Raw genomic sequence first — 115343 nt, forward strand, 5'->3', positions numbered from 1 at the left:
GTCCACGCTCCACGTCCGAAGGGGCGGACCGCGCGAGCGGCCCGCCCCTTCGTCGTCTCGACGGGACCGGCCCCGGACCGACGGCATCGCCGGTCCCGCCGCGGTGCCCGTCCCGACCCGCCGCGGCGTCGTGTGACCCGCCGTGGTGCCCGCGTCGGGTCACGACCGCGCTCAGGCCGGCAGCCGGCGCTGGTTCCGGCGTTTCGCCGCCCGGCTGAACGGCCGCCCGACCTCGGCGACCATCGACGCGTCGGCCGCGGCGAGCGGGCGAGCCGTTCCGAAGTCCTCCGACTCGTGCCGGGGCGCCGGAGCGGGACCCGGAAGGGCCTCGGCCGGAGCGGAGCCCGAGGGGATTTCGTCACCACCGAGGCGGCGCGTCCGGTCGCCCCCGCCGGGTACGCCGCCGTTCGCGGGGGCCGACGGCGATGTCGGCGCGGAGCCGGCGGGAGACTCCGGGCCCGGTGAGCGCTCCTGCGGACCGGGGTCGTCCTCGACCGGTTCGTCATCATTCGCCATGAGTGCCTCCTTCCCGTCGAAACGGTACGAGAAGGCGCGTCGTGGCGCTGCAAAATGGCGTTTTGTGGGACAGATCCGTTATCAGGCATTGATGCCTGATAGGAGTCAAAGCTGCTTCCGATAGAGGAAGAACACCCGCTCGATCGTCGCTCCGACGGAGCGGGCGTAGAACGGCACCGGACCGACCCAGCCGATCTGGGCCCGCCGGTGTCCGGCCTCGTACTGGTCGCGGAGGCAGCGCCGCAGCAGAACCCCGCCGATTCCCAGGCCCTGCGCCGCCGGCGCGGTCCCCATCGGCCCGAACCAGCTCGGCCGGGACGAGCCGTAGGCGGCGAAGCCGAGCACGTCCGGGTCGCCCCCGTCGTCGCGGACACGGAGCGCGACGTGGCAGCCCGCGCCCGGCCGGTCGATCGAGTGCGCCAGTTCGGCGTCCCAGCTTCCGCCGAAGGTCTCCCTGGCGAACGCGGTCAGCGCCGGCACGTCCGCCGGTTCGGCGCGGCGAACGGTGATGCCCTGGGCGGCCAGCCGCTGCTCCGCGGCGGCGGTGGAGCGCAGCGCCGGCGAGGACTCGTCGGTCAGGTCGGCGGTCATGTTCCACGCCGTACCGTCCGGGGTGTAGCCGAGCGCCAACGCCGTACAGATGGCCGGGGTGTACCGGACGTCGATCCCGGGCCAGGCGTAGTGCGGCGCGTTGCCGGCGATGCGTACCTGGGTGGCACCGGCCGCGGCCAGCGCCGCCTCCACCGCACCGAGCAGCGCGCGGCCAAGGCCCCGACCCCGCCGCTCCGGATGGACCGCGACGAGGTCGACGTGCCCGACGGTCGGGTCCCGGTACGCCAGCGAGCCGAGCGCCACGGCGACGACGTCGTCGTCCACCAGGGCGACCACGCCGGCCGTACGGCGCCGCTGCGTCGAGCCGGGCGGCGGGGTGTCGTCGCGGAGCCGCGTGACGATCTCCGCCGCCTCGGCGGCGTCCTCGGGCAGGTCCAGCGCGGCGCGGCACAGTTCCACCACGGCCGGTACCTGGTCGTCGGTGAGCGCCACGATCGAGAAGTCCGCTTCCATGATCGCCGACCCTAGGACATGTGCCGGAGCCGGTACAGGTGCCGGCGCGTGCGGTACAGGTGCCGGTGCGCCGCCTCCCGTCCCGACCCGCCGCCCAGCGGGGATCGCCGGGGCGTCCCGACCCCGCCCGGCGCGGGGACCGTCCCGGCTCGGTTCAGCCCTGCCGTCCGAGCTGCTGGGCGGCCCGGACGGCGGCGTACGCGTCGACGATCCCGGCCCCGGCGCTGAACGACGGCGAACCACACTCGTCGACGGGTTCGTTCGCCCGGACCGTCGGCTCGGTCGCGGTCTCGCGCAGGATCCGGCGGGTGGTCTCCAGGTCGCCGACCAGCGCGGGATTCGCCGACCACATCAGCGCGACGACCCCGGCGACGTGCGGGGCGGCCATGGAGGTGCCGCTCTCGCTGCCGTAGCCGCCGCCGGGCAGCGCCGACACCACCTCGTCGCCGGGAGCGACCAGGTCCGGCTTGGCAGTCCCGTCCGGGGCGGGGCCGCGGCTGGAGAAGAAGGCGACCGTACCGTCCTGCCCCACCGCGCCGACGGTCAGGACGTCGGCGTACGGCGCGGGCGGATCGTCGACGGAGCCGCAGAACGGGCCGGTGTTCCCCGCCGCGACGACCACGAAGGCGCCGGCGGCCGCCAGGGCGGCGGTGGCCGGACGCAGGGTTTCCGCACCGCAGCCCTCGAGCGGTGGACAGCCCCACGAGTTCGTGAGCACCTGCGGGGCCCGCTCCGGCCGTCCGGCGGTGAACGGGTCGGCGCCGGCCGGGTAAGGCGCGAGCATGAACTGGAGACAGTCCAGGTAGCGCGCCGGGTTGCCGAGATTTCGGTCGAGATTGACACAGCCGACCCACTGGGCGCCCGGGGCGACGCCCACCCGCTTGCCGACGGCGGTGGCGAGGGTGTGCGTGCCGTGGCCGCCGTGGTCGACCGGGGAACGGGATCCGTTCCAGGGATCCAGCCAGGAGTCGTCGCCACCCCGGAAACCGGCCGCGAGGGCCGGGTGCGTGCCGTCGACCCCGGAGTCCGAACTGCCCACGACGATTCCCGTGCCGTCGACGCCGAGATCGGCCCAGACCCGGTCCGCGCCGATCATCGTCAGGTTCCAGTCGGGAGCGGCCGGCGCCGCCGCGGTCCCGCGTCGCGGCGTACCGGCAGCCGGCAGCGGCCGAAGTCGCGGGCTGACCAGCACCCGGGCCACATCGTCCCGGCGGGACAGCCAGGCGGCCACGGCGGGACCGCCGTCCACCTCGATCGCGTTGACCAGGTAGTACGGCGTGTAGTTCAGCCGGAGCCGATCCAGCTCCCGCCGGAGGTCGGCCTGAGACTCCTCGGCGGCGGCGACCAGCCGGCGGTAGACCTCCCGGCCCCGGGCCGCCCGCCCGGCGGGGCCCGTCCCGCCGGCCGCCCCCACTCCGGACAGGTCCGCCTGCCGGCGGAGCACCACGAAGAGCCGCTCGCCGTGCCAGCCCGGGCTGCCGACACCGACGTAGACCGCCGCGGTGGTGAGCAGCAGCACGGCGGCGACGAGGACGGCCACCGGTCGGCGCGGGATCCCCGCCGTGGCCCGGCCGAGGCCGGCGCCGTAACCGAGGCCGAGCAGCAGGGCGACGGCGAGCGTGCCGAGCGTGGCGACGGCGGCCCAGAACGGTACGTCCCGGGTCGTGGCCAGCAGCAGCGTGATCTCCTCGGGGTCCACAAAGGCCAGTGGACCCGCGACGGCGACGCCGACGAGCCAGCCGGCCGCCGTGCTCGCCCCGGCGGCCGTGCTCGCCCCGACGCCGGCCGACGGGACCGGCGCGGCCGGGACGTCGGGGGGCGGGGTGGCGGTGGTCGGTGGCACGGGTTCGGTGCCGTGCGGCGGCGGTGTGGGCGGGAGTCCGGCCGGTGGCGGAGCGGGTGCGGTGTCGGGCGTGACCCGGGCGGCGTGGCGACGGGAGAGCGCGTGGAGTGCGGCGAGAGCGAAGCCCGTGGGCGGCAGCCCGAGAAGGACACCGAGCTGCGTGCCGGGCTGGCCGGTCCCGGCCGCGACGAGGGCCAGGGCCACGCCGGCGACGAGCCCGCCGACCAGGACCAGCCGGGGACCGCCATACCGGGGACCCTCGGGTTGCGAGCCGCCGCCTCGGGGACCGCCCGCGCCCTTCGGTGTGAACGTGGACCAGAACCGGAGGTCCAGGAGGGTCGCGGCCAGCCAGCCGACTCCGGCGGCGGCCGCCAGGGCCGCCACGGTCTCCGTCGTGCCGCCCAGCGCACCCACCGCGACCCAGGGCAGCAGCAGCGCCAACCCGCCGGCCACCCCGAACGCGATCGTGACCGCTCCGGTCCGGCCCGGCCGGCGTCCCCACCCGGCGCGCCTCCGGTCGTCGGGGCGCCCTCCGGCGGGTCGCCGGCCAGCGAGCCGGCCTAGCAGCACCGCCACCAGCGCGGCGATGACCGCGAGACCGGCGAGGTACGCCTCGTTCGCCACCGGCGGGATCGCGCGGAGCAGGGACGACGCGCCGAGGAAGAGCGTGCCGCCCCACCAGGCCCGGCCGCTGGCCCGTACGGCCGCCGACCGTGGCAGTACGGCCAGCAGACCGGCGGGCACTCCCACCAGCAGGGCGTTCAGTACGGCGAGCACCGGCCAGAGCCAACCCGGCCGGTCCAGCCCGGCGACGAGCAGCACCTGGTCACCGAGCCAGCCGAGGGCCTGGACGGCGACCGTGACGCCGACCGCCCAGATCCCGAGGAGGACGGCGGCGATCACCGGCCCCGGACCTCCGCCCGGGTGACGGGGATAGCCCGGCCCGGTCGGCGCCGGGTAGCCCGGTCCGGTTGGTGGTGGGTAGCTCGGTCCGGTCGGCGGGCGCGGCTCGGGGGGTGGGGAGGTCGTGCCGTCCTGCATGCCGGCACAGTACGACGACCGGTCGGTCCGGGCCGGTGCGCCCGGTGGAGCGCTCGTCGCCGGTGACGTCTCGGGGTCCCGCGCCGCCACCCTCTCGGCCCGGCAACGTGCCGCCGCTCGGGCGGTGCGGAGCCGGCCGAGGACGACGACGGGTGAACACTCGACGGTGCGACGCGACGGTCGGTGACCGTCACACCGGTGACGCGCCTGCGCCGTCGGGACCGGACCGGGATGATCGCGGAATGGGGGGCTTCACCACGGCGCGGCGAGGGCTACCGTGGACAGGTGCGTGACCCCAGCGTTTCTCGGAACACGGCCAGCCAACTGTCCCCAGCCCGACGTGCCGCCGACCTCCGTCGGCTGCGCGCCGAGCGGTTCGACGTCCTCGTCATCGGTGGCGGGGTGACCGGCGCGGGCGCGGCGCTCGACGCGGCGTCCCGGGGGCTGAAGGTGGCCCTGGTGGAGGCGCGCGACTACGCCGCCGGCACCTCCAGCCGGTCCAGCAAGCTGATCCACGGCGGCCTGCGCTACCTGGAGCAGCTGGAGTTCGGCCTGGTGCACGAGGCGTTGACCGAGCGTGGCCTGCTCGCCACCCGACTCGCCCCGCACCTGGTACGCCCGGTCCCGATCCTGGTGCCGCTGCCGGCGGGACGAGGTCCGGCGGCGCTGCCCGGGCGGATCTGGCGGCGGTGCTACTACGGCACCGGAGTCGCGGCGTACGACGCCTTCGCCGGCATCTTCGGCGGCGGGCGCGGCATGCCGCTGCACCGGCACCTCACCCGGGAGAGCACCCGCCGGATCTTCCCGAGCCTGCGGGCCGACGCCGTCGCCGGGTCGATCCGCTACTACGACGGCCAGGTCGACGACGCCCGGCTGGTGGTGACCCTGGTCCGCACCGCGGCCAGCCTCGGCGTGGCGGTCGCGACCAGCGCCCGCGTCGTGGGGCTGATCCGGCAGGCTCGGGAGGTCACCGGGGTCCGGATCCGGGACATGGAGGCACCGGCGGGCTCGCCCGATGCCGAGTTCGAGGTGAGCGCCCGCACCGTCATCGCCGCCACCGGCGTGTGGAGCGACGACATGTCCGAACTCCTCGGCGACGTCGGGGTCCGCCGCGGGCTGCGGGTTCGTGCCTCGAAGGGGGTGCACCTGGTGGTGCCCCGCTCGGCGATCACCGGTGAGGCGGGTCTGATCCTGCGTACCCCCACGTCGGTGCTCTTCGTCCTGCCCTGGGGCGGGCACTGGATCATCGGCACCACCGACACCGACTGGCGGCTCGACCGCGCCCACCCCGCCGCCTCGGCCCGGGACATCGAGTACCTGCTCGACCAGGTCAACAGGGTCCTCGACCGGCCGCTGACCACCGACGACATCGAGGGTGTCTACGCCGGGCTGCGCCCGCTGCTCTCCGGCGAGGCGGAGTCGACCTCCAAGCTCTCCCGGGAGCACGCGGTCGCCGAGCCGATGCTCGGCCTGTTGCTGGTCGCGGGCGGGAAGTACACGACGTACCGGGTGATGGCCGCCGACGTCGTCGACCGGGCGGCCCACCGGCTCGGCAACGTACGCCCGTCCCGCACCGCCGAGCTGCCGCTGCTCGGCGCCGACGGGTACGCCGCGCTGTGGCGGGACCGGGCCGACCTGGCCCGCCGACACGGCGTACCGGCGGGGGTGGTCGAACACCTGTTGGAGCGGTACGGCAACCTCACCACCGACCTGCTCGCCATGATCGACGCCGAGCCGCTGCTCGGTTCGCCACTCGCCGGCGCGCCGGAGTACCTCGCCGCCGAGGTGGTCTACGCCGCCCAGGCCGAGGGGGCGCTGCACCTCGACGACGTGCTGACCCGGCGGACCCGGATCTCCATCGAGACGCCGCACCGGGGCGTCGAGTCGGCGGAACAGGCGGCGGAGCTGATGGGCCGGGTGCTCGGCTGGGACGCCTCGGTGCGGGCCCGCGAGGTCGAGCACTACCTGGCCCGGGTGGCGGCCGAGCGGCAGTCGCAGCGGATGCCCGACGACGCCACCGCCGACGCGGCCCGGCTCGGCGCGCCGGACGTCCGCGGCTTCGCCGCCGATCGTGGCGCGGGCGCCGACCTGGGTGGCGGGGTCGGACTTCCCGGCTGACCCCGGGCGGGTGCGTTCGGCGCCCGGACGCACCCGCCCGGGGAACTAGATGACCTTGCCGGGGTTGAAGAGGCCGGTCGGGTCGAGAGCGTCCTTGATCGCCCGGTGTACCCGTAGCCCGACCGGCCCGATCTCCCGGGCCAGCCAGTCGCGCTTCAACAGCCCGACGCCGTGCTCGCCGGTGCAGGTTCCGCCGAGCGAGAGGCCGAGTTCCATGATCGCGTCGAAGGCGCGCCGACCCCGTTCCAGGCTGGCGGGGTCGGCCCGGTCGACCACGATGTTGGGGTGCATGTTGCCGTCTCCGGCGTGCCCGACCACGCCGATCGGTATGTCGCACTCGTCGGCGATCCGGGCCACCCCGTCGAGCAGCGCCGTGAGCGCGTCGCGGGGGACCGCGATGTCGTCGATGATCAGGCCGCCGTTCCCCTCCGGGTACGTCTGCGCGGCGAACCGCTCCATCGCGGGATAGGCCAGCCGACGCGCCTGGAGGAGGGCGGATGCCTCTTCCGCGTCGGTCGCGGCGTAGACCTCGTCCGCGCCGCTGACCGTACAGACCTCCTCCAGCCGGGCCAGGTCCGCGGCGGCCCGGGGGCCGGTGTCGGCGGCGGCCAGCAGCAGCGCCTCGGCGTCGGTCCGCAGCCCCATCGGGCGGTACGCCTCGATCGCGGCCAGGTGGGTCCGGTCCAGGAGCTCCAGCAGGCTGGGGGTGAGTCCCTGGGCGGAGATCTCCGCCACCGCCCGGCCGGCGGCGGCGGTCGACGGGAAGACCGCGACCAGGGTCAACGACTCCTCGGCCGCCGGGCGGAGGGCGACCGTCACCTCGGTGATCACCCCGAGGGTCCCCTCCGAGCCGACGAAGAGCCGGGTCAGGTCGTACCCCGCGACTCCCTTGGCGGTCCGCCGCCCCGTCCGCAGCACCTCGCCGCTGGCCAGGACGACCTCCAGGCCGAGGACGTACTCGGTGGTGACGCCGTACTTGACGCAGCACATCCCACCCGCGTTGGTGGAGACGTTGCCGCCGATCGTGGAGGACTCCCAGGAACCGGGATCGGGTGGGTAGCGCAGCCCGTGCTTGGCGACGGCCGCGGCCAGCGTGGCGTTGACCACGCCCGGCTGGACCACCGCGATCCGGTTGACCGGGTCGATCTCCAGAATCTCGGCCATCCCGGTCATCGAGAGCACGAGAGCGCCGTCCACCGCGTTCGCGGCCCCGGCCAGGCCGGTCCGGGCCCCCTGCGGCACCACCGGCACGCCGTGCGCCGCGGCGGCGCGGACCGCGGCGACCACCTCGGCGGTACTTCGGGGCCGGACCACCGCCACCGGCGTCCCGGCCGGGCAGAGGTCGGCCTCGTCGCGTTGGTAGCCCCGGAGGAGATCGGGATCGGTCAGTACCGCGGATTCGCCCAGCGCGGCCCGCAGATCGTGGAGAAGATCCGGCATGGTTGGCAGGCTAGCCGCCGAACGCGAATCCGGACACCGTCGGCCGAGGCCGCACCGCCCGGCGGTCTCGACCACCGGATCGGACACCCGTGGCGTCTGCGGCCAGCGACAGCGCCGGTTACCGACTGCCGGCGCCGCGGTCACCGACAGGTGCCGCCCGGTCCGGCCCCCCGGGTGTCGTCGGGTCTACCGCCCGGGGCAGCCCGCGCCCGGTCGGGCCTTTGCGGCGCACGGGTTCGGGAGCGTTCAACCGGTTCGGGAGCGGGTAGTCCCGGGCATGCGCCCCGTCCGGGACACCGTGGCCAAGGTACCGGTGGACATCGACGTAGACCGTGAGCGGATCACGGGGCTGACGAGGGAGTTCCGGCAGCGGTCCCGGGCCACCGTGAAGGACCGCTGGCACGCCGTCCGCTACAACCTGCTGCTCGCCCTCCAGGCGGCGGTGGCGGCCGGAGCGGCCTGGGTCGGCTCGCACGAGCTGTTCGGGAACGAGTCGCCGGTCTTCGCACCGATCTCCGCGATCGGTACCATCGCCTCCTCCGTCGGCCAGCGGTTCCGTCGGACCATCGAGCTGATCTTTGGCGTGGCGGTCGGCATCGGCATCGGCGACTTCCTGGTCTTCCTCGCCGGCAGCGGCCCGTGGCAGCTCGGTCTGATCGTCTTCCTCTCGATCGTGGTCACCATCTTCCTCGGCGGGGGCCCGGCCGTGGTGACCCAGGCGGCGGCGACCGCGGTGCTGATCGTGGCCCTGGCACCGCAGCAGGCGAACCTCGAGTTCTCGCGGGTCATCGACGCGCTGATCGGCGGCTTCGCCGGGCTGCTGGTGATCGCCCTGGTCCTTCCGCTGAACCCGCTACGCGTGGTGGACCGGGCCGCCCGGCCGGCGCTCGACCGGCTCACCGAGGAGCTGACCGAGACGGCGGAGGCGCTCAGGACCCGCGACGCCGCCCGGGCGCAGGCGGCGCTGGACCGGCTGCGCGAGGTGGAGGAGCACATGCAGAGCTTCGAGGACGCGCTGGAGGGCGGCCGGGAGACCGCCATCCTGTCGCCGGTCCGCTGGCACCGCCGAGGAGCGCTCAGCCAGTACGTCGAGAGCTCCGAGTACATCGAGCACGCCGTCCACAACAGCGGGACCCTGATCCGGCGTGCGGTGACCGTGCTGGAGGACGACGAACCGGTGCCGGAGACGATGCCCAACGCCGTGGCGATGCTGGCCGACGCGGTGCGGCTGCTCCGTAAGGACCTGGGGATCGGTGTCGAACCGGAGGCCGCCCGAGAGCAGGCGCTGCACGCGATCGACCAGGCCGGCCGGGCGTACGACGCGGGGGTGGGTTTCTCGGGCAGCGTGGTGATCGCGCAGGTGCGGACCACCGGCAGCGACGTGCTCCGGGCCACCGGTATCGAGCGGACCGAGGCGAACCGGCTGGTGCGGCTGGCCGCCGGCGGCCGTGCCGGGGACGCCACCCAGGCCGCCGCCCAGGCCGCCCGGGAGCAGAGGACGGACCCCCGGGGGCCGAAACGCTGACCCGCCGCCGGGCCGTCGCGGACGGGATTCCCGGGCCCGAACCGTCGACCCGACCGGCGCCACCACGGTCACCCGGACCAGGGCGTCAAGCGGGCGCCGGTGAGCGTGGCCAGGGCGGTCAGCAGACGGTCGACGTGCTGGGCGGTACTCCCCAGGCCGATGCTGGCCCGGATCGCGGTCGGCGGCAGGTCGTCTCGGCCGGCCCGGGCCGCCGCCTCGGTGAGTAGGCGGCGGGCCAGGGGATGGGCACAGAAGAGACCGTCGCGTACCCCGATCCGCCACTCCTCGGCGAGCGCGGCGGCGACCTCCGCCGAATCCCGGCCGGCGACCACGAACGAGACGATCCCGACCCGGGGCCCGTCGGCGGCGAAGGTACGCAGCTCGACCACATCCGGGAGGGCGGCGAGCCCGTCCCGGAGCCGGGCAAGGAGCGCCTGCTCGTGGGCGTACCAGGCGGCCCGGTCGGAGCGCGTCAGCGCCGAGCAGACCGCTGCCAGGGCGACCGCGCCGAGCAGGTTCGGCGTCCCGGCCTCGTGTCGGGCCGGCCCGGTCGCCCACCGGACGTCGTGGGTGGCGGCCCCGACCGCCAGGGTGGCCCCGCCGCCGGCCAGGTACGGCGGGGCCGCGTCCAGCCAGTCCGCCCGCCCGGCCAGCACGCCGGCCCCGAACGGGGCGTACAGCTTGTGTCCGGAGATCGCCACGTAGTCCACGTCCAGGGCGTCGAGGTTGACCTCGGCGTGCGGGGCGAGCTGTGCGGCGTCGAGCGCGAGCCGCGCGGCGTGCCGGTGCGCCACCGCGGTCAGCTCCGCGACGGGCCAGATCTCCCCGGTGACGTTGCTGGCCCCGGTGACCGCGACCAGGACCGGCGCTCCGCCGTCGGGGCCACGGCGCAGCTCCCGCAGGGCGGCGTCGAGGGCCCGGACCGCCCCTCCCGGGGAGGTCGGCACCGGTAGCCGAACCGTGCCGGCCGGCCACGGCAGCAGGTTGGCGTGGTGCTCGCCGGCGAAGGTCACCACCCGGGTGCCCGGGGGCAGGGCCCGGGCCAGCAGGTTCAGCGCGTCGGTGGTGTTGCGGGTGAAGACGACGTGGTCGTCCGGGCGTACGCCGAGGAAGTCGCCGACCTCCGCCCGGGCCCGCTCGTAGGCGAGGGTGCTCCGCCGGGACAGCGCCCCGGCGCCGCGGTGCACGCTGCCGTACCAGGGCAGGAGCTCGGCCACCGCGTCGGCCGCGACCCGCGCGCACGGCGCGGTGGCGGCGTAGTCGAGGTTGATCTCCCCCGGTACGCCGAGCACGTCGAGCGGCCTGCCGGCCACCGACGCGTCGGTGCCGTGCGGGGACGTGTCACCGCGGGAGACGCGGACGACGGGGGCGAGGGTGGTGTGCATCGACGTACCTCCGGCAGTCCAGGGACCCCGGAGCGGGATGGATCGGGGCCCGCGCTTGCCCGACGCGTGTCGCGACCGGACCTGGTCATCACCCGGGGCACCCCACCGCGAACCTCGACGAGGGTTGCCGGCCAGCAAGCCGGGGCTTGTCGCTGGCGCTCGTGACCTGTCGGTGAGCATAGCGGGACCGAATCCGGTCCGACCAGGTGCCCGCCGATGTGACTACGCTGACCCACATGCCCGACACTCCGCCGCCCGGTGCGCCGGCGCCCCATCCGTCGCCATCGGTCCCGCCGGCGCCCCCCGGCGGCCTGCCGGTGGTCAGGGTCCCGCCGCCCCGGTCCGGGCTGGGCTGGCGGCGCATCCTCGTCCTCGTCGGGGTGATCCTGCTCATCGCCGGGTGCGCGGTGCTGATGCTGGTCACCCTCGGCGAACGGCTCGGCCTCACGGCGCTGGTCGTCGGGGTGGTCGCGGCGATTCTGCCGGTCCCGGTGCTGGTCGCCTGCTTCCTCTGGCTCGACCGGTACGAGCCGGAGCCGATCAAGTACCTCGTCTTCTGCTTCAGCTGGGGCGCGGCGGTGTCGACGTACGCCTCGCTGAACGTCAACACCCTGGCGTCGAGGGTGTTCGAGTCGGCCGGCCTCTCGGACTCGCTGGTCGCGGTCCTGGTCGCGCCCTTCATCGAGGAGCTGACGAAGGCGCTGGGGCCGATCCTGCTGCTGCTCTTCCGGCGCCGTGAGTGGTCCGGCATCACCGACGGGATCGTCTACTGTGGCATGTCCGCCATCGGCTTCGCCATGGTCGAGAACATCCTGTACCTCGGCGGGCTCGGGTACGCGGAGGGCGCCAGCGAGTACGGTCCCGCGACCGGCACGATGAACGTCATCGCCATCTTCATCACCCGGGTGCTGATCAGCGGTTTCGCCCACCCGCTCTTCACCTCGATGACCGGGGTGGGGCTCGGGATCGCGGCGCGGTCGGCCGACCGGGTGGTCCGGATCGCCGCCCCCCTGGCGGGCCTGCTGCTGGCGATGATCCTGCACGGCACCTGGAACCTCGCCCCGACCCTGGTCCAGCAGACCGGGCAGCCGCTGATCCTGCTCTACAGCTACATCAGCCTCATGGTGCCGATCTTCCTCGGCATGGTCGGGCTGGCGATCTGGCTACGGGGCTGGGAGGGCCGGCTCACCGAGCGGCGTCTGCCCGACTACGTCCGCGCGGGCTGGCTGACCCCGCCCGAGGTCGCCGCGCTGAGCAGTCTCGGGCGCCGGCACGCCGCCCGGCAGTGGGCGCGCCGGATCGCCGGTGTCGAGGGCCTGCGGGCGATGCGGAGCTTCCAACACACCGCGACCCGGCTCGCGCTGCTCCGCGACGGGCTGGTCCGGGGTCTGGACGCCAAGCCCGCCCAGCTGGCCCGCTCCGTGGCCGAGGAGCGGCAGTTGCTCGACGCGATGATGGCCGCCCGGCAGGTCTTCGTGGGGCGGGACCCGCAGGTGCCGGTCGGGGTCTGGGACGGCACGCGGTACCACCTGACCTTCCCGGACGGGACGCGTCGGGCGGTGGCGGCGCCGAGCGAGCCGGTGGTGCCGATCCCGGTGGTCCTGACGCCCCCGGCGCCGGTGTCCGGCTGGGTCGGCGGATACGCCCCCGCCGGACCGTACGGGACCGGGGGTCCGCCGCCGCGCCGGTGGTAGCGGCCGCGCGGCGGTCTTCGGCGCGGTCGTCGCACCGGGGCCGGCGGCGGGTTCGGAGCGCCCCGCGCCGGCGGCGGGGCAGGGGCCGAGCGGCCGTCCGGGCACGCCGGCGGTGGGGTTGGTGGGTCAGAGGTAGAGCCCGGTCGAGTCGTTCTCAACCCGGCGGGCGGCCACCGCGTGTACGTCGCGTTCGCGCAGCAGGACGTACTCCCGGCCGTGCAGCTCGACCTCGGCGCGGTCGTCCGGGTCGAAGAGCACCCGGTCACCGGAGACGATGGATCGTACGTTCGGACCGACGCCCACCGCCGTCGCCCACGCTAGGCGCCGCCCCATCGAGGCGGTGGCCGGGATGACGATGCCAGCGGTCGAGCGCCGCTCGCCCTCTTTGCCGTCCGCCCGCACCAGCACCCGGTCGTGCAGCAGGCGGATGGGCAGCCCGTTCTCGTTGTTTTCCTCGGCGGTCACGTCGGAAAACGGTACCCTGCCCCGCCGCTTCCCGGGCCGGTGGCCGGGGCCGGGGCCCCGTCGCGCGCCGGGCCGGGCTGTGTCGGCCCGGCTACGGTAGGAGGACCGATGTGCTCAGCCGGGAGGTGAGCTTGCGCCGCTTCGAGCAGCTCCGTGCGAGGATCCGTCGCGCCTACGCGTCCGGCCGGGCGAGTGGCCCGCCCCGCCACGGCCCACCGAGAGCCGGCGAGCCGGGCGGCCCGGTGGAGGCTTCGCCGCCGCCGGTCGAGGAGAGTGCCCCGATCGTCCACCCGTCGACGTCGAGCCGGGACGACGCCGACGTCCCACACGTGCTGCGGATAGCCGCCGCCTGGTCGTGGCGACTGATCGTCGTCGGTCTCGTCGCCTGGGCCCTGCTGAAAGTGATCGAGACGCTGAAGATCGTCATCATCCCGCTGGTCATCGCCCTGCTCCTCTCGGCCCTGTTGGCCCCGGCGGTCGGTTGGCTGCTCCGGGCACGGTTCCCCCGGTCGCTGGCGACCGCCGTGGTGCTGGTCGGCGGCCTCGCGGCGGTGGTCGGCACCCTCACCCTCGTGGTGAACGAGTTCATCCGGGGAGTACCAGACCTGAGCCGCAACGCCACCGACGGCATCCGGCAGATCCAGGACTGGCTCCAGACCGGGCCGCTGCACGTGTCGGACCGGCAGCTCGACTCCTACATCGCGCAGGGCGAGCGGTGGATCAACGAGAACACCAAGGCGCTGACCAGCGGTGCGGTCTCCACCGCGGCCACCGTCGCCGAACTGCTCACCGGCACGTTGCTGGTGCTCTTCGCCACGTTCTTCTTCCTCCGTGACGGCGGCAAGATCTGGCGTTTCCTCGTCCGGCTGCTGCCGGTGGCCGCCCGCTGGCGGGTCGACGACGCGGGCAGAGCCGCCTGGGCGACGCTGGTCGCGTACGTCCGGGCGACCGTGCTGGTGGCGTTCATCGACGCGGTCGGAATCGGCGTCTTCCTGGTGATCTTCGATATACCGTTCGCGTTTCCGCTGGCCGCGCTGGTCTTCCTCGGCGCCTTCATCCCGATCGTCGGCGCCACGCTCTCCGGGACGGTGGCGGTGCTGGTCGCGCTGGTCGACAGCGGCTGGGTCACCGCACTGATCATCCTTGGCGTGGTGATCGGGGTGCAGCAGGTCGAGGGCCACATCCTGCAGCCGTTGATCATGGGTCGGGCGGTGGCGATCCACCCCCTCGCGGTGATCGTCGCCATCGCCGCCGGCGTCGTCCTCGCCGGGATCGTCGGTGCCCTGGTCGCGGTGCCACTGGTCGCCGTCCTCAACACCGCGGTACGCCGGCTGGCGCACCGCCGCCCGCCCGAGGTCCCGCCGGACGCCGTGGTGGTGGCGCCGCCCAGCCCCTGACCCGCCGCCCCCACACCGCCCGCTCCGCCGGCCGGCCTCTCCGGACACCGCCACCGCCCACGGGCCGCCCGCTCCGCCCGGGCGGTGCCGTCCGGCCGCGGGTGCGGGCCGGCCACGAGCCGTTCCCAGGGAGGTTGCCCGGCACCTTCCACCGCGGCACCCCGGCTCAGCTGCGCGCGAGCCGTTCCAGCGCCCCCCGGACCACCTCGGGTCGCGTCGTGTACCAGAACGGCGGCAGGGAACGCCGGAGGAACGGGCCGTAGCTCCGTGCGGTCTCCAGCCGGGAGTCGAGCACCGCCACCACGCCCCGGTCGTGCACCGAGCGGATCAACCGGCCCACGCCCTGAGCCAGCCGGACCGCCGCGATCGGCACGCTCACCGAGGCGAAGCCGGAGCCGCCGGCCGCGTCTACCGCCGCCGCCCGCGCGGCGGCCAGCGGCTCGTCGGGGCGGGGGAACGGCAGCCGATCGATCACCACCAGTTGGCAGGCGTCGCCCGGCACGTCCACCCCCTGCCAGAGCGACATCACGCCGAAGAGGCAGCTCGCCCGATCCTCCCGGAACTTCCGGACCAGCAGCGGCAGCGCCTCCTCGCCCTGGAGCAGGATCGGGAGGTTCGTCCGGGCCCGCAACAGCTCCGCGGCCTGGAGCGCGGCCCGCCGGGAGGAGAACAACCCGAGGGTACGCCCGCCGAGCGCCGTCACCAGCGCGAGCAGCTCCTCGCCCGCGGCGGCGGGCAGGCCCGAGGCGCTGGGTCGGGGCAGATGCGCGGCGACGTAGAGGATCCCCTGGCGGGAGTAGTCGAACGGCGACCCGACGTCGAGGGAACGCCAGGCCGGCCCGGACTCCGCCGGCCCCGGTAAGTCCGGTTCGGCCGCGCCGGAACCCTCGGACCCGCGCGTCCCGGCGCGTCCCGGGCCGCGGCTCTGCTCCGCCACCGCGGCCGACATCGGCGACGGAGCCGGCTGGGCGGCCGGCACCTCCAGGCCGAGCGCCCGGGCCACCGTGTCGAACCGGCCGCCAAGGGCGAGGGTGGCGGAGGTGGCGACGACGATCCGCTCGTCGTACAGGTGCTCGGCGAGCGTGCCCGCGACGGAGAGTGGAGCGACGACCAACGCCCGCCGGCCGGCGGCGCCGCCCTCCGGCTTCTCCACCCAGGCGACGTCGTGGTCGGCCTCCTCCAACAGCCGCTGGGCGGTCTTGGACAGCTCGTCGAGCACCGCCTTGGCCTGCTGTTTGCGGACCGGGTCGGGATCGTCGGCCTTCACCTCGCCGATCCTGTCGAGTGCGGCCCGGGTGGCGGCGTCGAGCAGGGTGCAGGCCTCACGTAGCGAGGCCGGAAGCCCGGCGGTGATCCGCCCGGCCGGGGTCTCGGTCAGCCCGACCGCCAACGCGTCGCCGGCGGCGACCAGCGCCTCGGCCAGCTCCGGGGCGATCAGCCGCCGGGCACGCCGGGCCGCCCGGTCGATCAGCTCCGGAACCAGTTCGGCCTGTGCCGCCGCGGAGACCCGGTCGGCCAGCTCGTGTGCCTCGTCGACGATCAGTAGCTTGTGCGGCGGCACGATGTGCCGGCCGGCGAGCATGTCGACGGCGAGCAGGCTGTGGTTGGTCACCACCACGTCCACCTCGCGGGCCCGGGCCCGGGACGCCTCGGCGAAGCACTCGGCCCCGTACGGGCAGCGGGCCCCGCCGACGCACTCCCGGGCCGGCATCGAGACCAGCCGCCAGACCTGGTCGTCGACCCCGGGGTCGAGTTCGTCCCGGTCGCCGGTCTCGGTCTCCATTGCCCAGTCCCGGAGGCGTTGGATCTGCCGGCCCAACCGGCCGGCCTCGCCGAGCCATCTGGTACCGCCACTGCCCGTCGTCGGGACGTCGAAGAGCGCATCCTCTGGCTCGTCCTCTGTGGAGTTCTCCAACCGGGCCAGACACACGTAGTGGTGGCGGCCCTTGAGCACGGCGAACGTCGGCCGGCGCCCGAGCACCGGGGCGACCGCGTCGGCGAGCCGCGGCAGGTCGTGGTCGACCAGCTGGGACTGGAGCGCGAGCGTCGCGGTGGAGACCACCACCGGACCGTCGACGGTCAACGCCGGGGCGAGGTAGGCCAGGGACTTGCCGGTGCCGGTGCCGGCCTGCACCAGCAGGTGCTCACCGGAGGCGATGCACCGCTCGATCTCGGCGGCCATCCGCTGTTGCCCGGGCCGGGCCACCCCGCCCGGTACGGCGCCGACCGCCGCGGCGAGCAGGTCGAGGGCGCCGGGTCGGTCATCCTGCCGGCGCACGCCGGCCCCTCCGGTCGGGCTGGCGGGGCTGGCGTCGGTCGCGGAGGTGGCGTCGGTCGCGGGCGCGGTCACGGTGCGACCGTACCCGCCCGTCCCGACACCCGGGTGCCCGTGCGCCTCGGCGGGTCCGGTTGTTCGCCCGGCCGGGTGGTCCGCCGGGTCGCCGGCCGTTGTCCGACCGGACGCCTGTTGGATGCTTCGTACACGGCGGGTAGTGGGAGACATCCGCTAGGGTGCGGACATGTCGAGCGACGTGGTCCGGGTCGTCTACCGGAAGTACGACGGCACCCCGCACCGGGACTATCCCGCCCGGAGGCTGGCAGAGGACGACCTCGGTGTCTGGCTCGGCGTGACCGCCGGGACCCACTCCATCTACCACGGCCGGCCGTCGGTGGAACAGATCCCGTTCGTGTTGTTCGTACCGCACGACGCGTGGTGGACGACGATGTTCAACCCGCCGCCGCGGACCAGCGAGGTCTACTGTGACATCGCCAGCCCGGCCCGCTGGGACGGTGCGACGGTTTACCTGATCGATCTCGACCTGGACGTGGTACGCCGCCGCGGCACCGAGCTGGTCGAGCTCCGGGACGAGGACGAGTTCGCCGAGCACCGGGTCCGGTTCGGCTACCCGGACGAGTGGGTGACGGAGGCCCGGGCGGCGGCGGAGTGGCTGTTCGGGGCGCTCGGCGACGGCACCGAGCCGTTCGCGTCGGCATACCGGAAGTGGCTGGCCCTGGTGGTGTGAGCCGACGGTCCCGGCCGCCGGCTCGCCATCCGCCCGGGGTCAGGGAGCCAGCCGGGGCACCCGGGTCAGCTTCTCCGGGTTGGTCTGGTAGTAGAGCCGCGCGATCCGGCCGCCGGAGGTCGTGCACCAGATGACGCCGCGCAGCGGCTGGCCCAGACGTTCCCCCTCGACCTGGAGCCCGGGGAGGTCGTTGACCAGGACGGGCTGGACGCGCAGGTTCTGGACCTCCCAACTGGCCCGGCGCAGCACCCCCAGGGCGAAGCGGGCGATCTTGAGCGCGCCGATGATCGGTCGACGGTTGGCCGGAGCGAGACCACCGCTGTCGCTGACCAGGACCACGTCGGGCGCGAGCACCGCGAGCAGCCGGTCCAGGTCGCCCGACTCGGCGGCGGCGAGGAAGGCGGCGAGGAGGCGGCGGTGCTCGGCGGGGTCCGCGGGCTGTCGGGCGGTCTCGTCGGAGATCGCCCGGCGGGCGCGGGAGGCGAGTTGCCGGGCGGCGGCCGGGGAGGTGCCGAGCACGGCGGCGACCTCCGGGAACGGTACGGCGAAGACGTCGTGCAGGACGAACGCCACCCGTTGCTCGGGGGAGAGCTGCTCCAGGATCGTGAGCAGCGCGATCCCGACCTGTTCGGTCCGTACGGCCCGTTCGGCCGGGTCGCCGTCGGCGGCCGCCGGGGCGGCCTGGTTCACGATCGGCTCCGGGAGCCACGAGCCCGGGTATGCCTCTCGCCGTACCCGGGCGGAGCGGAGCACGTCCAGACAGAGCCGGGCGGCGGTGGTGGTGAGCCAGGCCCGCAGGTCGCGCACCTCGGCGCGGGCCCGCGGGTCGGACAGCGCGGCGGCGTAGCGGAGCCAGGTCTCCTGCACGACGTCCTCCGCCTCGGTCCAGCTGCCCAGCATCCGGTAGGCGACCGCAGTCAGGCGGTCACGTTCCGTCTCGAACTCGGTCGCCAGGTCGTGCATGCGTCCGCCTCCCCGTCTGCTGCCACACGTCTCCCTACGACGATGCCGGAGCGGACCGGCGAGGTGCGTCATGGGTGCGTGTGTTCTTCGTGACCGGGGCGGCCGGTGGGCGGCCGCGCCCCCGCCCGCCGAGGATCCTCCCGGCGCCCGGACCGGGCGTGGCGGCGCGACGCGGATCCTCCGGCCACCTGTGGTTTCTGCCTGATTGTTCGGTTCCCGCGTCGTCCGTCCCCAGCGAAGATGAACGGTAGGTGAACGGCGAGTGAATCCACCCTGACCAGGGGTAGGCCGGCGAAAATCGCGATCCGAGGTTTCCTAGCATCTCCCGGGGGCAGCCTCTTGCGGCCCGCCACCCGTCCGCCGACGCACCGAGGTCCGAGCCGTGAAATTTTCGCTCCGCCCCTCCGAGGGCGCCTTCTACGAGCTGTTCACCCGAGCCGCCCACAACCTGGTGCGCGGTACCGAGCTCCTCAACGAGCTGGCCCTGCCGGGCGTCGACGTCCAGTCGGTCAGCGAGCGGCTCACCGAGGTGGAGCACGACAGCGACCAGATCACCCACGAGCTGTACAAGAAGATCAACTCGACCTTCGTCACCCCGTTCGACCGGGAGGACATCTACCGGCTCGGCTCGCTGCTCGACGACGTCATGGACCACCTGGAGGCGGTCGGCAGCCTGCTCTACCTCTACGGGCTGACCAAGCTCCCGTCCCTGCCCCGGGAGATGCACGAGCTGGTGAACGTCCTCGACCAGCAGGCCAAGCTCACCGCGGACGCCATGCCCCGGCTGAAGGCGATGAAGGATCTCGAGGACTACTGGATCGAGTGCAACCGGCTGGAGAACGACGGCGACCAGGCGTACCGGATGCTGCTGGTCCGGCTCTTCTCCGGCGAGTACGACGCGCTCACGGTGCTGAAGATGAAGGAGGTCGCCGACGAGCTGGAGGCGGCCTGTGACGCCTTCGAGCACGTCGCCAACACGGTCGAGACCATCGCGGTCAAGGAAAGCTGACCTCCGTGAACCCTGAACTCATCGCCGTCCTGGCGGTGATCGCCGTCGCGCTGGTCTTCGACTACACCAACGGCTTTCACGACGCCGCGAACGCGATCGCCACCAGCGTCTCCACCCGGGCCCTCACCCCGCGGGTCGCGCTCGGGATGGCCGCCGTCGGCAACTTCGTCGGCGCGCACTTCGGCGCCGACGTCGCCAAGACGGTCGGCAGCGGCCTAGTAGAGCTACCGACCGGCGTCGCCAGCCTCGGCATCGTCTTCGCCGGCGTGATCGGCGCGATCACCTGGAACCTGATCACCTGGTACTTCGGCCTGCCCTCGTCCTCGTCACACGCGCTGATCGGCGGCCTGGTCGGCGCGACCCTCGCGTCCTCGCACACCGTGCTCTGGAAGGGCATCGGCGAGGACGTCGTCCTGCCGATGGTCCTGTCGCCGATGGTCGGCTTCGTCCTCGGGTACCTCGTGATGATCGCCGTGCAGTGGATCTTCCGGAAGGGCCAGCCGGCGAGGTTGAACCGGGGCTTCCGCTGGGCCCAGACCGCCTCGGCGGCGGCGATGTCGATCGGGCACGGCATGCAGGACGCGGCCAAGACCATCGGCATCGTGGTGCTCGCCCTGTACGTCGGGGGCTACCAGCGCAGCCCCGAGCACATCCCGGAGTGGGCCTTCTGGACCTCCGCGACCGTGCTGGCCCTCGGGACGTACGCCGGCGGCTGGCGGATCATCCGCACCCTCGGCCGCAAGATCATCGACCTCCGCCCGCCGGAGGGCTTCGCCGCCGAGACGGTGGCCAGCGGGGTGCTCTACTTCAACGCCCTGGCGCTGGGGGCCCCGATCTCCACCACCCACACCATCACCTCGGCGATCATGGGCGTCGGGGCCACCAAGCGGCTCTCGGCCGTCCGGTGGGGCGTGGCCGGCAACATCGTCGGCGCGTGGATCCTGACCTTCCCGGCAGCCGGCTCGATCGGCGCCATCATGTACCTGCTGGTCAGCCCGCTCTTCTGAACACCGGACCGGTCGCCCGGTCGTCGAGGTGGCGCCCGGCCGGCCCTGACCACGCCCGCCGGCCGGGCGCCCCGGGTGGGCCCGGCCGGCGGTGTCCGATCAGGGGTAGGTGACCCCGATCTGCTCCCGTACCGCGTCCAGCAGCCCCATGACCTCCAGGGTGACCGCGTGCGGCACGAGCGGGCTCTCCCGCAGCCCCTCGCGTAGGCAGCGCTGCACCTCGGCGGCCTCGTACACGTAGCCCGAGCCGACCAGCTCGACCGGGAGCTGCTCCGGCTCGGCACCCGCCCGGTGCAGGATCACCCGGCTCGGCCGGAAGAACGGCGACCCCAGCTCGATCCGCCCGCTCCGGCCGGTGATCGTCGCCGCGACCGGCGTCGCCCCGACCATGCCGCAGCTCAGGGTGGCCACCGCCCCGGAGGCGTACCCGAAGACGATCCCGGTGTTCTCGTCCACACCCTCCGGGCCGAGCGCCGCCCAGGACCGGATCTCGTCGGGAACGCCGAGCAGCAGGTGCGCCAGGCTGATCGGGTAGATCCCCAGGTCCAGCAGCGCGCCGCCGCCCAGCGCCCGGGCCCGCATCCGGTGCTCCGGCGGAAACGGGCCGGCGACGCCGAAGTCCGCCTGCACGCTGGTCACCTCACCGATCGCGCCGTCGGCGACCAGCTCGGCCACCCGGCGTACCGCCGGGTTGCAGCGCATCCACATCGCCTCCATCAGGAAGCGGTCGTGAGTCCGGGCGGCCTCGACCAGCCGCTGCGCGCCCGCCCGGTCGAGGGTGATCGGCTTCTCCACCAGCACCGCCCGTCCGGCGGTGAGGCAGGTCAGCGCGGCGTCGTGGTGCGCGGCGTGCGGGGTGGCGACGTAGATCACGTCCACGTCGGCGTCGGCGGCCAGGTCCGACCACGAACCGTACGCCCGCGGAATGCCGTGCCGGTCGGCGAAGGCGCGGGCGGTCTCTGGCGAGCGGGAGCCGACCGCCACGACCTCGGCGTCGGGCAGCAGGCGAAGGTCTTCGACGAAGGTCTTGGCGATGTGGCCGGTGGCGAGGATGCCCCAACGTGTCATGGCTGGGACGGTAGCCGAGGCGGTCAGCGGCCCCGGTCCCGCGTTCCCGGCCGGTGCGACCACGTTCGCGGGAACGCGCGCCGGGAGCACTACCCTCGCACCATGTCGAAGCAGCGTGCCGGGGAGTCGATGCTCCGGGCCGAGGACGCCCTCGTCGAGCGGGCTCGCCGGTTCTACGCCGAGGGTCGCCACCCCGCACCGGTCCGGCGGGCCGCGACCGTACCGCTGGTGCGTCCCGGGCCGGCGGGAGCCGGCGGCTCCGAGGTCTACCTGATCCGCCGCGCCGCCCGGATGACCTTCGGCGGCCGGTACGCCTTCCCGGGCGGCGGCGTCGACCCCGGCGACGCGGAACCGGAGCTGGACTGGGCCGGCCCCGGGCCGGCGTGGTGGGGCGACCGACTCGGCCTGCCGCCGGAGGAGGCGCAGGCCGTGGTCTGCGCGGCGGTCCGCGAGGTCTTCGAGGAGGCCGGCGTCCTGCTGGCCGGCCCCGACCCGGAGACGGTCCTCGGCGACGTCAGCGGGCCGGAGTGGGAGGCGGCCCGGCAGGCGTTGGTCGAGCGGCGGGCCGGTCTCGCCGACCTGCTCCGGGACCGCCGGCTCACCCTCCGGTCGGACCTGCTGGTGCCGTGGAGCCGTTGGATCACCCCGGAGTTCGAGGAGCGGCGCTTCGACACGTACTTCCTTGTGGCCCTGCTGCCCGAGGGGCAGCTCACCCGGGATGTCTCCGGAGAGGCCGACCACACACTGTGGCTGCCGCCGGCCGAGGCGGTGGCCCGGGCGGAGGCGGGGGAGTTGAGCATGCTCCCCCCGACCCGGGTCACCCTGGCCGAACTCGCCGCCTGCGGCGACCCGGCCGCGCTGCCGGCCGCCGCCGCGCGACGGGACCCAGCCCGGCCGATCATGCCGAAACTGGAGCTGACCCCCGGCGGCGTACCCCGGTTCTCACTGGACTGACGGGTGTCCCCTCGGGTCTGGCCCACCGGTCGGACCCGACGTCCGCGCGCGGGTACCGATTCAGCCGAAGCGGCCGGTGATGTAGTCCTCGGTCTTCTTCTCGCTCGGGTTGCTGAAGATCTTCTGGGTGTCGTCGTACTCGATGAGCCGGCCGGGGTCACCGGTGCGCTCGATGGAGAAGAACGCCGTCTTGTCGGAGACCCGGGCCGCCTGCTGCATGTTGTGGGTCACGATGATGATCGTGTAGCGATCCTTCAGCTTGAACATCAGGTCCTCGATCGCCAACGTGGAGATCGGGTCCAGCGCCGAGCAGGGCTCGTCCATCAGCACGACCTGCGGCTCGACCGCGATGGTACGGGCGATGCAGAGCCGCTGCTGCTGACCGCCGCTCAGCCCCGCTCCCGGCTTGTCGAGCCGGTCCTTGACCTCGTCCCACAGGTTCGCCGAGCGCAGCGCCCGTTCGGCGGCCTCCTCCAGGATCGACTTCTTGCGTACGCCGTTGAGCCGGAGCCCCGCGACCACGTTCTCGAAGATCGACATGGTGGGGAACGGGTTGGGTCGCTGGAAGACCATGCCGATCATCCGGCGCACCGCGGTCACGTCCACGTCCCGGTCGTAGATGTCCTGGCCGTCGATGGTCAGCCGGCCGTCGACCCGGGCGCCCGGCAGCACCTCGTGCATCCGGTTGATGGAGCGGAGGAAGGTCGACTTGCCGCAGCCGGAGGGGCCGATCAACGCGGTGACGGTCTTCGGCTCGACGGTGAGGGTGATGTTCTCGATCGCCTTGAACCCGCCGTAGTACGCGGTGACGTTCGTGGCTTCTATGCGCATGGCCATGGTGGTCTTCCTCCTCCGGTCAACGGCCGAACCGGTTGCGGCGGGCCAGGAGTTTCGCCGCGATCGTCAGGATCAGCACGAGGGCGACGAGGGTGAGCGCCGCCGCCCAGGCCCGGGCCGGGGCGTACCGTGACGCGTCCCCGGCCTGCTGGTAGACGAAGAGCGCCAGCGACGACTGGTTGTTCTCGAACGGGTTGAAGTTGATCGCCGCGCCACCGCCGGCCACCAGCAGCACCGGGGCGGTCTCCCCGGCCGCGCGGGCGATGGCGAGCATCACGCCGGTGACGATGCCGGGGGCGGCGGTGGGCAGGACGATCCGCAGGATCGTCTTCCACTTCGGGACGCCGAGGGCGTACGACCCCTCGCGCAGCGGCGCGGGGACCAGCCGGAGCATCTCCTCGGTGGAGCGGACGATGGTCGGCAGCATCAGCACGCTCAGCGCCAGTGAGGCGGCGAAGCCGGAGTAGCCGGGCCGGCCGTCGTTGAGGTACGGCGAGACGATCAGGATCCAGAAGGCCAGCACGAAGAGGCCGGCCACGATGGACGGGATGCCGGTCATCACATCGACGAAGAACCGGATGAGCTGCGCGAAGCGCCCCCGGCCGTACTCGACGACGTAGATGGCGCAGGCGAGGCCGAGCGGCACCGTGATCAGCGTGGCGATCCCGACCTGCTCCAGGGTCCCGACGATGGCGTGGTACGCGCCGCCGTTCGGGTCCCGGGCCCCGATGTTGTTCATCGAGGTCAGGAAGAAGGTGCGGTCGAGTCGTTCCATGCCGTTGCTGAGCAGCGTCCAGACCACCGAGATCAGCGGCAGCAGGGCCAGCACGAAGGCCGAGTGGATCAGCGCGCTCCAGGTGCGGTTGCGCGCCTGCCGGCGCCCCTCGACGGCGCTGCTCGCCGCGAAGAGCCCGACCAGGTAGAGGAGCATGGCGAGCGCGACCACCAGGGCGAAGCCGCCAATCCCGGTGGCGTAGACGAGGAGGGCGGCGACGGCCACCGCCGCCACCGCGATGCCGAGCAGGGCCACCACCGGCAGGCGGCGGGCCCGCAGCCGCAGGTTCTGCTCCGGGGCGACCGGAGGTGCGGTCATCGTGGTCATGCGGCCGTCTCCGTGAACTCCCGGCGCCGGTAGATGATCGCCCGCGCGGTCATGTTGACGATCAGGGTGATCGAGAAGAGCACCAGGCCGGAGGCGATCAGCGCACCCCGCCCGATGTCGTTCGCCTCGCCGAAGGCGTTGGCGATGTTCGCGGCGACGGTGTTGCCGCCGTTCTCGATGAGGTTGAACGAGATCTTCGAGACGATGCCGAGGGTCATCGCCAGCGCGATGGTCTCGCCGAGCGCCCGGCCCAGCCCGAGCATCGTGGCGCCGATGATGCCGGGCCGCCCGTACGGCAGTACGGCCATCCGGATCATCTCCCACTTGGTGGCTCCGAGGGCGAGCGCGGCCTCCTCGTTGGCGGTCGGGGTCTGGAGGAAGACCTCGCGGGAGAGCGAGGTGATGATCGGCAGCACCATGATCGCCAGCACCAGCGAACCGAGCAGGACGGACCGGCCGAACGGGCCGTCGCCGCCGAAGATCGGGAGCCAGCCGAAATACGTGTTCAGCCAGGCCGAGACGTCCCGCACCGGCCCGTAGAAGTAGTCCCGACCCCAGAGGCCGAAGACCACGCTCGGTACGGCGGCGAGCAGGTCGACCAGGAAGCCGAGGGCGGTGCCGACCCGGCGGGGGGCGTAGTGCGAGAGGTAGAGCGCGATGCCGAGCGCGACCGGGACGGCCATCAACAGCGCCAGGAGGGAGGTGAGGACGGTGCCGAAGGCGAGCGCGCCGATGCCGAACTTCGGCTCCGTCTCGTTCGGCGACCAGCCCTCGTAGGTGAAGAAGTTCGCGGTGTTGGCGTCCAGTGCCGGCACCGCCTTGGCGACCAGGAAGATCGCGATCGCCACGATGATGCCGAGCACGGTCATGCCGGCGGCCATGGTGAAGCCGTGGAAGATCCGCTCCGCGCCGAAAGCCCGGCGCCGGGGCAGCGCTCCGCCGCCGCCCAGCCCGGTGCCGCCCGGGCCGAGGTCGCTGTCCTGGCTGCCGACTCCGTCCGGAGTGCGGTCCAGGGGTGTCACTGGTACGTCGACCGACAGCGCGGCACCGGCGGACCGGGAGTGACCGAGGGTCACCCGGGGTCCGCCGGTGCCGGCGTTGGCCGAGCGGTCTGGGGTGTCGCCCATCTGCTCGCTCGCTCCGTTGACGAAGTGGTGCGGATGATCGTTCGACTACCGCTGGTGGGTCGGTTGCTCGGAAACGGCTAGGCGATCGCCTGGATCGCGGACTCGACCTTGCTCCGGACCGACTCCGGCAGCGGGGCGTAGCCCAGGTCGGTCAGCGCCGCCTGGCCCTCGGCGCTGGCCGCGTAGCCCAGGAAGCCCTTGACCAGGGCCAGCTTGTCGGCCGAGAGACCCTTGCTGCAGACGATCTCGTAGGTCACCAGGACGATCGGGTAGGCCCCGGCCTCCTTGGTGTTGTAGTCGATCGTCATCTTGAGGTCGTTGCCCTGGCCGGTCACCTGCGCACCGGCGATGGCCTTACCGGCCGACTCGGCGGTCAGCGCGGCGTACTCGCCCGCGCCGTTGCCGATCTTGGCCATCTTCAGGCCGCCGTTCTCGGCGAACGACCACTCCATGTAGCCGATGGCGCCGTCAGCCTGCTTGACCGCGCTCGCCACGCCGTCCGAGCCCTTCGCACCGGTGCCGCCCGGGGCCTTCCACGCCTTGGCGTTGCCGAAGGTCCAGTCGGAGGCGGCCGTGCTGGCGAGGAACTTGGTGAAGTTGTCCGTGGTGCCCGACTCGTCGGAGCGGTGCACCGTCTGGATGGCGGTCGACGGCAGGGTCACGCCCGGGTTGTCCGCCTTGATCGCGGCGTCGTCCCACTTGGTGATCGTGCCGGCGAAGATCTTCGCGAGGGTGGACGGCTTGAGCTGAAGGTTGTCCACGCCGCTGAGGTTGTACGCCACCGCGACCGGGCCGATCACCATCGGCAGGTGGATCGCCGCGCCACCGGGGCACTTGGCGTCGGCCTGCGGCTGCTCCTCCGGCTTCAGGGCCGAGTCCGAGCCGGCGAAGTCCGCGGTGCCGGCGATGAACGCCTGGATGCCCGCGCCGGAGCCGCTGGGCTCGTAGTTGATGGTGGAGCCGGCGCACCTCTGCTGGTACGCCTTGCGCCACTCGTCGATCGCGTTCTTCTGCGCAGAGGAGCCCTGCGCGTTGAGGGTGCCCGTAGCGCAGTCGGCGGCAGAGGATGCGGAGGCCGACGCTCCGCTGCTGGGCTCGTTATTGTCCGAGCCGCACGCGCTGACTGCCAGTGCCGTGGCCAGAGCGAGGCAGGCAATGGTGCCGTGCCGCTGGAGCTTCACCTGAAAGGTTCCCTTCACCTTGGATGCAGCAGACCCGGGAGCCTTCCCGGGAGCCGGCTGGTGGCCGGCTAGTAGGGAAGCTAGAAGTGCCAGGTAGCCGGTTCGCCGGTCGCAAGTGAACGAAGGGTGAACAGAGGTGGCCGGCTGGGTGGCCGGGGCCTGAGTGTGAGATGTCCGTTCCGTGAACCGTGGTACGGGAGCTGCGGGACGTGGTCATACGGGCGGTTCGTCGGCGTACGCCGTGGACACCGGCGAAGCCGCCCCCCACGGCCGACCCCGCGTGGTCACCCGGCGCACGGGTCACCGTCCCGGCCCCGTCCCGACGGGTCCGTCGCGTCAGTCGGCGGTGGTGGCGGGCCAGCGGTACTGCACGTGCCGTACCCAGGTGTCGAAGCCGAGCCGGGTGTAGAGCGCCACCGCGCCGTTGTTCGACTCGTCGACGTAGAGCATCACCCGGGTCAGCCCGGCGGCGCGCAGGTGGTGCAGTCCGGCGAGGGTGAGGGCCCTGCCCAGGCCGCGGCCGTGGGCGTCCGGATCGACGCCGAGGACGTAGACCTCGCCGACTGGCTCGACCGGGCCAGCCTCGCCACCTCCGTCGCGGCGGTGCACCTTCGTCCAGTGGAAGCCGAGCACCCGTCCGGTCGCGGACTCCACGGCGAGCAGGAAGCCGGCCGGGTCGAACCACGGCTCGGCGAGGCGCAGCCGCAGGTCGGTCTCGTCCCACCGGCCCTGTTCGGGATGGTTGGCGAAGGCGCGACGGTTGACCCGCAGCCAGGCCGCGTCGTCGGCGCCCGGCCGGAACGCCCGCAGGGACACGCCGTCCGGCAGGTGGGGTTCGGGGAGCGGACCCCGCAGCGAGCGGCGGAGCTGCCAGAGCACCCGGGCCCGGGCGAAGCCCAGGTCGAGGGCGAGCGCGGCCGCGGACGGGTGGTCGCCGTGGGCCCAGACCAGGAGGCGGCCGTCGCCCGCCGTCGCCCGTACCACCTCGACCAGGGCCCGGCCCAGTCCTCGCCGACGGTATCCGGGGTGCACGACGAGCCCCGCGGAGAACTCGCCGGGCGTCGGAGCGGGCTCCAGGTACGCGTACCCGACCGGTGACCCGTCCGGCTGCCGGGCGAGCAGGTGGGTGGCGCCCGCGACGGGATGCCGGAGCCGCAGCGTGACGTGTTCGTCGAGGGGATCCGCCCCATCGGCGGCGCCGGCCGCGGCGACGAGCTCGTGTACCGCCGCCACCTCGTCCGGGCCGAGCACGTCGAGTCGGCTGATCCGCTGCTCCGCCGGGGTCTCGCTGATCATCCTCCTACCGTAGACCCACCCGCGGCCCGACCGTGGCGGCCAGCCCCGTCCCTGGCCGAGCCGATGGGTTTGGGCAGAGCCGATGGTCCGGGTGGGAGCCGGCCGGGGTGCGGACGCCCTCCGACCGTCCCGCCGGACGGCTAGCCCACCCCTCGGCCGGCGCTGGTCCGGTCGGCGTCGGTGCCGACGGGGTGTTCCGTGGGCGTGCCGGTCGGCAGGGCGGCCAGCGCGTACCGCCGACCCAGGGTGACGAGGATCGGGTACAGCGCGCTCACCGTGCCGCGGCGGTCGCCCCCGGCGTCGTGCAGCAGCACGATGGCGCCGGGAAAGGTCCGGGTGGTGACCGTCGTGACGATGTTGCCCGCTCCGGGGCGGGCCCAGTCCCGCGGGTCCACCGTCCAGTGCAGCGGTGTCATGCCGAGCTGTCGGGCCGCCGCCGCCACCGAGGCGGTCCAGTTCCCCCCGGGCTGCCGGTAGTAGGCGACGACCGCCCCGGGAGCCACCGCCCGGATCGCGTCGCTGGTCCGCCTCAGGTCGGCCAGGATCGTGGCGTACGGGCGTTTGCCCAGGTCGACGTCGTGTGACCAGGAATGGTTGCAGAGGGTGTGTCCGTCGGCGGCGATCGCCCGGACCAGTTCCGGGTACGCCCGCACGTTCTCGCCGACCAGGCAGAACGTGGCCTTGACCTGGAACCTGCGTAGCAGGGCGAGGACCTGCGGGGTGAACCGGGGATCGGGGCCGTCGTCGAAGGTGAGCGCGACGTCCGACGAGCCTGTGGTGCGGCGGGCCCCCTGCGGCCCGCTCGGCTCCGGCGGCAGCTGGCCCTCGTGCCCCCGCGCGTGGTCCCCCGTACCGGAGCCGGAGGGCGCCGGGGTGGCGGTCGTCGACGGGGTCGGTTCGCGGTCCCGCGACCCCGCGCCGGCGCTCCCGTCGTCGGGTTCGTCACCGGAGGTCGCTTCGGGCTCCGTCCCGGTGCCGAAGCCCGCCTCGCCCTCCGGACCGGCGCCGGCCGGGTACGCCGACCCGGCCTCGACCCGGCTCGCTGCCGGTCGCTCCGGTCCCACGCCGGACATGCCCAGGCTGCGGCCCAGCAGGTACGTGCTGCCGAGGATCGCGGTGGTGACGACGGCCGCGACGGCCACCATCCGCCCCCGCGACATCGTGCCCATCAGCGGACCGCCAGAGATATTGCCGATGTCACCCTGCCTCCTCGGATGTTTCCGGATACAGGATACGTAACAAATGCCCGAATAGTTAGTGTTTCTCGTATTCACCCCTTCCTCTGTATCGCAACGGGGGCGAGCCGTCCGTTTTGTCACGGCCTCTGCGGCGATAATTCCGTGCCCCGAACAGGCGCCAGCCAGACGCCAGGGGCCACCCGGCGGATGCCGGGTGGCCCCTGGGATGTCGTCGTGCCCGGTCAGACCGGCAGCGGCATGCCCTCCGACTCCGGCAGCGGCCGGGACGGCGGGGTGACGAACTTGTAGCCGACCTGCCGGACGGTGCCGATCATCGACTCGTACTCCGAGCCGAGCTTGGCGCGTAGCCGCCGGACGTGTACGTCGACGGTGCGGGTACCGCCGAAGTAGTCGTAGCCCCAGACCTCCCGCAGCAGCTGGTCTCGGGTGAAGACCCGACCCGGGTGCTGGGCGAGGAACTTGAGCAGCTCGAACTCCTTGTACGTCAGGTCGAGCGGCCGCCCCTTGAGCCTGGCGGCGTACGTGTCGGGGTCGATGGTCAGATCCCCGGCCCGGATCAGCCCGCCGGCCGCGGCGGACGCGTTGCTCAGCCGTCCGACCGCGAGCCGCAGCCGGGCCTCGACCTCGGCCGGGCCGGCGCTGGCGAGGATCACGTCGTCCACGCCCCAGTCCGCGTTCAGGGCGATCAGCCCCGCCTCGGTCACCACCGCCATCAGCGGCACCCCGAGCCCGGTGGCGTGCAGCATCCGGCAGGTGGCCCGGGCCTCGCTCAGCTCCGAGCGGGCGTCGACCAGTACGGCGTCCGGGCTAGGCCCGGTGACGAGGGTGCGCACGTCCCGCGGGGCGGTGCGCACGGAGTGGGGGAGCAGGTCGAGTGCCGGCAGCACGACGGACGGTTCGCCTGCGCGCGAGGTCACCAGCAGCAGGATTTCCACACATCACCTCCGTCCCCGGCGGCGCCGACCAGGGGCCGCGCGGTGTGGCCAGCGGCGGGCCGGCGATGGCCGGGAACCGCTGGATACTGAGGGGCGTCCCGGCTTCACTGACGGGCGGGTAGGAATCGAGCTTATCGGAAGTTCGGCGGAGCGTTCCCACACGTTCGTCCGAACGACTGTGGGGTCGGCCATAACCGGCGAGGGATCGGCCATGACCGGCGACTTTCCGTTTCGGGGCTTCGGGCGTCGGCGCGTCGCGCGGGCGATCTGGCACGATCAGGGCGTGTACCCCTCCACGCCACCGGAGACAGGTCGGGACCCGTGGGCGGATGGTCGCCCGGGCCCGGCCGGACCGCGCCGCGCGCCGGAGCACCGCGGCCACCCCGCCGGCCCCGAGTCCACCCGTGGCCCGGGGGGGCCGGGGGCGTTCGGCGGCCCACGCCCGTTCGACGACCCGCGCCGACCCGAGCCGGCCGCCCGTCCCGAGCCGGCGCCCGGCCGTGCCGAGCCGGTGAGCCGCAGCGAGCCGTCCGACCGGACGGACGCGGGCGCCCGCTCCGGCCCCGCCGACGACCCGACCGGCGACGACGACCAGGAGACGCCGGCCGTACCGGTCCGGCGTCTGCTGTCGGTCGCGGTCGCCGGCTTCTCCGGGCTGCTCGGCCTCGGCCTGATCTTCGGCGCCTACACCGCCGGCCCCGGCGCCCGGGTCCCGTTCGCCGTGGTGGTCTTCGGAGTGCAGTTGCTCTTCGTACTCGCCTGGACGATGGCGATGCGTCCACCCGCGCTGCCGGTCGTCGCCGCGGTCTCGGTGGTGGTGGCCGGTGCCGCCGACGCCGCCGCCGTCCTGCCGAAGATCGCCGCGCTCGGCCCGCTCGGGTACGTCGCCGCGGCTGGCTTCGTCGTCGGGGTGCTCGGCCAGCTCGTCCGCCGGGAGGACCGCATCCGGGTCACCGACTCCCTCGGCGCCACCCTGCTCATCGTCGTCGGCGTGGTGGCGTTCGCCACCCTCGTCGTCCTCAGCCGGATCCCGATCGGCACCCAGGCGATCTACGTCTGCCTGGCCGCGACCGGCGTCGCGTTGGCGGTTGCCCGGCTGACCGACGCGGTGCTGCCCTGGCCCCGGCTGGCCCCGCAGGTGCCGCGGGGCGCGTCCGGCGTGGTGGTCGGAGCGATGGCCGGCACGCTGGCCGCGGCCGTGCTCGGCAGCTTCCTGGTCGGCTTCACCCCGAGCAGCGGGGCGGTGGTCGGCCTGGTCGCGGCGGCCTCCGCCGTCCTGGTCGACCTCGGCGTCGGGTACGCCGAGGCGGGGCGGCAGATGGCCGGGGAACCGCCGACCATGTGGGTGGCCCGGCACATGCAGGGACCGCTCGGTGGCTTTGCCCTGGCCGCCCCGGTGGCCTACGCGATGAGCGTCTTCTTCCTCTGACCCCGGTGACCCGCGGCGCGGACAGACACCGTGCCGCGGGGCGACGCGTGGTGTCGACGGTTGGGAGATGTGTCGTCTCGGGTAGATAGTGGTCCACGGGCCGAACCGTCGGCGGCATCGAGACGGGATCAGGGGGAGCGGGCGTGGCGGAGAGTTATCCGGCGACGGGGAGGACGTACCGGGAACGGCCGCGTCGGCGCCGGGGACGGCGGCTGCTGGTCGCCCTGGCCGTCGTCGTCCTCGTCCTGGGTGCGCTGCTCGCGGTGGCGGACCGGGTCGCCGCGGGAGTCGCCGGGCGGGTCATCGCGGACCGCGTCGACCAGGAGCTGACCCGGCGCGACGTGCAGTCCACCGCGCCCGAGGTGACGGTGGGCGGCTTCCCGTTCCTCACGCAGGTCGTCAACGGCAGGTACGACTCGATCCGGATCGTGCTGCACGACGTACGCGGCCCGGCCGGGAACGGGGGCGTGACGGTGTCGGTGCCGGAGGCGACGGTCGACGCCCGGGGCGTCGACGCGCCGCTCGACGCGCTCCGCTCCGGCCGGGCCGACATCGTCGCCGAGACCGTTCAGGGCACGTGCATCGTCGCGTACGACAGCGTGGTGAAGCTGATCGACCACCCGGGTGTGCAGCTCGCCGAGGAGGGCGGCAACCTCGTCGTCACCGCGCCGGTGGAGGTGCCGATCATCAACCAGCGGCTCACCGTGCGCGGCAATGCCCGGCTGACCCCGGAGGGCGACGACGTCCTCATCACGTTCTCCGACCTCACCGCGGACGACCTGCCGGACAACCCGGCGGTCCGCTCCTTCGTCGAGGCGTTCGCCGAGCAGCTCACGGTCCGGCTGCCGCTGCCGGTGCTCCCGTTCCCGGTCGAGGTGACCGAGATCCGGCCGCTGCCGGAAGGACTTCGGATCAGCGGCACCGCCCGGGACGTGGCGCTGAACGACGTACGCTGAGCGCGGCGAGGCGGCCCCCGGCCGGGCCGTCCGGGATCCCGGATCGTGGTCGGCCCATCGTCACGAGGTCACGACGCTGGTAGGCTGCGTCACCATGGGGACGCTCCTCACCAAACGGCGCGCGGTCGACCTGTGCCGCGTGGCCACCTGCCTCTGTCGCCCCGTCATCTGACGGCGGGGCTGCTCTCTCTGCGTACCCTCTGAGTTTTTCCCACGCCCGGCAGCGGCGCCGTCGCACGTCCCGTGATCCGTCCTTCCCTGGGTCCCGCGCGTGACATGCGACAACACTGCTTTGGTCGACCGGCACGCGCAGGCTCACCACCCCAATCCTCACAAGGAGTGATCTGATGAGTCGCGACACCGCACTCGTTTCGGCCGACTGGGCTGAGAAGAACCTCGACGCCCCCGGCGTGGTCTTCGTCGAGGTTGACGAGGACACCACCGCCTACGACGGCGGGCACATCGCCGGTGCGATCAAGCTCGACTGGAAGAAGGACCTGCAGGATCCGGTGCGCCGGGACTTCGTCAACAAGGAGCAGTTCGAGGCGCTCCTCTCCGAGCGGGGCATCAGCAACGACGACACCGTCGTGCTCTACGGCGGCAACAACAACTGGTTCGCGGCGTACGCGTACTGGTACTTCAAGCTCTACGGCCACAAGAACGTGAAGCTGCTCGACGGTGGCCGCAAGAAGTGGGAGCTGGACGCCCGCCCGCTCACCACCGAGGTGGTGACCCGGCCCAAGACGCAGTACGTCGCGCAGGAGCCCGACCTCTCCATCCGGGCCTTCCGCGACGAGGTGGTCAGCGCGATCGGCGCGAAGAACCTGGTCGACGTGCGCTCCCCCGACGAGTACGCGGGCCGGCTGCTCGCTCCGGCGCACCTGCCGCAGGAGCAGGCGCAGCGGGCCGGCCACATCCCGACCGCGGTGAACGTGCCGTGGTCGAAGGCGGCGAACGAGGACGGCACCTTCAAGTCCGACGACGAGCTGCGCAAGATCTACGCCGAGGCGGGGCTGGACGACAGCAAGGACACCATCGCCTACTGCCGGATCGGCGAGCGTTCCTCGCACACCTGGTTCGTCCTGCACGAGCTGCTGGGTCACCAGAACGTGAAGAACTACGACGGATCCTGGACCGAGTACGGCTCGCTGGTCGGCGTACCGGTGGCGCTCGGCGACGAGCCCGGGAAGGCGTGAGGCAGATGACCACACCCGTCGCCCCCTCCGCCGCCGGCTGCGCCGCCCCCGACCAGGCCGCGCCGCTTCCGGTCAGCCTCGACCTCGAAAAGGAGACCGTGATCACCGGGGTCGTCAGCGCCGCGAACGGGGAGGCCGTGCCCGGGGCGTACGTCCGGCTCCTCGATTCGTCCGGCGAGTTCACCGCCGAGGTGGTCACCTCGGCGGCTGGGCAGTTCCGGTTCTTCGCCGCGCCCGGTACCTGGACCCTGCGGGCACTCTCCCGGCACGGCAACGGCGACGCGTCGGTCACCGCCGGCCAGGGCATCAACCAGGTCTCCGTCACCGTCGGCCTTGAGTGAAAGGAAGGGCCCCCTTTTATCGCTTCTGGTAGAGGAAGGGTCCCCTGTTAACACCGCTGACCGGCGTCCCTGACGGTTGCCAGCCAGCACCGTACGGTTGCCAGCCGGCGTCCGCGACATCATTCGGCCCCGCCGATCCCACCTGATCGGCGGGGCCGCGTCATGTCCGGCCCCGCCGCCGACCTGTACGGCACCGCGCGCCGCGCGCGACGACCCGTACAGCGCCGGGCGCTACGGCGGGTGCCGGGTCTCCACTGCCGGGGCGTGAAGGGCGGGATCGCCATCGGGCGTACAGGGGTGTTGGTTCCAACCACGCGCCTGGGAGGCCCACTCGATGACCGGACGCTTCTCATGACCGCGCCACCGGAGACCGTGCCGCCGGAGATTGCGCTACCGGAGGTGGTGCGTGCGGTCGACGCCGGCGCCGTCGTCGACATCGGGAATGTCGACGACGTCGACCTGATCAGACAGTCCCGCGTGGAGCCGGAACGGTTCGCCGTGCTCTTCGACCGGTACTACCGGGAGATCCATCGGTTCGTCGCCAACCGGCTCGGCCCGTCCGTCGCCGACGACCTGGCGGCGGAGACCTTCCTGATCGCCTTCGACAAACGGACCCGTTTCGACACCGGCGACCCCGCCGACGGTGGGCTCGGCACCGGGACCCGCCGCGCCGACGGTGCCACCTCGGGCGGGTACGTCCGGGCGTGGCTGTACGGCATCGCCACGAACCTCGTCCGCCGGCACCGGCGCAGCGAGGAACGGCGCTACCGGGCACTCGCCCGGGCACCGCGGGACCGGTCCGTCGTCGGCCACGACGAGCGGATCGCCACGATGGTCAGCGCGCAGAGTATCCAGCGCGATCTGGCCGCGGCGCTCGCCGCACTCTCGGCCCGGGACCGCGACGTGCTGTTGCTCGTCGCGTTCGGCGATCTCGACTACCACGAGGTCGCGGCAGCGCTCGGAATTCCCTACGGCACCGTCTGCTCCCGGCTCAACCGGGCGCGGCGCAAGGTGCGCGCGGCACTGGGCGGTGCCGATCCGACCCGCCACGAACAAAACTCAGGGGACCTGTGATGGATGACCTGCGAATGATCCGCGAGCTACTGGGAGACGCGCCGACGCCGTCCCCCGAGACGATGGCCCGGGCCCGGTTGGCGCTGCTGGAGCAGGCCCGGGCTGAGGCGGTCGGCCAGGCGGACACCGCCTCGGCGCCGGATCGGCGCCGGCGATACGCGGCGCTGGGACGGCGGCGGCGGTACGTGGCGGCGCTGGGGCGTACCCGGCAGGTGGGCCGGGCCAGCCGACCCCAGAGCCGGTGGTGGAGCTGGTCGCTCGGCGGCCTCGGGATCTCCGGAGCGGTCGCCGCGGCGCTGGTCGTACCCGCGATCCTCGGTCCGACGGCGGCGGTCCCGGGCGGCCCCGACCAGAGCGGGGTGGCCAGCGCCCCGGCCGGCGTGGCGATCGGCGACGGCGACGACGCCGGGGTGGTGCTGCGGCTGGCCGCCGCGAACGCCCGGCATGCTCCGGCCGTCGAGATCCGGCCCGACCAGTTCATCTACCGGGTGGGCGAGGAGCGGTACCTGCACGTGATCGGCGACGTCGAGGGCGACGGGCCGGTGGCCAGGATCTGGGTGGGTCGCCGGCACGAGAACTGGTACAGCCCTCAGGGCCTGACATCGGCACGGCTGCGGATCACGGAGGATGCCAGCCGTACGCCGCTCACTCCGGCGGACGCCGAGGCGGCCCGGAAGCTCGGGTACGACCTGACCCCCTCGCCAAGGGTCGAGGAGCACGGCCCGGCGTCCGGCTACGAGCCGCCCACCGGCTGCACGGCCTGCGGGGTGACCCGGGATCCCGGCGAGTGGTATCAGCCGACGCCGGAGTACCTGGCGAGCCTGCCGACCGATCCGGCCCGGCTGCTCGCAAAGGTGCGGCAGGACGTCGGCGACCAGAACAAGCACTCCGCCGACCAGGAGGTCTTCACCGCGATCCTGGACCTGCTCCGGGTTGCCGCGCCGATCGTGCCGCCGGAGGTCCGGGCCGCGCTCTACCAGGCGGTCGCCCTGATCCCCGGGGTCGAGCGGATCGACGGTCGGGTCGAGCTGGGCGGACGGCAGGGGGTCGCGATCGGCCGGGTCAACGACCCGACCGCGGACGACACCGTACGGGAGGAACTGGTCTTCGACATCAGCGGTCGGGAGCTGCTCGGGTTCCGTACGGTGAAAGTCCGGGCGACGAAGGAGTACCCGGCCGGCACCGTCGTAGCCCAGGACGTCCCAACGTTCAAAGTCGTCGACCACCCGGGTGAGGTCCGATGACCGCGCGGAAGCATCTGCCCCGGGTTGGCGGCGCCGGCACGCGGCTGTTGGCCGCCGGCCTCACCACCTCCGCGATCCTCGCGCTCACGCCGTCGTACGGCGCGGCCGGCGTTCCCGCCAGCGGATCGGCGGGGACCGCCGGCGCCACCGTTACGGCCGGTGCCGACTCGTCGGTGCCCGGTGCCGCCGGCACCGTCACGCTGATCACCGGGGACGTGGTCCGACTCGATCCGGTCGGCGGGCCGTCGATCGTGCCGGCTGCCGCGCGAGACATCACCGGCGCGGCCCCGCCCCGCCTCGTCTCGTACTCCCGCTACCAGCAGGACGGCGACTGGTACCTGATCCCCACCGACGCCATCCCGCTGATCAAGGCCGACCTGCTCGACACGCGGCTGTTCAACATCACCGGCCTGCTGCGGCAGGGGTACGACGACGCCAGCAGCCAGGTGCTGCCGCTGCTGGTCGAGTACGCCGACTCCGGCCAGGCTCGACGGGCGGCCCCGCTGGCCGGGACGAAGGCCCGCCGGGTGTTGGCTGGGCTGAACCTGACCGCCAACGACCAGCCGAAGAAGGCGGCGGCCCGGTTCTGGACGGACCTGGTACGTCAGGCGAACCCGGGTGCGCGGAGCATCCGGGGCGGGGTTCGCAAGGTGTGGTTGAACGCCCGCTACCGGGCGGCCCTGGAGCGCAGCGTGCCCCAGGTCGGCGCACCCGCGGCCTGGCAGGCCGGCTACACCGGCAAGGGTGTCACGGTGGCGGTGCTGGACTCCGGCTACGACACCGACCATCCGGACCTGGCCGGCCGGGTCTCGGCGGCGGAGGACTTCACCGGGACCGGCGATGTCGAGGACCGGTACGGCCACGGTACGCACGTGGCGGCGACCGTCGCCGGCTCGGGGCCGGACGGCCGGCATCGCGGGGTGGCCCCGGACGCGAAGCTGGCGGTGGGCAAGGTGCTCGACGAGTCCGGCAGCGGCGCTGAGGACTGGATCCTCGCCGGCCTGGAGTGGGCGGTCACCGAGGCCGGGGCGAAGGTGGTGAACCTGAGCCTCGGCGGCCCGACAACCGACGGCACCGACCCGGTCAGCCAGGCGATCAACCAGCTCAGCGCGGACCACGGCACGCTCTTCGTGGCCTCCGCCGGCAACAGAGGGGCGAACGCGCCGGTGTCGTCGCCGGCCAGCGCCGACGCCGCGCTCGCGGTCTCCAGCGTGGACTCGACCGACCGGATCAGCGACTTCTCCAGCCGGGGTCCCCGGTTCGGAGACGGGGCGATGAAGCCCGAGCTGGCCGCGCCGGGCGAGGCGATCGTGGCCGCCCGGGCGACCGGGACCTACCCGGAGATCGCCGGTGACCCCGACCACGTGCCGCTCTCCGGTACGTCGATGGCCGCACCGCACGTCGCCGGGGCGGCGGCGATCCTGGCGCAGCAACACCCCGACTGGACCGGTGCGCAGCTCAAGGCCGCCCTGGTCGGTGCCGCGGCGCCGGCCCGGGACTCCCGGGTCTTCGACGTCGGCGCCGGCCGGCTCGACGTGGCTCGGGCCGTCACCCAGCCGGTCCGGGCCGACGTGTCCACCCTCGACGTCGAACTGGACTGGGGGGCGACCGGGGAGACCCGGGAGCTGACCTACCGTAACGACGGCTCCGAGCCGGTCACCCTGCGGCTGTCCGTGAGCCTGACCGACACCGCCGGCAAGCCGGCCCCCGATGGACTGGTCACGCTCGGCACGACGACCCTCACCGTGCCGGCCCGGGGTAAGGCCTCCGTACCGGTGCGGTTCGCCGGTCAGGAACAGGCCGGGACGTACGGCGGGGTCGTGATCGCCACCGCTGGCGACAGCAGCGTGCGAACCCTGGTCGGGGTGCGGCAGGCCGCCGAGACGCACGAGGTCAGCATCCGGGTCCTGGACGAGCAGGGAATGCCGACCGAGGCCAGCACGGAGGTGATTGGCGCCGACGCGACGACGGGCGGCATTTGGGAGTCGGTGACCGGATCGGGCACGGTGTCGCTGCCCGTCGGGCGGTACGTCCTGGTGACCAAGGTTGAGCTTCCGGATAAGCCGTACGGCGGGACTCGGGTCGCCGTGCTCAGCCACCCGCGGCTGACGGTCGCTGACGACACCGCGGTCACCCTGGACACCCGATGGGCCCGGGCCATACCCCTCGAGGTGGCCGACCAACCGGCAGCGACCGCCGGTCTCCGGACCATCGACCTTTGGGTGAGGGGGGTCGGTATACCCGACCACGGCGTGGAGACCATGTTCATCCCGGGGTGGCAGGAGGTGCTGGTGGGCAGCGCACCCGGGGTGAGCAGCGAGGAGTTCCGCCTCGTTGACATGGCCGTCTTGGAACGGCCGATGCTGGAGCTGTCCGCGGCCGCGCCGGAACGGTTCCGGGTCTGGTCTGGATGGCTGTGGCAGCCCGGCTCGAACCCACCGTTCGAGGGGACCGCACAGCTACCGGCCGTCCGGCTCACGGTCGGACCGGACGGGGAACTGCCCGATGTGAACGTCGCCGACGCGCTCGCGGTGCTCACCTCTCCCGAGGATGGTTCGCGCTTGAGCCGGTGGTGCGGCAGCTCCGGGAGCGGGGTGCTCGAATGGTGCTGATGGCGACCGGACAGTTCACCTGGGCGGGCGAACCGCTCGCCCTGCCGACCATCACGTCGTCGCCCGGCGGGCCGGGACTCGACCGCTTTGTCGAACTCGCCGGTGCCGGCGTGCTCACCGCGACCGTAGTCGGGCATTCAATCAGCCCGTACCGTTGCCAACTGGTGCACGAGGCACGGGGCGCGGTGCCGCCGGACCTGGCGTACCGGCCGACGACCGCGGAGCTGGCCGCCGTCCCGACCAGTTATCACGACGCGGGCCTGGGGGGACAGGATACGAGCTCGCAGTTTCGGGTCCATGACGACATCTACGCGATGTTCCAGCCGATCGCGGTGCAGGCACCGCTGCGTCGTACCGAGTACTACACGCCGGGGAGCTGGCGGATCCTGTTCGGAAACGATGTGTCGCGAAACCAGGCAGCAGCCGAGCTGAACCTGCACCCGGGGGCCAACCCGGAGGTGAGCTGGGACAAGGCGGTGGTGGGACCGGCGTTGACCGGACCGACACCGGGGTACGCCGACAGGCCGTGGGTGAACAGGCAGGGGGACGTCATCGACGTGCTGCTGCCGATGTACGTCGACGCCGCCGGCCATTCGAAATCGGTCGATGACTATGACGCTGTCACGGGCAGCACCAGCCTGTACCGGAACGGGCGGCTCGTCGGCACCGTCGCCGAGCCGGGCCGGGGGCAGTTCCCCGTACCGGCCGAGGCGGGGACGTACCGGCTCACCGCCTCGGCGACGCACAACCATCCGAGCTGGAAGCTGAGCACGAAGGTCAGCGGTTCCTGGACCTTCCGGTCGGGCACCGAGCCCACGAGGCGAGCCCTGCCGCTGCTCGGGATGCTCCTGGACGCCCCGGTCGACCTGACCAACACCGTGCCGGTCGGTGACCGGCAGCCGGTACGGGTGTCCGTGCACCGCCAGGACGGGGTGACCGAGCGGCCGATCGCGGCGGTGAAAGTCGCCGTCTCGTATGACGACGGCCGGAGCTGGCGGGCGGTGCCGGTGCTTCGGGACGGCGCCGGCTGGCGGGCGTTGGTGCCGCACGACCGCGCCGGGTACGTGTCACTGCGGGCGAGCGCCACCGACGTGGACGGGAACGCGGTGGAGCAGACCGTCATCCGGGCGTACCGGGTCGGTACGGCATAGCCGATCGCGCCTGGCGGAGCCGGGGCCGACCGAATGGTGGGCCCCGGCTCCGCCGGCTGTCACCCGCCGCTGCCGCCCACCGGCCCCGGCCCGTCGTGACCGCGATGCCGCCGAGCCGGTGGGCTGGGGGCGAAATCGGACTTGAGCGAACGCTCAACTGTGCCTACCCTCCATGCTGACCGTTTGAGCGATCGCTCAAACGGTCAGCGGTGTGACGCCGGCACGTACCCGTGCCGGCCGGTGGAGGGAGCGGCACGTGTCGGAACCAGAGAACGGACGACTCCGGCCCGGCCGGGCCAACTGGATCCTGGCCGGCCTCATCGGACTGTTCGGCGTCGTGGTCTTCGGGTTCGCGGTACGGAGCGGGCGGGCCGACAGCGCGCTGCTCTTCGTCGGACTGCCGGTGCTGCTGGCGGCGGCGTTGGCACTGACCCCGGCCCGGAGCAGCCACGGCCGGGTGTTCCTGACCACCACGGTCTGCCTGCTGCTCGCCTCGGTCCTCCTCCAGGAGGGCGCGATCTGCGTGGCGCTCGCCGCGCCGCTGGTGTACGCCGTCGTCCACGGCGTCACCGCGTTGCTCAACTACTGCCGGCGGGTCGACCGGGCCTCCTACGCGGTGGTCGTGCTGCCGTTGCTGCTGGCCGGCGGGATCGAGGGGACCAGCGCGGACCTGCGCGTCGTACCGGAGCAGTCGGCCGAGGTCGTCCGGCGGGTCGCGCTCCCCGCCGACCAGGTCGCCGCCCGGGTCGCCGAGGGGCCGCGACCGGTCGCCGCCCGGTCGATCCCGCTGCGGCTGCTCGGCGTACCGCTGCCCCGGCAGGTCTCCGGTAGCGGACTGACCGTCGGGGACCGCTGGGTCTTCGCGTACCACGGCACGTCGCACGGACCCGGCGGCCACCTCGTCGCCGAGGTCGAGCGGGCCGAGCCGGGCCGGCTCGGGTTCCGGTTCGTCGAGGACACCTCGATAACCGGCCGCTGGCTGACCTGGCGGCACGCGGAGCTGAGCTGGCACGCCGTGGACGCCCGAAACACCGAGGTCCGGGTCACGGTCTCCTACCGGCGTGGGCTCGACCCCTCCTGGTACTTCGGGCCGCTCCAGGACGGGCTGGTGCACGAGGGCGCCGCCCACCTGCTCGACATGATGGCGCTGACGTGACCGCCGCCCGCTATCTCTGCCTGCTGGCACCGGCGGCGCTGGTGCTGCTCGCCGCCCGCGCCGACCGCAGCCGGGACGGCCGGCTCGCCGCCCTGCTCGCCGGCATCGCCGCGGCGGTCGGGATCGCCGCCCTACACGAGCTGTCCCGGCTGGCTGGCTGGTTCTCCTTCGCGCCGGTGGACGGTGCGTTCCGGGGCATGCCCGTCGACCTGTGGCTCGGCTGGGCCGCGCTGTGGGGAGCCGTACCGGTGCTGCTGCGCCGGGTGCTGCCACTGTCGGCGGCGCTCGGCCTGCTGCTCTGGCTTGACGCGGTGGCGATGCCCGAACTCCAACCTCTGGTTCGGCTCGGGCCGGACTGGCTGGTCGGCGAGGCCGTCGGGCTGATCCTGGTCGCGCTCCCCGCCCAACTGCTCGGCCGGTGGAGCGCCGACCGCCGCCACCTGCGGGCCCGGGCCGCGTTGCAACTCGTCGTCTTCGCGGCGCTGACCCTGTGGCTCGGGCCGACCGCGGTCTTCGAGTACGGCGACGGCTCCTGGGCGCACCTCACCCGGCTGCCGGGCGAGGTGCTCATCCTCCTCGCCCAGGTCGGGCTGCTCGTCGCGGTGCCAGCCCTGGCCGCGGTCCGCGAGTTTGTGGTACGCGGCCACGGCACGCCGTACCCCTGGGACCCGCCGCGTCGGCTGGTCACCACCGGCCCGTACGCCTATCTGGCGAACCCGATGCAGCTCGGCGGCATCGGCCTGGTGCTGGTGTTGGCCGTGGCCACCCGCAGCGCCTGGCTCGCGGTGTCGGCGCTGGCCGCGGTCGCGTTCGCGACCTCCGTCGCCGGCCCGCACGAGCGGCGGGACCTCGCCGAGCGGTACGGCGCGGCCTGGTGCGCGTACCGGAGCCAGGTCCGTGCCTGGTGGCCGCGCGGGCGGCCCTACCCGGCGCCGGTCTCGAACGTGACCTCCGCCGGCTCCGGGCCGGCGGTGCTGTGGCTGGACGCGGAGTGCGCGATGTGCCGCGCGGTCGGCGCCTTCCTGCGCGCGCGCCGACCACGGCAGCTGGTCATGCTGCCCGCCGGGGAGCACCACCCGACCCTGTGGCGGGCCCGCTACGTGGCCGGCGACGGGTACGCGGCGGCCGGGGTGGCCGCCATCGCGCACGCCCTGGACCATCTCCACCTGGGCTGGGCCTACCTGGGGTGGCTGCTCCGGCTGCCGGGAGTGGCCTGGCTGGCCCAGCTCATCGCGGATGCGATGATCGCACCGCCGCACCCGGCCGGCGGGGTCGGAAGGATCGGGCGGCCTGGCGCGGTGGAACGGCCCGGCCCGGTGGGGCGAGGAGAGGGATGTCGGAGACCAAGCAGCGACTCGAGACCAAGCAGCGGCTCGTCGACGGCGCGCTCGCGGCCATCCGCCAGCACGGCATCGCCGGGGTCTCCGCCCGGACCATAGCCGCCGCAGCCGGGGTGAACCAGGCTTTGATCTTCTATCACTTCGGTAGCGTCGACGATCTGCTGGCCGTCGCCTGCACGACCAGTACCGCCGCCCGGGTGCGGCACTACGCGCCCCGGTTCGCCGAGGTACGGACACTGCGTGAACTGCTCGACGTCGGTCGGGACCTGCACGACCACGAGAAGGAGCTCGGCCACGTCTCGGTCCTCGCCCAGCTGCTCGCCGGAGCCCAGCAGGACGCGCGTCTCGCCGCGCCGGTCGCCGCCGCGCTGCGGCTTTGGACCAACGAGATCGAGTCGGTACTGCGGCGGGTGCTGGCCGGCTCGCCGTTCGGGGAGATCGCCGACATCGGCGGCCTGGCCAGGGCGCTCTCCGCCGCCTTCATCGGGCTCGAACTCTACGAGGGAGTGGACGGCGACGGCGCCAGCCAGGCGATCGCCGCTCTCGAACAGCTCGCCGTCCTCGCCGACGCCGTCGACAGCCTCGGCCCGGTGCCCCGACGCGCGGTACAGGCCGCCATCAACCGAGTCGCCGCTCGCCGGTCCTGACCGTCGGCGAGCCGGCCCAGATCGCCGGCTCTTCCCGGTGGTCACTCGGCGGCCCGGCGCCGGCGGCGGCACGGGTCGAACCGGGCGAGGACCGGCTCGCCGGGATGCCGGGCGCCGAGCCGCCGCAGGTGATCGACGGGATCGGGGGTATCGGTCGGCGGCACCGGCTGTTGCGGCACCCGGAGCGAACGGTCCGGTTCCGGCGGTACGGTCGCCAGCAGCGCCGGCCCCAGATACTTGAGGCAGTGGTCGATCGCCTCGGGCAGACTCCGCCAGAGCGGGGCACGGGCCGGGCCGAGCGGCGCGTCCGGATCGACGACCTCGACCTGCCAGCGCACCCCCTGGACCAGCCGGGGATCACCGGCGTTGCGCCGATGATCGGCGATGGTGACCTCAGCCGCCAGGCCGAGGCCGTGGGCGAGCCGGACGACGTCGGCCAGCGGTGGGGCATCCCGGGCGACGGCGGCGACGACGACACGCCCGGCGGGCCGGCCCCGGCCGACCGAGGCCAGGTACGCGGCGAGCGCCCCGCTATCCGATCCGACCGCGGCGGGGCCGCCGTCCGATCGGCGGCCAGCCTGTTTTTCAGTGGGCCCGCCGTCCGCGGTGCCGGGGTCGGGGCGGCGGTCGAGCGTCACGAGGCCGTCCAGCAGGTCCTGGGGGAGGACGTGCCCGGTCTCCGGGTCGACCAGCTCGTCGGGGCGTACCCCGAACACGCCGGCCCAGGCGCGGAGCCGGTGTCGCTCGGCGAGCTGGACCACCGGCTGGCCGGCGGGCTGGGTGGCGACCACCGCCGTCGGCCCGGGGTCGTCGTCCATCCGCCAGTTGAGGTGCACGACCCGGCCGGCGAGGTCGGTGACGGTGAGCACCAGGCCCCGGTAGATCCGGCCGGTCCCGCCGCAGCCGGGGCAGGCGAGCGGCCACCCGCCGCCACCGCCGCCGCAGGCGGCGCAGTCGAGACAGGGGATCGGGTCACCGAACCAGCTCGGTGTTGGTGGCTCCCAGGCGCGGAGCAGCGGTACGCCGGGCCGGCGGGCGACCTGTCCGGTGTCGAGGGTGCGCAGGTGAAGGTCAGGGTGCCCGGCGCGCAGCCGGGTGTGCCACCAGCGCCCGTCCCGCCAGATCGCCTGGGCGCCGCCACCCGCGCGGCCGTCGTTCGCCGTGCGGTCGTCGTCCCCAGTGCGGTCGGCGTGCGCCGTGTCGCCAGCCGAGTCGCCGGCCAGGCAGTCGCGGATGACGCGCCGTTCGAGCTGGTCGAGGTCGGTGGGCTCGGCGTCGATCGGCGCGGGTTCGGGTGGCCGGGGGCGGAGGAAGCGCGCCGGGGCGGTACGGCACCGGTTCGCGAAGTCGTGGAAGGCGTCCGCGACGGTGGTGTGCCGGACCGCGGTCGGCAGATCCGGATGCGCACCGTGCGGCCGGTCCGGCACCGCCGCGCCGCTGGTCTCGAAGCGAATGTCCCAGGTCAGCTCGGTCGCGGTGGTGCCGCGAGCCTCGACGACCAGGTCGAGGCAGAGCCGTTCGGCGAGCCGACACAGCCGGTCGAGGCAGTTGACCGGCCGGGCGACGGTGGCGCGACCCAGGAAGACCAGCCAGGGCGCGTACGACCGGGTGGCCAGCGCGGTCGCCTCGATCCGGTGCCGGTCGGCCAGGGGCAGCTCCGGCTGCCAGTCGTACGGCAGGGGCACGCTGAGCTCGCCGTCCGGGTCGGGCGGCCGTTCCGGGGTGAAGACCTCGCGTAGCGTCTCCGGCGCCGCGCCAACCCGGGCGGCCAGGTCGGTCAGGATCGGACCGAGCGCGATCCGCCACCCACCGCCGGGTACGACGGTGGGCGGCACCGACCCGGGCACGATGTTCGCCGAGGCGACCGCCCCGGTGTCGAGGTTGGCGACGGTCAGCACCAGTTGGGCGCGGCGTCGGCCGTACCCGTGGCACTCCCGGCACGCGGCGGCGAAGGTCGTACCGGAGCAGCGGGCGCAGGTGACGGTGGGCGCGACCAGGCGCGGGTCAGTCGGCATCGTCCGCCGTCACCGTGTCGTCGGTCGCCGCGTCGGCGAATACGTCGCCGGGCGCGCTGGTCCGGAAGCAGGCGCCGAGGTGGTCGGCGGACAACGGGCAGCGCCGACCACCGTCGAGCCGGCGGTCGCAGAAGACCCGATGCTGGCTGAGCTGGTTGTCCTCCGCGGAGACGGTCGTCTCGCCGGCCGACAGCTCGGGCAGGAAGTGCAGCGACCGGGTGAGGTTGCGGGCCAGCGAGCGCGCCGAGTCGAGGTCGCGGCTGGTCACGGTCAGGTGGATGACGTACCGCTGGCGGGTCATGCCATCATCCGGGAGCCGACCTGGGACTGCCAGTCGCGCAGCGCGTTCTTGATCCGTACGTTCTCGTCATGCGTACGCGCCAGCTCGGCGCGCAGCGCCACCAGCTCGTTGGCGACCTGGTTGAGGAAGGCCCGTACCTCGGCCGGGTCGAGCCCGCGTCGAGCGAGGTTGAACTGCCGGTGGCGTACCTGGGCCCCGCTGATCGGCGGGCGGGCCGCCGACCAGTAGTAGCCGGCGCTCGCGTTCGGCCGGCGGATCGGGACCGCGCGGATCGGGACCGCGCGGGCCGGCGGTGGGCTGACCCGGAAGAGTCTGAGCAGTCTGCGCATGGGAGAGCACCTTCCGACGAGGTTGATGGGCGGTCCGGCGCTCGTCCGGGGGGTACGCGAGCCGGACCGCCCGCCCTGCGATCGCAGCCTGGCGGCGGGTACGACCACAGGGCTGCCTGCGAGCGGCCGGGACGGGCGACCCCCTTTCACCGCATGTTGCCCGCCCCGACCGGGGGATCGAGCCCTCCCAGCTGCCACACGAGGAGTGCTCTCGCTCCAACTTAGGCATTGAAGCCAAGGAAGACAAGAGAGATGGCTTTTTCTTGTCAATGTTCCTGCTGCCGTGATCGAATCGGAGGTGCCACACGAGGAGTGCCATGCCAGCGACCCCGGACTACATCCGGATCTCTGACGAGATCATTTCTGCCGTCAGAGCCGGGAAGTACAAGCCAGGCGACAAGCTGCCGTCGATTGCCGAGCTGTGTCAGGAGTACAACGTCAGCTCGTCCACCATCCAGCTCGTCTTCGTTCGGTTGGAGGCGATCGAGGCCATCAGGCGACACCAGGGCAAGGGCGTCTTCATCACCGACCCGTCAACCTGGCTGCGTAAGCCTGGGACGTAGGGATGGGTGCCGGGACGTCGGTCCGCGAGCTGAACCCGCAGCATCATCAGGCAACCCACCGGCGCGCCCTGCCTGATGCCGTGAACGCCGGCCGGTGGCGTGGCGCTGGCGCGCCCGGACTCCGTCCGCTACATCGAGGACAGTGCGTTCGATAGTGTTCTCTCGGTTACGCGGATCGAGGCTCAGCGGCTTTCTGGTTCTGACTGCTCGCGTCGCTTACCGCTTGGCCGCGATCTGGGGGAGGACGGCGTGGCGAGTATCGAGGAGCTGAAAGCAACCGTCAGGGACGGTACCCAGGCCGTAGAGAGTGGCCTCCAAATTTTGGAAGGAGCCGCTGCCGAAGTGGCCGAGACCAGTGCTCTCGCCGCGCAGACGCTGCACAACAGCCAGCATCCGGAAATAGTGAAGGCTCTTGCGAGCCTCGCCGCGGCTGAACGCGAGGCCAAGTTGACCCTCCGCCGGTTTGCTGCCGCGAAGGAGCGTGCCGATACCTATCTGGCTCGACTCGGATGACGGTCAGCGTCGGCGAGGTGGTCGCCCAACTGATCGCTGTGGACACTCGTCTCGCGGCGGCGGTCGTCACCATCGGCCGCGCGCAGGTTGATGCGGATCGTGGGCACGCCAGATACAAGGAGGCCGGCCAAGGCGGTGGCCGGTCCGAGATCCAGCAAGCGATCGCGGAGGCTCGTACCGCCAGTGAGAAGTCGGCCAAGGTGGCGCGTCTGATCGACGATGCCCGTCGGCACCTCGCCAACTACGTCAACGTCATCGCGCCGGGTGCGATGCCGGCCGACGTGTCGCGGCCCGAAGCCATGCCCGATGGTGAACGTCTCGTGACCGAGACGGAGCGGCGGGCGAGGAAGGCCGAAGCCTTCCTGAGGAGGGAGATCAAGAAGGCTGCGGACCGCGAGGACGCACTCAAACAGGGCGAGGAGGCCGTCACCACGGGCGTCAAGGGCCTGCTGGAGATGATTCGAGACCAGCGGGGACCAACGCAGACCACCACGGCGACGCCAAGAAGTCACAGCCAGCCGGTTGAACGGTTGCAGGCGGAGCACCCGGTCACGGCGGTTGTCGTGGCGATCGGTGCGGGAGTCGTTGGCGTCAAGGGAACGCTGAACATGATCAGGAGAAGGCGGGAGAGGAAGCTGCATGGAGATCAAGCCGGAGATGGTTGATTACCTCCGTACCATGATCAAAGGTGATCTTGACGCGAACAGCCGCATCGAGGCTCAGCTGGATGAGAAGGGCTGGGATGACTTTCCCAAGCTACTCGGCGCGGTGTTCTTCCTGGCTGTCGACCGCCAGTTCGGTGACGACGCGAGCGCGGCTGAGATCGTGCAGTTCGTTGCTGAGATGCGTGCCAAGGCTCCAGTTGATCCGGCCGTTATCGACGCGAACGCTGCTGAGACCCTGATCAAGTCAGCTCTTGATCCGGCGCTGGACCATGACGTCGAGTCGGAGATGATTGGTCGCATCCAGACGCTGACCATCATGCACGTGCTCGGTGCGGAGGACGTGTCTGACGACGACCTTGACGATGTCCTGGAGGAGGCCGTCCAGCTCGTGGGCCGCCTGTAGGAGACGCCTGCTGATGTGCGCGGGTCGACGCCGTGCGGCGCGTAATCCTGCGCACATGATGGGCTTGCGCGTCGCGCCGCTGTAGGGCCGCGAGCGTTCCCCCTGGCCACGCGCACTCCAATATTGGACGCCGTTGGCGGACACCAGAGGTTGCGATGCCCGTCGATAATGGCCCGGTGACCGTGCGTGGTGGCAAATGGTGGCTGGTGGGCGTCGCCGGTGGCGTGATCTCGGCCGGGATAGGCGTCCTGTTTCTCAGGGCCGGGTTGGAGGACGCTGATCGGTGGGCCGGTGTGTTCGGGGCGTTCTTGAACCTCGCGGGTTTGGGAGTGGCCATCTACAGCGCGCTGTGGACCCGCCGGGCGGTCACCGGATCGGCACCGTCTATTGGGGGCGAGGTAACCAACACAATCCGGGGCGGGCGGCTCGCCGGCCCGGTGGTGCAGGCCCGCGACGTGGAGCAGGTGAATACCGGCCCGGCTGCCGCGCCGGATGCGGCAACCCGGACGGCGAGCGCCGAGCCGGGATCGGTGTCGAACCGGATCGAGGGTGGACAGTTCCACAACCTGGTGATCCAGGGCCGCGACGTGCGCGGGTTGCACCTGCCGGCAGCCGGACAGGCCGGTGAACGGTTGGGCACCAGGAAAAGGAGTAGATGTTGATGACCGACCGGAGCTCGGGGCCGGCGGGGTCGGGCCAGACGTCGAACCGCATCACGGATGGAGTGTTCTTCGGGGCGGTAATCCAAGGCCGGGATATCCAGGTGATGTTGCCGGCCGAGGTCACCCCGGCGATGACCGGCATGCCCGCCCCGGCGAGGGTGTTCACCGGCCGTGACGACTAGGTCGAGGCGCTGCTCAAAGGACTGGCGCCAGAGGGCGAGGGCGGGGCGGTGCTGGTGTCGGCGGTGGCCGGCATGGCCGGGATCGGCAAGACCGAACTGGTGCTACAGGCCGCCAGTCGTGCCTTGCGGACGCCGGGCTGGTTTCCCGGTGGGGTGCTGTTCGTCGACCTGTTCGGCTACGACTCCGACCGGCGGCTGTCCGCCGCCGACGCCCTGCTCGGCTGGTTGCAGGCCATCGGCATCCCGGGCGAGCACATCCCAGCCGGCGAGCAGGATCGGGCTCGGCTGTGGCGCAGCGTCCTGACCGCGTACGTCCGGCAGGGCCGCCGCCTGCTGCTGATCATCGACAACGCCGCCGACACCACCCAGGTCACTCCGCTGCTGCCCGCCGATGCCGACATCCCGGTCCTGATCACCTCCCGGCACACCCTGGACATCGACGCCCGCCTGCACGATCTCAACTATCTCGACACCGATGCGGCCATCGACCTGATCACCAAGGTCGTCGCGCTGCGCCGTGGCGACGACACCCGGATGGGTGCCCCGGACCACCGAGCGGCAATCGCGGACCTGGTCAACCTGTGCGCCGGCCTGCCGTTGGCGTTGCGGATCGTCGCCGCGTTGCTGGCCGACCGCCCACAACCTGCCGCACTGGCCACCCTGCTCCGCGACACCCGCCACCGACTCGATCGACTCGTCCGACGGGAGACCACCGGCGAACTCGCCGTGCGGGCCGCGTTCGACCTGTCTTACCGACACCTGACCCCGCAACAGGCTCGAATGTTCCGACTGCTGCCGATCAACCCCGGCCCGGACATCGGTACCACCGCCGCTGCCCGGCTCGCCGACCTACCCGCCGACGAGGCCACCATCCTGCTGCAGGACCTGCACCGAGCCCACCTCATCGACGAACCCGCCACCGACCGGTGGCGCATGCACGACCTCATCCGCCTATACGCCGCCAGCCAACCAGCCGACACCCCGGACGAGGCAGACGCCACCCGGCAGCGGCTGTCCACCTACTACCAGGACACCGCCTACGCCGCGATTACCCACCTGGACCCGACCGTTAAGACCGACACCACTGTCTTCGAGACCCGCGAAGGAGCCCTGGCCTGGCTCGACACCGAACACGCCAACCTGATCTCCGCCTGCACCACCAGTACCGACCTCGCGTTTACCATCGCCGACTATCTCGACTTTCGCCGCTATTTCGATGACTTGATCACCATAACCACCCTCGCCGCCGACATCTACCGGCAGGCCGGCGACCGACACCGCGTAGGACGGGCGTTGAACCATCTCGGCTCTGCCCTGCGTCAGGTGGGTCGGGTTGACGAGGCGATTGCCGCCCACATTGAGGCTGCTGAGATCTACTGTGAGCTCGGGGATCGGCGCGGCGAAAGTGCAGCGCTGAACAATCTCGGTGTCGCTCTGGCCGGGATGCGTCGGTTTGACAAGGCGATTACCGTCCATACTCGCGACCTAAAGATTTGTCGTGAGCTCGGGGATCGGCACGGCGAAGGTACGGCGCTGAACAATCTCGGTGTCGCTCTGATCGGAGTGCGTCGGTTTGACAGGGCGAGTACCGCTCACCTTGAGGCTGTCAAAATCTACCGTGAGCTTGATGACCGATACCACGAAGGCGCGGCGTTGGCCTACCTCGGTGTCGTCCTGCTCGGGCTGGGCCGGTTAGACAAGGCTCGTGAGTTGTGGAACCAGGCCGTCCAGGCATTCGCGGACGCCGGTGATACGGCGAGTGCGGAGGGGGTTCGCCAGTGGATGGACGAGCCGTCGCCAGAGGCTATGGATGGCTAGCTACTAGATCTAGGCCCGGTGGTTATGAGTGTCGGCTGGGCGCATAGGACTACGTGCACCCCCGAACCGCACGTCGCCCCACGCGCCCAGCTAGATCAATCTTGCGTCGGCAGTGCGACAGCCAGGAACGCCCTGCCCCTGCCCCTGCCCCGGTCCTCGGGCGAGCACCAGCGGTGCCGCAGCCGGTTCGAAGCGCCAGGGACACGACGGCCGCCTCATGCGCCGGCCGCCACGTGGGTGTTCTGGTTGGCGGTCAGCCGCCACTGACCGTCCTCCTTGGACATCACGTACATCGGGGTGCCCTCGCCCTCCTCGGTCACCAGCTCACCCTCCGGGGAGAAGTAGCGCTGGCGGACCTTCACCGCGGCCACGTCCGGCCGGATGAAGAGCACGTGCACCACCTCGTACGACGGGACGAGGCCCTTCATCGCGCCGGGCAGAACCTGCTTGGTGAACTCGGCGATCGCGTCTCGGCCGACGAGGAGCCTGCCGGCCCCGGTGGTCCAGATGGCGTCCTCGCGGAACAGCGAGACGAACTCGTCGACCAGTTCGTTGCGCTGCGCGTGTTCCAGGACGGCGACGACGTGTTTGATCGCGTCGATCTCCGCTTGCCGGTCGGGTGTCGCTGTCGTTGTTGTCATGACGACATGATGCATCCTCAACCATACTTGAGATCGATGGCGGTGTGATGGAGGTCTTACTCAGCCGACCGGCGGCCGGACCGGGCCTTAACCGCTGGCCAACCGCCCGGCGCGTCGCCGACGATGGGCGCTGATGGTCGCCACCGACCGGCCCGACCACCTGACCAGGGGAGCAGCATGAACGTCGCGGAACGCCGTGAGCTTGCCCGCCGGGTGCTCGCCGGCTATGACAGCGGCATCGACGCCTCGACCCGGGCGATGACCCGCGCACTGGCGAAGCTCGACAACGCCGCGACCGTGGTGCTCGTCGAGGGCATCAGCGACCAGATCGCCCTGGAGACCGCCGCCGCCTGCCGGGGCCGGGATCTCGCGGCGGAGCGGGTGGTGATCGTACCGATCGGTGGCGCGCACGCCATCGGCCGCTTCCTGACCCGGATGGGTTCGCTCGGCGCCCGGGTGCGGCTCGCCGGTCTGTGCGACCTGCACGAGGCGGAGCTGTTCCGGCGCGGGCTGGTCGCGGCTGGCGTCGGTTCCCCACGCACCCACGCCGAGCTGGCGGACCTCGGGTTTTTCGTCTGCGTCAGGGATCTGGAAGACGAGCTGATCCGCGCGGTGGGAATCGCGGGCGTCGAAGCGGTCCTGGCCACGCAGGGCGACCTCGGGTCGTTCCGTACGTTGCAGCGCCAACCCGCGTGGCGCGGCCAGCAGCCCGAGGCGCAGTTGCGGCGGTTCATGGGCAGCGGCTCGCGGCGCAAGCTGCGCTACGCGCGGCTGCTCGTCGAGGCGTCGATCGGCCGGAACACCCTGCCCCGGCCGATCGACGCGCTGCTCAGCGCCGTCTGACCCACCGCGCGCCATCCCGGCCGAGGTACCGGTGCTGACGAATCCGCCGCTGCGGTTCCGGATGGGGGTACAGGCGCTGCTGCGCGGCGATTCCTCGGCGTACGTCCGGATCCGACGGCTGCACGCCGCGCAACTGGACCTCGCGTTCGCCCGGTGGCGCCGTGAGCGGGGCGACCCGCAGTCGCCGGAGTGCGACCGAGGCGCTGCGGCAGCGGATTCGGCAGCTCACGACAGGCGCGATCCCGGCGTCGGGGGCGCCCGCCGCCCGCCCGGATGGTGATCTGGCCGACGCCGCGCGATCCATGTGACACTCGTTTGGTGACGCTGCCTCCGCCGCCGGACATGCCCGGCAGCCCCGGGATGACACCACCGGGACCTGGTGCGGCCGCGCCGCCATCAGCGCCGCCGAAGTCGAAGACACCCCTCGTCATCGGTGTCATCGCCGGGGTGGTGGCGCTGTGCCTGCTCGGCACCTGCGTGGTCGCGGCGGCGGCACTGGTCATCTCCAAGAGGGCGACCAGCGGTTCGCAGAACTCCGTCGCGACCGGCCCCACCCTGATCCCGACGCGGACGTCGACGCCCGCCGGCCTCGGCGAGGACCCGGACTTCCCGCCGGAGGACGACGACTCGACGTCCGAGCCAACTCCGCCACCTCCACCGGCAAAGAACGGGCAGTGCATCGTCGTCAGCGAGGACGGGGACTTCCTGGGAATCGGCAACTGCAACGGATCCCGGGGCACCTATCGGGTGGTGTCGGTGGACTACAGCCAGGGCGAGTGCGCCGACCCCGAATCCCCGTACATCACGGTGGACGGTTATCGGCTGTGCCTGGAGCTGCACCTCGTCCGCTTCTACTGCTACAAGTTTCCGAAGGGAGACGGCTGGGTCGTCGGCGCGCCGAAGTGCAAGGCGAAGGGCACGGTGCACATCATCGACATCGTCCCCGGGGCGTCCAACGACGCGCAGTGCACCCGCGACTACCAGTGGAACCGCTGGTACCGATTCACGCACCCGACCGTCGTCTACTGTGTCATGCAGTATTAGCGGGCGGTTCACCGTCAGCACCAGGCCGTCGGCACCGGGGCGTCAGCCAAGCCGGCTCCGGCCGATGAACCAGATCAATCCCGGTGGTGGCCGGGTCCCGTCGGCGTGTGGCACGGTTGTCTTCTGTGCAGGTGGGTGAGCAGGGCTCGGTAGGCGGGACGGCGCCCGGCTGGTACCCGGATCCCTCCGGTCGGTACGTCTCGCGGTGGTACGACGGTCGACAGTGGACGCCGCAGGCGCTTGACGTACGGCAGCGGCCGGTGTTCGACCCGCTGCCGGGGCAGACCGGCGCGGTCCCTGGCTTCCCGTCCGTACCGGCCACCGGCCCGGCGCCGGGTGGCGCTCCCGGTTCGGGCAGCGGAGCCGTACCGGCGGGCGCGGCATCCGCGCCGGTCGCGCCGGTGCCGGTCGGGGCGCTCGTGTTCCGGTGCCTGGTTCTCGGCGTCGCGGCGGTGCTGTTCCTCTTCGGGTTCGTCGTGCTGCCGTACGCCGGGGTGGACACCCCGCCCCGCGACTTCAGCTACGCGCCGACCCGCTACCTTGAACTCGGCCCCTGGCTCAGGGCCTACGACACGGGAATGAGCGGCTGGGGACGGCTCTACTCCGGCGGCCTCGCACCGCTGCTCGCGGCGGCCATCTGGGTGGTCGTGGTGGTGTCGGTTCTGCTGGTGGCGTTGGTGCCGGCGTACCGTGCCCGGCCGCCGTGGTGGCCGGTGCTGGTCTTCGTCGCCGTGATGCTCGGCGCCCTCGCGGTGATGATCGGTTCGCCGGTCAACGGCACCGTCATGCTGCAGACGGAGAGCGGCTACCTGGTGGTGCTCATCGGTCACCTCCTGCTGGCGGTCGCGTGTCCACTGACGGGCCGGAAGCAGCGCCGGAGCAGGACCTCGACCGCGGTGCCGGGGCCCTGCTGAGCTAGTCCGCGGGGCGCAGCGCGATGACCGCCGTGGACCCCTCGGTGGCGACCACTCTCACGGCGAGGCTCTGCGTGGCGCTCGGCCCGGTCAACTCGCCCGAGTACGGGGGTTCAAGAAGCTTCAGGGATCCGCTCCCGCCCTCCGGATCGGTGTACCGCCAGGTCGAGTCGGCGGGGTCGAAGGAAAACGTCGTGAAGCCGAACCTGGGGTCGAGTGGGATGGTCACCCGCCTGGTCACCAGGATCTCGCAGCTTCCGTCGTAGCAGGCGCGGACGTTCGTCCCGTCGGCGGCCTCCGGAAGCCCGGTCCCCGGAAGCCCGGTCGCCGGCCCGGTCTCGGGCGTGGCGCCGAGCGACGTACCGGGGACGGCGCTGGGCGGGCTGCCCTGGGGCGAGTCGTCCGACCCGCCACATCCGGCGGTGGCGAGTGACAGGAACAGCGCGCCGGACGCGGTCATCGCGATCCGGGTACGCCACGCGGTCGGATACATCGTCGTCGTCATTCGTCGTCCCACCTCTGGGATGTCGGATAGCCGGCGGTTGAGGTCACCTGAACAGTGGCCCGAAGGCGTCGCGTACGTCGGAGGTCGACGGGTTGACGTACACCTCCGACGGCGGACCGATGTCGGCGAGATCGGCGAGCGTCTCGTACTTCAGGACCCGGGGACAGCTGGCGCCGCGCACGTGCACCTTGACGCTCCTGACGAGCTTTCCCGTGCGTACCTCATAGACGCGGACCGGAATCGTCACCTTTCGAAACGTCACGAAGCTGTAGCCCTGGGGAAGAAAGTTGTTCTCGTACGGGCAGGTCTTCACCCGGGCGCCGAACGTGGTCTTGCCGGCGCAGATCACCAGGGTGGCCTTGGTGACATCGCGGACGAGCCAGCCGGAGGGCAGCCTGCGCCGGTAGTTGTAGCTGTTGTGCTCTGCGTCCAGCTCCGGCCCGTACAGCAGCGCGCGGTTCACCCTGCCGCGTCGGTAGGGGGCCGCGCCGCTGTACGGCGCGGGCTTGTCGCAGTAGCTGGGCAGCATGTCAGCGTACGCGTCGTCCAGAAGGTCGCGGACGGTCGCCAGCTCGATCGCCAGCGTGGCCTGCCTGACGTTGTCTCTGGCCTTCGCGGCGAGCTCATGGTCGGGGTACTGGTCGAGCAGGTGCTGGTACCGCTCGCGTGCCTGATGCCAGTTTGCGACCTGACTCTCCTTGTCGGCTGCGACGAGCGCCTGCGCCCGGTACGTGTCAGCACAACCGACGATCGCCGCCGGGGCGATCCGCAGAACGACATCGGCGACCCGGTTCGCCACGTCGCCGTCGAACCGCTGGTGGCCGCCGAGCCAGTCGGTGACCGCCGCGGTCTGGCAGGCGTCCCCGCTGGGCAGCCCGGCGATGAACCCGTCCAGGACCCGGTCGACGACTCTCTCGTGGCCGGGTGTCTCGGCGAGGACCGCGGAGAGAGCGCGGAAGCCGGCGTCCAGGGCCTCGAGGTCGCCGGTCAGCCCCGTGTCGAGGTCCGCAGCGGCCCTGGCCGACAGGGCACACGCCCGGACGGTGTCGTCGCCACGGGGAGCGAGGGGAGCCGCCACGCGATGGCTGGCCGACAGTCTCGCCAGCGCGGCGAGTGCCTGGGGGCAGTCCCCGTCGCGGCGGGCTTCGGCGACGTCGTGGGTGATGCGTTCGGCGTCGAACCGGAGGACGGCGACGACGAGCAGCACCGGTACCGTGACGCCGAGCGCGGCGAGCCGTTGCTCCCGTATCCGGCGGGGTTGCATCGACCGCGGGCCGGTCTGCGCCAGGTACCAGCCGTGTACCGTGACCACCGCCCACCACAGGAGTACGGCCACCACGAACCACACCGACGGCGCGGCCGAGGCGAGGACGGCGACGAGTACGACCGTGACGAGTCCGCTGCCGAGGGCGAGCCTCCACCGCTGGAGCAGGACGTACCCGGCGCCGAGCAGGGATGCGTTGCCCAGCGCGACGGCCAGCGGGTCGACGCGGACGGCGGTGAGGTCCGCTGCGGGCGCGGCTTGGGTTGGTCTGTCCATCATGGCCACCGCCTTTCGGAGCGGGCCGGGGCGGGCAACAGGGACATTATCGTCGCTCACCGATTTGTCCGTACTCTAACGCCAATGGCCCTGACGGAGTGGGTCCGAAACCGGGGGAGTCCTGTCCCATCGCGCTGTCCGCTGACGGTCTGGCACGTACGGCACCGCCGATATCCGTTAGCCGACAGTACGGGTCCGGAGCGTCCCGATAGTCTGGCCTGTCCGCCGCCCGGCGATGGAGTGTGGGACCCCGTGGATCCTCGACAGGTACGGCTGTTGGCGGCGCAGTCCGCGAACTTCGGCTTCCTGGCCGCGCACCCGCTGCTGCTCTGGTATGGCGCCGGGGCGGAGTGGCTGGTCTACGCGAACCCGTGGGCGTCGCTGCTCCGTTCCCGGTCCTTCGGCGAGGTGCTCGCCGACGAGCTGGTCCGCCGTACCACCGTCGTACCGCAGGGCGGGAGCCTCCACCACCTGCTTCGGGCGCTCGGCGCCGACGGCGTGCTGACGCCCCGCGTCTTCGCCGCCTTCGCCCGACTGCGGGACATCGGCGGCACACGGTACGACCCGGACGAGGAGCCGCTCGTCGCGCTGGACGCCCTCCGGAACTGCTTCACCCTCGGCGTCTGGTTCCACCGCGCGCTGACCGGGGACCGCGCCCCGCTCGGCTTCGTTCCGCCGACACCGCCGCCGGAGCTGCTTTGCGACCCGCCGGCGTCGCCGCGGAAGCCTCCGGTCCACCGGGTGGTGCCCCGACCCGCCGTGCGGGGCACCGGCCGGGGCGCCGGTGAGCGGCTCCGCGCCGAGCTGCGCCGGTACCGGACGGAGCTGGCGGCGACCCGGCTGCGGCTGACGGGCTCGGGCTCGGCCGTCGCGGCCCAGCGGCGGGCGGCCGCCGAGGCGGACCGGATGATCGCCGCGGCCGACGCCGCTCGCGCGACGGTCGGCACGCTGCTCGCCAGCCTGGAGCCGGAGGTCTGGGCGGCCCGGCGGGACGTCGGGCGCCAGGCGTCGGCCCGAATCTCGGCGGGCCGGCGGGAGGAGTTCGTGGCCCGGCTCCGCCGGACGGTACCGGAGCCGGGCAACGAGCCGCAGGCCCGGGTCGAGCTGGAGCGGCGACTCGCCGCGGCCGGCTGGGTGGTGCGGAACCCGCACCGCCGCCATCCCCCGGACGGGCTGGGGGTGGCCGTCCGGAACGTCCCTCTGTGCACCGGCCACGCCGACTACCTGCTCTATGTGGACGGCTCGCTGGTCGGCGTGGTCGAGGCCGGCTGGGCCGAGGTCGAACCGTCGGGCGGCGAGGACGACGGGGTCGGAACCCGGCCGAGCGGAGTGGCCTCGGAGGTCGCCCTGGCGGCCCGGCTCGACCGCTACCGACACCGGCTCACCGTCGAGCAGCGGCGAACGGCGTGGCGGCGCGACCACCCGCTTCCCTTCGGCTACGTGTCGACCGGTGGCGAAACGGTCTTCGTCAACTGGCTGGCCCCGTTCCCGCGTCCCCGGGACGTCACCGCCTTCCACCGCCCGGCCACGTTGGCCCGGTGGATGCGGGAGGCTGACGAGAACCCGACGGCCCCGACCCTCCGGGCGCGGCTGCGACAGCTCCCACCGCCCCGCGCGCGCGACCTGCGGGCGGCCCAGGTGGAGGCGCTACGCGGCCTGGACCGGTCCCTGGCCGACGACCGACCCCGCGCCCTGATCCAGCTCGCCGCCGGGGCCGGCAAGACCCGCACCGTGATCGTCGCCAGTCACCGGCTGCTCGAACACGCCGGGGCCCACCGCGTTCTCGTCCTGGTCGACCGCGACAACCTGGCCCGCCGGCTGGTCCAGGAGTTCGTCGACTACCGGATCCCGGACGATGGCACCGCCCCGTTCGCGGGACGCCACCCCGTCGAGCGGCTCTCCGGCGCGACCATGCTCGGCTCCGCCCGGGTGATCGTCACCACCGTGCCGCGTCTGCACGCGGCGCTGAACGGCGCCCCGCTGCCGGACGCCGACGACGACCCGGCGCACGACAGCCATCCGCGGGACAGCCCGGTCGAGGTGCCCTACCACCCGCACCTGCCGCCGGAGACGTTCGACGTGATCATTGTCGACGACTGCCACCGGGCCACCTACGGCGCGTGGCGCGGGGTGCTGGAGTACTTCGACGCGTTCACGGTCGGACTGACCACGGCGCCGGTCCAGCAGACCCTGGGCTTCCACCACGAGAACCTCGTCGCGGAGTATCCCGACGAACAGGCGATCGCGGATGGGGTCACCGTCGACTTCGACCTGTACCGGATCAGGGCCACCGCGACCCCGACCGGCCTCCGGGTCGAGGCCGGTCCGGTGGTGCCGCGGTGGGAGCGCCGTACCCGGGCCGAGCGCTACCAGGAGGTCGAGCGCGACCTCGGGTACCTCGGCGCCCCGGCCGGCCGGCCGGTGGTCTCCGGCGGAGAACTGCGGCTGGTCCTGGAGACCTTCCGGGACCGGCTCGGCACCGAGATCTTCCCGGGGCGGCGGGAGGTGCCGAAGACGCTGGTCCTGGCCCGGGACGCCGTGCACGCCGACGAGGTCGCGGCGCTGCTCCGGCAGATCTTTGCTCGGGACGACACCTTCGCCGTGGCGCTCACCTACGGTTCGCGTCACGCCGGGTACGACCCGGACGAGCTGTTCGAGGCGTTCCGGAGCCAGCCCGTCCCCCGGATCGTCGTCACCGACGACCTGCTCGCCACCGGCGTGGATATACCGGCGTTGGAGTGTCTTGTCATCCTCCGACCGGTTCGCACCGCCGGCTGCCTGGCCCGGATGAAGGGCCGGGTGGCCCGGGCCATCGCGCCCGCCGAGTTCCGGCTGGTCGCCGGGGACGCCCTGGCCAAGGAGCGGTTCGTCGTCGTCGACGCGGTCGGCATCACCGAGGGAGCCGTCGACGAGGTGGTCCCGCTGCACCGGTGCCCCGAACGGGAGCTGTCGCTGCGGACCCTCCTGGGTCGGGCCGCCCGGCTGGACGCCACACCGGACGAGATCGCCACCCTCGCGGCCCGGCTCTGCCGGCTGCGCCAGCGGCTCACCGGGGCCGAGCTGGCCGAGCTGGCCGAACTCGGGGGCCAGCCGCTCGCCCAGATCGTACGCGGGTTGGTCGACGCGGTCGCTCCCGAACAGCTCAACGCCGCCCGTGCCGTCGGTCTGGACGCCGTACGCGGACTCATGGCCACCGCGGTGCGTCCACTGGCCGCCGTGCCGGTGCTGCGGGACCGGATCCTGGAACTGCACGACAACCCAGGACGGTGACGCCGGGCGAGCGACGCCCGCCGGCGGCGCGACACGACGGTGCCCGCCGCCCCGGTCGGGGCGACGGGCACCGCGTGGTGTCGTCGGTCAGGTTTCGCCGGTCAGATCCCGCCGAGGCGGGCCGGGCACGGCGTCGCCGGTTCGAGGACGTAGTCGAGCGTGCTGACCAGTCCGGGCTGGACCTGGTGCCGCTTCACCTGCGGCACCCAGCCGTCCTTGGCGACGATCACGTCGTACCGGCCCCTCGGCAGCCACCAGGCGTACCGGCCCTGGCCGTCCGCGGTCAGGGTGTAGCCGGTGGCCGCGTCGCCGACCAGGTTGACCCGGACCGTCGCCCGGAGCGGCACCTCGTCGCCGCCGCAGGTCCGACCGATGACCGTCCCCTGCAGCTTGCCCCAGCTCCCCGGCGGGGAGACGTTCATCTCCACGCTCACCGACGGGACCGGGTACGGGCTGTTGGAGACCAGCGCCAGGTCGGCGGTGTAGGTGCCGGGCTGGAGGACTCCGGCGTCGGCGGTCGCGCTCAGGGTCAGCGTGACCACCTTCGACGCCCCAGCCGCCAGGGTGAAGGTCTCCGGCTTCGGGGTGAGCCAGGAAGCCTCGCCCATCTCCTCGCAGTTCTCCAGTCCGCCGAGGTACTCGGTCTCCGCGGACCCGACGAACGAACTCGGCGAGCCACCGACCTTGTACGCGCCGCAGACGCCGGCGCCCCGGTAGCGGGGGAACTGCGCGTTCGGCAGGTTCACCCAGGCTCCGGTCGACGGGTCGTAGGCGATCGTGCGGTTGGTCAGCGCCGTCGAGTTCGCGGTTGCACCACCGGCCAGCACCAGCTTGTCACCGGCCGCGGCGTACTGCGCGCCCCAGAGGTCGATCGGCATGTCCGGCAGTGGCGACCAGGAGTCGGCGGCCGGGTCGTAGACGTATCCGTTCCGGAACTCGGTCGCGCCGAGGCCGCCGGCGCAGTAGACCTTGCCACCGATGCCGCCGCAGGCCAGCCAGGAGACGCCCTGCGGGTAGTTGGCCGCCCGGCTGAACTCGTTGGTCTTCGGGTCGAAGACCACCACGTCGGCGGTGTCGGTGCTGCAGGCGCCGTCACCGCAGCCGCCGACGATGTAGAGCTTGCCGCCCGCCACCGCCGCTCCGGCCGCTGCCCGGGGCGCCGGGTTGGTCACGTCGGCCAGGGTGCTCCAGGTGTTGGTCGCCGGGTCGAAGACGTCGACCGTGGCCGGCGGCGTCGATCCGGCGCCCCACCCACCGATCGCGTAGATCTTGCCGTTCAGCGCGCCCACGGCCGGCTTCGACCGGGCGGTGGGCATGTCCGGCAGGGTGGTCCAGGTGTTGATCGCCGGGTCGTACATCCAGGTCTTGCGCTCGTTGCCGGTGCCGCTGCCGCCACCGATCGAGTAGACCTTTCCGTTCAGCGTCACCGCCGAGTTGTCGTAGATCGCCGCCGGGGTGTTCGCGACCCGGGTCCAGGCGTCGTCAACCGCCGGTGCCGCCGCGGCCGAGGTGGTCTCGCCACCGTACGCGACACCGCTGGCGGCCTTGCTCAGCCCCTTCACCGGCAGCTGGACGAGCTCGGCGCCCTCGTGGGAGAGGAGCTCGAACTGGCCCTGCCGCTCCAGGAACTCCACGGTGGCCGGTGCGTTGCCGGTGTTGGTCACCGTCACCTTGACCGTGCGGGTGCTGCCGTACGGCTGGTGCATCTCGATGTCCGTCGAGGTGACGGTCAGCCGGGACGCCCGGAGCGCGAAGTTCGCCCGCCGGGTGTTGTCGGCGGCGACGTTCACGGTCCGGGTCACCGCCTTGTACGGCGAGCGGCTGGCGGTGAACGACTGCTCCCCGGTGAGGCTGGAGTAGAGCCAGTAGAAGCCGTCCGGGATGGCGGGGTCGTCCGGCGTCGCCGCCGAGACCGCCTGCTCGCCGGTGGCACCGTCGCTGGTCACCGTCACCCCGTTCAACGGGTTGCCGGTGTTGGCGTCGGTGGTGAAGCCGGCGACCAGGCCACCCGGCTTCGGCGTGCAGAGCCGGTTGACGATTTGGACGTTGTCGACCTGCCACCACCAGGCGAAGGTGCCCGTGAAGCGGAACCGGATCTTGGCGTTCGCCGCACCGGCCGCCGCGTCGAGCGGGACCTCCTCGACCCGGGGACCGCGCCGGCTGGCGGTCTGGTGCCAGACGTTGGTCCAGGTGGCGCCGTCGTCGGTCGAGACGTCGATGTCCGCGGTGTCGGTGGTGCCCACCGCCCGCCAGTCGCTGTTGAAGCGCAGCAGCGGCGCGTTGACCTCGGAGAGGTCGAGGGTGGGTGTGATCAGGTCGGTGTCCTGGGTGTTCCCGCTACCGAGCGCGTCGCTGTCGATGATCGCGAAGTTGCCGCTGCCACCGGTCAGGTTGCCCCGGGACTTCGGGTCGTCGAAGACCCAGCCGCCCGACTCGGTGCGGTTGACCACCGACCAGCCCTCCGGCGCCGTCGTGCCGTCGAAGCTCTCGGACAGCAGCGGGTCACTGGCTCCGGCGAGGTATCCGGCCGCGGTGCAGGCCGGCGCCACCTTGACCGCGATGTTGACGGTCTTGTTGGCGGTACCGACCTCGACCTCGGTGCTGACCGGCTGGTAGCCGGGGTAGACGGCCGTGGTGTCGAGCCGGTAGCTGGTGTTGCCGGGAACGGTGAACGAGTAGGCGCCGGTGATCGGGTCGGTGAAGACCGGGCCACCGGGCCGCCCGGGTACGGTGATCTTCGCGTAGAGCGGCCAGCCGTGGCCGGAGCCATCGGTGACCTTGCCGGCGATGGTGACCATCGGCGCGGCGGTGAGGGCGAAGTCCTGGGTCACGGCGGTGCCCTCGGTGACGGTCACCGTCGCGGTGCCGGTGACGTAGCCGTACGCGCTGGCGGTGACCACCTGCTCCCCGGCCGGAACGAGCAGCGAGTAGCGGCCGTTCGGGTTGGCCACGGTGCGGAGGGTGCCGATGGTGATCTGCGCGCCGGCGATCGGGTCGCCGGTACCGGCGTCGGTGACGACACCGCTGACCTGGCCGCCGTCGCCGCGTGGGGCGGCGCTGACCGCCTCGTACGCGTTGAGCCGACCCTCACCGAAGGTGTTGTTGAAGTCGACGGTGCCGCCGCAGGAGAGGTCGTTGACGTCGGTCGCGGTGTCGTCGAGGAGCTGCTCGGTGGCGTCGATGTTCCCCTTCAGCACCGGTGCCGCCGACCAGACCAGGGCGACCGTGCCGGAGACGTGCGGTGCCGCCATCGACGTACCGCTGCCGTTGCCGTAGCGGTTGGTGGGCAGGCTCGACCGGACGTTGCTGCCGGGCGCCGAGATGTTCGGCTTGATCGAATCGTCGATGCTGGACGTGCCGCGGCCGGAGAAGCTGGAGATGACGTTGTTGACGTCGTACGAGCCGACCCCGTACGCGTCCGGGTAGTCGCCGGGGTTCTCGGTGGTGTTGCAGCCCGGCCCGTCGTTGCCGGCGGAGAAGGTCGGGAAGATGCCGGCCGCCCGCCAGGACAGGATCGTCTGCTTGTACCACTCGTCACCGCGGCCGCCGCCCCAGGAGTTGTTCACCACGTCGGCGTGCAGGTCCGGGCGGGGGTTGTTGCCGTTGAGGTCGGTCGGGGCCATCACCCACTGGCCGGCGGCAAGCAGCGAGCCGTCCGTGCAGGTGTCCACCTCGCAGCCCTTGGCGGCGATCCAGCGGGCGCCGGGGGCGACCCCGATCTGGTTGCCGGCGCCGTCGTCGCCGACCATCGTCCCCATGGTGTGTGTGCCGTGGCCGTTGTTGTCGCACGGCTCGGGGCTGGCGCAGATCCCGGCCGGGTCGAACCAGTTGTAGTTGTGGTCGAACGTCCCGCCGTTGTTGCCCCGGTAGGAGTTGACCAGCGCCGGGTGGTCGAACTGGACGCCGCTGTCGATGTTGGCGACGACGATGCCCTCGCCGCGGGTGCCGAACTCGGACCAGACCCGGGGCGCCTCGATGTTGGTGAGGTTCCACTCGACCTCGTCGGGCGCGTTGCCGGTCTCGGCGTCGGTCTCGGCACGCATCTCGACGGGCTTGATCAGTTTGTACGTCCGGCTCGGCTCGATGCTCGCCACATCGTCCCGCGCCGCGATGGCGTCGACGAGGGCGCGGTCGCCCTCTACCCGCAGCACGTTGGCGATCCAGTACGCGGTGTACTTCACTCCGCGCTTGTCCAGATCGGCCCGTAGGTCGCGCTGGCTGCGCTCGGCGGTGCTGGTGAGCCGCCGGTAGACCTCGGTGACCCGGGCGGTGGGGTCGGCGATCCGGGCTGCGGCGCTGAGCTGGGCCCGTTCCCGCAGGTAGACCGTGAAGGTGGTGGTGCCCTTGGTGGACAGTTCGGCGAGGAGCTCGCGGCTCACCTCCGCCTCGGGAGCGGCGGCGGTGGCGATCGCAGGTTGTGCGGTGATGCCGAGGATCACGGCGGCCCCGACGGCGAACGCTCGCCAGAGTCTGGGGCGCCCAGCTCTGTCGCGGCCTGGTCGATGCGGCATGCAACCTCCCACTTCCCGGCGCCCCGATCGATTCGGGCGCAATGACGTCAGCGCCGGGGGTCTCCGGCGCCGCGGGCACGTGTGGGCTGCTACGCACAGCGTTCCCCACATCGGCCTGGAGTAATGCTCTTGCCCACCGAGGTGGTGATCAATGCCCGATGTAGAGCAGTATTTGGGCAGTAACCGGTCGTGTTTCTGTCAGTTATCAGGTAACTGCCTCGCATCGGCTGGCATCGCTGTTGACTCGCCCGGCCAAACGGGCTTGGCTTGGGTCGACTGTCGACGGGGAGGAGTACGGTGGCGAACGGAGAAGTCCCACTGGTCGTATGCGTATCGGCGGACGTCGCGGTGCGGGAACGGGTGGTTCGACGGCTGGATGACTTCGGCACCGTTGTGATCTGTTCTGATCTGTCCGAGTTGCGGGCAATGCTCTTTCCAATGACGGGCAACGGGACAGAGTCGGAGCCGGGGCCGGTGAGCCTTGGCGATCTCTCCGTCGACCCGAGCGGTCACCTGGTCACCTGGCGTGGAGAACCACTCGCGTTGACCCGACTGGAGCGGGAACTGCTCGCCCGGCTGGCCAGCTCGCCGCTCGGGGTCTGGACGTACGAGAGGCTGTTCGCCTCGGTCTGGGGCGGCGCGTACCTCGGCGACACCGCCATCCTGCACTCCGCCGTGAAGCGGCTGCGCCGCAAGCTGCGGGCTGTCGAGGGTGGACCACAGGTGCAGACGGTGCGCGGTGTCGGCTACCGGCTGACCCCGGGCACCGACCGGAGGTCGTCCGGCCGTCAGTCGTCGAAAGACGGGTGACGGCTCCGGGTGGGGCCGCGCGACCCGGTGGTGGTGTGGGTCGGGCGGGGGTGACCGCTCTCGTCGGTCACGCGTGACCCCGACCCGGGTCACACACCCGGCCACCCCACCCCCGGGCCTCGACCGGCCCCACCCCCATACCTCGGTCGGCGTCCGCCCGTGCCCAGGTGCCGGGCGACCCGACCCTCGGGCCGGCGTTCGGGCCCCCGCCCGCGCGGGGCCGGGTCGTGACGGACATCCCACCCTGGGCCGGCCCGCAGCGCCGTTCCGGCCGGGGGCGCCGCTCCGGGCCTGCCGCACCGTGCCACGATTGCGGCGTGACCACGAACGCCCCGGCACCGGTCTGGCCGCCCCGGCCAGATCCCTCGGCCAGTCGCTCCCGGCGCCGACTGCTGTACCTCGGCGTCGCCGGCTGGGTCGTGCTGCTGGTGGTCGCCGCCGTGTTCTCCGCGCTGCGCGACGAGCCGACGGTACGGGAACAGCGTGACATCGCCGAAGCGGCACCGATCGTCGACCGGGCCGTCGGCGAACTGGTCGCGGCGGCCGGTCCGGAGCCGGTCGTCGAGCTCGGCCCGCGCCGGCTGCGGACCACGTGCCGGCTCACCCTGGTCCGTGACGGCGCGGCACTGGACGCGGCGGTCACCTTCCGCACCCCGGCGGCGGACGCCCCGGCGCTGCTCGACCGGATCGCGGAGCGGCTTCCCGCCGCGTACCGGGCCGACGTCTGGCACGGTGACGACGGCACCCAACACACCCTGCGGGCCGATGCCGGGGAGTTCGTCGCGGTCAAGGGGAGCGTGCCGGAGCCGGGAGTGGTGCGCTTCACCGTGGGTACCGGCTGCCGACCTGCCGCCGGCGACGCCCACGCCGACCGCCTGGTCCCGTCGTCGTCGCCGGATGCCACCGACAACGAGCCACTCCGGGTGCTCGCCGCGCTCGGCGTTTCCGATCCCGATCCGGTCAGTCTGACCATCGCGCCCTGCCCCGGCGGCGGTGTCGCGCGGACCGCGCGCTCAAGCGGTCGGGGAACCCCGACCGGGCCGCCGGGCGCGCTGCTGCCCCGACCGGCCGGGACCGTTGTGATCGTCGACACTCCCGAGGTGTACGCCTACCGGGCCGGCCGGCTCAGCGTCGTGGCGGAGACCGACAGCGGCCGGACCCGGGTCGCCGTCACCGCCTCCGGCTGTAGCTGACGCGGCCCCCGCTCCTCGTGGTGGCGGCTGCCGGCGCCGGACACCCGCCACGGAGCCTTCCGTCGCCCGCAGGCACGGTCGCGTACCGCGAACGATCGGGTGTCAGGCGCAGTTCGCTCCGTTGTAGTTGGCGGGGACTATGTTGCCGTCCCGGTTCGTGAAGGAGTAGCGACCGTTATTCGACTCATGCCGCAGGAGTATGACGTCATACCGGTTGCCGTGGTAGCGCACCCAGGTGCTGTTGACGTACTCCAGTTTGTTGTCTGCCCGGCTGAGCGTCTGCGGGCCGGCCCGCCCGTCGACCCCCACCCCGTGATCCAGCTGCCACCTCATGGTCGCCTTCTCGGTGTTCGGCCCGAACTGGCAGTCGATGTCGCCCATTTCGAGGTAGCCGTCCGCGTACAGGACGGTCTGCCACAGCCCGACAGCCCACCCGATCGAGTACGCGCTCCTCGAGAACTCCCCCTCGTCCCCCCAGTCGTCGTTGACGGCACCCGCGCCTTGGACGTAGCCGTGGCTCGGCGCGGCGACGGCCGGCGCCGACAGCGCCGTGCCGCCGACCACGAGCGCGGTGGCCAGCGCGAAGACTCGTACGGTCCGGTTGCGCATCGGCTCTCCTTTCAGATGATCCGACTGCGACAACGTTTACGCGAGTCGATGGTGCTCGGCCACGACATTCGACGTACGTCGAAGACCCGGGTTGGCGGCGTACGCCGGTGGGGCCGCCGAGCTGGTGGGGAGGCCGAGCCGGTGGGGTCCCCGAGCCGGTGGGGAGGCCGAGCCGGTGGGGTCCCCGAGCCGGTGGGGTCCCCGAGTCGGTGGGGTCGCGCCGGTTCAGTACACGAGCGCCTGGACGCCGTCGGCCGTGACCTCCTCGACGAAGACCGCCGCCCCGGCGATCCGTACCCCGGGCAGGACGTCGGCCTCGGTGATGTTCCGCCGGGCCGCGCACTGGGTGCAGAGCGTGACACGCCCGGTCGACAGGATCGTCTGCAGCAGTTCGGGCAGAGGCGCCGAGTGCGGCAGCTCGAACTCCTCGGCCCGGCCCGGCAACGCGAACCAGCTCGACTCGCCGGTCAGCCAGAGCGACACGTCGAGGCCGGAGGCGGCCGCCGTGGCGGCGACGGTGAAGGCCTGCGCGCAGCGTTCCGGTGCGTCCGCGCCGGCGGTGGCCTTGACGACCAGGGTTCGAGCCATGCCGCCAGCATAGGATCAGCCTGTCATGGTTACCGAGATTGGGTTCGTCAGCCTGCTGGTCGCGGGCTTCGGCGCGCTCGCCGGTTACCTGGTGTACCTGGCTGTACGAATTTCGAGAGGACGTTGGTGAGCGCGAGGAGCGAGCCGAGCGGGCGGGCGCGACGTCGGTGTGCCCGCGCGCAACGACCGGGCCGACCCGCATCGCGGCGGCGACCTCGGCGAGTCCCGCGGTCACGAACGAAAGGGATGTTGTGAGCGACACTCCGATCCAACCGCCGCCGTGGCTGAACGCGCCGCCGGTCGACCCGTACCCGTACGAGGAGACGTACGACCTGCGGACCGGTCCGAAGCTGCACCCGACGCTGAACGCGCTGCTGCCGTACGTCGGGCTGTGGCGGGGGCGGGGGCGGGGCGGGTTCCCCACCATCGAGGACTTCGACTTCGCCCAGGAGATCCGGATCACTCACGACGGGCGGCCGTTCCTCTACTACGAGTCCCGCGCCTGGATCCTTGACGAGCAGAGCAAGCCGGTCCGGCCGGCCGGTCGAGAGACCGGCTGGTGGCGTCCGGTCTGTAACGACGAGGGCAGGGCCACCGGCGAGCTGGAGGTGCTGCTCGCCACCCCCACCGGCGTGATGGAGCTCTACCTCGGCAAGATCACCGGCACCCAGGTGGAGCTGGTCACCGACGCGGTGGTGCGGACCTCCACGGCCAAGGAGGTCAACGCCGGGCACCGACTCTTCGGCATCGTCGATGGTGCCCTGCTCTACGCCCAGGACATCGCGGCGATGGGGCATCCGCTCTCGCCGCACCTCTCGGCCCGGCTGATCCGGGTCGGCGGCTGACCGCTCACCACCGAGGTGTGAGGAAGGGCCCCTTCTTATACAAAAAGCGATAAGAAGGGGCCCTTCCTCACACCTCAAAGCCGAGGAGGGCGCGGAGGGTGGCGGTGTGCGGCGAGGCGGGCAGCGGCATGCCGTCCAGCGCGCGGATCTCGGCCAGGCCGCGTACCGACGAGGTGAACCAGACGCCGTCGGCCCGCCGGAGTTCGGCCGGGGAGACCCGCCGCCGCGCCGCGGTCCAGCCGAGCGCGGCGGCCCGGCCGAGCAGCCAGTCGGCGGTGATCCCGGGCAGGATCCCGGTGTCGGCCGGCACCGTGCAGAGAGTGTCGCCGGCGAGCCAGACCAGGCTGGCGCCGGGACCCTCCAGGGCGTAGCCGTCGGTGGAGATCCAGAGGACGTCGTCGACGCCGTTCGCCGCCGCCCAGCGTCGGGCGGCCTGGTTCGGGGCGTACGAGGTGGTCTTGTGGCCGGCGAGCAGCCACGGCCGGCCGTGCCGGGCGTCGGCGGTCACCCCCAGCGGCAGGGTCGCCACTGTGATCCCGGTACGGCGGGCTCGGCGTACCGGCTCGGGCACCTCGCTGAGGGTCGCGTAGACGGTGCCCGAGCCGCCGTCCTCGGGCCCCCGCGTGCAGACCAGGCGTAACGCCCCCTCGGTCCGGGCCGGCCAGCCGGCGCAGACGGTGTCGAGCAGCTCGCGGAGGGCGGCGGTCTCCGGCAGCGGCAGGTCGAGGGCGGCCGCGGACCGGGCCAGCCGGGCCAGGTGCTCGGCGGCCAGCCAGGGCCGCCCGTCCCGGACGTGCATCGTCTCGAAGAGCCCGTCGCCGTGGAGCGCACCCCGGTCGTCGGCCCGGAGCACCGGCTCGTCGGCCGGGACCACGCCCCGGCCCAGTACCGCGACGATCCGCCGGCCAGACACGCCCACCGAGGGTAGTCGGCCACCGGTCGCACTATGCTTTGACAGTGTCGGATTCCTCACTGGCGGAGATGCTGCGTTCCCGCGGCCTGCGGCTGACCGCGCAGCGTCAGCTCATCCTGGACGCCGTGCTCGAACTGGGGCACGCCACGCCGGAGCAGGTGCACGCGGCCGTCCGCGAGGTCGCCGCCGGAGTGAACATCACCACGATCTACCGGACGCTGGAACTACTCGAACGCCTCGGACTGGTTACCCATACGCACCTGTCCCACGGGTCACCGACGTACCACAGCGTGGGCGAGGACGCCCACGTGCACCTGGTCTGCCGGAACTGCGGGGCGGTGGACGAGGTCGATCCGGAGCTGTTCCGGCCCGTCACCGACACACTGGCGGCGGAGCGGGGGTTCCAGGTCGACATCGGGCACGTGGCGTTGTTCGGCGTCTGTGGTCGGACCGAGTGCGGGGAGCGGCGGGGATGATCGACGTTGCGGGCGCGGTGGCCGTCGAGGCGATCGACGAGCAGACCCGGGACCGGCCGGCACCGGAGCATGCCGCCGCCGGGGTACGCCCGGTGGCCGCGCACTACGGCGACCCGATGCGCGAGCAGCGGCTGCTCGCCACGGAGGTCGGCCTGGTCGACCGCTCGCACCGCGGGGTGATCGCGGTCCCCGGTGAGGAGCGGGCAGGCTGGCTGCACACCCTGACCAGCCAGCACCTGGCGCAGCTGCGTGCCGGGCAGGGCAGCGAGCTGCTGGTCCTCTCCCCGCACGGGCACATCGAGCAGCACGCCATGGTCGCCGAGGACGGCGAGACCGCGTGGCTGGACACCGAGCCGGGCGACACCGGCGGCCTGCTGACGTACCTGGAGAAGATGCGCTTCTTCACCCGGGTTGATCCTCGGGACGCGACCGCCGACAGGGCGCTGCTGTCGCTGGTCGGGCCGCGGGCTGCCGAGGCGGTCGCGGTGCTCGGGGTCACCGGGCTGGCCGAGCCCGACGCGCTGCCGGTGCCGGGTCCACGGTTCCCCGCCGGCTCCGTGCCGCCCCGCCCCTCCATCCTGTACGACGTCCGTCCGCTGCCGGCCGGCGGCTGGGCCCGTCGGGTTCGGCTCGGGGTCGACCTGCTGGTGCCCCGGTCCGGCATGGCGGAGGTGGTCGGCGAGCTGACCGCCGCCGGCACCCCGGTCGCCGGGCTGTGGGCGTACGAGGCGCTGCGGGTGGCCGCGCGGCTGCCCCGGGTCGGCTTCGAGACCGACCACCGGACCATCCCGGCCGAGATCGGGCTGGTCGGTTCGGCCGTACACCTGGAGAAGGGCTGCTACCGCGGTCAGGAGACGGTGGCCCGGGTGCACAACCTCGGCCGCCCGCCGCGTCGGCTGGTCCTGCTGCACCTGGACGGGGTGACCAGCGACCAGCTTCCGACGGTCGGCACCCCGGTGACGGTCGACGGCCGACCGGTCGGTTTCGTCGGTACGGCGGTTCGGCACTACGAGCTGGGCCCGGTCGCGCTCGCGGTGCTGAAGCGCTCGGTGCCGGACGACGCGCGGCTGATGGTCGACGGCACCGCCGCCGCGATCGACCCGGAGTGACGACACGGTAGCCGGGGCGGATCCCCCCGTTCCGCCGGATTCCGGACCTGGCTGGTCGGGACTAGGATCCGGACATGACGACAGGGACGTTGATCACGGTCGCCCCGACCGGGGCCGAGTCGGCCAAGGCGGACGTGCCGGCGTTGCCGGTGACCCTGGATGAGCTGCTGCTGACCGCGAAGGAGTGCGAGGCGCTCGGCGCCGCAGTGATCCACGTCCACATCCGGGACGATGAGGCCCGCCCCACCCTCGACCTGGGTCGGCTCCGGGCAACGGTCGCGGCGCTGCGCGAGAACACCGACCTGATCGTGCAGCTCTCCACCGGCGGGGCGGTGACCGATCCGGAGGCCGACCGGCTGGCGGTGCTCGACGCCGGCCCGGAGATGGCCTCCTGCACGATGGGGACGGTCAACTTCGGCGACGACGTCTTCCTCAACCGGTGGGAGTTCATCGTCGAGCTCCACACCCGGATGCAGGACCGGGGCATTCTCCCCGAGTACGAGATCTTCGACCTTGGCCACCTGGCCACGTTGCGCCGCCTGCTCGACCGGTACGGCCTGCCGGCCGGCGGGCACGTGCACGTCGACTTCGTGATGGGGGTCCCCGGGGGGATGCCCGGGACGATCGAGGCGCTGGTCGCCTGCGTCCAGGCGCTGCGTGACCTTCCGGCCGGCACGACGTTCTCGGCGACCGGCATCGGGCGGAGCAGCGTCCCGGTGCTGCTCGCCTCGCTCGCCGCCGGCGGGCACCTGCGGGTCGGGATGGAGGACACCCTCACCTGGGCCAAGGGGCGGCCGGTGGAGTCCAACATGCAGCTCGTGGCCCGGGCGGTCGGCGCGGCGCAGCTCGCCCAGCGGCCTCCGCTGAGTCCGGCGCAGGCCCGTGAGCTGCTCGGACTCGCCGTGGCCCGGTAGGGGGGCCGGCGCGACCCGGGTCCGGGACGGTCGGTACCGTCCCGGATCGTGGGCGAGGCGTATCGGGGCGGGATTCCGCTGATCGAGGCGGTCAGGTCGGGTTTCGTGGAGTCGGTGCACCACGGTTCCGTGGCGGTGCTCGACCCGGCCGGGACGCTGGTCGCGGCGGCGGGTGACGTCGACGGGCCGGTTTTCCCCCGGTCGTCGAACAAGCCGATGCAGGCCATCGCGATGCTGCGGTCCGGGCTGCGGGTGGCCGACCCAGCCGACCTGGCCGTGGTCTGCGCCAGCCACGCCGGGGAGGAGTTCCACGTCGCGCGGATCAGCGCCCTGCTGCGGACCGGCGGGCTGACCGAGGACGCGCTGCACTGCCCGCCCGACCTCCCGTACGCGGACCATGCCCGGGCCGCGGTGCTCGCCGCGGGTGGCGGACCGAGCCGGATCCGGATGAACTGCTCGGGCAAGCACACCGGGATGCTGCTCACCTGCCTGGTCGCGGGCTGGCCGGTCGAGGGGTACTGGGAGCCGGAGCACCCGTTGCAGCGGCGGATCCGGACGGTGGTCGAGGAGTTCACCGGCGAGGACGTGGCGGCGGTCGGGGTCGACGGGTGCGGGGCGCCGGTGTTGGCGGTCTCACTGACCGGTCTGGCGCGGGCGTACCTGCGGCTGGTCTCCGCCGAGCCCGGCTCGGTGGCCCGGACCGTCGCCGACGCGATGCGGGCGTACCCGGAGCTGGTCGCCGGGACCGGCGCCGACGACACCCGGATGATGGCCGGGATTCCGGGGCTGCTGGCGAAGAGCGGCGCGGAGGGGGTCGTCGCGGCGGCGCTGCCCGGGGTCGGTGCCGTGGCTGTCAAGATCGACGACGGCGCCGGGCGGGCCCGCCGTCCCGCCCTGGTCTCCGCCCTGCGTCGGTTGGGTGTCTCCGCGCCGCTGCTCGACGAGGTGGCCGAGGAGCCACTGTACGGCGGCGGCGCCTCGGTCGGCTCGCTCCGCAGCCGCTGGTGAGGGGCGTCCGGTCGGGCCACCGGTCGCTGAGGAGCACCGCCCCGGCAAGCACATCGTCACGCCGGAACCGCGCCGGCAAGCACATCGTCACGGCGGACCGGAGATCCCGCTAACTGTCGCTAGCGATTTGCTTGCAGCTGCAAGCGGGGCGGGCTACCGTCGAGCTATGGCCAACCCGAAGGACCTTCCCCGCGACATCGGTGGGTTCATCCGCGACCTCCGGCGCAGTGCGAAGATCTCCTTGCGCCAGCTCGCCCAACAGGCAGGGGTCAGCAACCCGTACCTGAGCCAGATCGAGCGTGGGCTGCGCAAGCCGAGCGCCGAGGTGCTCCAGCAGTTGGCCAGTGCCCTGCGCGTCTCGACCCCGGTCATGTACCTGCGTGCGGGGTTGCTCGACGACCGGGAGGGCCAGGGGGTGCTGGCGGCCATCGCGGCCGACCCTGACCTCACGATGCCGCAGAAGCAGTCGTTGAGCCAGATCTACGAGACGTTCCGGCGGGAGAACCTCCGAAACGCCGACCCGGAAGCCGACCGGCACGCGGCCGGCGCCCCGGCAACCGGTCCCGGGGCCACCGCCCCGACCGCCACCGGTTCCGGTGACGTCGTTGGGGAGTCCCCGGCGGACGCCGTGCTCGAGTCCGTGGCGGTGACCGAAACCGGTGCCGCTGCCCCGCCACCCACCACACCCTCGGGGTCGAACGACGAGCCCACCTCGACGGGTGCACCCGCGAAGAGGACCGCCAGGAAGGCGGCCGCCCAGGCCCCGTCGGCCCCGCCGGCCGCCTCGGCCCCTGACGAGGAGAAGTAGAGATGCCCACCCTGCCCCGTACCACCCGCATTCCTGGCCCGCTCTATGCCGTCGCCGGTGCCGGCGACCTCGCCTACCAGCAGCTCCGCCGGCTTCCCGCCGTGGTGAGCAGGCTCGGCGACGAGGCGACCCGGAGCGAGCTGCGCGAGAAGGCCGTCGCCACCACCGCCGAGCTGCGGGAGAAGGCGCGAGCCACCACCGCCGAGCTGCGGGACAGGGCCGTCCTGACGCTGCGCAACACCACCCCGTCGACGCTGCGGCAGCGCGCGACCGGTCGCGACTTCGACCTTGACCGGCTGCGCGAGGCGACCATCCGCAACGCCGCCGCGGTGGTCGCCGGTGCCCAGGCGGCACAGGAGCGGGCGCTCGCCGTCTACGGTGAACTCGTTGCCCGGGGCGAGCGGGTCGTCGGCTCCGGCGTCGTCCGCGCCGCCGACACGGTCAACGCCGACATGAGCGCGACCGAGGCGCCCGCCGACACCGCGACCGGCGCGTCGACGGCGTCCGACACCCCGAGCCCGGCCGAGGTGGCGGAGCGGGCCGAGACCGCCCCCACGCCGGCCAAGAAGGCGACGTCGAGGCGGCGTACGACGGCGACGTCGACCCGCCCGGCCACTACCAGGCGGACCCGCCGGACCAACGCCGAGTAGCCACCATCCACCCCGGGTGCGTGCGGCAAGTGGCACACACCCGGGGTGGCGGGCATAAGCTTCACGCCATGGCCACTGGCGCGCCGCTCTTCTTCGACGACGTCCGTTTCGTTATCGACCTGGTGCTGACGGTCTTCGCCCTGGTGATCCAGGGCGTCGCCCTCGTGCACTGCATGACCCAGCGCTCGGATGCCTTTCCGGCGATCGGCACCCTTCCCAAGGGTGCCTGGATCGCGATCCTGGCCGTCTGCCTGGTGCTCACGCTGCTGCTCCGCGGGCCGATCAGCCTCTTCGCCCTGATCGGTATCGCCGCGGCGCTGATCTACCTCCTTGACGTCCGGGTGGGGCTGCGGGACCTGACCGACGGCAAAGGCTTCTGGTGAGGGACTTCCGCTGGCCGCCGCCGCCCGACGGCGGACCACGGACGTACGGCCCGGGGCCGAGCGCGCCGCGCACCGGCAGGCCTGTCCTGCCCGAACCCCAGACCGAGCTGGTCGCCACACCGCACGGCGTACGCCTGGAGCGGCTGGTGACCGGCACCGGCGAGCCGGTCACCGTCTTCGCGCACGGCCTCGGCACCGGCATCGCGACCACTCGGCCGCTCGGTAGCGCGGTCACGGGGCGCAAGATCTTCTTCCAGTTCCGCGGCCACGGCCGCTCCGACTCCCCGCCCGGTGGCTGGAGCTACGCCGACCTGGCCCGGGACCTGCGGGCCATTGCCGACCTCGGTGGGGCGACCCGGGCCCTCGGCGTCAGCCTCGGCGCCGGGGCGCTGTGCCGACTGCTCTGGGAGAGCCCGGATCGGTTCACGCGGCTGGTCTTCGTGCTCCCCGCCGTACTCGACGAACCCCGGCCGGACGCGGCCCGGCGCCGCCTCGGCGAGCTGCTCACCGCGGTCCGTTCCGGTGACGCCGCCGCGGTGGCCGAGGCGGTCGCCGCCGAGGTCCCCCCGGCGTGGCGCAACACCCCGACCGGCTGGGCCTACCTGCGGCAGCGGGTCGACCAGCTTACCCGCGACGGCCTCGGCGACGGGCTGGCCGGCCTGCCCGGCCAGGTGGCGATCCGGCGGCGTGGGGACCTCGGTGCCGTCCGGGCCCCGGCGTTGGTGATCGGGTGCGCCGGCGACGAGCTGCATCCGGTCGCGGTCGCCGAACAGCTCGCCGCCGCGCTGCCGGCCGCCACCCTCCACGTGTACGACCGACCCGGGCTGTTCTGGAGTCACCGCGCCGACCTGCGGGAGCGGATCTCCGACTTCCTCAACCGGTAGCCGGCCTGCGCGGCTCCTGACCGGCGCGGCCCGAGCCGGTACGCCGTGCCCGCTCCACCGCCGACCGTCCGTGTGGCGGCTCGTCAACGTCGGCGCCGTCCGGGTCTCGCCGGCGCGCCGCGCACGGTGCCGGGGCCGCCACCGACCGGGGTAACGTGGCGCTCCGTGGGTGTCTATCAACACGGCCGGACGAGCCGTCTCGACCTCGTCGACCCGACGTTGCGGCAGTGGGAGTGCACGGTCCTCGCCTCCGACCCCGAGCAGGGGATCGTGCTGGACCGGTCGGCGTTCTACCCCGGAGGTGGCGGGCAACCGCCGGACCACGGGGTGCTGCTCTGGCAGGGGGTGCAGACCCGGATCGTCGGCACCCGCAAGGGTGACGATCTTTACCTCGTCCCCGCGGAGGGAGACCCACTGCCGCCGGTCGGCGCGACGGTCACCGGCGCTGTCGAGGACGAGCGGCGTACGCTGCTGATGCGGACCCACTCCGGGTTGCACGTGCTCTGCGGCGTGGTGTTCCGCGATTTCGGCGCGCTGGTCACCGGCGGCAACATGGAGCCGGGCGAGGCCCGGATGGACTTCAATCTGCCGGAGGTCCCGCCGGACTTCAAGTCACGGCTGGAGGAGCTGGTCAACGCCGAGATCGCCGCTGACCGGGCGGTGGCGGTTCGGGTGCTGCCCCGGGAGGAGGCGCTGGCCCTGCCGGACATCATCCGGACCCAGTCGAACCTGATTCCGCCAGACGAGCAGGAGATCCGGATCGTCGACATCGTCGGCCTCGACGTCCAGGCCGATGGCGGGACGCACGTCGCCTCGACCGCGCAGATCGGCAAGATCCAGGTGGTCAAGGTGGAGAGCAAGGGGCGGGCCAACCGCCGGGTACGGCTCCGGCTCGTCAGCTGAGCCGACATCCCGATGCCCCGCCATCCCACTACGCTTCCCGGCGTGTATACCCCCACCGTCGGCCACGCCACGGCCGGCCGCGCCGGCCGGTTCGTCTCCGACTTCACCACCGGCGTCGGCCTGTTCTTCCGGGGCCTTGGCAGCTACGTCCGCAATCCCGGCCTGGTGTTGCTCGGCGTCGTGCCCGCGCTGATCTCCGGGACCCTCTACCTCGCCGGGTTCGTCGCGCTGGTCTACTACGCCGCCGACCTCGCCGAGCTGGTCACCCCGTTCGCCGACGACTGGTCGGGCTGGACCCGGACCGGCACCCGGCTGATCGCCGGGCTCGCCATCGTCGGCCTGGGCGGACTGCTCGGGGCGCTGACCTTCACCGCGGTGACCCTGGTCATCGGGGACCCGTTCTACGAGGCGATCTCGCAACGGGTGGAGGCCTGGTACGGCGGAGTCCCGAATGAGGTGGAGGTGCCGTGGTGGCGCTCCCTGCTCCGGAGCATCGTCGACTCGCTCCGGCTGGTTCTCCGGTCGGCGTTGATCGGCATCCCGCTCTTCGTCGCCGGGTTCATTCCGATCGTCGGACAGGTCGTCGTACCGGTGATCGCCGCCCTGATCGGCGGATGGTTCCTCGCCGTCGAGCTGGTGGGGGTGCCGTTCTACCGCCGCGGCATGCGGCTGGACGATCGACGTCGGGTGCTCCGGGAACACCGTCCGCTCGCGCTCGGTTTCGGGGTCGCGGTCTTCGTGTGCTTCCTGATCCCGCTCGGCGCGGTGTTGCTGATGCCGGCCGCGGTGACCGGTGCGGCGCTGCTGTCCCGCCGCATCCTGAACCAGCCGCTCGACCGGGCGGCGCCCACGCCGGCTGGTTCGCCCGCCAAAGGTTCGCCCGCCAGAGGATCGTGAGGGAGTGCTCGTCCCGGGCGGGATGACCGCGCGGCGAATCGACGCCATCGTGCACCCCGCCACCTCGTCGCCGCGTGGTGGCGGGGCGATCCACCGGCGCGGCGGTCCCGCGATCCTCGCCGGGTACCGCGGGCGTGGGCCGGCGGCCGACACCGCGACCGCCGGCGACACCGCGGCTGGCGACACCACGGCCGCCGACACGGTGGTCGGCGCTGTTCGGTCAGCCGACCCGGAGCCCGTCCAGCAGGTCGGCGTCGCCGGCCACGTCCAGGGTGTCGAGGCCCAGCCGGCCCCAGAGGGCCAGCAGGAGGTCGCTGGCCGTGCCCGAGAGGTGGGCGCGGGCGTGGTGATCGTCGGTGTCGAGGATGGTACCGGTGTCCAGGAGCGCGACGCCGGTACCGCGCAGCCGGAGGTACCACTCCTGGCCGGCGTCGGTCGCCACCAGTTGGACCACGCCGTACCAGCCCTGGTCGAGGGCTCGCCGCCCCGCCGGCAGCCAGGTGTCCAGCACCTCGCTGATTCCGTCCGCCGCCAGCTTGGCCTCGATCGGCTCGCCGGTGGCGACCGCCATCTGGGCATCCCAGCGGTGCACCACCGTCTCGTGCGCCATCCGACGGTGCCAGAAGGCGACCTTCTTCGGCTGCGGCGCCCAGTTCCAGGCCGGCGCCTCCGGGTCGAGCCGATCCAGCGCCGCCATGAGCTGGTCGAACTGCTCCCGCCACCACTCGACCGCCGCCGGGCCGGTCGGCAGTCCCTCCGGTACCGTGCGGCGCGGCGGCGCCTCGGTGGTGCCGCGGGTGACGACGCCGTGGACCCACTGGTAGATCGAGCCGAGGTGGTGGACCAGATCAATCATGGTCCATTCCGGACAGGACGGGACCCGGATGTCCAGTGCCGCCTCGGAGATGGCCGCGCCGAAGGACGGCCCCTCGGCGCGGAGCGCCGCGAGCCAGAAGTCCTTGCTGCCGTGCAACCTGCTGCTCATGACGATCCCTCCGTAGGACCGGGCCGCCACCGCCCGGGCCGCCTTCCAGCCTAGGGTGAATGGTGTGCCAGACGTTAATGCCCGATTGACAAGCGCCACGAACTCCGCCGGCCCCGAACGGCTGGCCAGCTATACGACGCTGCGGCTCGGTGGGGCGCCCGGGGAACTGGTCACCGCCACGCAAAATGCCGAAATCGTGCAGAGTATACGTGAAGCGGGCTCACGCCAGGAGCCGATTCTGGTGCTCGCCGGTGGCAGCAACGTGGTGATCGCGGACGAGGGCTTTCCCGGCACCGTCCTGCTGGTCCGGACCCGGGGGTTCCGGGTGGTGGCCGAGGACGACGAGACGGTGACGGTCCGGGTCGCGGCCGGCGAGCCCTGGGACGACCTGGTGGCCGCCACCGTCGAGGCGGGCTGGTCGGGGGTGGAGTGTCTCTCCGGCATCCCCGGTTCGGCCGGGGCCACCCCGATCCAGAACGTCGGGGCGTACGGGCAGGAGGTCGCCGAGACGGTGACCGCGGTCGAGGCGTATGACCGGGTCACCGGCGACGTGGTCTGGATGACGCCGCGGGAGTGCGGCTTCGGCTACCGCGCCAGCGTCTTCAAGCACAACGACCGCTGGGCGGTGCTCAGCGTCGACTTCCGGCTGCTCCGCTCGCCCCTCTCCGCCCCGGTGCGCTACGCCGAACTGGCCCGGACGCTCGGGGTCGAGGTCGGCGACCGGGTGCCGCTGGCCGAGGCCCGGGCGGCGGTTCGGGCGCTGCGGGCCGGGAAGGGAATGGTGCTCGACGCCGCCGATCCGGACACCCGGTCCGTCGGATCGTTCTTCACCAACCCGGTGCTCGACCAGGCCGCGTACCTGGCGCTGCGAGAGCGCGCCGCCGAGCTGGGTGAGCCCCCGTCCTGGCCGGGAACGAACGGCACGGTCAAGGTCAGTGCCGCGTGGCTGATCGACAAGGCCGGATTTCCCAAGGGCTATCGGGGGGCCGGCGGGGTGGCGATCTCCTCCAAGCACACCCTGGCCCTGACCAACCAGGGCGACGGATCGACCACTGCCCTCCTGGCCCTGGCCCGGGAGATCCGCGACGGGGTCCACGCCCGATTCGGGGTCACCCTGCACCCCGAGCCGGTCCTGGTGAACTGCGCGCTCTGAGCGGCTCGGGCCGCCAACCTGTCGGGGTCACCCTTGCGTCGTCGCGGGCGGGGCCACGGCGGACCAGGCGACGGTGACCTCGCCGAGCCGCCACCGGGCCGGCCGGTCCAGTACCGGCCAGCCGGCCGCCCGGACCGCCTCGATCGTGCGGCGCCAGCGCTGCCGGGGCCCGAAGGTGGCGTACGGCGCCGCGGCCCGCCATCCGTCCTCCAGGGCGCTGATCAGTGCGTGTACCCCGGTTCCGGGGACGTTGTGGTGAATCAGCGCCTTCGGCAGGCGTTCGGCGAGCACCGCCGGACTGTCGAGTGTGGAGAGCCGGGCGGCCAGGGTCAGCGAACGTGGGCCCGTGGCGTCGACGAGGACCCAGCCGGCGATCCGGCCCAGCTCGTCGCAGGTTCCCTCGACCAGCACCCCGCCCGGTTGCAGCGCCTCCGTCATCATCCGCCAGGCCGGCGCGACCTCCGGCTCGGCGTACTGGCGCAGCACGTTGAACGCGCGGACCAGCACCGGACGGAGGCCGGCCAGCTCGAACCCGCCCCGCCGGAAGGCGAGTCCCGGCGGGTCGGCGGCCGGCGCCGCGGCGGCGACGCGGACCGGGTCGATCTCCAGCCCGACCACCCGGACGTCGGGCCGGACCGCTGCGGCCAGGCGCGCGCGCAGCTCGACGACGGTGACCGGGCTGGCCCCGTAGCCGAGGTCGACGACCAGCGGGTCGGCCGCGTCGCGGAGCAGGTCTCCGCAGGCCGCGACGATCCAGTTGTCCACCCGGCGCAGCCGGTTGGGATGGGTGGTCCCCCGGGTGACCGCGCCGATCGGCCGGCCGGGCGTCCGAAAGCCGGTGCCGGGCGGGTGGGACGTCCGGGGGTCGGCGCCCGGCGTGGGGTGCCGTGCGGCCGACACTCCGGTCAGCTCCGGGAACCGCCGACCCGGTGCACCTTGTGCTGGGCGGCCTGGGCCAGCGGGCGGACCACCAGCCGGTCGACGTTGACGTGGTGCGGCCGGGTGGCGCACCAGGCGATGCAGTCGGCGATGTCGTCCGCGACCAGCGGCTGGGCCACCCCCGCGTAGACCGCGGCGGCCCGTTCGGCGTCGCCGCCGAATCGGACCAGCCCGAACTCCTCGGTCCGGACCATGCCCGGGTCGATCTCGATCACCCGGATCGGCCGGCCGCAGAGCTCCAGCCGCAGCGTCTCGGCGAGCGCGGTCTGGGCGTGCTTGGCGGCGGTGTAGCCGCCCCCACCCTCGTAGACGACGAGGCCGGCGGTCGAGCTGAGCACGATGACGGTGCCGGCGCCGGAGGCCTCCAGCAGCGGCAGCAGCACCTGGGTGACCCGTAGGGTGCCGAGGACGTTCACGTCGTACATCCACTGCCAGTCGGCGATCGACCCCAGCTCGATCGGGTCCAGGCCGCGGGCACCGCCGGCGTTGTTGACGAGCAGGGTGACCGGCCCGGGAAGCGCGCGTACGGTGGCGGCCAGCGCCGCCACCGACTCGTCGGAGGTGACGTCGCAGACCTGCGCGGTCGCCTGACCGCCGGCGGCCTTGATCTCCTTGACCAGCGCGTCGAGCCGGTCGGCGCGGCGGGCGGCGGCGACGACGTGGAAGCCTTCGGTGGCGAGTCGGCGGGCGGTGGCGGCACCGATCCCGCTGGACGCGCCGGTGACGATCGCGACAGGAGTCATCGGGACATTTTGGCCCAGCCTGGTGCGGGCCATCCCGGCAGGCCGGAATGAGGTCTGTCACCACGCCGGGACGCATGGAGGATTGGGAGCTGCCCGATCGGGAAGATGTCACCCACCCGGGTGGTTCTTGTTGACGGGCCCCGGTCGTGCGGGACGGTGGAACACCGTGACAGAAGGAGCGGACGTGGCGGAAGCGCACACCGGCGTCGCCCGGCAGCGAGGTACCCAACCGTGGCCGACCCCCCGACGGATTGCCACCCTCTCCGTGCACACCTCACCGCTGGATCAACCCGGTACCGGTGACGCGGGTGGGATGAACGTCTACATCGTCGAGGTCTCCCGGCGGCTGGCCGAGGCCGGCGTCGAGGTCGAGATCTTCACCAGGGCCACCGCCAGCGACCTGCCACCGGTGGTCGAGATGGCGCCCGGGGTCCTGGTCCGGCACGTCATCTCCGGCCCCTTCGAGGGCCTGGCCAAGGAGGACCTCCCGAGTCAGCTCTGCGCCTTCACCACGGGTGTGCTCCGGGTCGAGGCGGCCCGGCCCCTCGGCTACTACGACCTGGTCCACTCGCACTACTGGCTCTCCGGTCAGGTCGGTTGGCTGGCCAAGGAGCGCTGGGGGGTGCCGCTGGTGCACACCGCGCACACACTGGCGAAGGTCAAGAACGCCCGGCTCGCCGAGGGGGACCGGCCGGAACCGAGGGCGCGGGTGATCGGCGAGGAGCAGGTGGTCGCGGAGGCGGACCGGCTGGTCGCCAACACCGCCGTCGAGGCCCGGGACCTGATCGACCGGTACGGCGCGGACCCGGGCCGGGTCGAGGTGGTGGAGCCCGGCGTCGACCTGGACCGCTTCACGCCTCCGACCCCGGGGCGGGAGGAGGCGGCCCGGCTCGCGGCCCGCCGCCGGCTGGGCCTGCCCGAGCATGGGGCCGTCGTCGCGTTCGTGGGTCGAATCCAGCCGCTGAAGGCGCCGGACGTGCTGCTGCACGCCCTCGCCGAGCTGCGGGACCGCGATCCCCGGCTCGCCGAGCGCGTCACCGTGGTGATCGCCGGTGGTCCGAGCGGTAGCGGGCTGGATCGGCCGACCGCGCTGATCGACCTCGCCGCGAAGCTCGCCGTGGACGACGCCGTCCGGTTCCTGCCACCGCAGACCGGCGACGACCTGCCCGCCCTCTATCGGGCCGCGGACCTGGTCGCGGTGCCGTCGCACAACGAGTCGTTCGGCCTGGTCGCCCTGGAGGCGCAGGCCTGCGGTACGCCGGTGGTGGCGGCCGCGGTCGGTGGCCTGGTCACCGCCGTCCGGGACGGGGTGAGCGGGGTGCTGGTCGACGGGCACGACCCGGTCGACTGGGCGCGGGTCCTGGGCGGCCTCCTGGCAGCGCCGGGCCGGCGGGCCGAGCTGTCCCGGGGCGCGGTCGCGCACGCCCGAAGCTTCTCCTGGGCCCGTACCGCCAGCCGGCTGCTCGCCGTCTACCGTGGGGCGGTGGCGGAACACCGCAACCAGCTCGCCTCCGAGTTGACGGAGGGGGCACGGGTGGTCCCGCTGGCCTGCTGACCCGGAGGATCGGGCGGCGGTCCGAGGCCACCCGCGAGCCCGGGCGGGTGGGCTTCCGACGAGCGGTCGCGGCCGGCCGGGCACGGGGGGGATCTGTCGGGCGAGCGCGGGTCGCCGGGCGCTCGGGTACGCGGGCTGCGCGCCGGCGGGTCGTCGGCGGCTGCCGGCGCGGACAGCGGACCGGTGCGGGTGCCGCCGGGTTGCGGTGCAGACGAGGCCGAGCCGGACGGAAGGTGGGCGGGATGAGGTCACGGGCGGAGATCGGTCAGCTGATCGAGTCGGTCTGCGCCGACCGGCAGTTGAGCTGCGAGCCGACGGGCGAGTTCTCGTACGCGGTCACGCTGCCCGGCACACACAAGCTCAAGACGATCTGCAACCTGATCGTCGGCGACTACGCGCTGCGGATCGAGGCGTTCGTGATGCGCCAGCCGGACGAGCGGCGTGAGGAGCTCTTCACCTGGCTGCTCCAGCGCAACGCCCGGATGTACGGGGTGGCCTTCTCCGTCGACGCGGTCGGCGACGTGTACCTCACGGGCCGGGTGAGTCTCGCCTCGGTGACCGAGGAGGAGTTGGACCGGCTGCTCGGCGCGGTGCTCAGCTACGCCGACGACTCCTTCGACACGATGCTGGAGATCGGGTTCGGCACGGCGATCCGCCGGGAGTGGGAGTGGCGGGTCAAGCGGGGCGAGTCGTTGGCGAACCTCCAGGCGTTCGCGCACCTTGTCGAGCGATCGGCTCCGGAAAACTCGGATTTGGACCGCCCCTGACGGGTATGCCCCGGCGGTGGCACCGGCGGCCCGTGCTGGTGCCCCCACGGCGGTACGCAGCGATGACCGCGCCGCCTGCCGAGGACAGACTGTCAGAGGGAGCGTGAGGATCTCATGGCCCAGCGGAACAGTTCCGGTCGCGGCGCAACCGCGACCGCGACGAAGCGCCGGCCCAGCAGCGGCACCGACATCAACAAGATCAAGATGATGAAGGTCGAGGACCTTCGCGGTCAGCTCCGCAAACGCGGCATCTCGGGGATCTCGGCCCTGCGCAAGATGGATCTGGTGAACCGCCTGGTCCGTACGTTGCGGGCGGAGAGTCGGGGCGGTGCCGCCGCGAAGAAGGCCGCCGCGAAGGCGCCGGCCAAGAAGGCCCCGGCGAGGAGGACGGCCGCGAAGACGATCGCCGCCGCGCCCGGCAAGCGGGCCGGTGCGCGGAAGACCGTCACCGCCAAGCGCGTCGCCACCGCCCGGAAGGCGCCGGCGAAGAAGGCCCCCGCGAAGCGCGCCCCGGCCAAGAGGGCGGTCGCCAAGCGCGCTCCGGCGAAGAAGACGGTCGCCAAGCGGGCCCCGGCGAAGCGGGGGCCGGCAGGGAAGGCGGCCGCGAAGCCCGCGCCGGCCCGAAAGACCACGGCCGCCGCCCGGCAGTCGGCCGGGGGCCGGAAGGCCACCACGGCGACGGTACGGAAGACGGCCGGTGCCCGGAAGGCCGTTGGGGCCGGGACGAAGGCGCCCGGTACGCGGACGGCGACGACCGCCGCGGTCCGGCAGGCCGCCGCCGGAACCGGGAAGACCACGGCCGCGCCGGCCCGGAAGGCGACGACCGGGGCGCGGAAGCGCACGTCGGCGGCGGGCCAGACCCGTCCGGCGGGCGGCGGCACGTCGAAGACCCTGAAGTACGCCCAACCGATCACCTCGACCCAGGACCAGCCGGAGCGACCGGGTCGGAGCCTGGTGACCCGGGACCACGACGTCATCAGGCGGTGGGCTGAGGCCCGTAACGCCCAGCCGGCGACGATCGAGGGCACCGAGCGCGAGGGCCGGCTCGGCGTCCTGACGTTTGACTTCCCGGGTTGGCGGGAAGGCGGGGGACTGCGGCCGGTCAGCTGGGACGAGTGGTTCGAGACCTTCGACCTACGGCGCCTGAACTTCATCTACCAGGAGCAGTTGTCCGACGGCCGGCAGAGCAACTTCTTCCGTACGGAGTCGCCGGACCGGGAGGAGGGATGACGGGAGTGCCTAGCATCGGGAATACGGACGATGGCGCCCGGTGTTGTCCCGTACGGCGCCGGAAAAACGTCATCGTAACCCGATGTGACCGGCAAGACAGGGGTCTCGGGTTGTGTGGCTGATCTGGCGACAACTACCGTAAGTAGGCGCATCGCGCTCGGAATAGTTCGGGGGATTGCCGGATCGATCAGATTCGCGCACCGAGCGCCGATGCTGGGGACGGGTGGCTTGGGAAAGCCGTTGGGGGACGGCGCGGCCACCTGTTACCGGCGGTGTGTGCGGGCGGCGTTTACGGGGGTGAGCGTCGCCCGCCGCCGCCGGGCCGTCCCGGAAACCCGTTCGATCGCGTCCGGCAGCCGATGGTCCGGCGGTGCCGGTAGGCCCCCGCTCCGAGCCACCGGCCCGGCTCAGGCGTCGACCGTGGCCGGAGTCGAGCGCCCTCCCGCCAGCCCGTCCGTGGGCCGAGACGACCCGGTTGGTTCCGTGGGCCGGGACGACCCGGCCGGCCGAACCGCCTCGGTGGGCCGAGCCGCCGGCACCGGCTGAACTGTCTCATCGTGCTGAACCGCCTCCGTCGGCCGGAGCGATGGCGCCGTGGGCTCGGCGTACGCCTCCTCGATCGCCCGTAGCGCGCGGGCCCGGCGCTCCCGGGCCGGCCCGGAGACCAGGTGGGAGACGGCGGCCATGGTGCCGAACGCCGCGCAGCCGAGCCAGAGCGCCGTGTTGCCGAACCGTTCCCGGACGAATCCGCCGGCCATGGGCGCCACGAAGGCCGCCACCGACCAGGAGAGCGAGAAGAGCCCCTGGTAACGGCCGCGGAGTGCGGACGGCGACAGCTCGGCGATGAGCGTCGAGGTCGACGGCGAGTTCAGCATCTCGCCGAGGGTCCAGATCACCACCGTGAGGGCGTAGAACCAGGCGCCGTCGGCGAAGGCGGTCAGTCCGAAGCCGACACCGGCGAGGAGCGCCGCCAGCGCCAGCACGTGGGAGCGGCGGCGATCCGCGATCAGCCGGGGGACGAAGAGCTGCCCAGCCACGATCATCACGCCGTTGACCGCGATCACGGCGCCGTAGGTGGAGGGCGACAGTCCGTCCTGGCCCATCGCGATCGGCAGCATCGAGGTGTGCTGCATGAAGATCAGCGCGAGCAGGATGTTCAACGCCACGAAGCTGACGTAGACCCGGTCGGTCAGCGCGCTCCAGAGCCCGCCCCGGTGTGGCGCGGCGCGGTCGGGCCGGGTGCCCGGGGCGGAGGCGGCGTGGAGCCGGCGGGTCTCGGGAACCCTCAGGAAGATGATCGCGGCGGTGCCGAGCGTGGTGGCCGCGTCGACGACGAAGAGCAGCAGGTAGTTCGCCTCGGCCGCCAGGCCGGCGAGGATCGCGGCGAGGGCGAAGCCGAGGTTGATCGCCCAGTAGTTGAGGGTGAAGGCGCGCAGCCGGTCCCGGTCCGGCACGACGTCGATCAGCATCGCGCCGAAGGCGGGCCGGGCTCCCTCGGTGAAGACGCCGAGCAGCAGAGCCCCGAGCGCCACCACCCACAGCGGCCGGGCGAACCCGAGCGCCAGCATCATGCTGGCGGCGCCGACGTGGGCGGTGAGCAGGGTCGGCCGCCGCCCCCACCGGTCGGCGAGGACGCCCCCGGTCAGCGTGCCGACCGCGCCGCCGGCGCCCCAGAGGCCGAGCACCACCCCGGCCTCGAACTCGGAGAAGCCGCGGACCTCGGTCAGGTAGATGGCCAGGAAGATGATGACGAAGGAGCCGAGCCGGTTGATCAGGGTGCCGGTCCAGAGGTACCAGAACGTTCGCGGTAGCCCGCCCACCGTCTCCTGGAACCAGTTCCGGACCGTCCGCACCATGCCCCCCGTACGGTAATGACCGATAGCTGTCAAGCGCCTTACGACGCTAGTCGTGGCCCACCAGCCAGGTCATCCGTATTTCCACGTGTCGGTCCTCACGCTGGGTCGCCGCGTGCCACCGTTGCTGGTCCGGCAGGATGAGCCCCATGACTGCGAGTACGAGGACCGAACCGGACAGTGCCCCGGTGGCGGGCGAGGGCGCCGCGGTGGGCACGTTGGTGCTGCTCCGGCACGGCGAAAGCGACTGGAACGCCAAGAACCTCTTCACCGGCTGGGTCGACGTGGACCTCACGGCCAAGGGCGAGGCGGAGGCAAGGCACGGCGGCGAACTGCTGCGCCGACACAACCTCCTGCCCGACGTGGTGCACACCAGCGTGCTGCGCCGCGCCATCCGCACCGCCGAACTGGCGCTGCACGCCGCCGACCGGCACTGGATCGCGGTACGCCGCTCCTGGCGGCTCAACGAGCGGCACTACGGCGCGCTCCAGGGCAAGAACAAGAAGCAGACCCTCGAGGAGTACGGCGAGGAGCAGTTCATGCTCTGGCGCCGGTCGTACGACACGCCGCCGCCGCCGATCGCCGATGACGACGAGTGGTCCCAGGTCGGTGACCCGCGCTACGCCCTGCTTCCCCCGGAGCTGATGCCCCGGACGGAGTGCCTGAAGGACGTCGTGGACCGGCTGCTGCCGTACTGGTACGACTCCATCGTGCCGGACATCCTCGCCGGCCGGACCGTGCTGGTCGCCGCGCACGGCAACTCGCTGCGGGCGCTGGTCAAGCACCTGGACAACATCTCCGACGAGGCGATCGCGAAGCTGAACATCCCCACCGGGATCCCGCTGCGCTACGACCTTGACCGGTCGCTGCGCCCGCTGACCGTCGGGGGCGCCTACCTCGACCCGGAGGCGGCCAGGGAGGCCGCCGCCGCCGTCGCCAACCAGGGCCGCTGACCTGTAAGGAAGGGCCCCTTGTTATCGGATTCTGTATAACAAGGGGCCCTTCCTAACACATCAGGCGGGTTCGCCGGTAACCAGGTAGACGACCCGCCGACCGGCGTTCACCGCGTGGTCGGCGTACCGCTCGTAGAAGCGGCCGAGCAGGGTGGCGTCGATCGCGGTCTCCACCCCGTACGGCCACTCGTCGTCGAGCAGGATCGCGAAGAGCCGTCGGTGTAGGTCGTCCATGGCGTCGTCGTCCTGCTCCAGCTCGGCGGCGAGGGTGGCGTCGGGCTTCGACAGCACGCCCGCGATCTTGGCGGCCATCCGGTCGGCGACGGCCGCCATCTCGGTGAAGACCCCGCGTAGCTCGGCTGGCACGGCCGGCGACGGATGGCGACGTACCGCCGTCTTGGCGACGTGGTCGGCGAGGTCGCCCATCCGCTCCAGGTCGGCGGCGACGTGCAGCGCGGTGATCAGGATCCGTAGGTCGGTGGCGACCGGGGCCTGCCGGGCCAGCAGGTCACCGACCCGCTCCTCCACCTGCCGGAAGATCGAGTCAACCTCCGCGTCTCGGGCGATCACACCCTCGGCGGCCCTTCGGTCGGCGGTGAGCAGCGCCTTCGTGGCCTGCCGCATCGCCACCTGCACCGCTTCGGCCATGTCGACCAGGAGCTGACTCACGATGTTCAGGTCGATCCGAAATTCCTCGCGCATGATCACGTCCCACTGGGTCAGTTCGTCGCGCCGGCGACCGGCGGACGACCGGCCGGTCCGGCGGCGGATCGGTCCGGCGTGCGCACGGCTGATGGGGGTCCCGCCCACGGTAGGGCGGCGCGGCGGCCCGGGGGTGAACGTTGGTGAACGGCACTCGGACGGAGGGTGAACATTCCCTGATGGCCGCGTGATTCGCCCGATTTTGCCTGGTCGATAGGTTAACGATGACCCTACGATCGCCGCGTGGACTGGGGGGTGGTAGCAGGCGTTGTCGGCGGGCTCGGCCTCGGCCTGTCCCTCGGCCCGTTCCGGCACCGGCTCGACCCGAGGTCGCGGCGCCGCGCCGTCGGAGCGCCGTCTGGCCGTCCCGGCGACGTCACCTTCGGGACGGGCGGTGCGACAGGCACCACACGTCACAGGAGGCCGGCGATAGGCACCGAGGAGCAGGCGGGCGGGCTGCCCGGTCTTGGCCGTAGGAGCCTTGATGCGCTCCGGGTCGGGGTCGTTGTCCTGGATGCCCAGGATGTCCCCGTCCTGGTCAACCCGGCTGCCCGGGCGATGGGGCTGCTCCGGGTCGGCACCACCCCGGGTACGGTCGCCGCACACCCGATCATTCGAACCCTCGCCGGCCAGGTCCGACGTACGGGCGTCCGGCGGGAGGTGGAACTGGATCTGCCGCGGGGCCGCGACGGCGGCATGCAGGATCCGCTCGGCGTCCACCTGCGGGCGATGGGGATCGGCTCCGGCTACGTCGCCGTCGAGGCCGCCGACGTCACCGAGTCGCACCGGGTCGCCCGGGTCCGTCGGGACTTCGTCGCCAACGTCAGCCACGAGCTGAAGACCCCGATCGGCGCGCTCCAGCTCCTCGCCGAGGCGCTGCTGGACGCCACCGACCGGACCATCGGTGGCGGTACCGTCGACCCGTCCGAGGAGTGGGCGGCGGCGCGCCGGTTCGCCGAACGGATCCATCACGAGTCGACCCGGCTCGGTAAGCTCGTGAACGAGCTGCTGGAACTCACCCGGCTCCAGGGGGCCGAGCCATTGCCCGACCCCGACCCCGTCGCGGTGGACTGGGTCATCGCCGAGGTCCTCGACCGGACCCGGACCGCCGCCACCGCCCGGGGGATCAGCATCGTCGTCGAGGGCGACCGCGAGCTGACCGTCTACGGCAGTGACAGTCAGATCGCCACCGCGGTCAGCAACCTGGTCGAGAACGCGATCGCCTACTCCGGGGAGGGGACGACGGTCACCCTGGCCGTCCGGCGTGACGGCGACCACATCGAGATCGCCGTCACCGACCAGGGCATCGGGATCGCGCCGGACGACGTCAACCGGATCTTCGAGCGCTTCTACCGGACCGACCAGGCCCGGTCGCGGCAGACCGGCGGCACCGGGCTTGGGCTGGCGATCGTCAAACACATCGCCACCAACCATGGCGGTCGGGTCGAGGTCTCCAGCACTCTTGGTGGTGGGTCGACGTTCACCCTGCGGCTGCCCGCACGTCCCCCGGACGCCTTCCTGCCGTCAGCCCCGTCAGTTGAGATCGAGACCGATCCGGTCGGCTAGCCCCCGTACGGATCGACAGAGAGAGGACAGTCCGTGGCCCGTGTACTCGTGGTCGAGGATGAGGAGTCGTTTTCCGACGCCCTCTCCTACATGCTGCGCAAGGAGGGATTCGAGGTCTCGGCCGCGGCGACCGGCACCGACGCGTTGACCGAGTTCGACCGGACCGGCGCCGACATCGTACTGCTCGACCTGATGCTGCCTGAGATGTCGGGTACCGAGGTCTGCCGCCAGCTTCGCCAGCGGTCCCAGGTCCCGATCATCATGGTCACCGCCCGGGACAGCGAGATCGACAAGGTGGTCGGGCTGGAGATCGGCGCCGACGACTACGTCACCAAGCCCTACTCGCCCCGGGAGCTGGTCGCCCGGGTCCGGGCCGTCCTGCGGCGACGCGGCAACGAGACCGCCGAGGCGAACACGCCGACGCTGGCCGCCGGTCCGGTCCGGATGGACGTCGAGCGGCACGTGGTGACCGTCGACGGCAACCCGGTGCAGCTGCCGCTGAAGGAGTTCGAGCTGCTGGAGCTGCTGCTCCGCAACGCCGGTCGGGTCCTCACCCGGGGCCAGTTGATCGACCGGGTCTGGGGCGCCGACTACGTCGGCGACACCAAGACCCTCGACGTGCACGTCAAGCGGCTGCGCTCGAAGGTGGAGCCGGAGCCGTCGCAGCCACGGTACATCGTCACCGTCCGCGGCCTGGGCTACAAGTTCGAGCCGTAGCCCGGGCAGACCGGCCTGTCGTGCCCGCAGCCTGCCCGCGTCCCGGCGGGCGTGGATCGTCCGTTCGCGCCGCGTCCGGGTCAGGGCGCCGGCTCGGCGGTGCGCTGGGTCGGACGTCGGCGGCCCGTGACCGCCGCCGACCGACCGTTGCCGGTCGCGGCCCCCGATGTTCCCGGTGTGCCATTGCCGGTGGCGGCCCGTGGGCCCGCCGTCTTTGGATCGCCCTTCTGCCGGTGTACCACGACCGGGTCGGCCTCGGCGGTCGCCGGATGCGGCGCGACCAGCCCGCGCCGGGCCCGCTCGCCACAGAGTTCGGCCAGTTTGGCGTACGCCGGCTTGCCGATCAGCGCGGTCAGCTCAGGCTCGTACGAGACGTACATCGGCTCGGTCCCGACGTGCGCCTCCGGCGAGGAGGTGCACCACCAGTCGAGGTCGTGCCCGCCGGCGCCCCAGCCCCGCCGGTCGAACTCGCCGAGCGTGGAGACCAGCACCTTCGTCCCGTCGGGGCGCTTCACCCAGTCCTGGTCGCGCCGGATCGGGAGCTGCCAGCAGACGTCCGGCTTGTACTCCAGCGGGTGTACGCCGTCCCGCAGCGCCTGGGCGTGCAGGGCGCAGCCGCCGCCGCCCGGGAAGTCGGCGTCGTTGAGGAAGACACAGGGGCCGTCCTCGCCCCGGGTCGCCGTACGCCGGGCCGGCGACTCCCCGTCGACCGAGTCCAGCTCGGTGTAGTTCTTGAAGCCTCGCCGGTAGTGCTGCCAGGTCCGCGGGGTGAGCCGCCGTACCGCCGCCCGGACCCGCTTCTCGTCGTCGGCGTCCGTGAAGAACGCGCCGTGTGAGCAGCAGCCGTCGGCGGAGCGACCGGCGATGATGCCGTGGCAGGTCTTGCCGAAGACACAGGCCCAGCGGGACAGGAGCCAGGTCAGGTCGGCCCGGATCAGGTGTTCGGGGTCGGCCGGGTCGGGGAACTCGATCCACTCCCGAGGAAAGTCGAGCGGGACCTCCCGGCTGCGTGGGTCGGCGGGGTCGTCCACGAGGATCCTGAGCTGGTTACGCGGTGCCACCTGGTCAGCGTACGCCCGTAACCCCGCTCTGACCTGCGTCTAGGGTCTTGTCATGCGACTCGGCGTACTCGACGTCGGCTCCACCACCGTGCATCTGTTGGTGGTGGACGCCCATCACGGGGCACACCCCTGGCCGGCCCACTCCGAGAAGGCGGTGCTGCGGCTCGCCGAGCAGATCGGCCCCGACGGGGCGCTGACCAGGGCCGGCGCGGACGCGCTGGTCGCCGCGGTGGCCGAGGCGCAGCGGTCCGCGGACCGGCTGCGCGTCGACGACCTCCTGGCCTTCGCCACCTCCGCGGTCCGGGACGCCACCAACGCGCGGGAGGTGTTGGCCCGGGTCCGGGCCGAGACCGGGGTGCGCCTGCAGGTGCTCTCCGGCACCGACGAGGCCCGGATGACCTTCCTCGCCGTACGCCGGTGGTTCGGCTGGTCGGCGGGTCGGCTGCTGGTGTTGGACATCGGCGGCGGCTCACTGGAGATGGCGGTGGGGATCGACGAGGAGCCGGAGTTCGCCCGCTCGCTCCCGCTCGGCGCGGGCCGGTTGACCCGTACGTGGCTGGAGCTCGGGCCCGACAGCGACGCCGCGCCCGACCCGGCCGCGGTCGTCCGGCTGGAGCGGCACGTCGAGAGCGTCCTCCGCCCGGTCGTCGACGACATGGCCGAAATCGAGTGGGACCGGGTCGTCGCCACCAGCAAGACGTTCCGGATCCTGGCCCGGCTGGCCGGGGCCCCGCCGGCGTCGGCCGGGCTCTGGGCCCGGCGCGGCCTCTCCCAGACCGGGCTGCGCCAGGTGGTCGGCTTCATCCGGCACATCCCGCCGGCCAAGCTCGCCGAGCTGGAGGGGGTCAGCGCCCGCCGGGCCCACCAGGTGTTGGCCGGGGCGGTGGTGGCGGAGGCGGTGATGCGCCGACTCGAGGTGGAGACCCTCGACATCTGCCCGTGGGCGCTGCGTGAGGGGGTCATCCTGCGCCGGCTCGACCAGCTGGAGCCGCCCCGCCGCCCGCGGTGGCGTAGCCTCCGTCGACCTCCCCGACACCCCTTGTGAGCTGGGTGTTCCCGGCTCCACTGGGCGATCTGCGGCGGCTCGTCCCGAGTGGTACGGGACCGGGCGGGCTACCCTGAAGGACGTGACCACCCGCGTACTGCTGTCCAGCTCCTCGGTGTTTCCCGAGCCGACGGCGGCCGCCTTCGAGCTGGCGGCGGCCCTGGGCTACGACGGGGTCGAGGTGATGGTCTGGACCGACGCGGTCAGTCAGGACGCCGGGGCGCTGCGCGGGCTCGCGAAGCACTACGGCGTCCCGGTGCTCTCGGTGCACTCGCCCTGCCTGCTGGTCACCCAGCGGGTGTGGAGTCCCGACCCGTGGGAGCGGCTGCGTCGTTCGGCGGTGCTGGCCGAGGCGCTGGAGGCGCCGACCGTGGTGGTGCACCCGCCGTTCACCTGGCAGCGGGACTACGCCCGGTCGTTCGGTGAGGGCCTCGGCAAGCTCGGCGCCGACCATCCCGGGATCCGGTTCGCGGTGGAGAACATGTACCCGGTGCGGATGGCCGGCCGACGGTTCGTGCCGTACCAGCCGAGCTGGGACCCGACCGACACCGGCTACGACGCCTACACCCTGGACGTGTCGCACTGCGCCGCCGCCCAGACCGACGCGCTGGTGATGGCCGACCGGATGGGGAGCGGGCTCGCCCACGTCCACCTGGGGGACGGCACCGGCGAGGGGCGGGACGAGCACCTGGTGCCGGGCCGGGGCACCCAGCCCTGCGCGGAGCTGCTCGGCTCGCTCGCCGGGCGGGGCTTCACCGGTTCCGTCGCACTGGAGGTCTCCACCCGGCGGGCCCGCAGCCGGGCCGACCGCGAGAACGACCTGCGGACGGCGCTGGCCTACACCCGCCGACACCTGAGCACGTCGGTCGACGTTCCCACGCCCTGAGCCGTACCCACCCCGGGGCGATGCCGGCCTTCCGGTCCCGTCGCGTCCCCGGGTCGGGGGGCGTCAGGCGGCGGTGCAGGTGACGCCGTTGAGGGTGACGTCGGTGGGGACGACGTCCGGCGTACCGCCGGAGACGCGCAGCGAGGCGGTCAGCGTCTCGCCGACACTGAGCTCGTCGCTCCACCCGGACCACCAGAGCACCACGTCGGGGCCGTGCTGCGCCCAGGCGTACCCGGCCTCCTCGACGCGTTGGCCGCCGAGCAGGCGGAACCGGATCGACCAGGCCTGCAATCCCACCGGGCCGGTGTTGGTCACCTGGATGGCGTCCGGGGCGGCGCCGCTGGCCGGTCGGTAACCGGCTCGGCATGACCCGTCGGGGTCGGAGCCGGTGCGCTGCCGGGTGCTCGGGGAGGGCGCGGAGACGTTTCCGGAGACGTCCCGGGCGACCACGTGGAAGTCGTAGGTCAGGTCGGGGATGAGCATCCTGACCTCGGTGGAGGCCTCGCCGCTGCCGCCGATCACGACGGCGGTGCCCACGCCCTCGGTCCGGGCGTAGACGAGGTAGGTCGGGGCCGAGGCGTTGTCCGTCGAGGGTGTCCAGGTCAGGCCCACGGTGCGGGCGGTGACGTCGGTGACCACCGGGGCACCGGGCGGACTCGGCGGCTCCGACTCCTGGGGCGCCGGATCGGTACGGAAGGTGACCGGCGCGGAGAAGCCGCTGACGTTGCGGCCGTCGGAGGCACGCACCACCCAGGTGTACGTCGTGTCGGGCCGCAGTCCGGTGAACCGGTACGACGGCACGGCGCTGCTGGCGTGGAAGCCGGTGTCGCCGGGGCGCTGGTACCAGATCTCGTACTGGGTGACCCCGGTGTCGTCCGTGGACGGACGCCAGGTGAGCAGGGCCGAGGTCTCGGTGACCTGCGTGGCGACCGGAGTGCCGGGGACGGTCGGCGGTGTCGTGTCGGTGGGCACCGGAACGGCCCCCGCGAGGGTGAGCACCGCCGCCAGGAGGGTGTGGATCGCCATCTGCGCCCCCGGTGGTTCCCGACCAACAAACTTATGTACATCGATTTTTGCATGTGGGGTCGGCACGCGGACATAGGAGTCTTTGCTGGAAAAGACTGGAACTTGTACGCTCACGCCTCGTGGCCGAGCCGGTGGAGGTGCTGGAACGGCGGATCGACGCCCTGCGGGCGGCGGTACGTCGGTCGGTGGTGGCCGGGGACACCGCGCGGGCCCGAGCACTCCGGGCCGAACTACGGGCCGCCGAACGCGCCTGGGACGAGGCGATCGCCAACCTCGCCGAGGCGACGGCGCCGAAACCGGAGCCGGTCGCCACCCGCGCTGTCCCGGCCCGGCCGGTGACCCCGCTGCTGCCGGTGCGGGAACAGGTGCACGACGCGCTCACCCTGCTCACCGTCCCCGCCGCGCCGAAGCTGATCGCCGACGTCCACGAGGCGTTCTTCGGCACCGGGGGACTCGCCGCCGGGCGTCTCACCCACCTGCGCCGGGACGAGCGGCGCTCGTACGAGACCGCGCGGCGCGCCCGGCCGTACTATCTCTGCTCCGCGCTGACCGCCGAGTACCTGACGCCGGCGCGCGGCCTCTTCGCGGTCTCGACCTGGCCGCTGGAGCGGCGGATCGTCGGCCCGCTCAGTCCGCGGGTCCACTTCCTGACCGCGGCCGTCCGGATCGCCGAGCGGGCGGCCCGGCTGCCGCGGGTGAGCGCCGCGGTCACCCGGCTGCTCTGGCGGTTCGCCACCAACATTCCCGGCGCCGCCGCACCCGGGCAGCTTCCCGCCACGGTGGACACGAGGGTGATCATCGAAGCTGCCGGGGACGAACTCGAGGTGCACATCGAGGCCGACCGGGCGCAGCGGGCGGCGGCGGCCGACCGGGCCCGTCGCCAGCTCGACGACGTCGCGCAGCTCTTCGGCCACACACTGGACCGGGTCAGGGGGACGAAGACGGCATGACCAGCATGAACACCGCCGAACGGCTGGCCGCGATCCGGGGCGGGGCGAAGCCGAAGCGGCACAACGCCCGGACCATCGCCGCGCTGACCCGCAATCCCGGCTGCGCCCGTCGGGCCGTCCTCGACTGCGCCGGAATCGACAAGCAGCGGTTGGCGGCGTACGTCGACTTTCCGGCCCGGTTCGGCCAGTCCCAGTTCGCGATCGCCCGGGGAAACGCGTTCGAGGCGCAGGTGAAGGCGGACGGCGCCGCCGAACTGCTGACGCTGCTGCGGGAACGACTCGGACTGTCGATCCCGGAGGTGGCGTACGACGACCTGGCGTCGGTGACCGGCCGGGAGCAGGAGAGCCCGGAGGTCCGGTACGCGCGTACCCGGACCCTGCTGATCCGGGCCGCCACCGGGGCCGGCGACGCCGGCACCCTCTTCGACCACCCGCTGCTGCGGATCAACGTCGCAGGGCAGCCGGTCTACCTCGAACCGGACCTGATCGCCTTCCAGGCCGGTGGCCGGTTCCACGTCGTCGAGATCAAGTCGTTCGCGATCGTCGACGGGCAGGCCGACGCGGGCAAGGTTTCCTCGGCGGCGATCCAGTCGGCGGTCTACGTGCTGGCGATGCGGGAGCTGCTGGCCGAGGCCGGGTTCGACCCGGAGATCGTCTCGCACGACGTGGTGTTGGTCTGCCCGCGCGACTTCTCCAACCGGCCGACGGCGGTGCTGGTCGACGTCCGCAAGCAGCTCGCGGTGCTGCGCCGGCAGCTGGGCCGGATGACCCGGATCGACGAACTGCTGGCCGCGCTGCCGCCGGACCTCAGCTTCGACCTGGCGCCGGACGCCGCCGGGGTGCCGACCCGCGACCCGGCCGCGATCGTCACCGCGCTGCGGGCGATCGACGCCCGCTACACCCCGGACTGCCTGGCCGTCTGCGAGCTGGCGTACTTCTGCCGGCACGAGGCGCGCGGCTGCACGGCGGCGCTCGGTCCGGCGACCCGGGAGGCGCTGGGCGGGATCGACCGGGTCGAGACCGCGCTGGCGCTGGCGCACGACGTGCTGCCCCCGGCCGAGGAGCAGGCGGAGGCCGCCGCGCTGCTCCAGGCCGCGGCCCGGCTGCGCGCCGAGGCCCTGGCCGGAGCGCCGGCATGACAGCCCGCCGTCGGAGCGCCGGCACGACAGCGAACCGCCGGCGGGTGGGCGGATGAGCACCCTCGTCGCGCTGGCCCGGGCCGAGGCGGTGGCCGCCGGCTTCGCCCAGCGTACGACCACGGTACGGCACCTGCACGTCGCCGCCCGGCCGCTGGTCTTCGTACCGCTGAGCATGGCCGGCGAGGCGAACGCCCCGCTCGCCGCGCTGGTCGGCACCGACCCGGCCGCGCCGCGGCTGCTGGTGGTGCCGCAGCCCCGCAATCGCGACCAGCGGTTCAGGTTCGCCGCCGAGTTGGCCGAGGTGCTGCTGCCGTACCTGGACAGCTTCCGGGGCGTCGCGGAGGCGGTCCCGGTCAACCGGGGCAAGGAGATCCGGCACCGGTACGTCGACGCGCCGCAGGTGCTGGTGCCGAACCCGGCCGGAATCCAGTTCACCCGGCTCCTCGGCCGGTCGACGCGGTTCCGTCGTACCGACGGGGACTATCCGGTGCACCCGTCGGTGCCGCTGCTCGGCCGCTGGCTGACGTTCCTCGCCGACCGGGCCGAGCATCCCGGCTCGTGCCTGCTGCTGGCGATGACCGAGGCGCTGACCCTGCACTGGGCGACCGGGCAGTCCCCGCTCGAGGACAATCACCTGGCCGCACTGCTGGCCTGGATCGACCCGCCGGACGGGCTCACCGGGGCGGAGGCCGCGGCCCGGGCCGAGGACCCGCTGACCTGGCCGCCGGCCGGACCGCTGACCGACCCGACCTTCGACAACGAGGTGCTGGCGCCGCTGATCGCCGCGTACGCGGAGGCGGGCGACGATCCCGGGCGGCAGGCCCGGGCGCGGGAGGCGCTGGCCGAGGCGCTGCGGGGACAACTCGCCCCAACCTGGCGGCTGATGTGGCGGGGGCTGGCGTTGCTGCGCGACCTGCCGCCCGGGGCGCGGGTGGCGCAGCGCTGGGCGGAGGACCGGGACGCCTTCACCGGATTCGCGTCCTACCTGGACGAGGGCGGCCACCCGCAGCCGCGCCGCGACGGGGCGGTCGTCGCCGCGCAACGCCTGCACCGGCTGGAACGGGCGCTCCAGTCGTACGCGGTCCAGCGGGCGTACGACGACCCGCTGGTGATGGCCGACTACCGGCTCACCGGTGAGGCGTTCGTCGGTGAGGTGACGCTGGCCGACCCGAACCGGATCGACGACAGCGGCAGGCGTCGGGTGCTGCGGCCGAGGATCATGCTTCGGACGACCGATCCGGTGCAGGTCACCCCGGGCACGGCCGTCTACTCGCCGGACCGGCCGCAGCAGAAGGCCCGGGTCGTCCTCGTGACGCCGCGGCCCGACGGCACCGGGACCGACGTGGTGCTGGAGCTGACCGGCGGGCTGGGCCGGGCGCTGACCCCGGCGCCGGGGAGTGTGCCGGAGGTGGGGGAGCGGGTCTGCTACACCACGCTCTCCGACGGGTTCATGCCACCCGGCGAGTTCCCGGCCCGGGAGGAGACGCCGTGGACGCACGGCGGTCCGCCGACGGCGGACGAGGAGGCGGTCGAGCCGACCGCCGAGGACGCCCTGGAGGAGTGGGAATGACGACGACCCCGTACCGGTGGGTGCTGCCGGGTACGCCGTCCCTCGGCGTGGTGGCGCCACGCGCCGGCGCCGGTGCCGGGCCGGCCGGGTCGGCGGTGCCACCCGACGAGGCGGCCCGGCGGGCGGTCGCCGGGGTGCTGGCCGAGCTGTCCTCCGGGGACCACCGGGGGGTGGTGGTCGACTCGCCGCCCGGGGCGGGGAAGTCGACGTTGGTGGTGCGGGCCGCCGGCGAGCTGGCCCGGGCCGGCGAACCGCTGATCGTGGTCGCCCAGACCAACGAGCAGGTCGACGACCTGATCGACCGGCTCGCCCAGGCCGAGCCCGACCTGCCGATCGGGCGGCTCTCGGCGAACGACTACACGGCGAGCGAGCGGGTCCGGCACTACTCGACGGTCCGGGTCGCGGCCAAGGTCGCGGACCTCGGCGGGTCATCCGTGATCATCGGTACGGCCGCGAAGTGGGCGATGGTCCCGGAGGGACGCTGGCCCTGGGCGATCGTGGACGAGGCGTACCAGATGCGCTCGGACGCGCTGCTGCGGGTGGCCGGTCGGTTCGACCGGGCGCTGTTCGTCGGCGACCCGGGACAGCTCGATCCGTTCTCGACGGTCGAGACCGAGCGGTGGGTCGGGCTGACCTGGGATCCGATGCAGTCGGCGGTCGCGGCGCTGCTGCGGCACAACCCCGAGCTGCCGGTGCACCGGCTGCCGGTGTCGTGGCGACTGCCCGCCTCGGCGGCGCCGGTGGTGGCCGAGGCGTTCTATCCGTTCACCGGCTTCTCCGCCGGCACGACCGAGGCGCAGCGGTCGCTGAGCTTCACCACGGCGGGGCTCGGCGGCGGGCCGGTGGACGAGGCGCTGGAGTTGGCCGCCTCCACCGGCTGGGCGTTGTACGAGCTGCCGGCCCGGCACACCCTGCGGACCGACGCCGAGGCGGCCGCCGCCTGCGCCAGACTGGCGTTGCGGCTGCTGGAACGGGGTGCGGTGGCGGTCTCGGAGCGGGATCCGGCGGGGCGGCCGGTGACCGCCGACCGCATCGCGATCGGGGCGGCGCACCGGGATCAGGTGGCGGCGATCCGTTCCCAGCTCGGCCCGGCCGGGGCGGGTATCACCGTCGACACCGCCAACCGGCTCCAGGGCCGCGAGTACGACGTGACGATCGTGCTGCACCCGCTGTCGGGGCGGCGGGACGCGACCGCGTTCCACCTGGAGGCGGGGCGGTTGTGCGTGCTGACCTCGCGGCACCGGCACGCCTGCGTGGTGGTGGCCCGGGCGGGCATCGCCGAGCTGCTCGACGCTCACCCCTCGACCGAGCCGGTCCACCTCAACGTCCCGGTCAAGTTCCCGGACGGGTGGGAGGCGAACCAGGCGATGCTGGCCCGCCTGGCGGCCCATCGGACGACGGCCCGCTAGCGGCCCCGGTGCGCCGACCTGCCGCCCGGTTCCGCCTCGAAAAGGAGCCAGGTCAGCCGGCGGGGATTTCGCCGAGGACGCGTCGAGCACTCGTGGCCTCCTCGTCGGCCCGGCCCACGGTCCGGGCACATGCGGCCAGCGTCTTCCACAGGGCCCAGCCGCGTCCGCGTGCCCACATCGCCGCGTCGACGGATAGCCGCTCTCGGAACGCCGCCCGGCCCTCGGCGGTCAACAACGTCCATGCGATCGCCAGGTCACAGGCCGGATCGCCGACGCCGTACGTTCCGAAGTCGATGACCGCGGTCAGCCTTCCGTTTTTGAGCAGGAGGTTTCCCTGGGCGACGTCACCGTGAAACCAGGTTCGCGCGCCGTCCCAGGACGCGTCCAGTGCGCTCGTCCAGATATCGCGGGCCAGGTCGACGTCGATGTGGCCGTCCAGCGTCGTCAACGCGCGCTGGACCTCTCCATCGAAGGTGCGCAGCGTGCCGCCCCGGAACCAGTTGTGCAGCCCGGGAAGGGGACCGTCGGTGGGATCGATGCCCTGTAACGCCGACAGGAACCCGGCCAGATCAAGGGCGAACCGGACTGGGTCGGCGATGCGGTCGATACTTGCGGGCTCGCCGTCGAGCCATCGGTAGACCGACCACGCGTAGGGGTAGCCTGCGCCGGGTTCCCCTCTCTCCAGCGGGACGGGGATGGGCAGCGGGAGCTGGGGGGGGCGAGTTCCGGCAGCCAGCGGTGATCCTTGTCGACCGCCAGGGCGTACTCGACCGCGCTGGGCAGCCGTACCGGCATCGCCGGGCCGAGATGGAAGGTCCAGTTGTCCCAACCGCCGTCGGCGACCGGCTGGACCGGCAGGTCGGCCCACTGGGGAAACTGGTCGGTGATCAGCCGACGTACCAGCTCGGCATCGATGGCGATGCGTTCGGGGACGGGCCGAGCTGCGGCGTGTCGCTCATCGAGACGTCCCTGTCTCGTCGCCGGCGTCCGGGCATGTCACCGGGGAGACGACGAGGTGAGGATCGATCGGCATCGCCAACGCATACCAAGGTGCGCCTGGCTCGGCAACGAGTTTTCGGCTCTGCGCAAGGTCAGGCGGCGACGGTGCGGGCGGTGGCGTACACGTCGGGCGGCAGGGAATGGGAAAGCCGCCAGATGACGCGCATCGGTCGGTCGCCGGTGTGGGAAACGTACGTCATCGGACCGGCATACAGGTATGGAGGCGCGCCGAGGTCGCCGTCCCGGACCTTGGTCTCGCGGACGAACAGGTGCACTGTCGAGCCTCGCGCGGCGTGGTGGCGGTAGCGCTGCCCGGTCGGGGAGGCCGCCGAGGTGGTGCTCTGTGACTCCCACTGGAAGAGCGTCTCGGAGATGGCCCGGTCGGCGTACATCGTGGTGGGGGAGTAGTGGCGCTCGGACTTGACCAGGGTGACAAAGAAGAGGTCGGCCTGCTCGTCCGGGACCCACTTCACCCCTTCCCGGAGCTGCGTCGGGTTCGGTACGCCGAAGGCGGCGCACGCCTCGTCGCGGCTGTACCGGGCGTGTACCCGCAGCGGCACGGTTGCGGTGATCGGCCCGAGGGTGACCCGGTGGATACGTTGCTGAAGGACGTCCGCCAGCTCGGCCAGCTCGGCGCACCGGTCCGGGTGCGCCCAGAGCCGCTTCAGCCCTTCCCCCACACGGTCAAGCGGGATCCTGTTGCCCCAGAGCGCGACGTGCAGCAGGTGCGCGAGTCGGCCGGGCCCCGGGTGCTCCCCGGCGGCGACCCGGCGCAGCAGGTCGATCCGGTCGGGATCGTCCAGGTGCAGCATCCGACCGATCGCGGCGCCGAGGGCGGCATCGTCCGGGCCGGGCTGTCGCTGGTTCAGGCCGGCGCGACGGCGTAGCCCGGCCCAGCCGCCAAGAGCCTTCCGGCGGTAGAGGTCCTCCGGCTCCAGGCCGGTTTCGGCGAGGAAGACGCTGAGGCTGACGTTCCCGAGGCCGCGCAACTCCCTGGTGAGGTTCGCGGTCGAGTTGGGTAGCGCGGCGCGAAGGTTGGCCAGGACGATCTCCTTGGCCACCCGGTCGAGCTGGATGTGACAGCCACTCGGCAGGTGCGGGAAGTCGTGTTCGACGGCTTCGGTGAGGGCGCGGCGGCTGATCCCGGTGAGCGCCCGCCACCTCAGGTCGAACCGGAAGTTGGCGTGCTGACCACCGATGAAGTCGAGGACGGTCAGGCAGGCTTTGCCCGGGTCTAGTCGCAGACCCCGACCGAGCTGCTGAAGGAAGATGGTGGCGCTCTCGGTCGGCCGCAGCATCAGGATCGTGTCGACCATCGGTAGGTCGACACCCTCGTTGAACAGGTCGACCGTGAAGAGCACCCGCAGTTCGCCGCGCCGGAACCGGTCGATCAGTGGCGGGCGCTCGCCGGGATCGAGCCGGGACGTCACCGCGACGGCCGGCACCCCGGCCTTGTCGAAGGCGGCGGCCATGTACTCGGCGTGCGCGACGCTGACGCAGAACCCGAGCGCGCGCATGCGGTGTACGTCGACCAGGTCGCGCACCGCCTGGAGGATCTTCGCAACGCGGGCGTCGTTGCCGGTGTAGACGCGGCTCAGCTCGCCCGGGTCGTAGCCCTGGCCGCGCCGCCAGCGCAGCCTCGACAGGTCGACGTCGTCGTGCAGGCCGAAGTACTGGAACGGCGTCAGAAGCTGCCGTTCCAACGCCTCCCAGAGGTGTAGTTCGACGGCGGTACGTCCACCGAACCAGCGGCGTACGTCGCCACCGTCGGCGCGGTCCGGGGTCGCGGTGAGCCCGAGGAGTTCCCGGGGATTCAGCCGTTCCAGGAGCCGGGCATACGTCGGCGCCTCGGCGTGGTGGAACTCGTCGACGATCACCATGTCGAACCGGTCCGGCGGCAGCTCCTCGTCACTGAGCCGGTGCAGCGACTGCACGGAGGCGAAGACGTGCCGCCACTCGCGGGGCTTCTCGCCACCGACCAGGACCTCGCCGAAACTACCGTCCCGCAGGACGTGCCGGAAGACAGATCGGCTCTGCCGGAGGATCTGCTCCTGGTGCGCGACGAAGAGCAGCGAGTCGACTCGGTACCTGTTGCGCAGCTCGCGGTAGTCCAGGGCGGCGACGATTGTCTTGCCGGTGCCGGTCGCCATCACCACCAGGTTGCGGTGCCGGCCGTGTACCAGGCGCTCGGCTTCGAGGTCGGCGAGAATCGCCTGCTGGTAGCCGTATGGCCGCACGTCGAGGCTGGTGAACTCGATGTTCGACGCCTCGCGGTCGACGAGCCGAACACCGCTCGACCGGTACTGCTGGCGCTCGTGTCGGAGCGCGTGGTGGAGGCGGTCACGATCCCGCGCCGGGTCGTACTCCTCGAAAGCCGGATCGTTCCAGTAGTCAGTAAACGTCGCCTCGAAGGTGTCGATGACGTGCGGCTGCTCCAGGCTCGAAACCCGTATGTTCCACTCCAGGCCGTCGACCAGCGCGGCCCGGGACAGGTTTGACGAGCCGACGTACGCGGTGGTCACTCCGCTGCGGCGGCGAAAGAGCCACGCCTTGGCGTGCAGCCGGGTGGTCCTGGTCTCGTACGAGACTCTGATGGTGGCGCCGAGGTCACTGAGCCGGTCGACGGCGCGCTGGTCGGTCGCCCCGAGGTAGGTGGTGGTGATGACCCGAAGCTGGCCGCCGCGGGCGATCAGGTCGCGGATCGCGGGCTCCAGGATGCGTACGCCCGTCCAGGTAATGAAGGCGCAGAGCAGGTCAACCTGATCGGCGGAGGCCATCTCGGTGACGACCTCGTGACCGATGCGGGGCTGGTGACGACCATTGACCAGTAGTGCACCGGTGGAGAGCGGAGTGCTGGGGCGGTCGGGAAACCGCGGCCGGGCGGGTGGGGTCGGCGGCCGGGCGATAGCGGTGAGAAGCTGCCGGTGCGCCTCTGTCACCTGGTCGTCGGCCGTGGCGGCCCGAGGGTCGAGAGCGGCGATCCCCTCGGCGATCTGGTTGGCCAGCTCGACCTGCCGGGCCACCCGGTCGGGGTCTGGGCTGCCGGGGACGGCACGGAGGGCGCGACGGGCCAGCGCCGCGATGTGCCGGGCGAGCATCTCGTGGGCGTCGGCCGGATCCAGGGCCGCCCGCTCGATGAGGTGGGGATCGAGGCATTGGAGCTGGCGGGCGACGTCGGTGGTGATGAGGCGTTCATAGATGCCGGGTGCCAGCTCGGTCACCCGAGGGAGGGTAGCCGCTCAGGCCATCCTCTGGAATCGATGACCTGTCGGGGGTACGCGTCAACCGTTCAGCCCAGGACTGGGCGGGAGGCCGCGGACGAGATTCGCGGTGCCATCAATCGGATCGAGCGCCCACTGCAGCCCGTCTGGCCCGCTCGCGCCCTCCTCCTCGCCGAGGAAGCCGATGTGTGGCGTGACCTTGTGCAGGTTATGCCCGAAGCTCTCGCTCGATCCGGTAGTCCAACTCCGAGGCGACGTCCCGGTCACCTTTGGCCGTCAGGGCACCGGAAAGTTCGTGCCGAACGATGTCGCCTGCTCGCTCGATGGCCTCGACCGCGATCGACATCAGCCCGGAATACATAGTCACAGCAGCCATTGTGAGTCGGTGTGACCTCGTCGGACCTGCATGATGTGCGTCAGCCGACACGGCGTGGAAGGCCAATAATCGGTGTAGGTGCGGCTCGGGACGGTGGTGGCCACGGACCGGCGGAGAGCCCCTTTTGCTTGATCGAATATCGCCACATACCGAACGATGCCCACTTCGGCAATTCAGTTATGGCGGTTGTCGATCGATCGGCGTACCGTCTGGGTACACGATGTACCCAGACGCGGTGAGGTGCGCGATGACAGACCGGACCGAGCCCACCCCAGGCAAGCGGGTCGAACGCCTTCGCCGCGCGGCGGGGCTCTCCAGGGAACGACTCGCCGGACTCGCCGGGCTCTCACCGACCACGGTGAAGTTCATCGAAAACGGCAAGCGCTCGCTGACTCTCCGGGCTGCGCAGCAGATTGCCCCGCACCTCGGCGTACGGGATCTGGGTGACCTGTTCGGACCGAGCGTGACGCTGTCGCTCGACAGTCGGTCCACGCATCCGAGGGTCGAAAACGTTCGTCGCGCCCTGACGGCCTGGCATGTCCATGTCGGTGGCGAGCCGGCGTCACCGGACTATCTGCGTGGTGCCGTCGATTCGGCCTGGCAGACCTGGCATACCTCCCGGTACCAGCGGTCCGAAGCCGGTGCGGTTCTGCCGGGTCTGCTTGACACCGCGCAGCGCGCGGTACGGCTACACACCGGGATGGAGCGGCGACGCTCCCTCGCCATGCTCGCGCAGGCCTACCACCTGGCCCAGGCGTTTCTCGCCTGGCACGGCGACCGAGAGCTGTGCTGGCTGACCGTCGACCGGGGGATGACGGCTGCCCTGGACGCCGACGATCCGATCGCGATCGCCCAGGCGAGCTGGTACGCGGCGCACCTGCTTCGCTCGGTCGGTCGCGGCGACGAGGCGCTGGTCCGGCTCGCCGAAGCGAGGTCACTGATCGAGCCGCGCGTTGCGGACGGCCCGGTCGAGTATGCCGAAATGCTGGCTGACCTGCACCTCTGTGCGGCGTTGACCCGGGCGCGTACCGGCGACCAGGGGGCCTGGTCCGACTGGGAGATCGCCCGGGATGTCGTACACCGCGCCCTGCCGGCGGACTTCGTCGGGCTACGTACCCGGGTATCCCGTCCCCTGGTCGAGGTCTACGCGGTCATGTGCGCGGTAGACCTCGGTGATCCGGACGAGGCGCAGCGTCGGGCGCACTCGCTCGACCCGGCGTCGATCCCGTCGACCGAGCGGCGCGGTCGGCACTACGTCGAGTTGGCTCGTAGCGCTGACCTGGAGGGCGCGCGGGAGGCCACGTTGCACCTGCTGGCCAAGGCGGACGCGACCTCGCCGGAAACGGTGCGGTACAGTCCGGCGGCCCGGGACATGCTCAGCCGGCTCGTCACCGAGGCGCCGGCATCGATCCGAGCGGAGGCGGTCGAGCTTGCCCAACGTGCCGGTGTGACGCCGTAGGGAGACACCGCGTAACCGGGTACGCCGGGTACCCATTGCTTTCTTGCCAGGCACCTAGCGTAGTCACGCAGTCGCGGCAGGGATAGCTACATCAAAGGCCATCAGGTGTGCTGGCAGTCGCTGCTGGTCCTGCCGTGACCGTTTTGATCGGACGCGGTGACACGACCTCTGTCAGCACCGAGCATCGCCGACCTGGCCGCCGCGCTGGAGGCGTCGAAGGTGCGGCGGTCGTGATCTGTCGGGCGGGGAGTCGGCTGGGTCCGCATCTGGTCCGGGCCGCGACGTTCCGGGTACGCCGGTGGCGCGGCCTGGACCCGGCGCAGGTGTACGCCTATCGAACCGACAGGCCACGGCTTGAGGGTCCGTTCGTCATCGTGACTGGCGACCGCGTCAGGTGGTCGACCGAAGCAGCAGGTACGGAAGGATCGACGTCGCATACGGTGTGCGTTCTCGTTTGGTAATGGTGCTCGCCGTCGCGGCGGCGGTGCTCGGTGTCGCCGTACTGGTCCCGGCCACGTACGTCCGGTTGTCCGGCCGGACCGGCGCCGGTGGTGGGGGCGGCGGCAGCCCGGCCGCCGTGCGAACAACTCCCACCCCGCCGCCGACGCTGACCGCCAGGCCGGTCTCGGTGTCCTTCGAGGGCAGCTTCTTCTCCTGGGCACTGCTGGAGCGGAAGACCGGCAAGCTCTCGGGCGCGAAGAACATGACCGCCACCAACTCGACAGAGTCGATGCTGAAGGTGTGGATCGTCGCCGACTACCTGCGCCGGCTCGGCGAGAAGCAGCCCAGCCCGGAGCGACTCACGCAGGCCAGGGTCGCGATCGTGGACAGTGACGACGACGCGGCCAACGCCCTCTGGAACGCCGGTGGTCGTTCCGCCGTCCTCAACCGGCTGATCAGGATCTGCGGGTTGACCGAGACCGCACCCGGCACCGTGCCGGGTTATCGCGGCTGGTGGAGCTTCACCACCATGTCACCGCGCGACGCGGTCCGGATGGGCGACTGCGTCGCCAGCGGCAGGGCTGCCGGTCCCCGGTGGACCCAGTGGCTGCTCGACACCATGAGCGAGGTCCGCGGCAGCATCGACGAACAGTGGGAGCGCAGCGGCGGCGGCCGCTGGGGCATCATCGACGGCCTGCCCGACAGCATCCTCGACCAGGGGCCGGTCAGCATCAAGAACGGCTGGACCCGGCTGAACTACGACGGCAACTGGCACGTGAACTGCCTCGCGCTCACCAAGGACTGGGTGTTGGCCGCGATGATGCGGTACCCCGGCACCCACGGCCTGAGCTACGGCGCGAGGACCTGCGCACGCGTGGCGAGTCAGCTGGTCACCCCCGCACCCGACGCCTCGCCGTCGGTTCCCGAGCCGTCCTCGGCCGCCGAGTCGTGAGACCCCGTGACGGAGCGGGCCGCCCGGGCGCCATCCCACCTCCTCGACGCGGTCCAATCTCAATAGACATTCATTGATATTTAGGTTTGTAGATGTTTTACTGGTATGGAAGCGCTCCCACATTCGATCTCGAGCGTCGATGAACGGAGGACGTACCGTGCGTTCACACAAGCCCGACCAGTCCGGCCGGCGATCCCGGTCCGCCGTCGGCAGGTCCCTTCGAGCGCTCCTCATGGCGCTCGCCATGGTGCTCGGCACGCTGACCTTCACCGGTACGGCCCAGGCCCACGGCACCATCGTCAACCCGATGAGCCGGGCCTACCAGTGCTGGAAGACCTGGGGCAACCAGCACATGAACCCGATCATGCAGCAAGAGGACCCCATGTGTTACCAGGCGTTCCAGGCCAACCCCGACACCATGTGGAACTGGATGAGCGCGCTGCGTGACGGGCTCGCGGGGCAGTACGAGGCCCGTACCCCCGACGGGCAGCTCTGCAGCAACGCCCTGGCCCGGAACGACTCGCTGAACCAGCCGGGACCGTGGAAGACGACCACCGTCGGCCGCAGCTTCACGGTCCAGCTGTACGACCAGGCCAGCCACGGCGCTGACTTCTTCCGGGTCTACGTGACCAAGCAGGGGTTCAACCCGACCACCCAGCGCCTCGGTTGGGGGAACCTCGACCTGATCCTGACGACCGGGCGCTACGCCCCGGCGCAGAACATCTCGTTCAACGTCTCGACCTCTGGACGCACCGGACACCACATCCTCTTCGTGATCTGGAAGGCGTCGCACATGGACCAGACGTACATGTGGTGCAGCGACATCAACATCGTCTGATCGGCAGCGACCACCGCACTGCCTGATCGGAAACCCGACATCCTGGCATGACTTCGGCCCGGGACGACGTCCCGGGCCGAAGTCACGCCATCGGCTGATACCCTCGACGGTCCCGCACGCACCGCGTACCGGCGACCGTCGATATGTCTAGGCAAGCCGGCGGATCCACCAGAAGCAGAACCCGGCCAGCAGGGCCGCGAGGGCGAGGAAGATCCCGGTCTCGATCCACTGCAGCGTCCAGAACTGGCTGTCCGGGTGGTAGACGACCTCCTGGCGCAGGCCGAGGGTGCCGAGCCAGGCGTGGCACCTCTCCGGCCCCCCGCCGCCCGGGCCACAGAAGTTCGGGTCGACGGGGCCGTGGAAGACCTCGCCGCCGGGGGTGATCGTCTGGTTCGACACCGTCCAGGCGTTGGCCACGTCGCCGCCGCGCACGTCCACGCTGCCGTCCTGGCGGATCCCCATCATGGCCAGGCTGTCGAGGTCCAGCGCCGGAGTCTCGTGACGTGCGGGAGCGAGGTGGGTGCGGATCCACAGCGGCATGGACGCGACGGCGGCGATGTAGCCGGCCAGGGTGGCCGCCATCGCCGGCATCGTTCGACGGACGAGCATGCCGCAGGTCACGCCCAGGACGAACGCGAAGACGGCGTAGCCGACCGGGGCGATGCCGCGGGCACCGTAGACCAGCGGGGTGATCCGGTCGCCGGCGGCGCTGTCGATACGTTCCGCCCAGATGGTGACGATCACGCTGAGCAGGCCGGCGGCCGCCGCCGAGGCGGCGCCGACGAGGGCGAGCTTGGCGGCGAGCCAGCGGGTACGGGTGACCGACTGGTTCCAGGCCAGGCGGTGGGTGCCGGCCTCGAGTTCGCGGGCGATCAGCGGAGCGCCCCAGAAGACGCCGATCAGGGCGGGTGCCACGTACAGGACGGCGAGCGCCAGGTGGTAGACGGTGCCGGCGGCACTGTCGCGGACCTGTATGAGGAAGTTCTCGGTCACGGCGTCGCAGTCACTGGAACAGGCGGCGACCTCGGCGTACAGGTCGGTGATGGTCCCGGCGGTGAGGAGCAGCAGGATGCCGAACGCGGCCAGGACGGCGACGGCGATCAGCGCCGAGGTGCGGAATTGGCGCCAGGTGAACCAGATCATCGGGTGGCCTCCCATTCGGGCCGGGGCGACGTGACAGCCTGCGACATGTAGGCCAGGACCAGGGCTTCGAGATCGACGGGTTCGGCGGTCAGCGTCGGGTCCTCGACCGGGACGCCGCCGCGTACGACGAAGGTGGACTGCCGCGAGGTGTGGCTCTCCTCGACGACCTGGAGCCCGGCGGGCAGGTCGGCCGCGGTACGGCGGGTGCCGGTGAGCCGCTGGTGACCGGCGGTCAGCTCGTCGACACCGCCGGCGATCCGGACCCGGGACGCCACCAGGACGATCACGTAGTCGCAGACGCGCTCCAGGTCGGAGACCACGTGCGAGGAAAAGATCACGCTGGTGCGGTGCTCGGCGGTGTAGGCCGCGAGGCTCACCATGAACTCCCGCCGGGCCATCGGGTCGAGGGCAGCCACCGGCTCGTCGAGGATCAGCAGCTCCGGGCGTTTCGCGATGGCCATGGTCAGCGCGATCTGGGCACGCTGCCCGCCGGAAAGCCGGCCCGTCTTCTGCCCCGGGTCGAGGCCGAGTTGCGCGATCCGTTCCTCGGCCGTCCGCTGGTCCCACCGCGGGTTGGTCCGGGCACCGAGGCGCAGGTGGTCGGCGATGGAGAGGTTCGCGTAGGTGGGGGTGTCCTGGGCGACGAAGCCGACCTTGGCGAGCTGCGCGGCGCCGGAGGCGGGACGGCCGCCGACCACCTCGATGGTGCCGGCGGTCGGGGACAGCATGCCGACCGCCAGTTGGAGCAGGGTCGTCTTGCCGGCGCCGTTCGGGCCGACCAGCCCGACAACCCGGCCGGGCGGGACGGAGAGAGTGCAATCGGACAACGCGACGCGTTGCCCGTACCGCTTGGTCAGGCCCTCGGCTCGGAGCACGGGGCTGGTCATGGCGGACTCCTTGCGTGACGGACGGTTCGGGGTGACCCCCGGTCGGTGTCGGCGGGAACGCTAGGAGCGGCCGGCGCGCGGGCACGTCGGTCGCGGCGACGAACCGGACGCCATCGCGGGGAGGATTCAGCGGTGGGTCCTCCGTGCGATGTACGCACCGAGGAGGCCCCCCGACGTCGTGGCGGATGATGTGGCGGCCGGACCGGCCCTGCCACACTTGCACGGTGCACTGGGCAGCGGCGATGGAACGCTGGCGGGCCTGGCTCGCCACGTTGCGGCGGCGGACGTCGGTCCCGCCGCCCCGCCCGTCCCGCTGGGCCTGGGGGGCGGACGCGCTCCTCGCCGTCGCGCTCGCCGTCGGCACTCTCAACGGTCTGATCAACGGCGACGTACCGGCGCGGCAGCAGGACATGCCGGCCGCGCCCCGGCGGCTGGTGGTACCACCCGAATGGATCATTCCCCCGCAGCCCGAGCCGATCTCGCCGGCCGAACTCGTCCTCTGGGCGGTGTTCGCGCTGGCCGTCGCGTTGCCGGTCGCCATTCGCCGGCGCTACCCCCTGGCGGTGTTCTGGGTGGTGGTCCTGGCGAGCGAGCTGTACCACGGGAAGAGCGGCCTCGACGCCACGTTCACCTTCGCCGCCTGCGTGATCGTCGGGTACGGCGCGGTGATGTACAGCCCGTACCGGGTGGCGGCGGTGACGAGCGTCCTGGCCGGTGCCGTACTGATCGTCACCGGGCACCGGGACAACCTGCCGCAGACCCAGCCCGAGCTGATCTTCCTTTTTCTCCTGATCCCGGTGGCGCTCGCGGCCAACGCCGTGCACACCCTCCAGCAGCGGGTCCGGGCCGTCGAGGCGCAGCGGGAGACCGAGACCCGGCTGGCCGTGCAGCGCGAGCGGGCCCGTATCGCCCAGGAGTTGCACGACGTGGTCACCCACAACGTCAGCGTGATGGTGGTGCAGGCGGGTGCCGCCCGGACCGTGCTCACCACCGCGCCGGAAATGGCCCACCAGGCACTGCTGGCGATCGAGTCGGGCGGACGCGCCGCGATGAGCGAGCTGCGGCACGTCATGGGTCTGCTCAGCATGGACGGCGACCCCGACGACCAACCCGGGTCGGACGACCTCACCCCGCCGCCCGGCCTCGCCCAGGTGCCGGCGCTGGTGGCCCGGGTCCGGGCCGCCGGGGTCTCCGTCGAGCTGGCCGCGGCCGATACCCTCGATCCATTGCCGGGCGGCGTCGATCTCGCCGCGTACCGGGTGGTTCAGGAGGCGCTGACGAACGTGATGAAGCACGCCGCCGGGGCACACGTGATCGTGCGGATCGACCACGGGCCGGAGGGGCTGCGTATCGACGTCTCCGACACCGGAGGTACGGCGTCGGCGTCGGCCCGGTTCGGCAACGGTCGGGGGCTGATCGGCCTGCGCGAGCGGCTCGCGATCTACGGCGGCACCCTCGACGCCGGTCCGGTGCCCTCCGGTGGGTACCGGGTGCGCGCGGTCATCCCGTGGAGCGGCCGTGAGCGGCAAGCTGCGCGTCGTCATCGCCGACGACCAGGCCCTGCTCCGTACCGGCTTCGCGATGATCCTCGGCGCCGACGGCGGGATCGAGGTGGTCGCCGAGGCGGCCAACGGCGCGGAGGCGATCGCCGCGGTTCGCCGTACCCGCCCGGACGTGGTGCTGATGGACATCCGGATGCCCGAGATCGACGGGCTGGAGGCCACCCGGCGGATCATGGCCGAGGCGGTGCCGGCCCCGCGCATCATCATCCTGACCACGTTCGACCTGGACCGTTACGTGTACGCCGCGCTGGCTGCCGGCGCGAGCGGTTTCCTCCTCAAGGACGTCTCCCCCGAGCGGCTGGTCGCCGCGGTGCACCTGGTCCAGGACGGCGACGCCCTGCTCGCCCCCACGATCACCCGCCGCCTCGTCGAGCGCTTTGCCCGGCAGGACGACCACAACGCCCTGCACCGCGACCTGTCCACGCTCACCCCGCGTGAGCTGGAGGTGCTTCAGCACCTGGCGCGGGGCCTGACCAACGCCGAACTCGCCGCCCGGCTGCACCTGAGCGAGACGACCGTCAAGACCCACGTGGCCCGGATCCTGTCGAAGCTCGGGCTCCGCGACCGCGCGCAGGCCATCATCGTCGCCTACGAGACCGGACTGGTCACCCCGGGCGGCGGCAAACCGACCTGACCGGCCGTCGGGTCCTGAGACCCGACCTCGTTTCCGGCGGGGGTCGCCGCGGGCTCAGCCGACTCGCCAGGGTCGGCTACCCGGCGGGCCGGGTGGCGGGCTCCACCCTGGGGGCCGGCCGTTGCCGGGGCGGGCTCCACCCTGGGGGCCGGCCGTTGCCGGGGCGGGCGCCCCGCCGGCGCGGTCCAGACCATGGTCAGCTGGTGCAGGCGGTGGCCGTCGTGCCGGATGCCCGGCACCGCCGGAGTCGGCCCGTACGCGACGAAGCCCATCTGTGTGAAGAAGCGGACGGCGCGGGTGTTCTCCACCAGGGTCTGGAGGTGGCACCCCGGGGTGCCGGACTCGACGAGCCGGTCGAGCCAGTGGTTCATGAGCGCCGCCGCGACCCCCGTACCATGGGCCTGCGGGGCGACGTTGATGTGCAGGTGGGCGGGCCAGCGTGGGTCCACGAAGCGGCCCGGGACCGGCTCGCGGCGGATCACCGCCCCGAGTCCGTCCCGCGCCGCGCGCAGCAGAAACGCCAGCGGACGTCGCCGCAGGAACAGTCGGTGGGCGCCGATCGCCCGGCCCATCCGCCGGCCCTCGCTGGGGAACCGGGCGCTGTCGAGGCACCCGGCGAGGAAGCCGACCGGCTCGCCGTCCAGGAGCGCGAGGAACAGCGACTCGGGTTCGAGATCCATGTACGGCGTCAGGAAGACGGCGGCCTGGGACTCCTCGTGTCCCCAGAGCGACGCCGTGGGCGTGCCCTGACCGGCACGACCGAAGAGCGCCCGCAGCCGGGCGCGGTCTCGTTCGGCGAAGGGGCGGATCTCCGCCCTCATGCCACCGTCGCCCTCCGCCGGACCACCATCCGAAGAATGCTACCGACCAGCGAAAACCCGGTCCGTCGGCGGGGACGGTGCCGGGCCGATCGCGCTACGAGGAGATGCGCTGAAGGCTGTCGTACAGCGTACGCAGCGACCGGATCGCCGAGCGGAGCTCCTGGAGGAACTCGCCGACGTGTGCCGGCCCCTTCGGCCAGGCCTGGAAGGTCGCGGTGTCGAACCCGACGGTGTCGATCCCGCACCGGTACGGGAGCCCCAGTGTGCTGATCGCGTCGGCGTGCTGGAACGGCACGTAGAGATGGGTGGTGACGAGGAGGATCCGCTCCTGGGGCGTCGGCCGACCGACCAGATCCGCCCAGGCCAGCATGGTGTCCGCGGTGTTCGCCCGGCGTCCCGGCTGGGTCGGGGGCGCGGCGACGACGCTGACCGGCCCCACCTCCGACGGGTACGTCTTGACCCACCAGTCGTGGCCCGCCTCGGTGGTGCCCTGCCGGACGGTGGTGTCGCCGAGCGGCGGGAACGCCTCCTGGGCCGCCATCAGCATGCCGTCGCCCTCGGTCAGCTCGACCGCGGCGCCGAGCGCCGCCGAGGTCACCGGCAGCGGACGGAGGCTGCCCAGGCCCGCGACCGCGCCGGTGGTGACCCCGCCGGCCAGCAGGTCGGCCGCGAACCGGGACCGCGCCCGGCCGGTGATGGGGCCGCCGCCGAGGATCAGCACGTGGTCGTAGTGGTCGGCCGCCGGTCGCTCCCGCCCGGCCAGGCCCAGCGCGGTCGCGGCGGCGAGGACGAGCCGCCGGGTCGGCTCGTCGTGCTCGGCGTACCGGGCCTGGCTGCGCTCGCCGCCGCGGCGGCTGTCCCAGACGATCGAGAAGTCGTCCAGATAGGCCAGCCGGCTGCCGGTGTCACCCGCGGGCACCGTCCCGCCGAACCTCTCGACGAGGGCCGCCAGCGCCGCCGAGCCGACCCAGTCCGCGATGTCTTCGGCCAGCGTGGCGGTCGACGCGCCGCCGGCGGGCCAGACCGGCAGCCGTACCGGAGGGAAGTGGCTCACGAGCTGATCCGGTGAGCAGCGGCGATCCGCCGGGTGGCAACGGCGACGACGTGACGCATGGCGACACTGTACCGGTCGATTCCGCACCATCCTGGCGTCCGCTGCCGCCGCCGGGATGCTCGACAGCGCCGGCCGGCTCCATCCACACTCGATAGATGCCCGTACCGCATCCGACGAGCCCGGCGGAGGTCGCCGCCGCGCTCGCGGAGGTCGGCTACCTCGCCGACGAGGGGCTGGCCGCGGCGGTCTTTCTCGCCGTCCGGCTGCGCCGGCCCCTCTTCCTGGAGGGCGAGCCCGGGGTGGGCAAGACCGCGCTGGCCGAGGCGCTGGCGCGGGTGCTCGGCGCGTCGCTGATCCGGCTCCAGTGTTACGCCGGTATCGACGCCAGTCAGGCGCTGTACGACTGGAACTTCCCCCGGCAGCTGTTGCGGTTGCGGGCGCTTGGCGAGGCGGCTGACGCCGAGGCGGCGGCCGCCGCCACCGCCTCGCTCTACACTCGGGAGTTCCTCGTCGCCCGACCCGTCCTGCAGGCCCTGGAGAACGCCCCGGCGGTCCTGCTCGTCGACGAGATCGACCGGGCCGACGACGAGTTCGAGGCGTTCCTGCTGGAGGTGCTGGAGAGCTACGCGGTCAGCATCCCGGAGCTGGGCACGATCCGGGCCGCCGTACCGCCGCTGGTCGTGTTGACCTCCAACCGCAGCCGGGAGGTGCACGACGCGCTCAAGCGCCGCTGCCTCTACCACTGGATCGCCCATCCGGACGTGACCCGGGAGACCGAGATCCTGCGCCGCCGGCTCGCCGGGCTCGACGCGCGTCTCGCGGCCGACATCGCCGCCGCCATGGCCCGGCTGCGCCGGGCCGACCTGGTGAAGCCACCGGGCATCGCCGAGTCTCTCGACCTGGCCCGCGCCGCCCTGGAGCTGGGCGAGTCGCGGCTCTCCCCGACGCTGGCCGAGGCGGCCCTCGGCACGGTCGCGAAACACCACGAGGACCGCGCCACGGTACGTCGGGAACTGGCCCGGCCCGCGCCGCCGGACGGCCGGGCTGGGAGCGGGGGGACGACGGTCGGCACCCCGGCGGCCGGCCGCGACGCAGCGACCGGGACGCCGGCGTGATCCCCGACCACCCCGGCGCCGACGCCCGGGCCGACCCTGGTCCCGGCTACGGACCTGACCTCGGGTCCGACCTCGCCGATCTCGCCGGTCGGCTGCGCGAGGCCGGTATCGGCGTCGACGCGGCGCGGGTCGGGTTCGCCCTGGCCGCGGTCGCGGAACTCGGCCCCGTCGACCGGCACAGCCTCTACTGGGGGACCCGACTGACGCTCTGCGCCAGCCCCGCCGACCTCGTCGCGTTCGAGGCCGCCTTCGCCGCCTGGCTCGCCGGGCGGCGGCAGCCAGAGCCGGCCGGTCCGGGGCATCCCGGAGAGCCCGCCGGGCTGCCGGCGCCGTCTCCGGTCCCGCCGTCCGTGGCCGCGTCGTCCGCCGTCGCGCCGTCTCCGGTCGAGCCGGCCACGGGAGGGCTCCGTGGTACCGGTGTACCCGCCGATCCGGCCGACCCGGCGATGCCCGCCGGGAGCGGCACCGAGGAGGGGAACACCGCCGGAGACGGCACCGGCGCCGAGGGGACATGGCTGCCGGGTCTTCGTGCCGTACCGACCGAGGT

104 protein-coding genes, 4 pseudogenes and 1 riboswitch (1 of these 109 running past the window's edge) are annotated in these 115343 nt (G+C 72.5%); of the genes and pseudogenes, 66 read left to right on the forward strand and 42 right to left on the reverse strand.

Annotated elements, in window-relative coordinates; translation table 11 throughout:
- Positions 1-171 precede the first annotated feature (171 nt).
- The 3 genes from EF879_RS09415 to EF879_RS09425 form a co-directional block, all read right to left on the reverse strand.
- Positions 172-516, reverse strand: a complete 345-nt coding sequence (locus tag EF879_RS09415; RefSeq protein WP_123557000.1) for a hypothetical protein — start codon at positions 514-516, stop codon at positions 172-174.
- A 105-nt stretch (positions 517-621) separates the two neighbouring features.
- The gene (locus EF879_RS09420; RefSeq protein ID WP_123557001.1) at positions 622-1581 is read right to left on the reverse strand and encodes a GNAT family N-acetyltransferase; all 960 of its coding nucleotides are present in this window, start codon (positions 1579-1581) and stop codon (positions 622-624) included.
- A gap of 154 nt (positions 1582-1735) precedes the next feature.
- On the reverse strand, positions 1736-4465 hold the full coding sequence (locus tag EF879_RS09425) for a S8 family serine peptidase (protein ID WP_123557003.1): 2730 nt from the start codon (positions 4463-4465) through the stop codon (positions 1736-1738).
- 285 nt (positions 4466-4750) lie between these two features.
- Here EF879_RS09425 and EF879_RS09435 point away from each other — a divergent pair, with 285 nt between their 5' ends.
- Positions 4751-6583: a glycerol-3-phosphate dehydrogenase/oxidase gene (locus tag EF879_RS09435; protein ID WP_233604352.1), complete on the forward strand. Its 1833-nt coding sequence runs from the start codon at positions 4751-4753 to the stop codon at positions 6581-6583.
- 45 nt (positions 6584-6628) lie between these two features.
- On the opposite strand, the gene EF879_RS09440 is transcribed toward EF879_RS09435, so the two are convergent.
- Entirely contained in the window at positions 6629-8023 is a 1395-nt protein-coding gene (locus tag EF879_RS09440) for an FAD-binding oxidoreductase (protein ID WP_123557007.1), read from the reverse strand.
- 319 nt (positions 8024-8342) lie between these two features.
- Between EF879_RS09440 and EF879_RS09445 the strand changes: the two genes are divergently transcribed.
- Positions 8343-9548, forward strand: coding sequence for an aromatic acid exporter family protein (locus tag EF879_RS09445; RefSeq protein ID WP_370375486.1), 1206 nt, complete (start codon positions 8343-8345; stop codon positions 9546-9548).
- Between the two features lie 68 nt (positions 9549-9616).
- Here the strand turns inward: EF879_RS09445 and EF879_RS09450 are convergent, their stop codons facing one another.
- Positions 9617-10933 (reverse strand): aminotransferase class V-fold PLP-dependent enzyme, encoded by a 1317-nt coding sequence (locus EF879_RS09450; protein ID WP_123557011.1) that lies wholly within the window; start codon positions 10931-10933, stop codon positions 9617-9619.
- A 46-nt stretch (positions 10934-10979) separates the two neighbouring features.
- Positions 10980-11100, reverse strand: a riboswitch (SAM riboswitch).
- A gap of 69 nt (positions 11101-11169) precedes the next feature.
- Between EF879_RS09450 and EF879_RS09455 the strand changes: the two genes are divergently transcribed.
- Entirely contained in the window at positions 11170-12627 is a 1458-nt protein-coding gene (locus EF879_RS09455) for a PrsW family intramembrane metalloprotease (RefSeq protein WP_123557013.1), read from the forward strand.
- A 126-nt stretch (positions 12628-12753) separates the two neighbouring features.
- Here the strand turns inward: EF879_RS09455 and EF879_RS09460 are convergent, their stop codons facing one another.
- The gene (locus EF879_RS09460; protein ID WP_123557015.1) at positions 12754-13092 is read right to left on the reverse strand and encodes a co-chaperone GroES; all 339 of its coding nucleotides are present in this window, start codon (positions 13090-13092) and stop codon (positions 12754-12756) included.
- Between the two features lie 242 nt (positions 13093-13334).
- On the opposite strand from EF879_RS09460, the gene EF879_RS09465 reads away from it, so the two are divergent.
- Positions 13335-14489 carry an AI-2E family transporter gene (locus EF879_RS09465; protein WP_370375469.1) on the forward strand — a complete coding sequence of 385 codons (1155 nt, stop codon included), beginning with the start codon at positions 13335-13337 and terminating at the stop codon, positions 14487-14489.
- Positions 14490-14655: 166 nt separating this feature from the next.
- Here the strand turns inward: EF879_RS09465 and EF879_RS28765 are convergent.
- Both EF879_RS28765 and EF879_RS28770 read right to left on the reverse strand, forming a co-directional pair.
- Positions 14656-15348, reverse strand: a pseudogene (locus tag EF879_RS28765) (ATP-dependent DNA helicase); the annotation flags it as partial.
- 111 nt (positions 15349-15459) lie between these two features.
- A pseudogene (locus tag EF879_RS28770) lies at positions 15460-16731 on the reverse strand (ATP-dependent DNA helicase); the annotation flags it as partial.
- A gap of 277 nt (positions 16732-17008) precedes the next feature.
- On the opposite strand from EF879_RS28770, the gene EF879_RS09475 reads away from it, so the two are divergent.
- Positions 17009-17512, forward strand: a complete 504-nt coding sequence (locus EF879_RS09475) for a DUF402 domain-containing protein (protein WP_123557017.1) — start codon at positions 17009-17011, stop codon at positions 17510-17512.
- A 39-nt stretch (positions 17513-17551) separates the two neighbouring features.
- Here EF879_RS09475 and sigJ read toward each other — a convergent pair whose 3' ends face one another.
- Entirely contained in the window at positions 17552-18475 is a 924-nt protein-coding gene (sigJ, locus tag EF879_RS09480; protein ID WP_123557019.1) for an RNA polymerase sigma factor SigJ, read from the reverse strand.
- A gap of 382 nt (positions 18476-18857) precedes the next feature.
- On the opposite strand from sigJ, the gene EF879_RS09485 reads away from it, so the two are divergent.
- Positions 18858-19484 carry a DUF47 domain-containing protein gene (locus EF879_RS09485; protein WP_123557021.1) on the forward strand — a complete coding sequence of 209 codons (627 nt, stop codon included), beginning with the start codon at positions 18858-18860 and terminating at the stop codon, positions 19482-19484.
- A gap of 5 nt (positions 19485-19489) precedes the next feature.
- The gene (locus tag EF879_RS09490; protein WP_123557022.1) at positions 19490-20491 is read left to right on the forward strand and encodes an inorganic phosphate transporter; all 1002 of its coding nucleotides are present in this window, start codon (positions 19490-19492) and stop codon (positions 20489-20491) included.
- 99 nt (positions 20492-20590) lie between these two features.
- Here the strand turns inward: EF879_RS09490 and EF879_RS09495 are convergent, their stop codons facing one another.
- Entirely contained in the window at positions 20591-21559 is a 969-nt protein-coding gene (locus EF879_RS09495; protein ID WP_123557024.1) for a Gfo/Idh/MocA family protein, read from the reverse strand.
- Positions 21560-21661: 102 nt separating this feature from the next.
- Here EF879_RS09495 and EF879_RS09500 point away from each other — a divergent pair, with 102 nt between their 5' ends.
- Complete coding sequence (locus tag EF879_RS09500) at positions 21662-22513, forward strand: NUDIX hydrolase (protein WP_233604354.1); 852 nt, start codon at positions 21662-21664, stop codon at positions 22511-22513.
- Between the two features lie 60 nt (positions 22514-22573).
- On the opposite strand, the gene pstB is transcribed toward EF879_RS09500, so the two are convergent.
- The 7 genes from pstB to EF879_RS09535 all read right to left on the reverse strand — a co-directional run bounded on the left by pstB (position 22574) and on the right by EF879_RS09535 (position 30190).
- Positions 22574-23350 (reverse strand): phosphate ABC transporter ATP-binding protein PstB, encoded by a 777-nt coding sequence (gene pstB / locus EF879_RS09505; RefSeq protein ID WP_123557028.1) that lies wholly within the window; start codon positions 23348-23350, stop codon positions 22574-22576.
- A gap of 19 nt (positions 23351-23369) precedes the next feature.
- Complete coding sequence (gene pstA / locus EF879_RS09510) at positions 23370-24452, reverse strand: phosphate ABC transporter permease PstA (RefSeq protein WP_123557030.1); 1083 nt, start codon at positions 24450-24452, stop codon at positions 23370-23372.
- Positions 24449-25579 carry a phosphate ABC transporter permease subunit PstC gene (gene pstC, locus EF879_RS09515; RefSeq protein WP_123557032.1) on the reverse strand — a complete coding sequence of 377 codons (1131 nt, stop codon included), beginning with the start codon at positions 25577-25579 and terminating at the stop codon, positions 24449-24451. The genes pstA and pstC overlap by 4 nt, the downstream gene beginning before the upstream one ends.
- A 77-nt stretch (positions 25580-25656) precedes the next feature.
- Positions 25657-26760 (reverse strand): phosphate ABC transporter substrate-binding protein PstS, encoded by a 1104-nt coding sequence (pstS, locus tag EF879_RS09520; RefSeq protein WP_123558286.1) that lies wholly within the window; start codon positions 26758-26760, stop codon positions 25657-25659.
- Between the two features lie 336 nt (positions 26761-27096).
- Entirely contained in the window at positions 27097-28056 is a 960-nt protein-coding gene (gene mshD, locus EF879_RS09525) for a mycothiol synthase (protein WP_123557034.1), read from the reverse strand.
- A 140-nt stretch (positions 28057-28196) separates the two neighbouring features.
- The gene (locus EF879_RS09530; RefSeq protein WP_370375487.1) at positions 28197-29243 is read right to left on the reverse strand and encodes a polysaccharide deacetylase family protein; all 1047 of its coding nucleotides are present in this window, start codon (positions 29241-29243) and stop codon (positions 28197-28199) included.
- A 233-nt stretch (positions 29244-29476) separates the two neighbouring features.
- Complete coding sequence (locus EF879_RS09535; RefSeq protein WP_123557035.1) at positions 29477-30190, reverse strand: response regulator transcription factor; 714 nt, start codon at positions 30188-30190, stop codon at positions 29477-29479.
- Positions 30191-30473: 283 nt separating this feature from the next.
- On the opposite strand from EF879_RS09535, the gene EF879_RS09540 reads away from it, so the two are divergent.
- From EF879_RS09540 to EF879_RS09590, 12 genes are all read left to right on the forward strand, one after another.
- Positions 30474-31619: a hypothetical protein gene (locus EF879_RS09540; protein WP_123558290.1), complete on the forward strand. Its 1146-nt coding sequence runs from the start codon at positions 30474-30476 to the stop codon at positions 31617-31619.
- Between the two features lie 143 nt (positions 31620-31762).
- Positions 31763-32575, forward strand: coding sequence for a DUF2993 domain-containing protein (locus EF879_RS09545; protein WP_123557037.1), 813 nt, complete (start codon positions 31763-31765; stop codon positions 32573-32575).
- 94 nt (positions 32576-32669) lie between these two features.
- Positions 32670-32747, forward strand: a complete 78-nt coding sequence (locus EF879_RS28775; RefSeq protein WP_311202345.1) for an Ms5788A family Cys-rich leader peptide — start codon at positions 32670-32672, stop codon at positions 32745-32747.
- Between the two features lie 175 nt (positions 32748-32922).
- Positions 32923-33771 (forward strand): sulfurtransferase, encoded by an 849-nt coding sequence (locus EF879_RS09550; protein WP_123557039.1) that lies wholly within the window; start codon positions 32923-32925, stop codon positions 33769-33771.
- Positions 33772-33776: 5 nt separating this feature from the next.
- Positions 33777-34112 carry a DUF1416 domain-containing protein gene (locus EF879_RS09555; protein ID WP_123558292.1) on the forward strand — a complete coding sequence of 112 codons (336 nt, stop codon included), beginning with the start codon at positions 33777-33779 and terminating at the stop codon, positions 34110-34112.
- A 351-nt stretch (positions 34113-34463) separates the two neighbouring features.
- Entirely contained in the window at positions 34464-35186 is a 723-nt protein-coding gene (locus EF879_RS09560; RefSeq protein WP_123557041.1) for an RNA polymerase sigma factor, read from the forward strand.
- Positions 35186-36430 carry a CU044_5270 family protein gene (locus EF879_RS09565; RefSeq protein ID WP_123557043.1) on the forward strand — a complete coding sequence of 415 codons (1245 nt, stop codon included), beginning with the start codon at positions 35186-35188 and terminating at the stop codon, positions 36428-36430. The genes EF879_RS09560 and EF879_RS09565 overlap by 1 nt, the downstream gene beginning before the upstream one ends.
- Positions 36427-39042: a S8 family serine peptidase gene (locus EF879_RS09570; protein WP_123557045.1), complete on the forward strand. Its 2616-nt coding sequence runs from the start codon at positions 36427-36429 to the stop codon at positions 39040-39042. The genes EF879_RS09565 and EF879_RS09570 overlap by 4 nt, the downstream gene beginning before the upstream one ends.
- On the forward strand, positions 39042-40193 hold the full coding sequence (locus EF879_RS09575; RefSeq protein ID WP_148086395.1) for a hypothetical protein: 1152 nt from the start codon (positions 39042-39044) through the stop codon (positions 40191-40193). Before EF879_RS09570 ends, EF879_RS09575 begins: the two co-directional genes overlap by 1 nt.
- Positions 40194-40449: 256 nt before the next feature.
- Positions 40450-41349: a hypothetical protein gene (locus tag EF879_RS09580; RefSeq protein ID WP_123557049.1), complete on the forward strand. Its 900-nt coding sequence runs from the start codon at positions 40450-40452 to the stop codon at positions 41347-41349.
- Positions 41346-42788 (forward strand): isoprenylcysteine carboxylmethyltransferase family protein, encoded by a 1443-nt coding sequence (locus EF879_RS09585; RefSeq protein ID WP_123557051.1) that lies wholly within the window; start codon positions 41346-41348, stop codon positions 42786-42788. The genes EF879_RS09580 and EF879_RS09585 overlap by 4 nt, the downstream gene beginning before the upstream one ends.
- The gene (locus tag EF879_RS09590; protein ID WP_123557052.1) at positions 42683-43336 is read left to right on the forward strand and encodes a TetR/AcrR family transcriptional regulator; all 654 of its coding nucleotides are present in this window, start codon (positions 42683-42685) and stop codon (positions 43334-43336) included. Before EF879_RS09585 ends, EF879_RS09590 begins: the two co-directional genes overlap by 106 nt.
- A 41-nt stretch (positions 43337-43377) precedes the next feature.
- Here the strand turns inward: EF879_RS09590 and EF879_RS09595 are convergent, their stop codons facing one another.
- The 3 genes from EF879_RS09595 to EF879_RS09605 are packed head-to-tail and all read right to left on the reverse strand — an operon-like array spanning position 43378 to position 45981.
- A complete protein-coding gene (locus tag EF879_RS09595; protein ID WP_123557054.1) occupies positions 43378-45351 on the reverse strand; it encodes a hypothetical protein in 1974 nt (657 codons plus the stop codon).
- Positions 45341-45652 (reverse strand): hypothetical protein, encoded by a 312-nt coding sequence (locus tag EF879_RS09600; RefSeq protein WP_233604356.1) that lies wholly within the window; start codon positions 45650-45652, stop codon positions 45341-45343. Before EF879_RS09600 ends, EF879_RS09595 begins: the two co-directional genes overlap by 11 nt.
- Positions 45649-45981: a DivIVA domain-containing protein gene (locus tag EF879_RS09605; RefSeq protein WP_123557057.1), complete on the reverse strand. Its 333-nt coding sequence runs from the start codon at positions 45979-45981 to the stop codon at positions 45649-45651. Before EF879_RS09605 ends, EF879_RS09600 begins: the two co-directional genes overlap by 4 nt.
- Positions 45982-46298: 317 nt before the next feature.
- On the opposite strand from EF879_RS09605, the gene EF879_RS09610 reads away from it, so the two are divergent.
- From EF879_RS09610 to EF879_RS09640, 7 genes are all read left to right on the forward strand, one after another.
- Positions 46299-46544 (forward strand): winged helix-turn-helix domain-containing protein, encoded by a 246-nt coding sequence (locus EF879_RS09610; RefSeq protein WP_123557059.1) that lies wholly within the window; start codon positions 46299-46301, stop codon positions 46542-46544.
- A 249-nt stretch (positions 46545-46793) separates the two neighbouring features.
- Positions 46794-47057 (forward strand): hypothetical protein, encoded by a 264-nt coding sequence (locus EF879_RS26960; protein WP_148086396.1) that lies wholly within the window; start codon positions 46794-46796, stop codon positions 47055-47057.
- Positions 47054-47722 (forward strand): hypothetical protein, encoded by a 669-nt coding sequence (locus EF879_RS09620; RefSeq protein ID WP_123557063.1) that lies wholly within the window; start codon positions 47054-47056, stop codon positions 47720-47722. Before EF879_RS26960 ends, EF879_RS09620 begins: the two co-directional genes overlap by 4 nt.
- Positions 47697-48125 carry a hypothetical protein gene (locus tag EF879_RS09625; RefSeq protein WP_233604357.1) on the forward strand — a complete coding sequence of 143 codons (429 nt, stop codon included), beginning with the start codon at positions 47697-47699 and terminating at the stop codon, positions 48123-48125. Before EF879_RS09620 ends, EF879_RS09625 begins: the two co-directional genes overlap by 26 nt.
- 176 nt (positions 48126-48301) lie before the next feature.
- Entirely contained in the window at positions 48302-48787 is a 486-nt protein-coding gene (locus EF879_RS09630) for a hypothetical protein (RefSeq protein WP_148086397.1), read from the forward strand.
- Positions 48787-48969 carry a hypothetical protein gene (locus tag EF879_RS09635; protein ID WP_148086398.1) on the forward strand — a complete coding sequence of 61 codons (183 nt, stop codon included), beginning with the start codon at positions 48787-48789 and terminating at the stop codon, positions 48967-48969. Before EF879_RS09630 ends, EF879_RS09635 begins: the two co-directional genes overlap by 1 nt.
- Positions 48970-48978: 9 nt before the next feature.
- A complete protein-coding gene (locus EF879_RS09640; protein ID WP_305036050.1) occupies positions 48979-50787 on the forward strand; it encodes a tetratricopeptide repeat protein in 1809 nt (602 codons plus the stop codon).
- Positions 50788-51002: 215 nt separating this feature from the next.
- Here the strand turns inward: EF879_RS09640 and EF879_RS09645 are convergent, their stop codons facing one another.
- On the reverse strand, positions 51003-51428 hold the full coding sequence (locus tag EF879_RS09645) for an SgcJ/EcaC family oxidoreductase (RefSeq protein ID WP_123557071.1): 426 nt from the start codon (positions 51426-51428) through the stop codon (positions 51003-51005).
- A 177-nt stretch (positions 51429-51605) separates the two neighbouring features.
- On the opposite strand from EF879_RS09645, the gene EF879_RS09650 reads away from it, so the two are divergent.
- From EF879_RS09650 to EF879_RS09660, 4 genes are all read left to right on the forward strand, one after another.
- Positions 51606-52271 carry a TOPRIM nucleotidyl transferase/hydrolase domain-containing protein gene (locus EF879_RS09650; protein ID WP_123557072.1) on the forward strand — a complete coding sequence of 222 codons (666 nt, stop codon included), beginning with the start codon at positions 51606-51608 and terminating at the stop codon, positions 52269-52271.
- 31 nt (positions 52272-52302) lie between these two features.
- Positions 52303-52551 carry a hypothetical protein gene (locus tag EF879_RS26965; RefSeq protein ID WP_148086399.1) on the forward strand — a complete coding sequence of 83 codons (249 nt, stop codon included), beginning with the start codon at positions 52303-52305 and terminating at the stop codon, positions 52549-52551.
- 38 nt (positions 52552-52589) lie between these two features.
- Complete coding sequence (locus tag EF879_RS09655; RefSeq protein ID WP_148086400.1) at positions 52590-53315, forward strand: hypothetical protein; 726 nt, start codon at positions 52590-52592, stop codon at positions 53313-53315.
- Positions 53316-53440: 125 nt separating this feature from the next.
- Positions 53441-54229 (forward strand): DUF2510 domain-containing protein, encoded by a 789-nt coding sequence (locus tag EF879_RS09660; RefSeq protein ID WP_158624146.1) that lies wholly within the window; start codon positions 53441-53443, stop codon positions 54227-54229.
- Position 54230: 1 nt separating this feature from the next.
- Here EF879_RS09660 and EF879_RS09665 read toward each other — a convergent pair whose 3' ends face one another.
- Together EF879_RS09665 and EF879_RS09670 are read right to left on the reverse strand one after the other, a co-directional pair.
- A complete protein-coding gene (locus EF879_RS09665) occupies positions 54231-54734 on the reverse strand; it encodes a hypothetical protein (protein WP_123557078.1) in 504 nt (167 codons plus the stop codon).
- A 43-nt stretch (positions 54735-54777) separates the two neighbouring features.
- Positions 54778-56277, reverse strand: coding sequence for a hypothetical protein (locus tag EF879_RS09670; RefSeq protein ID WP_123557080.1), 1500 nt, complete (start codon positions 56275-56277; stop codon positions 54778-54780).
- 249 nt (positions 56278-56526) lie between these two features.
- Here EF879_RS09670 and EF879_RS09675 point away from each other — a divergent pair, with 249 nt between their 5' ends.
- Positions 56527-59544 (forward strand): DEAD/DEAH box helicase family protein, encoded by a 3018-nt coding sequence (locus EF879_RS09675; protein ID WP_158624147.1) that lies wholly within the window; start codon positions 56527-56529, stop codon positions 59542-59544.
- A 101-nt stretch (positions 59545-59645) separates the two neighbouring features.
- Here the strand turns inward: EF879_RS09675 and EF879_RS09680 are convergent, their stop codons facing one another.
- Positions 59646-64055 carry a S8 family serine peptidase gene (locus tag EF879_RS09680; RefSeq protein WP_123557084.1) on the reverse strand — a complete coding sequence of 1470 codons (4410 nt, stop codon included), beginning with the start codon at positions 64053-64055 and terminating at the stop codon, positions 59646-59648.
- A 297-nt stretch (positions 64056-64352) separates the two neighbouring features.
- On the opposite strand from EF879_RS09680, the gene EF879_RS09685 reads away from it, so the two are divergent.
- Both EF879_RS09685 and EF879_RS09690 read left to right on the forward strand, forming a co-directional pair.
- Positions 64353-64865 (forward strand): winged helix-turn-helix domain-containing protein, encoded by a 513-nt coding sequence (locus EF879_RS09685; protein WP_123557085.1) that lies wholly within the window; start codon positions 64353-64355, stop codon positions 64863-64865.
- 317 nt (positions 64866-65182) lie between these two features.
- A complete protein-coding gene (locus EF879_RS09690) occupies positions 65183-66058 on the forward strand; it encodes a hypothetical protein (RefSeq protein WP_123557088.1) in 876 nt (291 codons plus the stop codon).
- A 102-nt stretch (positions 66059-66160) separates the two neighbouring features.
- On the opposite strand, the gene EF879_RS09695 is transcribed toward EF879_RS09690, so the two are convergent.
- A complete protein-coding gene (locus tag EF879_RS09695) occupies positions 66161-66667 on the reverse strand; it encodes a peptidoglycan-binding protein (RefSeq protein ID WP_123557090.1) in 507 nt (168 codons plus the stop codon).
- Positions 66668-66892: 225 nt separating this feature from the next.
- A complete protein-coding gene (locus EF879_RS09700; RefSeq protein ID WP_123557092.1) occupies positions 66893-67255 on the reverse strand; it encodes a DsrE family protein in 363 nt (120 codons plus the stop codon).
- 25 nt (positions 67256-67280) lie between these two features.
- Here EF879_RS09700 and mtfM point away from each other — a divergent pair, with 25 nt between their 5' ends.
- Positions 67281-67385: a small membrane protein MtfM gene (gene mtfM / locus EF879_RS28610; RefSeq protein WP_278065698.1), complete on the forward strand. Its 105-nt coding sequence runs from the start codon at positions 67281-67283 to the stop codon at positions 67383-67385.
- 121 nt (positions 67386-67506) lie between these two features.
- Positions 67507-68100, forward strand: coding sequence for an FABP family protein (locus tag EF879_RS09705; protein WP_123557094.1), 594 nt, complete (start codon positions 67507-67509; stop codon positions 68098-68100).
- Positions 68101-68167: 67 nt separating this feature from the next.
- Here the strand turns inward: EF879_RS09705 and EF879_RS09710 are convergent, their stop codons facing one another.
- Entirely contained in the window at positions 68168-69013 is an 846-nt protein-coding gene (locus EF879_RS09710) for an aminotransferase class IV (RefSeq protein WP_123558296.1), read from the reverse strand.
- A 44-nt stretch (positions 69014-69057) separates the two neighbouring features.
- Between EF879_RS09710 and EF879_RS09715 the strand changes: the two genes are divergently transcribed.
- From EF879_RS09715 to EF879_RS09760, 10 genes are all read left to right on the forward strand, one after another.
- Positions 69058-69489 (forward strand): Fur family transcriptional regulator, encoded by a 432-nt coding sequence (locus EF879_RS09715; protein ID WP_123557096.1) that lies wholly within the window; start codon positions 69058-69060, stop codon positions 69487-69489.
- Positions 69486-70598, forward strand: a complete 1113-nt coding sequence (locus EF879_RS09720) for a folate-binding protein YgfZ (RefSeq protein ID WP_123558298.1) — start codon at positions 69486-69488, stop codon at positions 70596-70598. Before EF879_RS09715 ends, EF879_RS09720 begins: the two co-directional genes overlap by 4 nt.
- Before the next feature lie 74 nt (positions 70599-70672).
- Complete coding sequence (locus EF879_RS09725; RefSeq protein WP_123557098.1) at positions 70673-71512, forward strand: 3-keto-5-aminohexanoate cleavage protein; 840 nt, start codon at positions 70673-70675, stop codon at positions 71510-71512.
- Between the two features lie 48 nt (positions 71513-71560).
- Positions 71561-72520 (forward strand): asparaginase, encoded by a 960-nt coding sequence (locus EF879_RS09730; RefSeq protein ID WP_123557100.1) that lies wholly within the window; start codon positions 71561-71563, stop codon positions 72518-72520.
- A gap of 166 nt (positions 72521-72686) precedes the next feature.
- The gene (locus tag EF879_RS09735) at positions 72687-73328 is read left to right on the forward strand and encodes a helix-turn-helix domain-containing protein (protein ID WP_123557102.1); all 642 of its coding nucleotides are present in this window, start codon (positions 72687-72689) and stop codon (positions 73326-73328) included.
- Positions 73329-73330: 2 nt separating this feature from the next.
- Positions 73331-73978 (forward strand): hypothetical protein, encoded by a 648-nt coding sequence (locus EF879_RS09740; protein WP_123557104.1) that lies wholly within the window; start codon positions 73331-73333, stop codon positions 73976-73978.
- 68 nt (positions 73979-74046) lie between these two features.
- Positions 74047-74361: a DUF2516 family protein gene (locus tag EF879_RS09745; protein WP_123557106.1), complete on the forward strand. Its 315-nt coding sequence runs from the start codon at positions 74047-74049 to the stop codon at positions 74359-74361.
- Positions 74358-75245, forward strand: a complete 888-nt coding sequence (locus tag EF879_RS09750; RefSeq protein WP_123557108.1) for an alpha/beta fold hydrolase — start codon at positions 74358-74360, stop codon at positions 75243-75245. Before EF879_RS09745 ends, EF879_RS09750 begins: the two co-directional genes overlap by 4 nt.
- A 165-nt stretch (positions 75246-75410) precedes the next feature.
- Complete coding sequence (locus tag EF879_RS09755) at positions 75411-76148, forward strand: alanyl-tRNA editing protein (RefSeq protein ID WP_123557110.1); 738 nt, start codon at positions 75411-75413, stop codon at positions 76146-76148.
- A gap of 42 nt (positions 76149-76190) precedes the next feature.
- Positions 76191-77045 (forward strand): EI24 domain-containing protein, encoded by an 855-nt coding sequence (locus tag EF879_RS09760; RefSeq protein ID WP_233604358.1) that lies wholly within the window; start codon positions 76191-76193, stop codon positions 77043-77045.
- Between the two features lie 220 nt (positions 77046-77265).
- On the opposite strand, the gene EF879_RS09770 is transcribed toward EF879_RS09760, so the two are convergent.
- Positions 77266-78030 carry a maleylpyruvate isomerase N-terminal domain-containing protein gene (locus EF879_RS09770; protein WP_123557114.1) on the reverse strand — a complete coding sequence of 255 codons (765 nt, stop codon included), beginning with the start codon at positions 78028-78030 and terminating at the stop codon, positions 77266-77268.
- 64 nt (positions 78031-78094) lie between these two features.
- On the opposite strand from EF879_RS09770, the gene EF879_RS09775 reads away from it, so the two are divergent.
- Positions 78095-79183 carry a UDP-N-acetylmuramate dehydrogenase gene (locus tag EF879_RS09775; protein ID WP_123557116.1) on the forward strand — a complete coding sequence of 363 codons (1089 nt, stop codon included), beginning with the start codon at positions 78095-78097 and terminating at the stop codon, positions 79181-79183.
- Positions 79184-79210: 27 nt separating this feature from the next.
- Here the strand turns inward: EF879_RS09775 and EF879_RS09780 are convergent, their stop codons facing one another.
- Both EF879_RS09780 and EF879_RS09785 read right to left on the reverse strand, forming a co-directional pair.
- The gene (locus tag EF879_RS09780; protein WP_123558300.1) at positions 79211-79996 is read right to left on the reverse strand and encodes a class I SAM-dependent methyltransferase; all 786 of its coding nucleotides are present in this window, start codon (positions 79994-79996) and stop codon (positions 79211-79213) included.
- Between the two features lie 92 nt (positions 79997-80088).
- Entirely contained in the window at positions 80089-80865 is a 777-nt protein-coding gene (locus EF879_RS09785) for an SDR family oxidoreductase (protein ID WP_123557117.1), read from the reverse strand.
- Between the two features lie 184 nt (positions 80866-81049).
- Between EF879_RS09785 and mshA the strand changes: the two genes are divergently transcribed.
- The 3 genes from mshA (at position 81050) to EF879_RS09800 (ending at position 84417) form a co-directional block, all read left to right on the forward strand.
- Positions 81050-82420, forward strand: a complete 1371-nt coding sequence (mshA, locus tag EF879_RS09790) for a D-inositol-3-phosphate glycosyltransferase (protein ID WP_123557119.1) — start codon at positions 81050-81052, stop codon at positions 82418-82420.
- A gap of 242 nt (positions 82421-82662) precedes the next feature.
- Entirely contained in the window at positions 82663-83187 is a 525-nt protein-coding gene (locus tag EF879_RS09795; RefSeq protein ID WP_123557121.1) for a YbjN domain-containing protein, read from the forward strand.
- A gap of 114 nt (positions 83188-83301) precedes the next feature.
- The gene (locus tag EF879_RS09800; protein WP_123557123.1) at positions 83302-84417 is read left to right on the forward strand and encodes a hypothetical protein; all 1116 of its coding nucleotides are present in this window, start codon (positions 83302-83304) and stop codon (positions 84415-84417) included.
- 407 nt (positions 84418-84824) lie between these two features.
- On the opposite strand, the gene EF879_RS09805 is transcribed toward EF879_RS09800, so the two are convergent.
- Complete coding sequence (locus EF879_RS09805) at positions 84825-86270, reverse strand: MFS transporter (RefSeq protein ID WP_123558302.1); 1446 nt, start codon at positions 86268-86270, stop codon at positions 84825-84827.
- A gap of 149 nt (positions 86271-86419) precedes the next feature.
- Here EF879_RS09805 and EF879_RS09810 point away from each other — a divergent pair, with 149 nt between their 5' ends.
- A complete protein-coding gene (locus EF879_RS09810; protein ID WP_123557125.1) occupies positions 86420-87223 on the forward strand; it encodes a phosphoglyceromutase in 804 nt (267 codons plus the stop codon).
- A gap of 60 nt (positions 87224-87283) precedes the next feature.
- On the opposite strand, the gene phoU is transcribed toward EF879_RS09810, so the two are convergent.
- Positions 87284-87925, reverse strand: coding sequence for a phosphate signaling complex protein PhoU (gene phoU, locus EF879_RS09815; RefSeq protein WP_123558304.1), 642 nt, complete (start codon positions 87923-87925; stop codon positions 87284-87286).
- A gap of 243 nt (positions 87926-88168) precedes the next feature.
- Between phoU and EF879_RS09820 the strand changes: the two genes are divergently transcribed.
- Together EF879_RS09820 and EF879_RS09825 are read left to right on the forward strand one after the other, a co-directional pair.
- Entirely contained in the window at positions 88169-89491 is a 1323-nt protein-coding gene (locus EF879_RS09820; RefSeq protein ID WP_123557127.1) for a cell wall metabolism sensor histidine kinase WalK, read from the forward strand.
- A gap of 33 nt (positions 89492-89524) precedes the next feature.
- Positions 89525-90208, forward strand: coding sequence for a response regulator transcription factor (locus EF879_RS09825; RefSeq protein ID WP_123557129.1), 684 nt, complete (start codon positions 89525-89527; stop codon positions 90206-90208).
- Between the two features lie 254 nt (positions 90209-90462).
- Here EF879_RS09825 and EF879_RS09830 read toward each other — a convergent pair.
- A pseudogene (locus EF879_RS09830) lies at positions 90463-91245 on the reverse strand (hypothetical protein); the annotation flags it as partial.
- 76 nt (positions 91246-91321) lie between these two features.
- On the opposite strand from EF879_RS09830, the gene EF879_RS09835 reads away from it, so the two are divergent.
- Positions 91322-92314, forward strand: coding sequence for a Ppx/GppA phosphatase family protein (locus tag EF879_RS09835; RefSeq protein WP_123557130.1), 993 nt, complete (start codon positions 91322-91324; stop codon positions 92312-92314).
- Between the two features lie 82 nt (positions 92315-92396).
- Positions 92397-93200 (forward strand): sugar phosphate isomerase/epimerase, encoded by an 804-nt coding sequence (locus EF879_RS09840; RefSeq protein WP_123557132.1) that lies wholly within the window; start codon positions 92397-92399, stop codon positions 93198-93200.
- A gap of 63 nt (positions 93201-93263) precedes the next feature.
- Here EF879_RS09840 and EF879_RS09845 read toward each other — a convergent pair whose 3' ends face one another.
- The gene (locus EF879_RS09845) at positions 93264-94226 is read right to left on the reverse strand and encodes a fibronectin type III domain-containing protein (RefSeq protein WP_123557134.1); all 963 of its coding nucleotides are present in this window, start codon (positions 94224-94226) and stop codon (positions 93264-93266) included.
- A gap of 119 nt (positions 94227-94345) precedes the next feature.
- On the opposite strand from EF879_RS09845, the gene EF879_RS09850 reads away from it, so the two are divergent.
- From EF879_RS09850 to EF879_RS09865, 4 genes are read left to right on the forward strand one after another with little or no spacing between them, the layout of a single operon-like run.
- Complete coding sequence (locus EF879_RS09850; protein WP_123557136.1) at positions 94346-95176, forward strand: hypothetical protein; 831 nt, start codon at positions 94346-94348, stop codon at positions 95174-95176.
- Positions 95173-96315 carry a hypothetical protein gene (locus EF879_RS09855; protein WP_123557138.1) on the forward strand — a complete coding sequence of 381 codons (1143 nt, stop codon included), beginning with the start codon at positions 95173-95175 and terminating at the stop codon, positions 96313-96315. The genes EF879_RS09850 and EF879_RS09855 overlap by 4 nt, the downstream gene beginning before the upstream one ends.
- 52 nt (positions 96316-96367) lie before the next feature.
- On the forward strand, positions 96368-97885 hold the full coding sequence (locus EF879_RS09860; RefSeq protein ID WP_123557140.1) for a hypothetical protein: 1518 nt from the start codon (positions 96368-96370) through the stop codon (positions 97883-97885).
- Positions 97882-99294: an AAA domain-containing protein gene (locus EF879_RS09865; RefSeq protein WP_123557141.1), complete on the forward strand. Its 1413-nt coding sequence runs from the start codon at positions 97882-97884 to the stop codon at positions 99292-99294. The genes EF879_RS09860 and EF879_RS09865 overlap by 4 nt, the downstream gene beginning before the upstream one ends.
- Positions 99295-99346: 52 nt before the next feature.
- On the opposite strand, the gene EF879_RS09870 is transcribed toward EF879_RS09865, so the two are convergent.
- The 4 genes from EF879_RS09870 to EF879_RS28065 form a co-directional block, all read right to left on the reverse strand.
- Positions 99347-100162 (reverse strand): aminoglycoside phosphotransferase family protein, encoded by an 816-nt coding sequence (locus tag EF879_RS09870; protein ID WP_233604359.1) that lies wholly within the window; start codon positions 100160-100162, stop codon positions 99347-99349.
- Between the two features lie 223 nt (positions 100163-100385).
- On the reverse strand, positions 100386-103514 hold the full coding sequence (locus tag EF879_RS09875; RefSeq protein ID WP_123557143.1) for a DUF3427 domain-containing protein: 3129 nt from the start codon (positions 103512-103514) through the stop codon (positions 100386-100388).
- A 60-nt stretch (positions 103515-103574) separates the two neighbouring features.
- On the reverse strand, positions 103575-103781 hold the full coding sequence (locus EF879_RS28615; RefSeq protein ID WP_123557145.1) for an inositol monophosphatase family protein: 207 nt from the start codon (positions 103779-103781) through the stop codon (positions 103575-103577).
- Positions 103723-103881, reverse strand: coding sequence for a hypothetical protein (locus tag EF879_RS28065; RefSeq protein ID WP_233604360.1), 159 nt, complete (start codon positions 103879-103881; stop codon positions 103723-103725). The genes EF879_RS28615 and EF879_RS28065 overlap by 59 nt, the downstream gene beginning before the upstream one ends.
- A 256-nt stretch (positions 103882-104137) precedes the next feature.
- Between EF879_RS28065 and EF879_RS09885 the strand changes: the two genes are divergently transcribed.
- The 3 genes from EF879_RS09885 to EF879_RS09900 all read left to right on the forward strand — a co-directional run bounded on the left by EF879_RS09885 (position 104138) and on the right by EF879_RS09900 (position 107580).
- On the forward strand, positions 104138-105349 hold the full coding sequence (locus tag EF879_RS09885) for a helix-turn-helix transcriptional regulator (RefSeq protein WP_123557147.1): 1212 nt from the start codon (positions 104138-104140) through the stop codon (positions 105347-105349).
- A gap of 460 nt (positions 105350-105809) precedes the next feature.
- Positions 105810-106742, forward strand: coding sequence for a serine hydrolase (locus EF879_RS09895; RefSeq protein ID WP_370375470.1), 933 nt, complete (start codon positions 105810-105812; stop codon positions 106740-106742).
- Positions 106743-106899: 157 nt separating this feature from the next.
- Positions 106900-107580, forward strand: a complete 681-nt coding sequence (locus EF879_RS09900) for a lytic polysaccharide monooxygenase (RefSeq protein ID WP_199736299.1) — start codon at positions 106900-106902, stop codon at positions 107578-107580.
- Between the two features lie 147 nt (positions 107581-107727).
- Here the strand turns inward: EF879_RS09900 and EF879_RS09905 are convergent, their stop codons facing one another.
- The gene (locus EF879_RS09905) at positions 107728-108723 is read right to left on the reverse strand and encodes a hypothetical protein (RefSeq protein WP_123557153.1); all 996 of its coding nucleotides are present in this window, start codon (positions 108721-108723) and stop codon (positions 107728-107730) included.
- Positions 108720-109610 (reverse strand): ABC transporter ATP-binding protein, encoded by an 891-nt coding sequence (locus tag EF879_RS09910; RefSeq protein ID WP_123557155.1) that lies wholly within the window; start codon positions 109608-109610, stop codon positions 108720-108722. The genes EF879_RS09905 and EF879_RS09910 overlap by 4 nt, the downstream gene beginning before the upstream one ends.
- 950 nt (positions 109611-110560) lie before the next feature.
- On the opposite strand from EF879_RS09910, the pseudogene EF879_RS28780 reads away from it, so the two are divergent.
- Both EF879_RS28780 and EF879_RS09920 read left to right on the forward strand, forming a co-directional pair.
- Positions 110561-111058, forward strand: a pseudogene (locus EF879_RS28780) (sensor histidine kinase); the annotation flags it as partial.
- A 70-nt stretch (positions 111059-111128) separates the two neighbouring features.
- Complete coding sequence (locus EF879_RS09920) at positions 111129-111806, forward strand: response regulator transcription factor (RefSeq protein ID WP_123557157.1); 678 nt, start codon at positions 111129-111131, stop codon at positions 111804-111806.
- On the opposite strand, the gene EF879_RS09925 is transcribed toward EF879_RS09920, so the two are convergent.
- The gene (locus EF879_RS09925; RefSeq protein WP_199736301.1) at positions 111761-112627 is read right to left on the reverse strand and encodes a GNAT family N-acetyltransferase; all 867 of its coding nucleotides are present in this window, start codon (positions 112625-112627) and stop codon (positions 111761-111763) included. The genes EF879_RS09920 and EF879_RS09925 overlap by 46 nt on opposite strands.
- Before the next feature lie 94 nt (positions 112628-112721).
- Complete coding sequence (locus tag EF879_RS09930) at positions 112722-113681, reverse strand: hypothetical protein (RefSeq protein ID WP_158624148.1); 960 nt, start codon at positions 113679-113681, stop codon at positions 112722-112724.
- A 155-nt stretch (positions 113682-113836) separates the two neighbouring features.
- On the opposite strand from EF879_RS09930, the gene EF879_RS09935 reads away from it, so the two are divergent.
- Together EF879_RS09935 and EF879_RS09940 are read left to right on the forward strand one after the other, a co-directional pair.
- Positions 113837-114796 (forward strand): MoxR family ATPase, encoded by a 960-nt coding sequence (locus tag EF879_RS09935; RefSeq protein WP_123557160.1) that lies wholly within the window; start codon positions 113837-113839, stop codon positions 114794-114796.
- Positions 114793-115343 carry the 5' end (the start) of a VWA domain-containing protein gene (locus tag EF879_RS09940; RefSeq protein WP_123557162.1) on the forward strand. The gene runs 742 nt beyond the window's last position, so the window shows 551 of its 1293 coding nt (coding positions 1-551); the start codon lies at positions 114793-114795; its stop codon lies beyond the right edge, outside the window. The genes EF879_RS09935 and EF879_RS09940 overlap by 4 nt, the downstream gene beginning before the upstream one ends.

This window comes from Micromonospora sp. HM5-17, from assembly GCF_003762835.1.
In the GTDB taxonomy this organism is placed as follows: domain Bacteria; phylum Actinomycetota; class Actinomycetes; order Mycobacteriales; family Micromonosporaceae; genus Plantactinospora.

Coding starts and splice junctions, on each gene's coding strand:
- EF879_RS09415 (WP_123557000.1), bottom strand. CDS start 516: ATGGCGAATGATGACGAACCGGTCGAGGACGACCCCGGTCCGCAGGAG.
- EF879_RS09420 (WP_123557001.1), bottom strand. CDS start 1,581: ATGGAAGCGGACTTCTCGATCGTGGCGCTCACCGACGACCAGGTACCG.
- EF879_RS09425 (WP_123557003.1), bottom strand. CDS start 4,465: ATGCAGGACGGCACGACCTCCCCACCCCCCGAGCCGCGCCCGCCGACC.
- EF879_RS09440 (WP_123557007.1), bottom strand. CDS start 8,023: ATGCCGGATCTTCTCCACGATCTGCGGGCCGCGCTGGGCGAATCCGCG.
- EF879_RS09450 (WP_123557011.1), bottom strand. CDS start 10,933: ATGCACACCACCCTCGCCCCCGTCGTCCGCGTCTCCCGCGGTGACACG.
- EF879_RS09455 (WP_123557013.1), top strand. CDS start 11,170: ATGCCCGACACTCCGCCGCCCGGTGCGCCGGCGCCCCATCCGTCGCCA.
- EF879_RS09475 (WP_123557017.1), top strand. CDS start 17,009: ATGTCGAGCGACGTGGTCCGGGTCGTCTACCGGAAGTACGACGGCACC.
- sigJ (WP_123557019.1), bottom strand. CDS start 18,475: ATGCACGACCTGGCGACCGAGTTCGAGACGGAACGTGACCGCCTGACT.
- EF879_RS09495 (WP_123557024.1), bottom strand. CDS start 21,559: ATGACACGTTGGGGCATCCTCGCCACCGGCCACATCGCCAAGACCTTC.
- EF879_RS09500 (WP_233604354.1), top strand. CDS start 21,662: ATGTCGAAGCAGCGTGCCGGGGAGTCGATGCTCCGGGCCGAGGACGCC.
- pstB (WP_123557028.1), bottom strand. CDS start 23,350: ATGGCCATGCGCATAGAAGCCACGAACGTCACCGCGTACTACGGCGGG.
- pstA (WP_123557030.1), bottom strand. CDS start 24,452: ATGACCACGATGACCGCACCTCCGGTCGCCCCGGAGCAGAACCTGCGG.
- pstC (WP_123557032.1), bottom strand. CDS start 25,579: ATGGGCGACACCCCAGACCGCTCGGCCAACGCCGGCACCGGCGGACCC.
- mshD (WP_123557034.1), bottom strand. CDS start 28,056: ATGATCAGCGAGACCCCGGCGGAGCAGCGGATCAGCCGACTCGACGTG.
- EF879_RS28775 (WP_311202345.1), top strand. CDS start 32,670: ATGGGGACGCTCCTCACCAAACGGCGCGCGGTCGACCTGTGCCGCGTG.
- EF879_RS09550 (WP_123557039.1), top strand. CDS start 32,923: ATGAGTCGCGACACCGCACTCGTTTCGGCCGACTGGGCTGAGAAGAAC.
- EF879_RS09555 (WP_123558292.1), top strand. CDS start 33,777: ATGACCACACCCGTCGCCCCCTCCGCCGCCGGCTGCGCCGCCCCCGAC.
- EF879_RS09560 (WP_123557041.1), top strand. CDS start 34,464: ATGACCGCGCCACCGGAGACCGTGCCGCCGGAGATTGCGCTACCGGAG.
- EF879_RS09565 (WP_123557043.1), top strand. CDS start 35,186: ATGGATGACCTGCGAATGATCCGCGAGCTACTGGGAGACGCGCCGACG.
- EF879_RS09570 (WP_123557045.1), top strand. CDS start 36,427: ATGACCGCGCGGAAGCATCTGCCCCGGGTTGGCGGCGCCGGCACGCGG.
- EF879_RS09575 (WP_148086395.1), top strand. CDS start 39,042: ATGGCGACCGGACAGTTCACCTGGGCGGGCGAACCGCTCGCCCTGCCG.
- EF879_RS09590 (WP_123557052.1), top strand. CDS start 42,683: ATGTCGGAGACCAAGCAGCGACTCGAGACCAAGCAGCGGCTCGTCGAC.
- EF879_RS09595 (WP_123557054.1), bottom strand. CDS start 45,351: ATGCCGACTGACCCGCGCCTGGTCGCGCCCACCGTCACCTGCGCCCGC.
- EF879_RS09600 (WP_233604356.1), bottom strand. CDS start 45,652: ATGACCCGCCAGCGGTACGTCATCCACCTGACCGTGACCAGCCGCGAC.
- EF879_RS09605 (WP_123557057.1), bottom strand. CDS start 45,981: ATGCGCAGACTGCTCAGACTCTTCCGGGTCAGCCCACCGCCGGCCCGC.
- EF879_RS09610 (WP_123557059.1), top strand. CDS start 46,299: ATGCCAGCGACCCCGGACTACATCCGGATCTCTGACGAGATCATTTCT.
- EF879_RS09620 (WP_123557063.1), top strand. CDS start 47,054: ATGACGGTCAGCGTCGGCGAGGTGGTCGCCCAACTGATCGCTGTGGAC.
- EF879_RS09625 (WP_233604357.1), top strand. CDS start 47,697: ATGGAGATCAAGCCGGAGATGGTTGATTACCTCCGTACCATGATCAAA.
- EF879_RS09635 (WP_148086398.1), top strand. CDS start 48,787: ATGACCGACCGGAGCTCGGGGCCGGCGGGGTCGGGCCAGACGTCGAAC.
- EF879_RS09645 (WP_123557071.1), bottom strand. CDS start 51,428: ATGACAACAACGACAGCGACACCCGACCGGCAAGCGGAGATCGACGCG.
- EF879_RS09650 (WP_123557072.1), top strand. CDS start 51,606: ATGAACGTCGCGGAACGCCGTGAGCTTGCCCGCCGGGTGCTCGCCGGC.
- EF879_RS09665 (WP_123557078.1), bottom strand. CDS start 54,734: ATGACGACGACGATGTATCCGACCGCGTGGCGTACCCGGATCGCGATG.
- EF879_RS09670 (WP_123557080.1), bottom strand. CDS start 56,277: ATGATGGACAGACCAACCCAAGCCGCGCCCGCAGCGGACCTCACCGCC.
- EF879_RS09680 (WP_123557084.1), bottom strand. CDS start 64,055: ATGCCGCATCGACCAGGCCGCGACAGAGCTGGGCGCCCCAGACTCTGG.
- EF879_RS09695 (WP_123557090.1), bottom strand. CDS start 66,667: ATGCGCAACCGGACCGTACGAGTCTTCGCGCTGGCCACCGCGCTCGTG.
- EF879_RS09700 (WP_123557092.1), bottom strand. CDS start 67,255: ATGGCTCGAACCCTGGTCGTCAAGGCCACCGCCGGCGCGGACGCACCG.
- mtfM (WP_278065698.1), top strand. CDS start 67,281: ATGGTTACCGAGATTGGGTTCGTCAGCCTGCTGGTCGCGGGCTTCGGC.
- EF879_RS09720 (WP_123558298.1), top strand. CDS start 69,486: ATGATCGACGTTGCGGGCGCGGTGGCCGTCGAGGCGATCGACGAGCAG.
- EF879_RS09725 (WP_123557098.1), top strand. CDS start 70,673: ATGACGACAGGGACGTTGATCACGGTCGCCCCGACCGGGGCCGAGTCG.
- EF879_RS09735 (WP_123557102.1), top strand. CDS start 72,687: ATGGCCAACCCGAAGGACCTTCCCCGCGACATCGGTGGGTTCATCCGC.
- EF879_RS09740 (WP_123557104.1), top strand. CDS start 73,331: ATGCCCACCCTGCCCCGTACCACCCGCATTCCTGGCCCGCTCTATGCC.
- EF879_RS09745 (WP_123557106.1), top strand. CDS start 74,047: ATGGCCACTGGCGCGCCGCTCTTCTTCGACGACGTCCGTTTCGTTATC.
- EF879_RS09770 (WP_123557114.1), bottom strand. CDS start 78,030: ATGAGCAGCAGGTTGCACGGCAGCAAGGACTTCTGGCTCGCGGCGCTC.
- EF879_RS09785 (WP_123557117.1), bottom strand. CDS start 80,865: ATGACTCCTGTCGCGATCGTCACCGGCGCGTCCAGCGGGATCGGTGCC.
- EF879_RS09795 (WP_123557121.1), top strand. CDS start 82,663: ATGAGGTCACGGGCGGAGATCGGTCAGCTGATCGAGTCGGTCTGCGCC.
- EF879_RS09800 (WP_123557123.1), top strand. CDS start 83,302: ATGGCCCAGCGGAACAGTTCCGGTCGCGGCGCAACCGCGACCGCGACG.
- EF879_RS09810 (WP_123557125.1), top strand. CDS start 86,420: ATGACTGCGAGTACGAGGACCGAACCGGACAGTGCCCCGGTGGCGGGC.
- phoU (WP_123558304.1), bottom strand. CDS start 87,925: ATGCGCGAGGAATTTCGGATCGACCTGAACATCGTGAGTCAGCTCCTG.
- EF879_RS09835 (WP_123557130.1), top strand. CDS start 91,322: ATGCGACTCGGCGTACTCGACGTCGGCTCCACCACCGTGCATCTGTTG.
- EF879_RS09845 (WP_123557134.1), bottom strand. CDS start 94,226: ATGGCGATCCACACCCTCCTGGCGGCGGTGCTCACCCTCGCGGGGGCC.
- EF879_RS09855 (WP_123557138.1), top strand. CDS start 95,173: ATGACCAGCATGAACACCGCCGAACGGCTGGCCGCGATCCGGGGCGGG.
- EF879_RS09860 (WP_123557140.1), top strand. CDS start 96,368: ATGAGCACCCTCGTCGCGCTGGCCCGGGCCGAGGCGGTGGCCGCCGGC.
- EF879_RS09865 (WP_123557141.1), top strand. CDS start 97,882: ATGACGACGACCCCGTACCGGTGGGTGCTGCCGGGTACGCCGTCCCTC.
- EF879_RS09885 (WP_123557147.1), top strand. CDS start 104,138: ATGACAGACCGGACCGAGCCCACCCCAGGCAAGCGGGTCGAACGCCTT.
- EF879_RS09895 (WP_370375470.1), top strand. CDS start 105,810: ATGGTGCTCGCCGTCGCGGCGGCGGTGCTCGGTGTCGCCGTACTGGTC.
- EF879_RS09905 (WP_123557153.1), bottom strand. CDS start 108,723: ATGATCTGGTTCACCTGGCGCCAATTCCGCACCTCGGCGCTGATCGCC.
- EF879_RS09910 (WP_123557155.1), bottom strand. CDS start 109,610: ATGACCAGCCCCGTGCTCCGAGCCGAGGGCCTGACCAAGCGGTACGGG.
- EF879_RS09925 (WP_199736301.1), bottom strand. CDS start 112,627: ATGAGGGCGGAGATCCGCCCCTTCGCCGAACGAGACCGCGCCCGGCTG.
- EF879_RS09935 (WP_123557160.1), top strand. CDS start 113,837: ATGCCCGTACCGCATCCGACGAGCCCGGCGGAGGTCGCCGCCGCGCTC.